Here is a 115,343-nt window from a genome sequence, read left to right on the forward strand (position 1 = left end):
ATAAAAGTTTATCAGGCTCAGATACTATTGTTATCTAAATATCTGGCTTTATGGTTTGTTTCTTGTTTTTATAAATTAACCTACTGTTTAATTTTCAAAGTTCATTTTTCATGTTTGCCCTTTTCTTGGGGACAAGTAATACTATATCACCTTAAAAATAATTCGTCAATACTTTTTTTGTTTTTTATTTTAAAAAAGGTTATAACTCTTTGTTTTTTTTAATACTTTTAACTAAAACTAACAGATATAACCCTTGATATTACAAGTAACACATGCATATACAGTTTTTCCTATTTTGCAATTTTATTTTCGTAAGAATATGAGTTGGCTCTGACTCTATCTGCCCAAACATTTATACTCTTAACTTTATTAACCTTAGTTGTACTTTCAAATATATCCATTGCATCCTTACAAAAATATACCATAACATCAAGAACTAAAAATCCAATACAAACTAAACATAAAAAATCAATTACTTGAAACATCACACATTCCCCCAATAATTTTTTATATATAGTATTCTCAAAAATTATTCCTTTTTCCTTCCCAAAAATTACTTTAAATATTTTCATAATAAATTACTTTCAATCATATTTTCTAAATATAAAGTTCCAATCAACAAAAACTAATATCAATTTGTAACGTTTGTTGGTAATTTATAAATTAAATACATGAAAACTTCTTTAGAACATATAAAAAGCATTCTACATTGACATTTTAAATAAAATAAAGCTATTTATTGATAATTTAATAGCTCTATTTTATTTAAAACTTAGTAGAATGCTTGTATTTTTTATTTTTCTTCTTCTTCTTTATTTTGATTATTATCAATAGGTTTCATAGTAGGGAATAATAATACATCTCTTATAGATGGAGAATTAGTTAATAGCATAATAACTCTATCTATACCTATTCCTAGTCCACCTGTAGGAGGTAAACCTACTTCTAATGCTTTTAAGAAATCATCATCCATCTCAAAAGCTTCATCATCACCTAATTCTCTTTTTCTCAATTGGTCCATAAATCTTCCTTTTTGGTCAATTGGGTCATTAAGCTCAGAAAATGCATTAGCTAACTCCCATTTATTAGCAAAAGCTTCAAATCTATCAGTTCTTCTTGGGTCTTCAGTATTTCTCTTAGATAATGGAGATACTTCAACTGGATGATGTGTTATAAATGTTGGTTGGATTAATTTATCTTCTCCAAACTCTTCAAAGAAAGCATTTATTACTTCCCCTCTTCTCATTCCAGGCTTTATTTCTATTCCTTTTTCTCTAGCAACTTCTAATGCTTCTTCATCTGTATTTATTGCAGAAAAATCTACGCCAGAATATTCCTTCACACAATCTTCCATAGTCATTCTCTTCCAAGGAGGTGTAAAGTTTATTTCTGTTCCTTGATAGTTGATTATCATGCTTCCTGTAGCAACTTCAGCCATATGTGCAACAACATTTTCTGTTATCTCCATCATATCAGTGTAGTCTGCATATGCTTGATATAATTCTATAGCAGTATATTCAGGATTATGTTTTAAATCCATACCTTCATTTCTAAACATTCTTCCCATTTCATAAACTTTATCAAATCCACCAACAATAAGTCTCTTTAAGTATAATTCGTTTGCTATTCTTAAATACATTGGTATATGTAAAGTGTTATGGTTAGTTATAAAAGGTCTAGCATTCGCTCCACCAGCTATAGTATTTAATATTGGAGTCTCAACTTCTAAAAATCCTCTGTCATCTAAATACGCTCTCAATGCCTTTAATGCTTTCGTTCTAATTAAAAAAGCATTTTTTACTTCTGGGTTCACTATTAAATCAACATATCTTTGTCTATATCTTAATTCTTGATCTTTTAATCCATGATATTTTTCTGGTAAAACTTGTAAAGATTTGCATAATAATACTACAGATTTAGCCTTTACAGATATTTCGCCCCTTTTAGTTCTAAATATTTCCCCTTCAATACCAACTATGTCTCCAATATCATATGTTGAAAATACACTATATTCTTCTTCCCCTATAGCATCTAATCTTACATAAGATTGAATTCTTCCTTCTTGGTCTTGAATATCTATAAAACCAGCTTTACCTTGTATTCTCTTGCTCATGATACGTCCTGCTATTTTTGTAGTTTGACCTTCAAGAGTTTCAAAGTTATCTTTTATTTCCATAGAATAATGAGTTCTATCATATCTACTTTCTTTGAAAGGGTCTCTACCTGATTCTTGTAATTTTTTTAGTTTATCTCTTCTTACTTGAAGTACTTCACTAAGGTCTTCTTGAATTTGTGCTTCTTCATTGCTTTGTTGATTATTTTTCATTTTTTTCCTCCAGATTATCTTCTTATTTCTAATATTTCAAACTTAGCAACTCCATCAGGAACTTGCACCTCTACAACCTCTTTAACAGCTCTTCCTAAAAGCGCTTTTCCTACAGGAGATTCGTTTGATATTTTGCCATCATATGGGTCTGCTTCTGTTGAACCAACTATAGTATATTCAACATCTTCATCAAATTCTAAATCTTTAACTTTAACTATTGAACCTATTGTAACAACATTAAGGTCTATTTTGCTTTCATCTATGATAACAGCTTTTCTAACCATATTTTCTAATTTTAAGATTCTTTCTTCAACCTGTGCCTGTTCCTTTTTAGCTTCATCATACTCAGCATTTTCAGATAAATCACCAAAAGATATAGCAACCTTTATTCTCTCTGCAACTTCTTTTCTCTTTACAACCTTTAAATTCTCTAATTCTTCTTCTAATTTATCGTATCCCTCTTGTGTCAATAAAAACTCTTTATTCTCTTCCATTATAAATACAACTCCTTCACAAATTTCTTAGGAATTTTCCTAATTATATTTTAAAATTTTTATAATCTTTTTTTAATTTATGCGCTATATTATAAGTCACTATTATTTTTATGTCAAGGAGTCTTCCATATAGTACTCCAATTTCGACACAACTTCTTGATAGTCTTCTATTTTATTAATTTCATCTCTTAATCTTGCAGAGTTTCTAAGACCTTTTAAATACCAAGCGATGTGTTTTCTCATTTCCCTTACAGCTACATACTCTCCATGTTCTTCTACTGCAAGCTTTAAATGTTTAATGGCAGTACTTATCTTTTCGTTAAGAGTTGGCTCTGGTAAAATCTCGCCTGTATTCATATAATGGTTTATTCTTTTAAATATCCATGGGTTACCCTGAGCACCCCTACCTATCATTATAGCATCACAACCCGTTTTGTCTAACATATTTATTGAATCTTCTATTGTAAATACATCACCATTTCCTATAACAGGTATATTTAAATTTTTCTTAATATCTGCAATTATATTCCAGTCTGCTTTACCTGTATAATATTGCTCTCTCGTTCTTCCATGTATTGCTAAAGCACTTATTCCACAAGCTTCTGCTATCTTTGCTATCTCAACAGCATTTATACTATTATCATCCCATCCTTTTCTTATTTTTAAAGTAACTGGTTTCTTTGAATTCTTCACTACTGCCTTTAATACCTGCTCTGCAAGTTTAGGATTTTTCATAAGTGCTGAACCATCCCCATTTTTAACTACTTTTGGAGCTGGACATCCCATATTTATATCAAGGATTTCATTTGGATATTCGTTCATTATTTCTGCTGCTCTTCCCATAAAATCTGGCTCAGAACCAAATATCTGAACAGCTACAGGATGTTCTTCTTTTTCTATCTTAAGCATTTTTTTAGTATTTTCATCATCATAGCAAAGTGCCTTACCATTTATCATTTCTGTATATAAAAGTCCACATTCTTGTTCTTTACAAATTAATCTAAATGGAAGGTCTGTTACCCCTGCCATAGGTGACAGAAAAACTTTATTTTTTAATTCTAAATTTCCTATTTTCATCGTTTTTCTCCTATTTTTTCCTTTGTTTTTGTGATTTTATTTCTAAATCTGCATTTCCTCATTATAATATACCACATAACACTAAAAAACTATCATAAAAAGGGAACTGGATATATAATCCAATTCCCTGTATTAATTATTCTTGGTTTTTTTCATATATTATTCTTAATCCTTCTAGCGTTAAAAAACCATCTACATAATCTATACTTTTTGTTTCTGAAGCAATTAGTTTAGCTAGCCCACCTGTAGCTATAACTTTAACATCATCACAATTTAATTCTTTTTTCATCATATTTATTATTTTATCAACTAAACCTACATATCCATAAATTATGCCAGATTGCATAGCCGATACAGTACTTTTACAAATAGTCATACCTGGTTTTGCTAATTCTACTCTAGGCAATTTAGATGCACTTTGGAATAATGCCTCACTAGATATCTTTATTCCTGGTGCTATTGTACCCCCTAGATATTCACCTTTTTCAGAAATAGCACAAAATGTAGTTGCTGTTCCAAAATCTACAAGTATACTTGGTGCCCCATATTTTTCTATGCCTGCTACAGCATTAACTATCCTGTCTGCTCCAACTTGTTTTGGATTATCATATTTTATATTTAGACCTGTTTTTATGCCTGGACCTACTATCAATGGATGCTTTTTACAGTATTTTATACAAAAATTTTCAAGAGAATGCATAACGTTTGGAACTACAGATGATATTATTACATCATCAATAGCATTTATATCCACATCATCATACTTAAATAAGCTACTTATTAGAATTCCATATTCATCAGATGTTTTTTCCTTATCTGTTTTAATTCTCCAATAATTAACTAACTTGTCACCCTTATATATACCTAAAACCATATTAGTATTTCCAACATCAAATACTAGAAGCATATGTCATTAACCTTCTTTCTATTTTTTGCTTTTCTTAAGTACAGCAGCAACGGCAGCTACTACTAAAGCTCCTACTATTGCTTCTGGTACTCCATTTGCTGCGGCAAGAGCCATTATAACCTTTCCTGCTGAACCATTTTGACCCATTGCTTGAAGATACTTGTCAGCATATAAAACATATATCATTCCTAAAACACCAGCTGTATTTAACAAAGAACCTACAGCTCCTGTAATTAATCCAGATATGTATACCTTACTTGTAGCATTGATTATTAGTTGATATACATAATAAGCCAATATACCTATCATAACTCTTGGCAATATTGAAACTAATGGATTTATAAAAACAAAAGATGTTACTGTTGGGTTTACTATAGCGTTTAAAAGACTTGATACTCCAAATATAAAGCCTATTGCTGCCCCAACTATTGGTCCTTCCATAATAGCTCCAATAATAACTGGTATATGCATTATAGTTGCTTTTGTAGGTCCAACTGGAATAAATCCCAATGGAGTCATAGATAGCATAATAGAAATAGCTGATAGTACCCCTATTATAGTCATCTTTCTTACATTTACTTTTCTTACTGATGCACTTGTGTTCATCATAAAAAATACACCTCCGTTCCAGCTCACTAACGATGCCGGACTACTTAATTTTTTGATTTTTCTTACTCTTGTTTCTTATCATTATGAGTCAGGCTACTACTTTCAGGATGCCTGCTCTAACAAGAATAATTTTATCAAGATGAGTTGTCATTGTCAACAATTTGACAAGAAAAATATGCTAATTTCATCATATTTCTCATTTTTTTACTATGTCTTTATATGCTATTATATTTTCTACACTATCAGCTTTTTTTACTGCATTTATTATACTTTTTTCCACAGCCTCTACAGCCAATGAACCTAATAACGTTATATCTGCTTCTATTTCACCTTTTGACATTGTGAATATTGTATCTCCATCATGAGGTGTATGGATAGGAAAAATAGCTTTTGCATACCCATCATGACCCATTTGAGATATTTTTTTACATTCAGCTTTAGTGAGTTTAGCATTCGTAGCTATAACTCCAATTGTAGTATTATCTATACTAAATCCACCTTTACTTGCACCTTGTTTCATCAATTTATATGTATCAATTGTTTCTGTTTTTTTATCATTTAAGGCGCCTGCTATAACCTTACCATCCTCATAAACATCTCCAAGAGCATTTACAGCAATTAATGCAGATACAATCAAGCCATTATCTAGTTTTATAGAATAACTTCCTATTCCACCTTTCATAGCATATTCTTGCCCTCTTATCTTTCCAACAGTAGCTCCACATCCTGCTCCATAATTACCTTGATTTAAAACAGTTGTATTTGCCGCCTCACAAGCTTTATAACCCATTTGTATATCTGGTCTACACTTAAAATCTCCTACTCCTAAATCAAATAAAACTGCTCCAACAACTATAGGAACTTTTCCAACTCCAACATCAAAACCAATTCCTCTTTCTTCTAAGTATCTACTTACTCCACAAGTAGATTCAAGACCATATGCAGAACCTCCTGCTAAAACTATAGCATGAACTTTTTGAACCATATTTACAGGGTCTAATAAATCGGTTTCTCTGGTTCCTGGAGCCGACCCTCTTACATCAACACCACAAACTGCACCTTCTTCACAAATCACTACTGTACATCCAGTCAGCCCTATTCTATCCTCAACTTGCCCAACCTTTAAACCTTCTATATCTAAAATATTATCATACATATCCATTTTCTCCTCTTATAGAAACTTCACCTGAAACAATTTCTTTTACACTTCCATCACTACCCTGAACTACTAAGTTACCATCTTCATTTATATCTAAGCATTTAACTAATTCTTTATCATTTCCTTTTAGTACATATATATTCTTATCTATAATAGCAGAATAATCTCTACATATTTTTAAAGTTTCTTCTTTTGAGTTATTTGCAATATAATCTAAATATAACTTTTCAAATTCAGCCAATACATTTCTGACAATATCTACTCTAGACAATTTGTATCCTTCTTTATACAATGAGGTAGCTTTCTCAGCTATTTCTGAATCAAAGTCCATTATTTTAACATTTATTCCAATACCAAGAACAACATAATTTGTTCTTTCAATCTCAGCAGACAATTCTGTTAGTATACCACATATTTTTTTCCCATTTAAAATAACATCATTTGGCCATTTTATCAAAGTCTTTGCCCCTAGATTATTTAAAGCTTGTGTTACACTTGCTCCTGCTATTAAAGTTATAAATGGTGCTTTAAACGGTTCCATATCTGGTTTTAGAATAATACTCATCCAAATCCCTTCATGGGGTTTGGAATCCCAATTTCTTCCTAATCGTCCTTTTCCCATATTTTGATGTTCACTTAAAATCACAGTTCCATCTATACTATTCACAGCCACTCTTTTTGCGTATTCATTAGTTGAATCTATAGTATCAAGATGCTCAATATTCTTACCAATAAACTCTGTATTTAATTTATAGTAGATATTCTGTGGACTTAATAAATCAGTTGGATTTTCTGTTAATCTATAACCTTTCTTATTTACAGATTCTATATTATATCCCTCTTCTTTTAGAGCTTTCATATGTTTCCATATAGCTGCACGTGACACACCTAATTGCTTTGACAACTCTTCACCCGAAATAAACTCAGATTTATTATTTAATATAATTTCTATTATCTTCTCTCGCATACTTCACCTCTAATATGATATGATTTCATGACTTCTTTTCTTCTAATAAGTAATTATACATTATTAATATATTTTTAATACTACTAATTTTAAAATTCCTTTTTAATATATTATCATAAGTAAACTTATATACCCATACCATTAATTCCCATAGCTTAATATTTTGCCTAATCTTTGCTAAAATCACAAAAAAAACTGAAAGTATTAATTAGATTGATATATGCAAATATACTTTGTTTATCAATTTAACATTATACTTTCAGTCTTAATATTTAATCCTTAATAGATAATACTCTTAAAATAATCAATATTTTAAAATTATTTATCTTCATCAGATTTATTTTCTTGATTTTTATTTATATCAACAACATTGTTTCTTTCTTCTCTATCTTTTTCTAGATTTATAGTTAATTGCTCTTCATTTTCTTTAGGAGAATTTTCCTCTGTAATTGCATTTTCAATATCATTTAATGGTAATTCTTTATTAAATGCTTTTATAAATTGATCTGCATCTAAAGTTTCATAGATAAGTAAGGCTTGTGCTACATACTCCAGTCTATCCATGTTTTCTTGTAATATACTTCTTGTCTTATCATATGCACCATCAACTATACGTTTTGTTTCTTGGTCTATCTCAAAAGCAACCTCTTCAGAATAGTTTCTCTTACTTGAAAAACTATTACCTAAAAATACTTCATCATCACTGTCAAATGACATTGGACCAAGTTTAGAACTCATTCCATATTTTGTTACCATACTTCTTGCAGTAGCTGTAACTCTTTCTAAGTCATTTGATGCTCCTGTAGACACATCTTTTAGCACTAACTCTTCTGCTACTCTACCTCCAAGTAAAACTACTATGTTCTCTTTCATCTCATTTTTAGTAGCATAGAACTTATCTTCAACAGGAAGCTGCATTGTAAATCCTCCTGCTCTTCCTCTTGGTACTATTGTAACTTGATGAACAGGACTTACTTCCTCAAGTATATGAGCACAAACTGCATGCCCGCCTTCATGATATGCTGTAAGTCTTCTTTCTTTTTCACTTATTACTCTCGATTTCTTAGCTACACCTGCTATAACCTTTGTTATAGCTTCTTCTATAGTTTCCATCTTAATTTTCTTTTCTCTTTTTCTAGCTGTTAGTATTGCAGCTTCATTCATTAAGTTTTCTATATCAGCAGGAGTAAATCCTGGTGTTCTTCTAGCTAATACATCCATTTTAACATCATCATTTAGCGGTTTATTTCTTGAGTGAACTTTAAATATAGCTTCTCTACCTTTTACATCTGGTGTACCAACAACTACTTGTCTGTCAAATCTTCCTGGTCTAAGTAAAGCTGGGTCAAGTATATCTGGTCTATTTGTTGCTGCCATGATTATTATACCTTGGTTTACTCCAAATCCATCCATCTCAACTAGAAGTTGATTAAGAGTTTGTTCTCTTTCATCATGACCTCCACCAAGACCTGCTCCTCTCTTTCTACCAACTGCATCGATTTCATCTATAAATATTATAGCTGGAGCGCTTTTTTTAGCTTGCTCAAATAAATCTCTTACTCTTGAAGCCCCAACCCCAACAAACATCTCAACGAAATCAGAACCACTTATACTGAAAAATGGCACTCCTGCTTCTCCAGCAACTGCTCTTGATAGATATGTTTTACCAGTTCCAGGAGGTCCTACCATAAGCATTCCTTTTGGTATCCTTGCCCCTAATTCAATATATTTCTTAGGATTCTTCAAGAAGTCTACTACTTCTTGTAAATCTTCTTTTTCTTCATCCAATCCAGCTACATCTTTAAACGTAACTCTAGTTTTTTCATCATCCTTATGAACCTTAGCCTTTGACTTACCAAAGCTCATAACCTTTCCGCCTCCACCTTGAGACTGATTCATAAATACAAACCAAAGAATTACCATAAAGAATATTAACAGTAATGTAGGTAGCATCTCAACAAACCAAGGTGTAGATGGTTTAGCTTCACCACCAAATGTTAATTTTCCAGCCTTAGCTTGATCTAACACTTCATCTGCAAGTTTATCTCCCATTATTTCTGTTGGAACATATGATTTAAACTTTGTATTTGTATCTTTTATAGTACCTTCTACAGAAGTTTGATTTACAAAGTACAATCTTGATATATTCTCATCTGTTAATTCCCTATATACTTGGGAAAATTTTAAATCTTTTATTTTTTCTGTAGGCTTACCTGAGAATTGAACTATACCTACTATAATTATAAAAACAAGTAGATAAAAACCTGCCCCTTTTAGCAACTTATTCAATATAGAAGCCCTCCTTTCATACATTGCTTTGCCCTATAATTTGTTAAAATTAATTTTTAATACTTCTTTTGTGCTTTCATCAATTTTATAATTCTCACTGATTTTATAATCTCCAACACATATTATTCCTTCACTATCTGTGATTATAGGAATTTTACATCTTTCTTCTCTTGGGATTTTTAAATCTATGAATAAATCCTTCACTTTTTTACTTCCCATAGCAAGTTTTATCTTATCACCTTGCCTTCTGCTCCTTATTACTATACCCCCTTTTACCTTATTAAAATCAAACCCTTTAGATGAATTGTCTAATTTCATACTCTTATACCTATCTATACTCATTACTTGGGTCTCAATAATTTGTTTTAATTCTTTTATTTTTATAAACCCATTACTAGGTATATTGTAATAAAATTCAATTTCCTCACTAACAATTTCCTCATTGGTTAATATTATACTGTCTTTTTTTCTATAAACAAATATATTTCTCGGAAGAGTTATCATTTTATTTACTTTTGAATCACTTTCTAAAGACATTATGTCCTCTATATGTTTTTGATCAACAAAATTAGTATCTCCTAGTATATGTTTTATAGAATTTCTAAGAACCCTAACTTTGATAGCATCATGTAAGCAAATAAAATCTTCTAAATTTATCTCTACAAAGCTCTTTTCTTTTATATTTGAAACTTCTCTAAATTTAGCTTCTGCCTCTTTCTCAATATAATCGTTGTCACTTTTTAAGCTATTGCTCATCCTCACTATAGATTCTATTACATTTGAATTAAAATTATCCTTCATATATGGTAAAAGGTCTAACCTTATTTTATTTCTAGTGTATATGTTTTCTAAATTTGTTTTATCTATTCTAGGATTTAAATTATAAGCCTTACAATATTCCTCTATATCTATTCTCTCTACATCCAAGATTGGTCTAATTATACAGTTATCTCTAATATAATCAATTCCTTTTAACCCTTTAAGACCTGTTCCTCTCATAATACGCATCATGACAGTCTCAGCTTGGTCATTGAGATTATGGCCTATAGCTATTTTGTTAGCTTTAATCTTATCCTTAATTTCATAAAACATTTCATATCTTAGCTTCCTTGCTCCTTCTTCTAATGATAACCCCTCATTTTCACAATATTTTGGTACATTAATAGACTTTACAAAGAATACAATTCCCATATCCTCACAAAGCTTAGATACATATAATGCATCTTTTTGAGCTTCTATTCCTCTTATTTGATGATTTAAATGTGCTGCATATATTTCTATATTAAAATCTTTTTTTAATCTATTTAGTACATGCAATAAACAAACTGAATCAGGTCCTCCAGAAAGACCCAAAACTATTTTATCGCCTTTTTGTATTAAATTATGTTTATTTATAGTACTTAGTACCTTATCAAATATCATATTTATCCCTCTTACACTTAGTTTTATTCACTTTTAAGTATACTTTCTATAAAAAAACGCTAAACCCTTGTATCAATTTTAAGAAATTAAAGTTTAATATAAATATAATAATACCAAATAAATTAAATAAAAGGTAGTTTTTTCACTACCTTTATAAAATTTCTGGAAAATAGCTATAGTTATTATTTAATATCTATGTATATATCTATTTTGTTTCTACCTAAAAATAAATCTTGTATCTTTATATTATAGTCTATTTTCAATTTTATGTGTTCCCCTTCTTGTATATTTATATCCAATTCTCTTGTGTCAATATCAATTAATAAGGTACCTTGTGGGGTTACATATTTTGTAGCACTGCTTTCTCCACATTTAAACATCATAGTTGAATTAATAGAACCAAACTTTTTAATACTAACTTCATTTTTAAGTATTTTTATAGTATTAGTTATTTCTATATTGTCTTCTTTTTCCTTGTAAATAACATATATTCCATCATTTTTATAAAAAATTTTACCAAAAGTAGTCATCTCTATGGTGTCCATATTACCTTTTTCATCATATTGTCTAGTATTTATGCTTATTTTTACACTCAACGATTTTTCCTCCATAGACTTCTTCATATAAACTAATATTTTTGTATCTCCACTTTTTGAATTTTATCAATTTTTTTCTTTAAAAATTCTTTCGCTATATCTGAAAATTTTTCATGTATGTCTGATACATAATATTGATAAATTCCATGAGCTTCTTTGCTATTTATAATGTTTCTTTCTTCTAAAATCTTTTTTAAATCTTTAGCTGTCTCTTTAGCTGGATTAACCAATTTTATGTGTTCTCCAACCTCTTCACCTATTGTTCTCTTTAAAATAGGATAATGAGTACATCCTAATACCAAAGAGTCTATATTCTTATCTTTTAATTCTTGTAGATATATCTTTGCTGTTAACTTAGCTACTTCTGTGTTAGCCCATCCTTCTTCAACAATTGGTACAAATAAAGGACATGCTTTATTAACAATTTCTATATTTTTATCTATTTTAGATATTTCTAAATTATATGCCTTTGAACTTATAGTTCCTTCTGTTCCAATTATACCTACAGTCTTGTTTTTAGTGGAACTTACAGCTGTCCTAGCACCGGCTTCTATAACTCCTATTATTGGTATATCATATTTTTCTTGAGCCTCTTTTAAACTTCTCGCAGTAGCAGTATTACAAGCTATAACTATAGCTTTTACATCCTTAGTTTTTAGAAAATTTATAGCTTGAAAAGTATATTTAATTATAGTCTCCTTAGATCTCGAACCATATGGTATTCTAGCAGTATCTCCAAAATATATTATATCCTCATTTGGTAATATCTTCATTATTTCTTTCAAAACCGTCAATCCGCCTAATCCCGAATCAAAAACTCCTATTGGTCTATTGCTCATTTTTATACAACACCTACTTTACATTTTTGTGTTTAACAACATCTTATTTATCGCTAAAATTTATTTTTATATTCACAGTTAATATATTATTACCTAAATGATTATTATAGTTTATTTTAAACAAAAAATAAAGGAGCTATCTCAAATTAGAAAATAATTTCTAGAAAAAGACAACTCCTCTCAGTACTCAAAAATTTAAATTTATTTTGCAAACACATGATTCCCTATTCTCAGATATGGATTTAGTCTATTTATCCATTTGCAAGTGGCTATTTCTGGGTTCCAGAAATATACTGCTTTATTTGTTGGGTCAGTTCCATAAAGAGCTTCTTTAGCTGCTTTACATGCTGAATCTGTTGGTGTCTTGTTTATTGAACCATCAAGCACAACTGAGAAAGCATTCTTCTGATATATAACTTCCTCTATTGAATCTGGAAATCTAGGGTCCAATACTCTGTTTATTACTACAGCTGCTACAGCAACCTGTCCCTCATAGCTTTCTCCTCTAGCTTCACCTGCAACCAATTTAGACAGTAACATTAAATCATTATCAGATAAATTTATTACTTCCTTTTTTGCTACATTTTTTTCTTGTTTGTTTACTTTCTTAGCTGTCTCTGTTGGCTCATCTGCATATACCTCTTTAATAGGCATAAATATATAGGTTAAAGCTAGTAATATAGCTATCAGTTTACTCCACCTGTCCATGATTAAAACCACTCCTTATAATTTTATTTTTTTAAAATTTTTCTTCTAAATCCTTTACTACTTCAATTACTTTAAACTTGATTTTTACTCTGCTTGTTTTCTTTGGTGTGTCTTGTTTTATTAGCTTATATTCCTTGTCAGTTAAAACTTCTTTTAACTTATCATCTGTAGATTTGTCTATAACTCCATTAGACTCATCAACAAAACATAATGGAGGAAACATAACACACCACCAGTTTTTTCCTTCACCTTTTCCAATTATAATTTTTAATGCTTTATATTCACCTGCTGGAAGAACTATATTAGAATATTGTTTTGTAGGAAAGTTACTATATTGTATACCTACCTTTACACTGTAATTATATCCATTTTCAAGAATAATATTTTTACTTATTTCTTCCAGAGTACTATATTCTTTTTTTATAATAGCTTCACTTTCCTCTATACTTTTTGAGTTTTGTAGTTTTGGTTGTAAATATTTTACTACTTCATCCCTAACTTTTAATTTAAGTTCTTGATCTTCATCTGTATTACTATTTGCTATGACATGAAATCTTATTAATTTATCTTTATAGTCTTTTGATATATTATCAATTTTTTTTACTTCACCATTTATTACTATCGTCATTATTGATATGACTGATATAAGACTTAATATTAATATTCCCAACCTAACTTTAATTTTTCTCATTGAAAAATCCCCCTCAAGATAAATTTATATCATCAATTATGTCCATTTAAATTTAATTTATTCATAATATTTTCAATATCAATAAAAAAACTACTTTGAAATGTTTATAAACATTTCAAAGTAGTTTTTTAAATTTTATAAGTCTTTATTCATCATAGCCTTATCTATCATAAATTGTTCTGCTTTTTCTATATGCTCTGTAGCATATTTCTTAGACAACTCACTATCACCTTTTATTATGGCATCAAGTAAAAATCTATGTTCTTCAACAATATTAAGCGATGAGTCGTAATCAGACATATAAGTAACTCTAAACCTATACACTTGTTCCCATAAGGAGTTTATCAATTGGATTAACTTTTTATTGTTTGTTGCTTTAAATATACATTCATGAAATTCTACATCTTGTTTCAATAGTGCATCTAAATCTGATTCCAAAATGCTTTTTTTTAACGCTTCTGATATATCCTTAAGTTTTTTTATATCATCATCACCAATTCTTTCAGCAGCAAGAGACGCTGCTAGACCTTCTAAGCTTGCTCTTACCTCTAATACATCTAGAAGATCCTTTAATGACATATTTGCTACATATGCACCTTTTCTAGGCAACATAACAACTAAACCTTCTAATTCAAGCTTTCTTATTGCCTCTCTTACTGGAGTTCTACTTACTCCTAATTGTTCTGCTAGTTGTACTTCCATCAGCCTTTGACCAGGCTTTAATTTCCCTTCTAAGATTGCCTCTCTTAAATTTTCGAAGACTACATCTCTTAATGGCTTGTAATTATCCAAGTTCAGTTTAGTTAAATTCTCCACAAATTTCAACCCCTTTTTGACTGCTGTTAACAACATATACCTGTTTATATTTTTTTAATAATTCTTTTTTTCCAATTAGAGCATCTTCTTTACTTTCAAATAATCCAAAAACTGTAGGACCACTTCCACTCATCATAGAACCTAAAGCATTATTTTTCATCATAACTTGCTTTATATTATTTATCTCTTCATATTTACTTATAGTAACATTTTCAAGAACATTTACCATATTTTCTGATACAGCTTTTATGTCTTCTGAATTTAAACACTCCATCAAATATTTATTATTAGGTCTTTTTTTAATATTATTCAAATCTAACCCTTGATAAACTTCTTTTGTAGAAACAAATAATTCTGGTTTACATATTAAAATACTTATATCACATGGTAAACCTTTAATATCTGTTAGTTTTTCTCCAACACCTTGAGCTAAAGCAGGCCTTCCTGATATACAAAATGGAACATCTGCTCCCAAGTTAAATCCGATGTCTTTTAATTCATCTTCAGATAACTCAAGTTTCCATAATTCATTTAATCCTACTAATACTGCGGCGGCATTGGAACTTCCTCCAGCCATACCTGCTGCTACAGGAATATTTTTTTCTATGAATACTTCTACGCCTTTTTTTATATTAAATCTATTCTTAAGTATTTTGGCAGCTTTATAAACAATATTATCTTCATCTAAAGGGATATCTAAACTAGTGCTTTTTATCTCTATTTCATCTTTATCTAATCCCTTTATTTTTACTATATCGTATAAATCTATCGTTTGCATTATCATTTCAACAAAATGATAACCGTCTTGCCTTTTTCCTAAGACATCAATGGATAAATTTATTTTTGCCCTGCTCTTTAGTTTTATAAAATCCATTCTATCCTCCTTGTTTAAAGAATAATGCATCACTAACAATAATATTATACTACAAAAAATAAAATAATAGGGTATTATAATACCCTATTATACTTAATTACTTTAAATTTTTTAATATTAATCTACTAATACGACTTTTTTTTCTAAAATAAGACACTTGCCAGGCTTAATTGCTTCGTCAAGTTTTATATCATTGAGTTCTGCAATTTCATTTTCTGTTGTATTGTATTTTTTTGCAATATTCCAGAAAGTATCTCCTTCTTTACATATATATACAATTATACTTGGGGCTTTAGATAAATCATACACACCTTGATCTTCACCCTTAACAATAAAGCTTTCTGCCTTTTTATCTAATGCTTCAGTAAATCTTTTGATTTTTATAACCAAATCTATTTGGTCTCTATTCAAATCAACCTCAATTTTATCAATACATGCCGTATTAAATACTGATGCTGTATCAGTTAAGTTATCCATCTCTATATCATGTTCAAATGGAATTTCTTCACTAATTTTATAAACTAATTTTAGCCCTTCAACTGGAATAAATAAAATTTCAACTTTTATAATCCCTTGTATAATACTTTTATTTCCTTCAATGTAGCTATTTTCTATAGACATAGTTGGACAAACGCTTACAATATCTTTTATTTGTATATCATCATTATCATTTCTTATTCCTTCTCTAACCATAAATGTTTCTTCACTATTTCTTAAAGTCTTATTTAATTGAATAGGTTTATGGTCAAATTTTATTATCTTTTGAGGAGAGTATGCATCTTGTAATACCTCTCTTGTTACTTCATCTGTAACTTTTACCTTGCAACAAGCCATACAATCTATTTCTAATAGACCTGTATTACTTTCACTATTTTGTTTAAAAATATGATTAAAGTCTGACATGGACAATAATACTTCCTCTGTCATACCATCACTCACTCCAGGAACTTCTACAAACTGAGTGAACTCTATACCCACTCTATCTAACTCTACAAGTTCACCCTCATATGTACAAGCCAATGGATTTATTTCTAATACTCCACCAATAATAACCTTATTATCAGTTACTCTACTTTCTTTTACTTTAACACAAGGATTTAAGCTTATTATAGATTGAATTTCTTCTGTATTTATAGTTATAGTGTCTCTTATAGAACTTTCTGCTTTTTCTATTCCCACTATATCTTGAAAACAAATTTCCTTTCTATGCTTTTGTATGCCTTCTACTTGCGCTACATCCTTTACAATATCTAATCTCTGTTTTTCAAATAAACTTCCTCTTATATTCATAAGAGCTCCTACTTTAATCTTTCTCTCATTCATTATAGTGCAGTCCATATGCTCTACCTCTGAAAATAACATGTATTCCATATCTTGCATAACATTATCTTTTTCTATTACTTCGTTTATATCTACTTTTCCATCTACATTAGAAACAGTATTTTTATCGTCTGCGATGTAAATTACGTTGTAATTAAAACTTCCTCTACAAAGTATCTTTCCATCTGCTATCTCAATTTTTTTAAGTGATATGTAACCCTCAGTCTTTACAATCTCATATACATCTAGCTTCTTGTCTGGCACTACTGCTTCCGCCTCAATAAATGTTTGAAATTTCCCAAAGTCTATTCTATTGTCAATTTTAATTACATCTTTAATTAATTCCATAGTTTACCTCCTTAAGTATTATAAAAATATCACACTATATTTATATTTAAGGAACAAAAAAAAAATTACACCTATTTTTAATAGGTATAATTTTAACTTATTTGTAATTTATCTTGATCTCTAAAAACTTGCAACTTTACATTAGATGTTAATAAATCTGAGTAACTATAAGATACCCTAGGATATCCATTACTTTCATCATCTAATTTTATAACAAACACGCTTGGATAAACTTTTTCTAGTATACCCTCTTTTGTAATAATCTGCTTTCTTCCTTTATTAGCTTTCAACAATATTTTCTTTCCTATATGTCTTTCTAAGCTTACTCTTATCTTATCTAGAGTTTGAACAGTAGCCACAATATCACCTTCTTTAACGTTTATATGTTTACATAATATCACATATAAACATTTTTGTCAAACGTTTAAACTAATTATTTTATATATTTTTTGCAAAAATGTCAATACTATTTTTGAATATATACAGTATAATTATGTTAATTTTTGTTAGTGCAATATTGTTTTTGGCATTGCCCATCTAAATTTCCCTCTTGTTTCAGAGCCACCAATACCCTTAACACCTGTGATAGTCTGCTCTATAACCTCATCAATAGGTACTACTACATCAATTCTTGAGCATGCAATTTTTTCTACTACAAAAACAGGGTCTAAAGCATGTATCATTATTCTACCAGGGGAACTTGCATAATTCGCTCCTGCATTTATTATTTTTTCATAATTCGACTGACATGCTCCTGCAAATATTACAAGATTATCCAAATTTGGTTGCCATTTACGTGCTTCTCTAACTGTTTTCATAAAATTTAAAGAGTTTCTATAGTTATTCATATCTTCTATATCCCCTCTTTTTACTGTCATTGCATCATGTCCTGTAATTACTAGTATATCCGGATTATATTTTTCTAGTAATGCTCTTACTTCTTTATGCTGGTTTTGCTCTGAAACTGCTACTCCTACTGCAGGTATTCCAAGTTGAGCATATACATCCAAACAAATTTTTAAATACTCTTTATCTCCATCTATTTGTAATACTTTTCCAGGCATTCCATATGTGTTAGAATTTAATTGAAGTTTTGGAACTGCCCTTGTCATCTTTTTCTGTCTCTCTTTAGCCTTTCTTACTGACTTATATAATAAATTTTCTACATTTTTATCTATTAATATATCTTTTATATCAGGTGCTTTTACTAATTCAAGGTCATCAATATAAGCATCTGCTATTACTCTAAATGCAATTCCTTTTAGTATAGCTATTTTTTCATTATTTTCATCTACACCAAAAGAGACTATTTTAAATACAATATCTTTGTTATGTGACTTTCTAGCTACAATGTCTCCTACCTTCATAGTTAAACCTCCAATAAATTTTTATCTTAGTTTATACTATGTTCGATATAAAACTTTGTTTCCTAATGTCAAAAAAACATTTCTTATAACACTTCTTTTATTACTCTTAAAGCGTTTTTATAGTATATTTTTTCTATTTCATCTTCACTAAATCCTTCTTTTTTTAGAGGCTCGTATAATTTACCCATTTGAGATATATCCTCAATCTCAACTTTTGAATCTATTCCATCGAAATCTGAGCCTAGAGCTACAACATCAATTCCTCCAACATTTACAATATGTTTTATATGTCTAACCATATCTTCAAGCTTACTTTCGCTTTTATCGCCTAAAAATAAGTGGAAGAAGTTAATTCCTGTAACCCCACCTTTATTAGCCAACACTTTAATCATATCATCAGTTAGGTTTCTAGTATGATTCATCATTGCTCTTGAATTTGAATGTGTAGCTATTATTGGTTTAGAGGATATTTTTGCAATTTCATAAAATCCACCATCTGAAATATGAGAAACATCAACTAGCATACCTAGCTCATTCATCTTATGTACAACTTCTCTACCAAAATCTGTAAGACCTTTTTCTCTATACTCTATATTATTATGAGGAAAGCTTAACTCATTCACATGATTCCAACTTATTGTCATCATTCTAACGCCTAAATCATAAAACTTCTTTAAGTTTTCTATTCTACCTTCAAGCACTGCTCCTTCCTCTATAGATAAAAGCGCTGTAAGCTTATTCTCTGATTGATTTTTCATAATTTCTTCATAGTTAGTAGCTAGAGCTATTACATCACTATTTTTTTTCATTTCTTTATGAAATTTATCTGCCATACTCATACAGTAATCAAAAGGATGTTTTACTTCTTCAGTATCAACGAAAAGAGCAAATGTTTGAGCCAATGAATCCCCTTTTTTCAGCCTGTCTATATCAACAGAATATTTGTTAGTTTTAAGTTCACTTGTTTCTACATTCTCCATTAATTTTGCTATAGTATCACAATGCAAATCAATAAATTTCATATTTATACCCCCTGTATATTTTATATTTATATCTAAAAATAGAAATAGTTGTCCTTATAGACAACTATTGACAACTATTTTTTAATATTCTTTTTAATGTTACTTAATTTTATTCCTCTTTTAGGTTAGGTATTACTTTCTTAACTTCTTCAATTTGATGCCATGTTTTATCTATACTATTTTCACTAATATATTTTTTTAAATCAGTTAAAGATGTAAAATCTTTAACTGATAAGTTGTCATCATCATCTGCAAATCTTAAAATAAACATAAGATTACCTTACTTTCCACAACATTTCTTATATTTTTTACCACTTCCACATGGGCATGAATCATTTCTTCCTATTTTTGCTTCTTTAACTACTGTTTTAGATTTTTTGTATGCTTTTATTATTTCTTTTCTTTGGTCTGCTGGTAATATTTCTTCCCAACCTTGTAAATTATATAGCCAATGAGCCTCAACAGTTACCATATTGTTATATAATTTTTCCCAATCTATTTTTATAGAAACTTCTTTATCAGCTTCTACATCTTCTAAAACTATATCTTCTTTTAAACTTTCACTTATTCCATCTATGAATCCCATGAAAAATTCATTAGTAGTTCCAAATTTCTCAGCTAATTCACTTACTTTACCTTCAACAACATCCATTTTACTATTTAATATTTCATTGTATATTCCAGCTTCAACTTTTAAATATTCTTCCCAGAATTTTACCTCTGTTTCTTGACTTTCGTGGTTATCACTTAAATTTCTCCATTCAGTATATAAACTCATACTTTTTTCCTCCTAAGTATATCTATATTTTTTTAGTTTTTTTATAGTATAAAATCTTTTAGTTAGATTGGAAGTTTCTTCTTTTTGATTATACCATATTCTATTTAAAGTTAACTCTTACATTATATCATAATTAAACAATTCTTTTAATACTTTTATAGCATACTCTTGGTTTATAAAGTAAGGACTTGTAGCAATTGTTACAACTTTAGCCTTTTTAATTAGATTTTTTATCTTTTCTAGTTTAAAATCAAATGGTATATAGTCCATATCCTCTGAAAATATATCTAAATCTATGTCAAGAACAAACTCTGGCTCTATATCTAAATCAAAGCCATATGAGCTATCTATTATTATTAATTCTGAAAATATATTATGTTTTAATGCTGGTTTTATAAAACTTCCTACATTTAAAACCTCATTTGTATACCTAAATACGTCCTCCAGATTATTTATATCTACATTGTAGTTTTTAGGCTCTCTAGTATCCTTATGTTGATCTACATGTACTAGTTTACATCCTCTTGTGAATTCATTTGCCATCATAGATTTTATCCAAAAATAAAATGCATGGTTATGATTATCAAAAACATATATTCTTTTATTTCCCAGGACATATTCGACCATATTTTCCAATCCTTTTGCTTTTATCTCTTTATTTTCATCAATTTCATTAAATACGACTTTGTTTCCTAATTTCACATCATCCAATGTTCCACTTATTAGTTTTGGAACATATATACTCTTATTTTTTCTCTCTTCATATGAAAATACATTATTTCCTACTGGCTTTTCTATATAAAACCCTGTATATTTATAGTTTATCATAAGAATTAATTTCCTCCATAATTATAACCTATACACCTTAAACTCACTTATCATAAATTAGGTTATCTAGTATAAAAGATACTTGTATATAACTAGCTATTATATCTTCTCTCAATATGTATTATACAATAAGTGTAAAATATATTTATATAAAATATCCTACATTCCTATAACAAAACCATCTGCTTCAATTGGCAAGTAACTTACTCTTGTATTTAATTCCACTTTTCCAAAGAATACTACCCAGTATGGTCTAAAGATACTTTTAATTTTAACTATCTCTATCTCTGGTATACCCCCCATAAACCTGTGACTTAATCTTATAGCCATTTTATTTGCCTTTGATTTTACTCTCCTTTCATCCTTATCACTATATTGTATGATGTCATTATCTACATTTTTTACAATTTCAGACACTGGTAGTTCTTGTACTATACTGCCAGCACCCGTAGAACCATTTACTAAAATATTTAATTCATTTGTATTACTAGTTTGTTTTTTTTTCATGAAAATAGATTTATTTTGATGAATTTTAAGTGTAACGACTTTAAACTCTATATAATGAAGTCTAACTTCATGAACTTCTTTATTTTTTAATATCAGTCTACTTAGTAATGAATTATTTCCACTTTTTGCTATATCTATAGCTTCATCTTTTGTAATTTTTATAGGCAATGCTCTTATATCCATAAAATCATTCCCTTTCATCTTTTTTTCCTGTCATTTTAAATACTCTATATAGATAATCAAAAAATATTATAACTACTGCTATCATGACTCCATATGGGATTATCTTTCCAACTATAATATCATTTCTAGTTACTATACCATAAAATATAAATCCTGTTATTAAAAAGTATAATAGTACTAAAAAACCATCTATACCAAGCCATTTTATTTCCAAATCTTTTTTTACTTTAGATACCAATTTAGACATAATAACTACTCCCTTTTTATAGATTATTTTGTGTATTTAAATTTTTACCTATTCTATTTCCTATTGTCCATGCAATAAATGAAAGAGGGATGGCTATAACAAGAGGTTCTAATTCAAAACTTTGAACTGGAAACATTTTAAAATAACCAAAAGTTACTCCGCCTACAATCATTCCCAAAATACCACCCATAGATGTTCTTCTTCCATTACCAAGAAGACCTCCTACTATAGGTACAAATGCTGAACCCATCCAAATACTTCCTACAAATATACATGCATCATATACATTTTCAAATCTAAACGCCACACTAAGTCCCATAACTGCCGCTAAACATACACCTATTCTAGTAAATTTAACTAATTGCTTTTGAGATAATTCTTTTTTAGTAATTCTTCCATATATATCATTTGCTAAGGTAGCTCCTGCTGCTAGATAATAACTATCTAGTGTTGATATTATTGAACCTAAAATTCCGATTATAAATATAACTCTTATACCTTCTGGCAATGTATTTAAAACTAAAGTTATATACCCAGCTGCTGGAGCCATTTCTGGATAAGTGGCTCTAACTATAAGACCTGTCATAGTTAATACCATGTCAAAACATATCCATAGAGAAAAACAAGTCAATAAAGCTCTTCTCCCAACTTTTGGAGAATCTGCTGCTGAAAATCTTTGGTAAAACGTTGGGTCTGAATAAGCTCCAAATGAATATACTATTAACATCAATGCTTTCATTGCTGACATACCTTTTGTAGGATGCATTAACTGAGGTGCATCTTTAAGTGCTTCTGTAAGACCTTGAAAACCACCTATTTGGTCAAATTGACCTGGCATAACCATAGTTAGACCAAATACCATGCAGAAAAACAATACCATATCTGTAATGGCAACTCCCATAAGACCACCAAGAACTGTCAATATAACTACTACCACTACCATTATAAACCCTATTAGCTGTTTATCAATTCCCCAAGCTACATTACCTATAGTTCCCATAGCTGTTATTTCTCCAAGTTGTGCACAATATATAAACATTAAAACTGCTCCAATTATAGCAACTTGCTTTCCATAAAAACTTTCTAATAAATCAGGAACTGTTATATTAGTTCTTATATGAATTCTTGGTCCAACCCACAATGCTAAAGGCATTCTTCCAATATGTGCAGCTATTGACCATACTGCCCATGCAGATATCCCATATATAGCTGCATACTCTACACTGCCAACTGTACCAACTCCACCATACCAAGAGGCAACCAAAGTACCTACTATCAAAGACCATGGTAAACTTCGATTTCCTAGGTAATAACTTTCCATATCTTTTACATTTCTAGAAAAATAATAGCCTATCCCTAACAATAGAAATGCAAATATAATTATAATTCCATTTTCCCATAATGCTAACATATCTACTCTCCATATTCTTATTATTGTCTTAATTTTCTATTTTAACATTTAAATAGTTACTGTTATTTTTTAATTAAACTTACTTTATACCACATGTTATAAATTTATTTTACAATCATGAAATCTCTAAACTAAAACTATTATTATTTTAAACATGAACAACTCTACCCATTTTAAAAAAATAGGTAGAGTTATATAAATAATTATAAGTATTTAAGCGATTTTATTATTCAAGTTTTTATTTTCTTTTTTATTTATTTTATTTAAAGCATAAGTGGCAAATATACCTATAACTGCACACACTACAGATAGAATAAATATATACGTATATCCTGTTTGTCCATATTTATCTAACCAGTTACCTGCAACTGTATAGTAAAATGCATCTGGAGAAAATCCTATAAATGAAGCGAATCCAACTACTGCTCCTGTAGTTTCTAAAGATATATTAGACTCTGAAACAGATGCAAAGTATATACCTCTAAATCCAAATAAGATTACACTTAGTATTATCATATTTATTACAGCTATCCATATAAGTGCTGCACTCTTAGGGATTACTAAGTAAGCTGCTGTACTTATTGTCATTAATATAAATCCTACAAACATTACTCTTATAGATGAACCAACTTTATCTGTTATAACACCTGCAATAGGAGATGCTCCCATTTTTATAACATAAGTTCTAATTATTGATAAAGCTGAAACTAAAGTCATTGGCATTACATAAACTTCTGATAAGTATGGGCTTAAATAAGTTAAACTTGAAAATACTAAGTAAGTTGAAAATATTATAAGACCAATCAGCCAAGCTTTTGGCATTGTAACTACTTTTAGTAATGATTTAATGCTTAATCCTTCATCTGATGCTCCAGTATCTTTCTTTTCTTCTACTAAGAAGAATAAAAGTATACCACATATTATAGATGCTGCAGAATATAACCATACTACATACTTAAATCCAATAGTTATTTCAGCAAATTTTCCAAAGAAGTAAAGACCTATAAAAGAAATTAATGTACCTGATACCCCTGATAAACCTTCATAAAATCCAAATATTCTTCCTTGCTCTGATTCACTACCTTGCATTCTAACAACCTTAACAGAAGCTGAGAAGAATGTTAATATTGTTGTAAATCCCCATAATACAAATATTAAAAGAATCATGTTGTATGATGGAAATGTTGAGAAGTAAAACCCTAATGCTCCTGAAGCAATTAAAGAAAAAGTTATCAGTTTTCTAACTGAAAATCTATCAGCAAACCATCCACCTATAAAATAAGATACCATTCCTACTAATCCATATAAACTCAATAAGTTCCCTATTTGCGTATGACTCAATGCTAATGCTTGTTGCATTGGATCATAAAATGATGACTTCATATATGGTAAACTATACATAGCTGTTGTTCCAAATGCCAATATGAATATTACCAAAAATCTCTTAACATTACTTTTGTTTTCCATGATTTTGTCTCCTTAAGATTTTATAATTTTCTAGTTTTATTTATATAACTTTATTTTAATTTTTCTATAGCTTGTTTAAAGTCATTTATTATATCATTTGCAGACTCTAATCCTACTGCTATTCTTATTAGATTTTCTCCATTCATTTGAACTAATGTATGTTCTTCTCCTAAACTTGTTGCTATTGTTGCAAGTTCTAAAGAGTTCATTAATTTTCTACTAGCTTGGTCTCTTGTTAATCCATTTATTCCGTCTTTAAGTTTAAATGAAACTACTCCTCCACCTAAACCATTCATTTGAGTTTTACAAAGTTCATACTGAGGATGAGTTTTTAGTGCTGGATATTTTACCAGTTCTACATTTTCTTCTTGCTCTAAAAACTCTGCTACTGCCAATCCATTTTCACAGTGTTTTTTCATTCTCATGTCTAACGTTTTCATACCTCTTAAAATCATCCATGCACTCATTGGTGGTAAAGATGCTCCTGTAAAACAACATAAACTTGGCCATCTAACTAAATCTATTAATTCCTTTGAACCTGCTACTGCTCCCCCTAAAGTATCTCCATGTCCATTTATAAACTTAGTAAGACTATGTATTACTAAGTCTGCGCCTAAGTCTATTGGCCTTTGTATAATTGGAGTACCAAAAGTGCTGTCAACAATAGCTAAACTCTTATTTTCGTGAGCAATTTCTGCTATTGTTTTTATATCTACTAAATCTAATGATGGATTTAATGGACTTTCTATATAAACTATCTTAGTATTTGATTTCATTGCATCTTTTACATTTTGTGGGTTTACTGCATCTACAAATGTAACTTCAACTCCAAATTTGGCTAACAACTCAGACATAAATAATTTAGTATGTGAGAATATTCCATCAGAACTAACTATATGGTCTCCACTTTTTACTAATGCTAATATAGTAGATGTTATTGCTCCCATACCTGATGTACTAGAAATAGCACTTTCTGCATTTTCAAGCATAGCTAATTTAGCCTCTAGCTCTGTAAGTGTCGGATTACACTCTCTTGTATATACATACCCCCATGTCATACATAACTCTTCAAAATGCTCTACTGTCTTTGCAGCAAATGTTGCTGTTTGACATATTGGAGTAGCTAATGCACCTGTTGTTGGATCTGCACTATGTCCCCAATGTATTATTTTTGTCTCCAAATCTTGATTAATATTATTACTCATTTTAATTCCTCCTATTTTGACCTATTTATACAACGTTTTCCCTGCCAAATTTCACCAATTCAGCTTTAATTAATACAAACTTTTTAAGTATACTTTTATATTTGTTATAATTTCTAAAAATCTGACACTTATTTTGCTTTTTTATAGTTTTAATTATAAACTCTATAGTAACTATAGAGTCAATATGTTTTTGATATTTTTTTTACAATGTTTAAAAAATTTAACATAAAAAGAGATATGTCTTAAAATAAGCTTGTTTTAAGACATATCTCTTTTTATATTAAATTTGATTCAATACATAAAGCATCAATTTTTTGTTCTCTGTATAAATTCTTTTATTGTCATTTTCTCATCAAAAGTCTATAGTAATTATACATTACTATAATTTAACATCTGTAAATAAAATTAATTAGAGGCATAAATATATTCAAATAATCCAATTTATTTATACCTCTAATTTTTTATAAGTAAAATCTCATTAAATTGATTTCTTCGCACGAATAAGTGTGCTTTTAGAGATACCAGTCATCTTCACAACCTCTCTATAAGGCTTAGAATTTAATAATCCCAATGCGTATTGTATCTGCTGATTACTATATTTCTTTGGTCTACCATCCTTAAAATCTTTTTTCTTTCTAGCAAATTCTTTTCCCAACTGAGTTCGTTCTATTATCATATTTCTTTCAAGTTCTGCAACTGCAAGTAATGTAGTTAAAAAGAATTTCCCCATTGAAGTATTTTCTAGGAGACCTATATTTAAAATATGGACACTAACTTCTTTAGCAAATAAACCCTCTATCAGTTGTATCCCATCTGATGTACTTCTAGCTAGCCTATCAAGTTTAGTCGCAACAAGTAAATCTCCCTTCTTTAAAGAAGATATAATTTTTTCAAATTTAGGTCTATTTGTGGTAGTCCCTGTATAAGTTTCTTTTATTATTTTAGCATTGTTATACTTGCTTAATATCTCTTGCTGTTGTTGATACAAACTATTGTTATCTGTCTGGTTCTTTGTACTGACACGGCAATATCCATATATAATAATAATCACTTCCTAACGTAAATATTTAATGCAGGAATTTGTAGATATCTGTATCTACTTGTCTTTATACATTTTACTAAAACGAATTTTTGGTGTCAATACTGTTAACTTTTGACACCATTATAATTCCTTTATAATTTGTTTGACTATGTCAAAAATTAACAATATAATGAAGTTAATGAAATTATACAAATTGGAGGAAATAATATGAATAGTCTGTTAAATGATGCAATAGATGAGTTAAAAAACATCCATTGCGGAGAAGTTTTTTTATTAAAAGAATTGTTCAAAGGCTATGAATGGAACAGGTTGGAGATGAACATCAGGTTAAAATTAGGAAAACTTTTTTTGTATGAAGTAGTAAGTAATCCCAATTTAAAGGTAGAAGTAATCAATAAAAATTCTGCTTATCAGCAAATGTATAAAAAAAAATAACAACTTAAATATATATAATAATATAATCTTCTTGTTGAGTCAAAAGTTAAAACTTTTAATACAAATTAATTGTACTATATAAATGTTTATCAGTAGGTCTGAGTCTATATAACTAACATATACAAATAGTACTGTTTAAATTATGTTTTTAAGATAGATAAATCTTAACCCTACTCCAGCATAAATCTTGATATACTAAAATAGGGCTCAGAATTATCTATATTTTTATACCATAAAATGCTTAGTTCTTCCTCTTGATTGAACATATATGTCTGGAGAGATACAATAGAAACGTTGATTTATAAAATTTCCAAAATCAGAAAATCTTATCTTGAATTTAGGGATTCCAAAGCTTTCAGGTGCTATCTCATCTACACCAAAATAGATAACAATCCCATCATCTGTAATATAAAATGCCTGATCTTCAGGTATAACTAACTCTACATTAGAGTAATACATTTCTCTGTTTTCATTAATTTCAGCTTTTATATAATCAGTTATTATGTTTATATAGTCAACTCCATCTCTAAAAATATCACCTAGTAAAAGTTCTTTTCCATTTGTTAAGTCTATATTGTAATTATTTAATGTATTGTACTTAGGTCCAGAACTACTAGCAAATCCCATAAGATTTAATATCATACTTAGTACATAGTTTTTACTGAAAGTAACTGCATAATTAGTAGAAACCCAGTAACTTTGTTTTGGAAGTGAATTTTGAGAAGCTGCATTATTATATTCTTGTTCTTCTTCTTGCAACCCAAGCTTAAAATTATTTACAGTCATCTTTACAGCAGAATTTATGTTGTTTAAAATAGGCGGATTTACATAGGTGGATTGATTTCTAATATTGTACAGAATAGGATATTTTACATCATATGAAAAGTATTTGCTTCTGCCAAAGTCTTCGTTAAACTGCACATATAATATGTTATATGTACAAGTATTTGTAGCTTGATAATTTTCCATTAAAACTCTCCTCCTCTTATTAAAAAAATCAGATACTATATAATATGTTTAAAAGAGTAATAATGTTAACAATAAATGTAAAGAATAGAAAGTATCTAAAACAGCAAAAAATGACTGATTTTGTGGTATAATACATAGGATTGAGAGTTATTTTATAGGAGGAAAGATATGTTATTATTAGCAGATAAATGGAAAGATTATGAACTTATAGATATGGGAAATGGAGAAAAATTAGAGCGTTGGGGTAAGTATGTACTTAGAAGACCAGACCCACAGGTTGTATGGCCAATGGAGTCTGAATGGGCTCTATGGAAAAACCCTCACGGACATTATCATAGAAGTAATAAAGGTGGAGGTCAGTGGGAACACAAAAAAAGATATCCAGAACAATGGACTATAAATTACAAAAACTTAAAATTTCACATTAAACCAACTGGATTTAAACATACTGGATTATTCCCAGAACAAGCAGCCAATTGGGACTGGATGATGGATAAAATCAAAAAAGCTGACAGACCTATAAAAGTATTAAATCTTTTTGCATATACAGGAGGAGCTACAGTAGCATGTGCATCCGCTGGTGCAGAAGTATGTCATGTTGATGCTGCAAAAGGTATGGTCAACTGGGCAAAAGAAAATATAGAGTTATCAGGACTTAAAAATCAAACAGTAAGATTTATAGTAGATGATGTTGTAAAGTTTGTTGAAAGGGAAATAAGAAGAGGTAAGAAATATGATGCAATAATAATGGACCCTCCTTCTTATGGGAGAGGACCTAAAGGAGAAGTATGGCAAATAGAAGAAAAATTATATAGCTTTGTGGATTTATGTATGGGTGTTTTATCTGATAATCCTTTATTCTTTCTAATTAATTCTTATACAACAGGATTTTCTCCAATAGTTCTAGAAAATGTACTGTCTACAACAATAGGTAAAAAGGCAAACAATGGCGAAATCTATGGTGGAGAATTAGGAATACCAGCTTCTAGGGATGGTAAAATACTTCCTTGTGGTATATTTGGAAGATGGGAGAAAAAATAATGATAAAAGTCATATATGAAGATAACCATTTATTAGTTGTAGATAAACCTGTAAATGTATTATCTCAAGGAGATGATACCAATGATAAGGACATGGTAAATCTTTTAAAAGACTATATCAAAACAAAGTACAATAAACCTGGAAATGTATATATTGGTTTGGTACATAGACTGGATAGACCAGTGGGTGGAGTCATGGTTTTTGCCAAAACATCAAAAGCTGCCTCAAGATTGTCTGAACAAGTAAGAAATAAGACATTCAAAAAAACCTATATGGCAGTTGTTCATGGTAAAATGAAATCCGATTCAGACATATTAAAAGATTTTTTATATAAAAATAAAAAAACAAATATGGTGAGTGTTGTGAAAAAAAACCATAAGGATGCTAAAGAAGCTGAACTTAGTTACAAAGTTTTGGGTTTTAAAGAAAATCTAAGCTTAGTTCAAGTAAACTTAAAAACTGGTCGTTCTCATCAGATAAGAGTTCAATTTTCAACTAGAAAACACCCATTATATGGTGACCAAAGATATGGCCAAGAAGTAAATAAAATTGGACAACAGATTTCTCTTTGGTCTAATAAAATAGAAATTTGCCATCCAACAACAAAAGAAAAAATGGAATTTATATGTACTCCACCTGATAAATATCCATGGAATATATTCTAAATCTCAAATGAGGTGATTATATGAGTAAAAAGTTTTCAATAGGCGAAATGTCAAAACTTCACAAAATAAGCATACAAACGCTAAGATACTATGACCAAATAGATTTATTTAAACCTGTTCATGTTGACCAAGAAAGCAATTACAGATATTACTCAATTGACCAATTTTCACAATTGGATATTATAAAATACTTAAAGTATCTAGGTATGCCATTAAAAGAAATCAAAGAAAAATTAGATGAAAACAATGAAGAAATTCTAAAATTATTAACCAATAAGATTAATATCGTAGATGAAAAAATTAAAGAATTAGAACTTATAAAAAAAGTATTAAGTACAAAAAAAGAAACAATGGAAAAAGGTATGAGAGTAGATGAAGTAGGTAAAATAGTAAGAAAACATATTCCAAGAAGAAGTATTTTATCCATAGAATATGAAGAAGGTTTAAGTAATGAAGAAACTATGGAGCTTTCCAGAAGACAAATAGCAAATATACTAGAAGATAATATCTCTGTGTTTTATGGTGGAGTAAGTGGTCTTGTATCTATAGATAAATTCTTAAAGGAAGATAAAGTCATCTATGAAAATAGCTTTGTAAATGTTGAAAGAGATTTATTTGATGCTAAGTCTCAAAAATATATATCTGAAATTTCAGCTGGTGATTTTATTTGTATGACATATAAAGGCTCTTACAGAGAAAATTATACTGCTTTTAAAAAGTTAGTTGATTATGTTGATTATAAAAGGATACCTATTGAAAATTATATATATGAGATACCTATAATAGACCCTCTGTCTACAAACAATGAAGATGAACTTCTAACCGAAATTCAGATACAGGTTAAAAAGAGAGAAATTGATTTAAGATGTCTAGTATAATCAGGTATTATAAAAAGGGCGTTTCCAAATGATTTTTAAATCATAAATGGAATGCCCTTTTTAAATAATAATTAAAATTTTATAGTTTAGACTTGGAAAATAATATGAAATGTTTTATTATATATCTATATACCTTATAATACGAGGTATATGATAAAATAAAGTAGGTGAATTTATGGACTTAAACAAAGAAGTGCTTAAAGGTCATATTGATACTTTAATATTATCAATACTAAGCAAAGGAGATTCATATGGATATGAAATAGCAAAAGTAGTTAGAGATGAAACTACATTTGAATTAAAAGAAAGTACACTCTATGTGTCTCTTAAAAGATTAGAATCTAAGGGCTTGATAAAATCTTATTGGGGAAATGACCAAGGCGTAGGAAGCAGGAGAAAGTATTACAATATAACAGATGATGGAAAGGACAACTTAGAAGTAAAAATTCAAGAGTGGTACTTTATACAAGATATTATGAACAAGTTTCTAAAGAAGGGGGATTAGATTTATGAAAATAATAGAAGAGTATTTAGAAACACTATATAAGAGTGAAAATAACAAAGAAATTCAAGATTTAAAAGAAGAGCTAAGAGAACATCTAACAACATCTGCAAATGAATTTATTGAAAATGGATATAAAATAGATGAAGCACAAAATAAGGCAATTGAAAGATTTGATGGTGATGGTGAGATGTCAGTAGAATTACGCTCAATGTTTAAACAAAAAATAGAACCTAAAAAAGTTTTATTGCGAAGATTATCAAATTCAAGGCTCTTATTTTTAAATTTATTTGGATGGCTTGTTGCAGCTGCTGCATTTACAGCCAATAGAGGTTTTGGTCACATAGTTCCACCTTGGTTGATTATAGCTTTGATAATTGTAGTAGTTATATTGATAATTTTAAGCATTATAATTAATAGATTAAAGAAAGAAATAGAAAATGACTATGTTATGTAGTCACATTAATAAATATAGTTTTGTTTTATTTATACGAGTAAGTACTACGATATTAATAGGTACTATGAAAGGAGTTTTTGTATATGGAGAAAAAAATATTATTAGAAAAAATTCTTGATACGCCAGGCGTTTCATATATTAATGAGAAAGTAAATTTATTTAAAGGTACCAAATGGATTTCATTTGGAACTTATATAATGACTGTTGAAAGCTTCTGCTATAAAGAAGATTCAAAACACTATAATCCAGTAATGGGTACATTTGATTATGAGTCAGAAATTTTTATAGTTAATGCCATATATAAAGATGAGGTCTACTCTATTAAAAATAAAAAACTCTATAGAAATGTATCTAAAGGAGATAAAATAGTTGTTACAATTAAATACTATTATGATAAATATGAAAATCTTATACATGAAGAAATTCATGACTACCACTCTTATCCTCTATCTAATGATTAAAGAAAAGACTGATAGTATCAAGATTGATATTTATTTTAGTTCACATAAGAAAATAATTATCGAGTATTAATTAAAGGCGAAAGCTCCTAGGAACTAACGCCTTTAATTAATCTAAATATTATTTTGTTTTTTATTCTGCTATATTATAAACTTTTAATTTATCTTTATTTATATGCTTTTTCTTAACCTCTACTAAGGCTTTTAATGTATCTAAAGATGTCATTATTTCAGTAGAAAATTCAATAGCTGTTCTTCTCATTTTAAATCCGTCTCTTGTTGAGTCATTACCTTTAGTAGGTGTATTTATTACTATATCAACTTGTTTATTTCTTATAGCATCTAGTATATTTGGTCTAGGCTCTTCAACTCTATTTACTATATCAGCTTCTATTCCATTCTCTCTTAGACTCTTAGCTGTACCTTCTGTAGCAACAAAAGTGTATCCTAACTCTTTCATATCTTTTGCTATTTCTATAAACTCTTCTTTATCGTTATTATTAACAGTAGCAAGTACTACTCCTCTTTCGTCAGACATATGTCTGCCTGCGGCTAAGAATCCTTTATATAGAGCTTCTTCTAGATTTTCTCCTACACCTAAAACTTCTCCTGTAGATTTCATTTCAGGTCCAAGACTTACTTCAACTTTAGCTAATTTAGACATTGAGAATACTGGCACTTTTACTGATACTAGTTTAGGCTCTTTATAAACTCCTGTACCATATCCTAAATCCTTTAATTTAGCTCCTAACATACATTTAGTAGCTAAGTCAACTATTGGTACCCCACTCACTTTACTTATATATGGTACTGTTCTACTGGCTCTAGGATTAACCTCTATTATATATAATTCATTCTGGAATTCTATAAATTGTATATTAACCATACCAATTACATTAAGGTCTAAAGCTATTTTTTTAGTATATTCTAGAATTTTGTCTTTTATCTTATCAGATATATTTTGGCTTGGATACATTGTCGTACTATCTCCAGAGTGAACTCCAGCTCTTTCTAAATGTTCCATTATTCCAGGTATTAATATATCTTCTTTATCACATATGGCATCTACTTCTATTTCTCTACCAGTTAGATATTTATCTATAAGTACTGGATTCTTATGGTCTCTGGCAAAGGCATCATCTAAATACTGAGTTAATTTTTCCTCGTTATAAGTTATTTCCATACCTTGACCACCAAGTACATAAGATGGTCTAACTAATACTGGATAACCTAATTCATTAGCAACTTCAATACCCTCATTAGTTGTCCATACACCTTTTCCTTTTGGTCTATTTATATCTAATCTCTCTAATAAGTCGTCAAATTTTTCTCTATCTTCTGCTGCATCTATATCATCAAAATCAGTTCCCAATATAGGTATTTTTTTCTCATGTAAGAACTTAGCTAGTTTTATAGCTGTTTGTCCTCCAAATTGTAGTATTACACCTTCTGGTTTTTCTTTTTCAATTATGTTTAAAACTTCTTCTTCTGTTAATGGTTCAAAATATAGTTTATCTGATGTATCAAAATCTGTACTTACTGTTTCAGGGTTATTGTTTACAATTATAGTTTCTATACCCATTTTTCTTAAAGATTTTACACAGTGAACTGAACAATAGTCAAATTCTATACCTTGACCTATTCTTATTGGTCCAGAACCTAATACTACAACTTTTCTCTTATCACTTACAACTACTTCATCATATTGCTCATAAGTTGAGTAGTAATATGGAGATAGAGCTTCAAATTCTCCTCCACATGTATCAACCATTTTATAAACAGGTTGTATATTGTATAGACTTCTTAATTCGTATAATTTTTCTGGGCTTATCTTCATTAAGTCAGATATACCTTTATCAGAGAATCCTTTTTTCTTTAATTCATGTAAGTATTCCTTATCTAAATCTTCTATTTTAAGACCTTTTAATTTTTCTTCTTGCTCAACTATCCATTTAAATTTATTTATAAACCACTTATCAACACCAGTGATTTCTTCTATCATTTCTACTTTATAGCCTCTTCTTATCATTTCAGCTAAATCAAACAATCTTTCATCATCAGGTACTACAACTCTTTTCTTTAGCTCTTCTAACGTTCTACCTTCTGATGGAGCATGAACTAATGAATATTTTCCTGTTTCTAGTGATCTTATTCCCTTAAGAATAGCAGCTTCAAAGTTGCTTCCTATACTCATTATTTCACCAGTTGCCATCATCTTAGTTCCTAATTTTCTATTTGCCTTTTTAAATTTATCAAATGGCCATTTTGGTATTTTTACTACTACATAATCTAAAGTTGGCTCAAAACAAGCATAAGTTTTTTTAGTTACTGCATTTTCTATTTCATCCAAAGTATATCCTAAGGCTATCTTAGCTGCCACTTTTGCTATTGGATATCCTGTAGCTTTTGATGCTAGTGCTGATGATCTACTAACTCTTGGATTTATTTCTATTATTGCATATTCTAAGCTATGTGGATTTAAAGCTATTTGAACATTACATCCACCTTGAACTTCTATTGCATTTATTATATCTATTGATGCTTTTCTAAGTAGTTGGTATTCTTCATCACTTAAAGTTTGACTTGGAGCAACAACTATACTATCTCCTGTATGAACTCCAACTGGGTCTACATTTTCCATGTTACATACAGTTATACAGTTTCCATTCCCATCTCTCATTACTTCATATTCTATTTCTTTCCAACCTTTTATACTCTTTTCAAGAAGAACTTGACCTACTGGACTTAATTGCAATCCATGTGAAAGTATCTCTCTTAATTCTTCCTCAGTATCAGCTATACCTCCACCAGTTCCACCTAGTGTATATGCTGGTCTTACAACCACTGGATATCCTATTTTGCTTGCAAATTCAAGACCTGCTTCTAGGTTTGTAACTATATCACTAACTATTACAGGTTGATTTATTTCTTTCATTACTTCTCTAAATAAATCTCTATCCTCACCCTTTTTTATAGACTCTATAGATGTACCTATAACTTTTACATTATATTTATCTAGTATACCAGCATCATGTAATTCTACAGCCAAGTTTAGTCCTGTTTGACCACCCATACCTGCAAGTAAGCTATCTGGTCTTTCTTTTTCTATTATTTTTTCTATAAATTCTATTGTTAATGGTTCTATATATATTTTATCTGCAATTTCTTTATCAGTCATTATCGTCGCTGGATTACTATTTACTAATACAACTTCTATTCCCTCTTCTTTTAATGCTTGGCAGGCCTGTGTTCCTGAGTAGTCAAACTCTGCTGCTTGACCTATTATTATTGGCCCTGACCCTAATACTAAAGTTTTCTTTATACTATCTAATTTAGGCATAACTCTTTCTCCTTATCTAAACAATTTTCACAGTTTCTATCTTCATAATCTATACAATCAATTTTAATTATTTTATTCCATATTAAATTTGAGATTATTTATTATATCTATATTAATTAAACCAATATTTTTTTGATTTAAGTTAGTCTTATTTTTAGTTATATATTATATATATTGATATTATTTATTTTACGAACTCTAAAAACTTATCGAAAATATAGTCATTATCTTTTGGCCCTGGACAAGCTTCAGGGTGGTATTGAACACTGTATACATCTAGCTTCTCATGTCTCATTCCCTCAACAGTATTATCATTTAAATTTATATGTGTCACTTTCATTTGTTTAGGAACTTCTGAAACATAATATCCATGATTTTGAGAAGTTATAAATACTTTTCCCTCTTCTAAATCTTTAACTGGATGATTTCCACCTCTATGTCCAAACTTAAGTTTAGCAGTTTTTCCTCCAAGAGCTAGGGCTAAAAGCTGATGCCCTAAGCATATTCCAACTATAGGCTTTTTACCAATTAGAGCTTTTATATTTTCTATAACATCTTCTAAATCCTCTGGGTCTCCAGGCCCATTTGATAAAAATATTAAATCAGGGTTTATACTTAATACATCTTCTGGAGATGTTGTAGCTGGGAATATTGTTATATCACATCCACGAGCTATAAATGATCTTAAGATATTTCTTTTAACTCCAAAATCCATAACAGCTACTTTTGGTCCATTTCCTTCTATATGCTCTACTTCTTTTCTTGTAACCGTTCTAACTGCTTCTGTATTTGAAAACTTATCTAATTTATGTTTAACATCTTCTAACTTGCTATCTTCTAATGTAATTATACCTTTCATTGTCCCATTATTTCTAAGTATCTTAGTTAAAGCTCTTGTATCTATTCCTTCTAGTCCTATCACTTTATTTTGCTTTAAATATTGGTCTATATCAATCTCACATCTAAAATTACTTGGAGAATCACTTTTTTCTCTTACTATAAATCCTTTCACTTGCACTTTTTCAGATTCTGCTGATGATAAATTTATACCATAATTTCCTATAAGAGGATAAGTCATAGTAACTATTTGACCATAGTAAGAAGGGTCTGTTAAAACTTCACCATATCCTATCATCGAAGTGTTAAATACTACTTCTCCTACACTTTCTTCTAAATATCCAAATGCTTTTCCTATAAAAACTGTCCCATCTTCTAATATTAACCTTGCTTTCATATTACAGTACCTCCTATAATTCTCTTTAGGCAAACTAAAGAACATTAACTAAATATAATCTTTTAAATATCTATATCTATTTTTCACTTTTACATTCTAGTTTTATACTTATTTACATTTATTTTTTATCTTTTTCTATTATACTACAAATTTCTTAAAAAAAAGAAGTTATCTCAAAAGTAAAAACTCATAGAAAAAATAACTTCTTCTTTTTAATTTAATGATTAAATTCTTAAACTATACAATCAACTTAATTTCTATTCAGCTATATTGTAAACTTTTAACTTATCTTTGTTTAGGTGTTTTTTCTTAACCTCTACTAGAGCTTTTAGTGTATCTAAAGATGTCATTATTTCAGTAGAAAATTCAATAGCTGTTCTTCTCATTTTAAATCCATCTCTTGTTGAGTCATTACCTTTAGTAGGTGTATTTATTACTATATCAACTTGTTTATTTCTTATAGCATCTAGTATGTTTGGTCTAGATTCTTCCACTCTGTTTACTATATCAGCTTCTATTCCATTTTCTCTTAGACTCTTAGCTGTCCCTTCTGTAGCAACAAAAGTGTATCCTAACTCTTTCATATCTTTTGCTATTGCTATAAACTCATCTTTATCGTTATTATTAACAGTAGCAAGTACTACTCCTCTTTCGTCAGACATATGTCTACCTGCAGCCAAGAATCCTTTATATAGAGCTTCTTCTAGATTTTCTCCTACACCTAAAACTTCTCCTGTAGATTTCATTTCAGGTCCAAGACTTACTTCAACTTTAGCTAATTTAGACATTGAGAATACTGGCACTTTTACTGATACTAGTTTAGGCTCTTTATAAACTCCTGTACCATATCCTAAATCCTTTAATTTAGCTCCTAACATACATTTAGTAGCTAAATCAACTATTGGTACCCCACTCACTTTACTTATATATGGTACTGTTCTACTGGCTCTAGGATTAACCTCTATTATATATAATTCATTCTGGAATTCTATAAATTGTATATTAACCATACCAAGTACATTAAGGTCTAAAGCTATTTTTTTAGTATATTCTACTATCTTTTCTTTTATCTTATCAGATATATTTTGGCTTGGATACATTGTCGTACTATCTCCAGAGTGAACTCCAGCTCTTTCTAAGTGTTCCATTATTCCAGGTATTAATATATCTTCTTTATCACATATGGCATCTACTTCTATTTCTCTACCAGTTAAATACTTGTCTATAAGTACTGGATTCTTATGGTCTCTATCAAATGCATCCTGTAGGTATTGAGATAATTTTTCTTCATTGTAAGTTATTTCCATACCTTGACCACCAAGTACATAAGATGGTCTAACTAATACTGGATAACCTAATTCATTAGCAACTTCAATACCTTCATTAAGTGACCATACACCTTTTCCTTTTGGTCTGTTTATGTCTAGTTTTTCTAATAAATCATCAAATTTTTCTCTATCTTCCGCTGCATCTATATCATCAAAATCAGTTCCCAATATAGGTATATTTTTCTCATGTAAGAACTTAGCTAGTTTTATAGCTGTTTGTCCTCCAAATTGTAATATTACACCTTCTGGTTTTTCTTTTTCAATTATACTTAAAACTTCTTCTTCTGTTAATGGTTCAAAATATAGTTTATCTGATGTATCAAAATCTGTACTTACTGTCTCAGGGTTATTGTTTATGATTATAGTTTCTATATCCATCTTTCTCAAAGATTTTACACAGTGAACTGAACAATAGTCAAATTCTATACCTTGACCTATTCTTATTGGTCCAGAGCCTAACACTATTACTTTTTTCTTATCACTTACAACTACTTCATCATATTGCTCATAAGTTGAGTAATAATATGGAGATATCGCATCTATTTCTCCTGCACATGTATCAACCATTTTGTATGCTGGTTTTATGTTATATAGACTTCTTAATTCGTATAATTTTTCTGGGCTTATCTTCATTAAGTCAGATATACCTTTATCAGAGAATCCTTTTTTCTTTAACTCAAGAAGATAATCTTTAGTTAAGTCTTCAATCTTCATAACTTTTAATTTTTCTTCTTGCTCAACTATCCATTTAAATTTATTTATAAACCATTTGTCTATTCCTGTGATTTGTTCTATCATTTCTACTTTATAGCCTCTTCTTATCATTTCAGCTAAATCAAACAATCTTTCATCATCAGGTACTACAACTCTTTTCTTCAACGCTTCAATACTTCTCTCTTCTGATGGAGCATGAACTAATGAATATTTTCCTGTTTCTAGTGATCTTATTCCCTTAAGAATAGCAGCTTCAAAGTTACTTCCTATACTCATTATTTCACCAGTTGCCATCATCTTAGTTCCTAATTTTCTATTTGCCTTTTTAAATTTATCAAATGGCCATTTTGGTATCTTAGCAACTACATAGTCTATAGTTGGCTCAAAACAAGCATAAGTTTTTTTAGTTACTGCATTTTCTATTTCATCCAAAGTATATCCTAAAGCTATTTTTGATGAAACTTTTGCTATTGGATATCCTGTAGCTTTTGATGCTAATGCTGATGATCTACTAACTCTTGGATTTATCTCTATAACTGCATATTCAAAACTATGTGGGTTTAATGCAAACTGAACATTGCATCCACCTTGAACTTCTACTGCATTTAATATATCTAAAGATGCTTTTTTAAGCATCGCACATTCTTTATTGCTTAGAGTTTGTGTTGGAGCAACAACTATACTATCTCCTGTATGAACTCCAACTGGGTCTATATTTTCCATGTTACATACAACTATACAGTTTCCTTTTGAATCTCTTATTACTTCATATTCTATTTCTTTCCAACCTTTTATACTTTTTTCAATTAATACTTGTCCAACTGGACTTAATTGCAATCCATGTGAAAGTATCTCTCTTAATTCTTCCTCAGTATCAGCGATACCTCCACCAGTTCCACCTAATGTGTATGCTGGTCTTACAACTACTGGATACCCTATTGTAAGTGCATAATCAAGACCTGCTTGTAAATCTGTAACTATATCACTAACTATTACAGGTTGATTTATTTCTTTCATTACATCTCTAAATATATCTCTGTCTTCACCTTTTTTAATAGATTCTACTGAAGTACCTATTATTTTTACTCCATATTTATCTAGTATGCCTTTTTCATAAAGCTCAACTGCTAAGTTTAATCCTGTTTGTCCACCCATACCTGCAAGTAAGCTATCTGGTCTTTCTTTTTCTATTATTTTTTCTATAAATTCTATTGTTAATGGTTCTATATATATTTTATCTGCCACTTCTTTATCAGTCATTATTGTAGCTGGATTACTATTTATTAATACAACTTCAATTCCTTCTTCTTTTAAAGATTGACATGCTTGAGTTCCTGAATAGTCAAATTCTGCCGCTTGACCTATTATTATTGGTCCTGACCCTAATACTAAAGTTTTCTTTATACTATCTAATTTAGGCATAAATTTTTCTCCTTATCTAAATGGTTTTTACTATCTGTAAATAATACTAAATCTATATTAATGCTAAGAATTTATTAAATATACAATCTAAATCTTCTTTTGTTGTGTATTCTGGAATGTACTGAACACTATATATTGGTAATTCCTTATGTCTCATTCCTTCTATAGTATTGTCATTTAAATTTACATGAGTTATCTCTGTATCTTCTGGCATTTCTGAAACATTGTATCCGTGATTTTGAGAAGTTATAAATACTTTTCCTGTTTCTAAACATTTAACTGGATGATTTCCTCCTCTATGTCCAAATGCAAGTTTTGAAGTTTTTCCACCTAATGCTAATGCCAAAGTTTGATGTCCTAAACCGATTCCTGCTAGTGGTTTTTTGCCTACTAATTTCTTTATATTTTCAACTATATCATTTATATCTTCTGGATTACCTGGCCCATTAGATAATAATATCAAGTCAGGGTTTATATTTAAAATTTCTTCTGAAGTAGTCATTGCTGGTACTACCATTATGTCACAGTTACAAGCTTTCAGTGAGTCTAATATACTATTTTTAACACCAAAGTCTACAACTAAGACTTTAACACCAGTCCCTTTAATATTTTCAATTTCTTTTCTTGTAACACTTTTAACAGAATCTTTATTGCAACACTCTGTTAATTTAGACTGAATTTCTTGTAATGATACATTTTCTAAAGTTATAATACCTTTTTTTGTTCCATTATTTCTAATAATCTTAGTCAATGCTCTTGTATCTATTCCTTCAAGTCCAATTACTTTGTTTTGCTTTAGATATGTGTCTATATCCATTTCACATCTAAAATTATTTGGGTTGTCACTTTTTTCTCTTACTATAAGTCCTTTTACTTGTACTTTATTTGATTCAACATCTTCTAAATTTATTCCATAGTTCCCTATAAGTGGATATGTCATTGTCACTATTTGTCCATAATAAGTTGCATCTGTCAGTAGTTCACCATATCCTGCCATTGAAGTATTAAACACAACTTCACCAACAGCTTCCTTTAAATATCCAAATGCTTTTCCTTCAAATACTGTTCCATCTTCTAAAATTAATTTCCCCTTCATATAAGCTACCTCCCAAATGTTTTATCTAAGCATTTTCTATTTCTTTTACAATATTAATAGCTGATTCTCTTGGACTTTCTGCTTTTGTTATAGGTCTTCCAACAACTAAATAATGAGCTCCTCTTTTTATTGCATCTGATGGAGTAACAACTCTTTTTTGGTCTCCAACTTCTGCTGACTTAGGTCTTATCCCTGGGCAAACTGTTATAAAATCAGTTCCACATGCCTCTACTATCTTATCTACTTCTTGAGCTGAGCAAACAACTCCATCTATTCCTGATTCTTTTGCTAATTTAGCTCTCTTTATAGCCAATTCTTCTGTTGTCATATTACATCCTATATCTTGTAAGTCTTGGTTGCTTAATGAAGTTAAAACTGTTACTCCAACCACCAAAGGTTTTTCTATATTTAATCTCTCTGCTTCTTCTTTAGCAACTAGTGCACATTGTCTCATCCCTTCCATATCTGATACATGAATTGTCATTAACCAAACATTATCTCTTACTGCAGCTCTTACTGCACTTTTCATAGTATTTGGAATATCATGGAATTTAAGGTCTAGAAATATTTTTTTACCTTTTTCTTTTAAATAGTCTATTGTCTTTCCTTTTGTAGCCACATATTGTTCTAGTCCTACTTTAAATATATCTACACTATCTTCCAATTTGTCTATTAGTTCTTTAGCTTTATCAAATTCGTCAGTATCAATTGCAACTATTAGCTTCTCTTTACCATTTATCATTTTTATATCTCCTTTTTAATAAAGCCTAAATCCTCATAAAAAAATCCTTACACCAAAAGAGGCACAAGGATTTTATCTATACATAACTTTGATATTAATTAGCTATGAGATATCTTTCCCAGTCTCTCTGGACTAGTTTAAAAGACTTTATTATATTTAAATTTTTTATTTTATACTCATCAAAAACCTCTAGGTGATTTACTAGAGGTTATATATTAACACTATCTATAACCCTTTAGTCTCTCTGGACTAGTTTAAGGAATTTAGTCATAATATTTTTTCTTTATTTATATAACTTTATGTATCTTAAGGATATTTTAAAGTTTCATCTTTTTTATAATTAAACCACTAATTGCTTTTTATGTCAATAAGTCTTTGAATTATTCTTCCTCTTTATCAAATAATTTTTTTTCAAAATAAGACTCTGCATTATATATAGCAGCAGCTGGATTATGCCCAGTTACTCTATCTTTGACAATTAGAGTTGTTATAGGAGCTTCCATATATTTCATGGCTAATGTATCATGACCAACACATAATCCAAGAATTATATTAAGGTCAACTTTAGCCTCATTTAAAAATAAAGCTTGCCCTATTGGATTACACATTATTTCATCTTTACATTTTGATATTGTTTGTGATGGCTTCAATCCAACTGTAGTCTTAGGAATCGCTCCATTTTTACATATAACAGAAAACACTTCAAATCCATGATGTTCAAATACCTTTTGTACTGTTTGCATTTCTCTTTTTAAACCAATACAAAATGCTATACCAATTTTTTTATAGTCACATTTTTTAGCAAACTCTATAATCTCTTTTAACCTAGTATATTGACAGTATCCCTCTGTTTCAATTAATCCAGCATTATAAGCTATTTTTCTATTTTCTTCCTCTTCATAAAGTTTTTTTGCTTTTTCTTGTAACTCAACTTCCCTAGTTGGGCATATCTTCATTAGCTTATCCATATCTCCATCTGAACAGCCTCTAAGATTACATTTCCCACACTTATACATGTCTACTATCCCCTCTCAAAATTTTATTCATTTTGTGATTCTTCTTTTTCCAAACTTAAATTTTCATCTTGAGTTTCTTCTTCTTCTGGTTTTACATGTTCAACTACAGTTATAAAATATGATTTTCCTATTTTATTCTTTATAGGAAGTTTTTCATATGAAACATCTATTTTATTTTTTATACATGCTATATCAAAATGTCTTAAACCTACACCTAAGCTAACCTTATTCATATATTCACAATGTTTCTTAGGTTTCTTTTCAAATAGATGAAGACCTCGTTCATCTTTGTGAAAATACCAAGGTTGAGAGTTTTTCACAGATGGAGCTCTTCTTGTAAATTCTAATATTTCTTTCCATTTTCTATTTCTATTTATTTTATTTATAATATCTTTTACTGGTTTTCTATCAGGTCTAGCATATCTTGTCCTAAATAAATCTTCATTTTTTGCCGGATATCCAAAAGCTATTATTATATATGGATTTTCTATTTTGTTTTCATCTTCTTCTTCTGTTTTTATTCCAGCTAAATAATCTAAATCGTCTTCTTCATCTTCTCTTGGGTCTTTGTTTCCAATATCTACAAATTCCAAGATATCTTCTCTTTTTAATGTGGACTCCAGCCAACAAGTAGCTACTCCTAATGTTGTAAGACGTAATACTATACCTTCAGTAGCAAAACCTATATTTTGTAAATAGTCTTTTCCCTTATCTGATGTGACTACTATATAATGAGGTGCTTTTACTTTACACTCTTTCCCCATTAAAAAGTGTATTATATGACCTCTATCAACAACATGTGCTTTAATATTTAAATCTTCATTTAAGTATTCTAAATTTTTACAACTTCTTTTTATTTCTTCCATTAATGGCTTTTTTAGTTTTGTACTGGAAAAATTTCTTACAGATTTTCTATAAAAAATGGCTTCATAAAGCTCCATTTATGCCCTCCTAACTGAAATCTTCTGTTCATAATATATAAACTACTATATTTAAACATATATAAGCTTTGCCAGAAAATTTTTTATTTCATTATAAATATCTATCTCATTATTATATTATAAGTTTTTTTCGGTATTCTTGTATAGCCTTTCACTAAAAAAGTATTTTTATTTCTACTTTAATACTATTATCAACAAAAAATAACGTCTTAGTTACAATTATATATCTAAACAATCTATTTTAATTAGAATACATATTTTTTATTTCTCAGTCTATTAAGTATAAATATTTTAAATATGACCCAAAATCTAAGTAATGATATAATATTTATAAGTTATTTAATGTTAAAAATACAGGAGGATAGATATGGATTTCAATAAAAATTTAGAAAAATATGCTGAGTTAGCAATTAAGGTCGGAGTTAACATACAGCCAGGTCAAACTTTACTTATAAAATCACCAATCGAATGTGCTGATTTTGCAAGAAATGCACTGAGGGAAGCATATAAATGTGGAGCTAAAAATGTATATATAGAATGGTCTGATGAAGAAAGTACTCTCATTAAATATTTATATGCTCCAAACGAAGCATTTCATGAGTTTCCAAAATGGACAGCAGATCAATATGTAGATATAGCTAAAGAAGGTGGAGCATTTTTATCAGTATATGCTCAAAACCCTGATTTATTAAAAGATGTTGACCCTGAGAAAGTTGCTAACTTTCAAAAAGCTTCTGGAAAGGCTTTAAAAGAGTGGCGTTCTTATACGCTAACAGATAAATGTAAATGGAGTATAGTTTCTGTACCAACAAAAGATTGGGCAAAAAAAGTATTTCCAAGTTTATCAGAAGATGAAGCAATAGATAAATTATGGGATGCCATATTTAAGTGTTCAAGAGTTGCTGGACAAGACCCTATAAAATCATGGAAAGAACATAATGAAAATCTAAAGTCTAAAATGGATTTTTTAAATGAAAGTAATTTTAAAACTTTAAAGTATAAATCTTCAAAAACTGATTTAACTTTAGATTTACCAAAAGGTCATATTTGGTTAAGTGGAGCATCTAAAGACCCTAACGGAGTAAGTTTTAATCCTAACATTCCAACTGAAGAGATTTTTGGAATGCCACACAAGTTTAAGGTCAATGGAACTGTATACAGTACTAAACCCCTTGTTTATGGAGGAAATATAATTGATAATTTCTCTTTGACTTTCAAAGATGGTAAAATAGTAGATTTCTCTGCTGAAAAGGGACTAGAAACATTAAAGAAACTTATTGAAACAGATGAGGGTTCTCATTATCTAGGAGAGGTTGCTCTTGTTCCATATAACTCTCCAATATCTGATACAAATATTATTTTTTATAATACTTTATATGATGAAAATGCTTCTTGCCACTTTGCAATTGGTTCTGCATATAAGACTTGCTTAGATGGTGGAAATGATTTGAAAGATGAAGAATTAGATGAGTATGGAGTAAATGATAGTCTAACACATGTTGACTTTATGGTTGGTTCTTCGGATATGGATATTGTCGGAGAAACTCATGATGGAAAACATATACAGATTTTTAAAGATGGCAATTGGGCTTTTTAAGTGTTGTTATACTAAAAAGGGCTGACGGAAGTTATACCAGACTTCCCAGCCCTTTTTAATGTTGATGATAAATATTTTTTTATATTAATTAATCTCATTATTATAGATTAATTCCTATTATTTTGGACATAAGTTTCTAAAACTTATATTTATATTATATATAAAATATCCTATTTAGTAAAACCTTTATTTCGATTTACATGCTAAAAATTTAGCTTTGCTATCTCAACAGCAGATTTTGCATCCTTTGAATAATAGTCAGCTCCCATTTCCTCAGCATATTCTTCTGTCAAAACAGCACCACCTACAAATACTTTTGCATTTATTTCATTATCTCTTAATGCTTGAATTGTATCTTTCATACTTTGAACAGTTGTAGTCATAAGTGCACTTAACCCTACTAACTTTATATCTCTTTTTTTAGCAACCTCTACTACTTCCTCAATTGGAACATCTTTTCCTAAGTCTATAACTTCATATCCATAATTCTCTAGCATTATTTTTACTATATTTTTTCCAATATCATGAATATCTCCTTTTACTGTAGCAACTATTATTTTTCCTTTAGATACATTATCACTACTTCTACTTATTAAGGTTTCTTTTATTGTATTTAGTGCAGTTTTCACTGTTTCTGCTGATTGAATAAGTTGTGGTAAAAAGATGTCTCCACTATCATATTTCTTTCCTACTCTATCAAGAGCTGGAATTAAAATTTTATCTAATATATAATTTTCATCCTTCTCTTTTAAAAGATTCAACGTTTCATTTTTGGCTTCTTCTTTTAATCCCCTTTCAACTAAAACATCTAGTGATAAGTCTTTATTAGCTTTAATAGTGGAATCAGACTGTTTTGAATTATTCATATTACTATATTGATTTATATAATCTACGCAGCCTTTATCTGTATTATTTAAGATTCTAAAAGAATTAATAGCCTCCATCATACTATATTCGTTTGGATTTATAATTGCTAAGTCAAGCCCTGCTCCTAAAGCTAGCGTTAAAAAAGAAGCATTAAGTGCTTTTCTATTTGGAAGTCCAAATGAAATATTTGAAACACCTAGTATAGTTTTTACCCCTAATGTCTTAACCATTGTTATGGCTCTTATAGTTTCTATTGCTTCCTCTTGTTGTGCTGAAACAGTTAGTGATAAACAATCTATAAATATATCTTTTGGTTTTATTCCATAAGAAACTGCTCTATCAACTATTTTTTTTGCTATTTCAAATCTTTCCTCAGCTCTTTTAGGTATACCTTTTTCATCTAATGCAAGACCAACCACACATGCACCATACTTTTTAACTATTGGTAATATGCTTTCTAAGGACTCTTCTTTGCCGTTTACAGAGTTTACAATTGTTCTACCATTATAATATCTAAGACCTTGTTCTAAAGCCTCTACATTGGAAGAATCGACTTGTAATGGTGTATCTACTACTGCTTGAATCTCTTTTATCAACTTTGGCATTAATTTCTTTTCATTTATTTCTGGCAAACCAACATTCACGCCTAATATTTGTGCACCAGCACTTACTTGTTCCAACCCCAAATTTATTGCATAATCTAAATTTTCATTTTTTAAAGCTTCTTGTAAAGATTTTCTACCAGTTGGATTTAATCTTTCTCCGACAACTGTAGGTGATTCTACTTCCACAAATTTTGAGGGCGAACAAACTACACATTTATCAATCTTTTCGGTACTTCCCTTTTTAACAGAACTTATATTTTCAGATATTTCTTTTATAAAGCTTGGATTTGTGCCACAACACCCGCCTATTATAGTTGCTCCAGCTTCAACAAATTTTTTGACTCCCTCAAAAAATTCCTTTGCATCAACATCATAGATAGCTTCTCCATCAACTATATTTGGTAAACCTGCATTTGCTTGAACCATTACAGGTATTGAAGCTCTTGACACAATTTTTTTGACTATTGGCAAAAGCTGTTTAGGACCTAATGAACAGTTTACTCCTATTGCATCAACTCCCAGACCTTCTATTGTGGCAACCATACTTTCTGGCATACATCCAGTAAAACTTCTCCCACTCTCATCAAATGTCATAGTACAGAAAACAGGTAAGTCAGAATTCTCTTTAGCCGCTAAAACGGCTGCTTTAGCTTCATATAAATCCATCATAGTCTCTATTACTATTACATCAGCTCCAGATTTAACTCCCTGTAATACTTGTCTTTTAAATATCTCATATGCTCTGTCAAAGCTTAAAGTTCCCATAGGCTCTAACATTTCTCCTATAGGACCAATATCTAGTGCTACATATCTAGGTTTAGTGTTATCTACATTTTCTATAGCTTTTCTAGCCACTAAAATAGCATTGTCGATAACTTTTTCTACTGTATATTCACTATCTAATTTTAATTCATTACACCCAAAAGTATTTGTAAGAATTACATTTGAGCCTGCTTCTAAATATGATGTATGTATCTCTATAAGTTTTTCTGGATTTTGAAGACCAAATACTTCTGGATTTTCACCTATTTTTAACCCCTTTTGTTGAAGCATTGTTCCCATTGCACCATCAAATATTAATATATTATCCTTTAGATATTGTCTTATTTCCACAAGAATTCGCTCCTTTTCTATATGTACAATTTCTGTAGTTTTTACAATTTTCACACGATTTTTCTTTCTTTGATTTATCTATTTTCAAATTAGAAATGCCTATAATAGCTACTACTGATTTTCTTGGTATCATAATCCCATTTGATGTAATTGTGAGTCCTATTTGTTTTTGAGCATTTAAAACATTTAATATATCTATATTTTTCTCTATTGGTAAGTCCCCATATCCTGGGCTATATCGCATAGTTATAAATTTGTTTTGTTTTAAAAAAACCTTTTCTATATCATTTTGAACAATATCGCATACTTCTTCTATTGCTGTTGTTCCACATGAATCAATTATTAGTCCTCTTGTTAAGTCTGAGTAAGAGTATCTTTTTATTTCCTTTTCTACCTCTATTCCCAAAGTAGCTGCCATAATTACACATTCATCACAGTCTTTTAGAAGTTCATATATATCCTTACTTTTTAAGGTTAAATTTGTTTCCTCTAGTTCTACAATCTTATCTTTATTTATTTTGATAGGATAAATCCTAGATATATATCTAGGATTTATCTTGTTTTTGGCTATTTCTATACATTCATCAATAGTTTCTTTAAGTTCTTTATCTATTTCTTGTCCTTTATATTGTAAATACCTTAGAACCTCACTTTGATTTATGCTTATACGTTCTCTTTCAATTACATTATTCTCCATATATATTAAGAGAAAATCCTTTATCTAAAACATCTTTTGCATATTCTTTTGCTCCAAATAAAGATAAGTCTCTATAATTTCCACATTCTAAAGCTGTAGCAGCTGGCATTTTATCAGATTCAATTACTTTCTTTAATGCCTTTTCTAAACCATCTTTAACTGTCTTAGCATCTATATCTCCCCATAATATTAAATAAAATCCTGTTCTGCACCCCATTGGAGATAAATCTATCACACCATCTAATGTTTCTCTTAAATAAGTTGCTAATAAATGTTCTAAACCATGCATAGCAGCAGTTCCAAAGCTTTCTACATTTGGTTGTAAAAATCTCAAGTCAAATTTAGTTATTTTATCCCCTTTAACTCCATCAAGTACACTACACTTTCTCACAAAAGGAGCTTTAACTTTTGTATGATCTAATTTAAAACTTTCTACTTTTTCCATTTTTGAATCCTCCATCATCACTTAAAAATTTTTTACTTTAAATCTATAAAAAAACTCCCCCTATCCACTATTGATAAGAAGAGTATATTATTTCCAATCATCTCATCGTTGTTAGCAGGACCACCTAATAAAAGGTTGGTATAGGATCGCTGAGCTAACTCTCTCCCCTAATTCTTGATAAGTATCTTATTAAACTGACTTAAATTATATATTACTTTTTTATTTTTGTAAACACTTTATACTATAAATATTTGTGTATCTAAATCATACTTTTATCTTATTACACAGTTTCTTGTATTATTGGTAGTTGTACCTCAAATACAGTTTGATGTATATTACTTGAAACAGTAATTTCCCCACCATGTAAATTCACAATATTTTTTGTAATTGCAAGACCTAATCCAGAACCTCCATCATTGCTATTTCTTGATTTTTCAACTCTATAGAATCTATCAAATATATTTGGTAAATCTAATACTGGAATGGGTTCTCCATAATTTATAACTTTTGCAATAGCCATATTTCCTTTTTTTGCTGTTACTATATCCACATAAATTCCTTCTTTTCCATATTTCATAGCATTGGTTATAAGATTTTCAAAAGCTCTCACCAATTTATTTGGGTCAGCATTTATAATTAATTTTTCTTCATTGAAAGTAACTCTACTAACCATAAATTCTTTTTTAAAATAAAATCCAAGTTGAGATACTATTTGGCTTAATAGCTCTACCAAGTTTATGTCTATTTTTTTTAATCTTATTGTATTATTTTGCATTTTTGTAAGTTCAAATAAATCATTTATAAGTATATTTAAACTTTTTGATTTCTCATATGCAATATTAACATAATACATCAACTGAACTTCATCTTTATACTTACCATCTTCTATCAATCCTAGATAACCCATTATTGAGGTTAAAGGAGTTCTTAGGTCATGTGAAACATTTGTTATTAAATCTGTCTTAGTTTGTTGAGCCTGTCTTTCTTCAACAGTTATATTTCTAAGTTGATAAACTATACTATTGATTTTATTTGCAAGTTCATCAATCTCATCAATTTTTTTATCACTTAATCCATTTGACTCATACTCAATATCTATACTTTTTTCTAAATCGCCTTCCTCCATTGAGTTTACAGCATCCATGATAATTTCTAGTTTTTTATTTTTGTTATCAGTATCTTTTAGAAAATTTACAAGTTTTTTATTTCTCTTGTATGACATTAATGAATAAATTGATAATGATGCTGTCAGAAATAAAACTGAATATAATGTGCTGTCTCCTATAACAGATCTAATATTTCTTAAACTAAGCATAAAGTAATTAATTGTAGATAAAGTAGTTCTTATATATAATATCTTTATTATATATGCACTTGTTAACATAATAATTAGGGTTATAATACAGCTTATTATAAAGTCTACTATAGGACGAAACATATAATTTAATACACTCTTATTTTTCAATTTTATATCCTACCCCCCATACAGTATGAATTATTTTTTCTCCATCTGTATACTTTTCAATTTTATCTCTTATCCTACTCATATGAACCATTACAGTATTGTTAGATTGGTAGTATTGTTCTTTCCATACTTTTTCAAATATCTCTTCTGTACTATATACTCTACCTTTATTATTTGCTAGTAAATACAAGATATCAAATTCTCTCGATGTCAAAAATATATCCTTTCCAGCTACTGTTACACTATGCTTTTCCTTATCTATTAATACCACTCCAACTTCTATGACATCTTTATTTTCTTTGTTAGTACCACTAAAATAATACGCTCTTCTAAGTAATGCTTTTACTCTCACAGTAAGTTCAAGTGGATTAAATGGCTTTGTTAGATAGTCATCCGCACCTGTCATTATTCCTTGTATCTTATCCATATCCTCTGATTTGGCACTCAACATAAGTATTGGTATATTTAAACTTACTCTAACTCTTCTACAAACTTCTATCCCATCCATCTTTGGCATCATTATATCCAATACCATCAGATGAATATTTTCTTTTTCTAAAATATCTAAAGCTTCTTGTCCATCTTTAGCCTTAATTACATTATATCCATCATTTAAAAGGTATATCTCTACAAGGTCTCTTATTTCCTTTTCATCATCCACAACAAGAATTGTATCTTTCACTTTTTCACATCCTAACTTACTTTAATATAGTTTTTACTCATCTAAAATTATACTATACTTAAAGTAGTCTAGTATCAAATTTATTTATATTACATTTAGTAATATCATACAATTTATGTTATGTTGTTTTATTATTTGTTTTGCAAATATTCTTCCAAAGTTAACCCTTTTGAATAAATTTCCTCAGCAACATCCTTACCCACATATCTAATATGCCATGGCTCATATGCTGTACCTGTTATATCTTCTTTACCTTTAGGATATCTTATTATAAATCCAAATTTATGAGCATTTTCTGCCAACCATATAGCTTCTTTTGTACTTCCAACAAACCATCTCTCTGGATTTGTCAAGTCAATACACAGTCCAGATTGATGTTCACTATGTCCAGGTTTTGCTACATATGCATCAGCTTTTTCCTGACCTTGAGAATTTACTCTTCTTGTATAAGTATCTTGTTGAGTCTCATAAGACCTATATGCTGAAGACCCTAAAAACTGTATTCCTTCTTCATTAGCTTGTCTAACTAAGTCTTCTACTGCTTTTGCAGGTTCTCCTGCCATTTGTTTTTCCTCTTCAGTAGCTTCTGGAACAAATTCTATATTTACCTTAGTAATGTCTTTCGGCATATAATCTTTACTAAGTTCATTTGTCTTGTTTACCAATAATATATTATCTGCTATACTATTTGAGTGATTTTTTTTCTGAGAATCTGTTTCAACATCTTGAGATGAATCAAATTGAGCAGTTCCAGTTGGTTCTTCATCTTTCAGAATTTTATCTTTAACTATAAACATACTTATAAATACTACTACTATAATGCCTAACATCAATTTTAATTTTTTCATGGTTGAATCGTCTCCTTCGTTATGTTTATTAACGTTAATTTTAGAGTATAAGTTTTAAGTATTTTATAAGTAAACCTTAAGTTATTCTTAAGTTTATATTTTCAAATAAAGGATGGTGCTAAAAATGTCTATGCAAAAACTTCTTAGTAAAGCTCGTAAGGCTATACAAGACTTTGATATGATACAAGAAAATGATAAAATTGCAGTTGGCCTTTCTGGTGGAAAAGATAGTTTGACATTACTTCATATACTTAAAAATTATCAAAGATTTTCTCCACAAAAGTTTGAATTAATAGCTGTAACTCTAAATACTGGTGGAATTGATAACTCACCATTAAACAAATTATGTGAGGAAATAAATGTACCTTTTTATGAATTTCAAACTAATATAAAAGAAATTGTATTTGATATAAGAAAAGAAAAAAATCCTTGTGCACTATGTGCTAATTTAAGAAGAGGTGCTTTAAATGACAACGCAAAGAAACTTGGGTGCAACAAAGTAGCTCTTGGACACCATAAGGATGATGCTATTGAGACATTTTTAATGTCTATGTTTTATGAAGGAAGAGTTAATTGTTTTTCGCCAAAAACATACTTAGATAGACAAGATTTAACTGTTATAAGACCAATGATTTACATAGAAGAATATATGACTAAGAAGATTTCAAAGGAGTGTAACTATCCTATCATAGCAAACCCATGTCCTGCAAATGGCCATACTAGGAGAGAATACATAAAAAACCTTATTGCGAATTTAAATAAAGAAATGCCAGATTTTAAAAGAAATGTATTTGGAGCTTTAAATAATTCAGAAAAACTTTTTATATGGGATAAGGAAAATATAAAAAATATTTATTTAAAGTAATTTAAATATAACATTAAATCATTTTCATACATTGTATAAAAATTAATATCTTTATATAAAGAAACACAAGATTGTATTAATTATAAATACTCTCTATTTATAATTGACACAATCTTGCTATATTATAATCTTTTATATTTTTATTATTTTTTATATCTATATTTTAATAGTTATTAATATTATTATCAATTCTAATAAATGTATTAACTATAACTTAAACTTTTTATATTCTTAACTCAATTTATTCTTAAAATTTCTATCCCTCTATATTTCATAAAAACAATATTTTATACTAGATTAGAATATTAAATTCGACTATCTCTGGTACATTAAAAAATCTAAATGGCAACTTTGTACTTCCAAGACCAGAACTCACATATAGATGATTTCCCTTTATATCATAAAATCCTTTAGTGTATTTCCTTCCATATGGAGGAGTAACTAAAGCACCCTTGAAAGGCAACCTTATTTGACCACCATGACTATGTCCAGATAAAACTAAATTCATTGTATCTTTACTGAGCATATCTACCAAATCTGGTTCATGTGCTAATAATAAATTAAAACTATTATAATCAGTTTTGCTTTCCAAATCTCGTATATCTGGATTACCATTTAATATCTCATCAGCTCCAAGTATATTAATATACTTATTGTCTTCAAGTCTTATTTTCTTATTTTCATTAACTAAAAGATTAAAGTTAGAGTTTTTCATAATTTGTCTATAATACCTAGGAAGTTTATACATATAATCATGATTACCAAATACTGAAAACTTTCCTAACCTTGCATTCATACTAGATAAAATCTTTGTAATTTCATCTATATCTGGATTTTTATTAGAATAATCAATTAAATCTCCAGTAAATACTAATATATCTGGATTTAAGGCATTCACCCTATTAGCTACTTTTTTAAGTTTATTAGTCGAATAAAAACTGCCTATTTGAGTATCTGAAATCTGAACTACTTTTATAATCTCATTCTCATTTTTTACTATATCTTCTTTAATCATGTTTCCATCTTCATTTATATTATATTTTTTCACAATTAATAGACTCGGTTCTATTGCAACTGAGTATATAAAAATTAAAACAAATATCAATATAAAAAATTTTAAAAAACGCTTTATCTTTAATTTCAAAGTATCTACCTACTTATTTATTATCTTAAACTATTTGCATTACAGACTCAACTTTATCCATTTTTCTATCATGTAATTTTGGTTTATTGGCTAAGAACCATTTATATGTTGTTGTAAGGCCTTCTTTTAATAAAACATTTGGTATATAAAGACCATGTTCAATAAGCTTATTTATATCTAGATTAAAGTCTATATTTCTAAATGGGAAGTAAGTTCTCTCTCTAAACTCAACTTTTTCCATGTCTACATATTTTATAATAGGTTCCTTCCCAATAACTTCTCCACATGTATATATAAGTTCATCCCAAGATATTAACTGTGGATTTGTTACATTATACGCTTCTCTCACATGAGAATTTTTCATTACACTTTCTAACACTTTTACTAAATCCCCAATATATATAAATTGATTGCTTACTTGTTTTCCTTTAGGTACTGGTATTTTTTCGTTTTTTTCTATTTTTTCAAAGAAATAGTATTCTCTATACAAATTATTATTTTCACCATATATATAAGTTGGCCTAATAATTATATATGGTATAGAACTATTTATAACAAAATCTTCTGTTTCTTTTTTGTTAAGTCCATATTTACCCCAGTTTTCATTTTCACCTTTTTCATTATCTTCTTTTACATTTCTTCCACTATCTTTGTATACGGCTCCTGCTGACAATACTATGTATTTTTTTAAGCTATCTAAGTTCACAAAATCAATAAGATTACCAACATCCTCTTTTGTATATGCTGTCATATCATATATGTAATCGTACTGTCTTCCATTGATAATGTTTTCCATATCTTTGCGTACTTTTCTATCGCAAATTAAGTGCTCTCTAAATCCTTTATAATCTATTTCCTTTTTACCATTCGTAAGTATATCTATTTGATACCCACATTTAATTAAACGCTTAGCAAGTGCAGAACCTATGAAGTCGCTTCCACCCATGATTAAAATAGATTTCATTTCAAGTGCATCCTCCTCTTTTTTAAATGGCTTCCTTAATTATAATATCATATTTTTAAATATGCTACACCATTTTGTATTGTTTTTGTCTATAAAAGATATTTATAGCAAAATATCTTTTATAGATTTAACACTTTCGACAATATAGGTAGGATTGCTCTTACTAATTTCATCAAAAGAACCATATCCATACAATACCCCTATAGAATCTACACCTATTTTATTAGCTCCAATTATATCGTATTTTCTATCACCAATCATAATGACCTTATCTTTATCTGTTACACCACACAAATCTAACACATATTCTATAACTTCATTTTTATTTACTCTTGTACCATCAAGGTTACTACCTGCGATATATTTAAAATAACTATCTATACCAAAATATTTAAGTATGGTTTCTGCAAAAACTGTTGGTTTAGAAGTAGCTAATAATAATGTTTTCCCATTCTCATAAAGTATTTTTAAAGTCTCCTTTATGTCTTTATAGATTTTATTTTCAAATATTCCTCTGTCAGAAAAGTATTCTCTATATTTTTCAACAGCTTCTGTTGCCTTTTCATCTTCAAATTTATAATAGTCTTTGAAAGTAGAATGTAGGGGTGGCCCTATAAATTGTTCTAAGTTATCCAATTCTTCTTCTATACCAAAACTATTTAAAGAATATTGAATAGACTTTGTTATTCCTTCTTTAGGGTCTGTAAGTGTTCCATCTAGGTCAAACAGCACTATTTCATAATTTTTCTTCATATATAAGTCCTCCACTTTTTATAAAAATAATACATTATCTTTTGAGTTTATATATTTTAAAAAGCTATAGTAATAGAATCTTAATCTAATACTATAGCTTAAATAATAATCAAATCTTATATGTTGTCTTGAAACTAAATCTAAACAGTCTTATTTAACTGTTATAGCTGAAACTGGACATCCTTCTTCTGCTTCTTTACATAAATCTTGTAATTCTGCTGGTATTTCTCCTTCAATTGCAACTGAATGTCCTTCATCACTCATACTAAAAACGTCTGGACATGTTCCTATACACGCTCCACAAGCTACACATACATCTTTATCAACAAATGCTTTCATACTAAAATACCTCCCCTAAAATTATAATTATTGTTCCATTACATATTTATCCAATATATACTAATTTAAACATATTTTTCCTTTTTTTTCAATATAACTTAATTTATTACAGTGCCATCATACGAATGTCTATAAACTTCACTACTTTTCATCCATGATTTTATAGTATATTGTAAGTTCAATTTTTTATTTAGCATTAGTTCATTATTATTATAATCTGTTATAATTTCTTCACTATCATCTATTGTAAATATTGTAAAATCACCTTCTCCACCAATTTTTATCCTACCTTGACTTCCTTGCAAATTAAAAACTTTTGTTGGATATTCAGTTACTTTTTCTATACATTTTTCTAGAGGTATACCAAGTTCCATGATTTTATTTACAACATTTAAAAGAGAATAATGTATATCTTTCATATTTTTTATATGCATATCTGTACTTATTAAATCTGGCTCTAATCCTTGATTTACTGCTTTTTTAAAGACTTCAAAATCAAACTGCTCTAATCCATGGCATACATCAAATAATACACCTCTATCTTTTGCATTTAATACAGATTCTCTCAAACTGCCAGATTCATTAAATATTCCATTTGTGCTATTTCCATATACAGGCGTAACTACATCTCCCTTTCCCAAAATATTCATTACTTCATCTATATATGATGGATACTCCCCTATATATACCACTAATGGTAAATTTAATTTTTCTGCAATTTGCTTTGACTTCTTAATTATATCTATACCATCTGTACTAGATTGAAATTTACTTGCTTTTACTTTTATACCTTTTATCTTTTCCATGTTTTTTTCTACAATAGACTCAATGTTATCAAAATTTATAACATCTAAAGATGTTGATTCATTCAATATATTTAATCCCTCATTAGTTACATTTAAAAATGAATACACTTCAGTCTTACATTCATCCATATATTTTTTCTTAAAATCGTAGTAATTTACAGGACCTGCTGTACCTGCATCAAATATAACTGTTGAACCTTTTTCAATTCCAATTGAATCAGAATCCATACCTGTAGGTAATTTTCTCTTATAACAATGGGTATGAACATCTATAAATCCAGGAGAAATATACATGTTGTTAGCATTTATTATCTCAAACTCTTTGTTTATGAGTATTTTTTCTTTTCTTATCATTTCTTTAAGATTTAATCCAATATCACATATCTTTCCATGTAAAACCAAGATATCTCTTTTCTCAAATTTGATACCATCTTTTGGAGATATTATTGTGCCATTTCTTATAAGTAAGTTTTTCATTTATTCCACATCCTAATTACAGTATAATTTCTCTAATAGTTTTATCTTACATAAAGAAAATAAGTCTAAAAATAAAAAAATTTTAGACTTATTCATTATATTATACTATATTAATTATATTAAATTAAATAAAAACTTGGACTTACTTTAAAAAACAATTTAGTATTTGTTGTTCTGCTTCTTCTTCTGTAAGTCCTAATGTCATCATCTTTAAAATTTGGTCTCCTGCAATCTTTCCAATTGCTGCTTCATGTACTAAAAGAGCATCTGGATGGTTTGCAGCAATTTCAGGTATAGCACTAATTTGAGAATTTCCCATAATTATTGAGTCACATTGAACATGTGCAGAGCAAAGAGAATCCCCAATAACACAAGGATTAAATTTTTGTTTAGAGTTGTCTTGACCAACTGTACGAGAAATTACTTGAGCAGAAGAATTTTCACCTTCCAATATAACCTTCATATTAGATTCTGCAACTTGATTTCCATGAGTTAACAACTTTTCAAATACAACTATCTTTGCTCCTTTACCTAAAGTGGCATCCATTTCTCTTTTAGTTGAATCAACGCCTTTAATCTGAATTGTTTCCATTTCACAATATGAATCTTCACCCATATTAACAATCGTAACTGGATTTAAAATTCTTTTTCCTTCTCCATCACCTTCGCCATAATGTTTTTCCACATATTTTAGACGAGCTCCTTTATGTAAGAAGAATCTATGTATTCCATTGTGTTCACTGTCATCATTACCACAATTATGTATACCACAACCAGCAATTATAACAACATCTGCATTTTCTCCAATTTCAAAATCATTATAAACCATGTCTTGTACACCAGCTTCTGTTACTATTACTGGTATATGAACATTTTCTCCTTTAGTGTTTGGTTTTACTATAATATCAATTCCAGGTTTATCAGTCTTTGGAGCTATAGTTACATTTTCAGTTGAATGTCTTTCTATACCTTGTCCATTTTTACGTATATTGTATGCTCCTAATGGAGTTCCACGAAGTTCAGCAACTTTTTCTAAAAGATTTAAGTCTATTTTGTTCATTTAATTTGCCTTCCTTTCTAATTAATTCATATCTTTCATTAATTCACAGTTTGAATTAACTTGGCACATGATTTCAGGTAATATAGCATCTTTTGTTCCATGGCTTTTTACTGAACCATCTTGTAAAACAATTATTTCATCAGCTAACTCTAGTATTCTTTCTTGGTGAGAAATTATGATTATAGTTTGGTCAGATTCCCCATGAATTTTCTTAAAACTTTCATTAAGCTTTCCAAAACTCCAAAGGTCTATACCTGCTTCAGGTTCATCAAATATAGAAACCTTTAAATCTCTAGCAAAAAGAGTTGCTATCTCGATTCTTTTCATTTCCCCTCCAGAAAGAGAGTTATCAACTTCACGATTTAAATAGTCTTTTGAGCACAATCCAACATCTGTAAGATATTGACAACACACATCAGTAGACAATGGTTTTCCATGAGCAAGAGTAAGCAGGTTTTCAACTGTCATACCTTTTATTCTTGGCGGTTGTTGAAATGCATATCCTATTCCTTTTTTTGCTCTTTCTGTGATGCTAAGATTAGTTATATCTTCTCCATCTAAAAGTATTTGACCGCTAGTGGCTTTTTCAATTCCCATAATAAGCTTAGCAATTGTGGATTTTCCTCCACCATTTGGTCCTGTGATAACAATAAGTTTGCCTTTTTCAAATGAAAGGCTAACATCATTTATTATTCCTAGCTCCTCATTGTTAGACTCAACATTAAAGGAAAGATTTTTTATTTCAAGCATAATACCCCTCTTTTCTGTAAAATATTACATTTATATCCATTCTTTTATTATATCAGTACTTTTTATATCTCAGCAACTCTAAGGGATAAAATATATATTAAATATAAAACAAAGTTATGAAAAAATAAAAAAGATGAGTTTTCATAACTCATCTTTAAAAATCAGTATTATTTAATTATATATGTATCTAAAAATTAACCTTCTATATACTCTAATATTATTTTTTGATTATCTTTTAACATGATTTCTTCTTTTTTAGATTCAATCCCATTCTTTTTTATTTTTACTTCAGCTACAAAAGCGTCATTACCTTCAACCATTTCTAATAATTCATACGCTTTTTTACGTCCTATTTTAGTTGCTATATCTTTTAGTACTGCCATTTTCTTAAACATTTTATCACCTCTACTCAAATTTTACAATTGATTTTTAATTATATAATTATCGTTTAATACTAAATTATAATAATTATTGTATCTAATTATATCAGATATTGAGTAAATTTAACACTTTGCAAAATTATTTATCTTCTCTGACTAAGTAAGAATTTCCATCTTGGTCTTTAAAAGAAAACATTCTTCCATAAGGCATCTCCATTAATTCCCCTACTTCAACTTTATTCTTTGCTATCTGTTCATAAGTTCCATTAATATCTCTTGTACTTAAAATTATTGATGGATGCAATAAATTTACATCTTGATTTTGCTTCATCATCAGATTTTTATCATACAATACAAATGTTGTAAATTCATTTTTACTTGGTGCTACTTCCACCCATTTCATATCTGGACCCATTTCTTTTTCATAAGTTACCACAAAATTTAATTTTTCTGTCCAAAACAATTTCGCATCCTCTTGATTATTTACATAGAGAGTTATTTTTCCTATTTTATTTATCATAAAAATACCCACCTTTATTATTAAATAAATATCTAATATTTTTTATATTTAATAATATACCCATATATATTATTAAATATAGATATATATTTCTAATATTTGTCGCCAAATTATGTAATTCTCTACAGTATATAATTTATAGTGTCCATATAATTATATACTTAATTTACATATTTTAATTTTTCTATATATCATACTTATAATTATGATATTCTCTAAATAAAAAATCACTTTTAAATAGAATTTACTATCTAAAAGTGATTTTATATATTCTATGCAACTTTGTGTTTTAGCCACTTCGTTCCTCTTAATCTCAAACAATATAATGTTCCTCTAACAAGCCAATCTGTATACATACCTATCCAAATTCCTAGCACTCCAAATTCTAATACAACCCCTAATACGTAACCTGTAAAAATTCTAAAAATCCACATTCCTATTACGGCTGTCATCATTGTATATCTAGTATCTCCAGCACCTTTCAGCCCTGCTGATAATACAAAGGATATAGGCCATATTACCATAGCTAAACAATCACTTCGAATCAATTGTGTTGATACATCAATTACATTCGAGTTTTGAGTATACATGCTTGAAATCCATGGTGCAATTGGTATAAATATAGCACCTACTGCAAATAAGCAAACCGTTGCAAATTTAGTTAGATACAATAAAGTACTCTTAGCCCCTTTGATGTCTCCCCGTCCTATATATTGACCCACCAAAGTCGTAGCAGACAAGGCCAATGCATTTCCAATTACATTTATAATAGATGCAATTGACATTCCTATTGCATTTGATGCAATCGCTGATGTTCCCATAGTAACTATAAATATTTGAACAATCAATTTACCTGCATTAAAAAGTAATTGTTCAACCCCTGCTGGTATACCTATATTGAATATAGATTTTTGAGTTTCAACATCAATCTTAAATGGAAATATTTTACCTATAAATATAAATTCATTCCCTTTAAACAAAGCCCTTACAATAACTATACATCCGATTATTCTGGCTATGGCAATAGACATAGCTGCTCCTGTTATGCCATAAGAAGGTGTCTGTAAATTTATTCCTAAAGTATTTAAATCAACACCATATATAAGTATATATCCTAATGTTACATTTACTATATTCATAAACATAGTCACATACATAGGTTTCTTTACATCTCCACAACCCCTTAGAATACCATTTGCTATCTGCTGTGTTGCAATAAATGGATAGGTGAATAATGTAAACTCTATGTATAGTTTTGCATTTGATTTTACCAATTCTTCTGCTGAACCATAAAACAAATTGATTACACCTGTTCTAAAAATCCACATTAATACTGTTATTGTAAATGATAATATTACACCAGATATTAATGCTTGCTTGATAGTTTCATTTACTTTTTCATTATCTCTTTTCCCTATTTGTTGAGCTACAACAACAGTAGCACCAACAGATAGCGCAGCAAATACAGATATAAATATATTGTTGATTGAATCAACCATTCCAACTGCAGATACAGCCTCTTCCCCAATATGACCTGCCATCATTGTATTAAATACCCCTAAAAGCATAACAAATGTCTGCTCTATCATTATAGGAATTGCTAATCTTATAACATTCTTCCTTATAAACATTCCTTTTCCTCTTTTCCCTCTTTATATAAATTTAATTTTTAATTAGTTTATCAAACTATGAATTGATATCATAAGGTTTAGAATTGTATTTTCAACGTTATAATATACTGTATTCAAATAATATAAATCTTGTTTAATATCATTTGAACACAGTATATCTTTATAATTATCTTATGTTTATTATTCTTTATGGATACTAGATTTAAAATATTTATGAGTTAAATTAACCAGTTAATATAGCTGGACATCAAACGCAATCACTGTATTTCGATAATATTGTACCACTATTGTACAATAATAACAATTTCATAATATTATCACATATAAGTCCTGTAATAACAATTTGACACTATTACCAACCTGTACCTATTAGTGTAGAATATCTTATTAGGCTTGTTAATTCACTTTGTATCCTAATTCTAATCATTTATAAAATCTTATAAGATATCTGTAACAAAATCACATCAATTTAAATATTGTATCTTATAGACTATTTTTAGGATGTGATACTTTGGTTAATTTGAATGCGAATAATTTAAATGTAAATATGGTTTACCCTATTTCTGCCACAGCACCTATACGTTTCAGAAGATATACTGTTTCATACTTAGAAAACATGGAAAATATTTATTTAACTATAGCAACATACTTTGATACACTTGGTTTAGGTACAGTAAGTATTGACAAAGTTTATGGTCAATGGGCTTGGTTCGTTGATGATATATATGACTTAAATCTATTTGTTTTTGTAGGAAACTATCCTTATCAAATTGCTAAAAGTAGATATGATACATTTGTTGATATTTTACCAGTGGCTATTACTTCTATTGTCAATGGAGACAGAGTGTTTTTAACTTCGAATCCTTGTTTATTAAACTCAAAAATTACAGTTAGATTTATATCTAGCCATCCTACTCTTAATAGAACAGTTGATTATGGTAATATTAGAGATTTTATTTTTTAACAGTACAACATGATGTGCTATTTAAAACAATGTAACCTTTTAGATAATGATATTAATTTAACATAAAAACCTTAGCTAGTACATCATGTTTAACTGTTACAAATTTATAATAATTTTTCTTATCAAATGGTGTTTAAGTTTTTGGGTAGTTCATATATTTTACTTACCTATTTTTTCTGTTCTATATCCTATTTCTTTATTAGCTAATCTATAGCCTTCTTGTATCATATCTTCTCTTGTTAATGCATTTCCTAATAAATTATCAATACTCAGTTGTTTTCTATCACTAAAATACTTATCTAATAATGACTCTTCTATATCTTCTTGAGATGCTAAATGTCCTTCATGCATTATATATTTTACATTGAAACCTTCTTTATTTAATATTTTTCCTAGTAAAATACTTCTATGACACCTTATAGGCTCTTGCATTGCACCTAATAAAACTATTTTATAACCCATTTGACATCCCTTTTTTAATCTTTCGATTCCTTTTAAAAATACTTCTTCCTTTATTACCTCTTCAAAATCTGCATAACCTTCTTTTGTATATACATCTTTATTAGTTCTTTTTGCCCCAAATTCCTTGCCCATGTATATATATACAAATCCAGCCTTTCTCAGGGATTCATTGAATGCCTCCCTATTATACTGAATATTATATTTAGAATATGGTGTTTCTCTAATGTCAACTACACAGTTTATATTATATTTTTTTATCATATTAATAAGCTTATCAAATGGATAATTTGAATGACCTATTGCAAATATTTCCATACAATCACCTACTATTCTTAAAATTACTATTTTATACAATTGATAATCTATCTTACATACAAGCCCTCTACATTGCAAATATACTTAACTATATCTATACTTCCATTTAACCCTATATATACATTGCTAAATAATCCATTTATTTCTAATCCTATTCCCAAATCCAACATATATATAGAGAGATAAACTCTTTCTCTTAGTGCCAACTTCATAAGAGCATCAATTATATAGTAATTATACCCTATTTCTTTAAAATCAAATAAGGTATCGCTTAATTGTTCTAGATATGTACTCTCCTTTTTACTTAGTACTCTTTTTATATGTTTTTTATTTTCACTTACAAAATATTCACTTACAATTATTATTTCTTTACTGTAACTCATTATAATTAATAGTGCTCTTAAAAACTTATTTTCCTGTATAAAATACTTATCCTTTACTTTATCTAAATCCCAAAATACATCAAGGATACTATGTGGAGATTCTTTATCCATCGTTTTAGGAAAACTATCTATTTTAAAATACCTTTCATTTAGTATTATCTTGTCAGTCCTATCTAAATCTATATATGGTAAATCTTCATTTTCATAATCAATATAAAATCCATTAAATACTTGTTTTACTTTATCCGTTAATACTTTATATTTTTCCACTTTATCACCTCAACGAAAATATACAACTTTATAAATAAAATATCAATATATTTTATTTATAAAGTTGTATATTTTCATATCTTATCATTAATTAATTAAAATTAAACAATTAATTGTATGTCTTATGTTAGACCAGTTTTTCTAAGCTTAGTTGTATAAAACTCTATTTAAATTGCATATTTAAATACATAAAAATCTAGTAAAATATATTAAATATAAAAATAAGGTCTATCTTTTTATTTAGACAGACCTTGATTAATTACTTATATATTATTTTAATTTATTATAAAATATGTTTCACGGGTATCTGAATTTCTGTTAACCAATCTTCTTCATTTTCTTTATTCCATATACCATCTATATAAGATTCCCTAAAATGCCCTATTACTTCATATTTATTATCTTGTATCCATTTAAATGCATCTGCATAAGTTTTTCCTAATGTTGAATATGGTCCATTATGCAATATACAAACTGCATTTTCAACTTCGTCTATTTCTTTAAATTTTAATAAATCTGTGTCTTCTTTTAGGTCATTTATCGCCTGACACATCTCAACATCCATATCTGTTTCTCTATATTCACCATCATGATATATATTAAAACAATAGTCTGGAACCATACATGTACACCCTGATTTCATCATTTCTCCAGCCATTACATTTGGAAACAAATTGAAAAGCTCATCATAATTCTTTAATACTTTTCTCATAGAAGCAATTTTAACTTTTGGTAGAGACTTAATAATTACATTATTCATATCGACTTCTCCTTTTAAGTTTTTAAGGTAATTACGTAGTTTAATAAGCTTGTATTCTTCATTCCTCATTACATCTAATATCTCTTTTTCTTTGTTTATTAAAATCCTTTCCACTTCTTCAGGCTTTTCTATTATTTCTTTTATTTCAACTAGTGATATGCCCATTTGTTTTAAGGTGATTATTTGATGCAATTTTGGCAATTGTTCTGTTGTATAGTATCTGTATTTTGTAAATTCGTCTACGTATTCTGGCTCTAACAGCCCTATATCTTCATAATACCTTAATGTCTTTGTAGTTATTTTATTTATTTTAGAAAACATTCCTATAGAAAACATCTCATCACCTGCGCATTAGATTTGATTAATTTAAGTTTAAACCTTACCCTTAGGTCAAAGTCAATATTAAATAAATTATAATTATATTAATTCTTCAATTTTGTCTCCACTTAATACTAAAATATCCCCTCTTTTTATAACAGTTGACCCTTTAGGTACTAAAACCTGCTCTTTTCGTTTTATCATAACTATTAATATCTCTTCTGGTATATTAGAATCCATTATACTCTTGTTAACCCACTTATTATCATCATCTATATTTACTTCTATAAGTTTAGAACTAATTTCACCATCATAGTCATTAAATGTTTTTAATACAGGTGTATTATCATCAACTAAGTCTAACTTCCTTGCTACAGTTGGTATCAACGTACCTTGTAGTCCTACTGAAAGTAACGCTATGAAAAATATTATATGAAATATATCATTCTCTATGACTACTCCTTGAGTAACTGCATAAATTGCAAAAACTACTGATGCAGCACCTCTAAGACCTACCCATGATATAAACAATTTTTCTCTGTTTGAAAATTTAAATTTTGCTAGAGTTATAAATGTGGCTAATGGTCTTGCAATAATTATCATAAATACAGATATGGCCATTGCTATACCAAATACACTTGGTAGTTTTGAAGGGAAGGATAACAATCCTAACATAAAGAATAACATTATTTGCATAATCCATGAAATTCCATCAAAGAAATGAACTAGACTCCTTTTATGAGGTATCTTACTATTGCCTATAATAATACCTGAAATATATACACTTAAATATCCATTTCCCCCAACATATTCACTAAGTGCATAAGAAAGTAACGCAATAGCTGTAATAAATATAGTATAAAATCCTTCTATCTCAAAATTTGAATTTCTCAAAATATAAACAGATAATTTTGCCAATATAAATCCTATTGCCAACCCAAAAGTTATTTGTTTTATTACCATTGGAATAATAAGTTCTACACCAGAATTATTCATCAATGTCAAAATAATTAATGTTAACATATATGCTATTGGGTCATTACTTCCACTTTCAACTTCTAATAATGAAGCAAGAGAACCTTTTAGGTTTAGTTTTTGAGAACGTAATACAGCAAATACAGATGCAGCATCTGTTGAAGCTGCAATTGCTCCAATTAACAAACCTTCAAATAAAGTAGTTCCTATTACCATGTAACAAAATATACCTGTAACACCTGCTGTAATTATTACACCTAATGAAGACATCAGTATAGAAGGTACTGCAACTGGTTTAGCCATATTCCAGTTTGTTCCAAATCCTCCAAAAAACATTATAAATATCAATCCAATAGAACATAATTGTTTTGTTAACTCATAGTTATCAAAATAGATTCCTACCATTCCATCAGACCCAAATAACATACCCAATAAGATAAAAATCAATAATATTGGTACTCCAAATTTATATAATACCTTACTTGAGGTTATACAAATCAATAGTACTAACCCACTTACAATCATCAATTCTGTCATAGCATCATCTCCATTTCATATAAATTTTACAGATTAAATTATATCTATAATTATACTGATTCTTTAAGTATCAATATGATATAAGTTATATTGTGCAAAGTATAATTAAAATTTAACAATCTATTAAAAGTTGATTATTATGCTCAATTTCATATATTTACTTTAATTATATTCATTTAATCTTTATAGTTTGAATTTTATTTAATTAATATTTCATTTTTCAGTCGATTGTTTAGTGTATTTCATATTTTTATAGTAAATTTACAGGTAACTATGAAATACATAATATTTAGATAAGTAATAGGAAACTAGCATGTAGTATTAGATACACTAGATATGAAATCTTCAAAATTTTATTATTGAAATATTTCTTTATATATATTATTGTATATTTTTTACAAATCATTGTCAATTTATTTTTCTCAAAAATAGAATAATTGCATAATCTTTTTTAGATTATGCAACTTATAGATTTAATCCCAAAATTCCCTTACTTCCTCTATGATTTCACTATATGGTAATAAAGTAGCCTCCACTATTGACTTGTTTGTTTTTTCTAAATAATACTTAATCATATAGTAACCACAGGCATATCCTGCACAATAAGGTAGTCCTACTGGAAAATATCCTTGCATTTTAGCTATATCATCACCATAAAGATATGATATTATATTTTGAAATCCAGTTTCTTTTAAGCCACTTTTGATTATTGGCTTTATATAGCTATTCAGTGTCTCAATGTCAGTCTTACTAACCCAAGGCCCTACCATATCATCCCCAAACATCCATGTTGCAAAGTTTTCTGCAAGACCTTCATTTATCATCATTTCTTCTAAAGTTATGTTATTACTCCAATTTATAAATTGAAATCGAATATTGTGATTACATTCATGTGCTAGTGCTGCTGGTAACCTATTAATAGTATACTCATTTGGGACTATTGATAAAAATATATATCCTGGAATTCCACCATCACCAAAATATCCATCACTTAATATTGTATAAGGGTTTTCTGGATTTGCTAATAATATTGAAAATTTATACTCCTCAGTGTTCAATTTATACCCCTCTTTTATAAAAGGCTTTATGGAACTTTCAATAGTTTCTTTACACTTGTTCCAAAGTTTGTCATTGGATAGAATATCTATGTTATTTATTTGACTTTCATTAATATCTTTTGGAGATAAAACCCCCATCATATCACTTGCCATAATTACATCATATCCACCTTCTTGTTTTGCAGTGATTGGAACATTTATACACATCCATTTAAACTCAAAAGGCTTCATCAACTCATATCTGTATATATCCTCTTTCTTATTTGCAGGTGCATTCATTATTTTTTTATATATTTTATCTGAGCGTACCTCTACAATATTCATTTTTATCATCTCCTTTAAAATAAAGTATATAGAATTACGTAGCGTCAATGTCAATATATAAACTTATACAAATAAACAAGAGAATCATTTAATTTCATATAATATGACTCTCTTATATATTTGTAATGTGATGGATTTGTATAAGATTTTTAAACATTTATTTTATTTCTTAAAATTAATTATGTTAAAACAAGGATAATATTATCATCTAACTTAAATTCTATTTTAATGTTGTTAAAATAATATTGCTAGCTCTTGATATTAATTATTTTTTTGTATTAAATACTATATTCTTTTGGTGGCTCGCCTGAAAAATCTGAGATTACAGCCTTAGCGTCCTCAAGATAAAATATTTCAAAAGTAGGATTATCTTCATTCTTATAGATTGATTTAACAAGTTCACTAGATTCAATTATTTTTTTCTTTATATCCTTATTGTCTGAGAATATGACTTTTCCACATAGTCTTATCCAAGCAAATTCAGGAGTTGATGTAGTTATTTCTACATATGGGCTTTTTTTAACTTGTTTAAATACATCTTTTTCATTACTTGTACAAAAATATAATTTTCCACATTCTTCAATCATAAATTGGAATGGGCGAACTTTTGGCTTTCCATCCGCTCCTATTGTTGCAAAATATTGAACTGGATTTTCCTTTAAAAATTTTACTACTTCATTCATTTCATCTACCCCCTAAAATAATTTGTTGTATTTTTTATTTTTTTAATAATATAATAAACTCATTAGTATCTATTGTATAGTAAGCACTTTAAAGTACTATAGTTACCTAATAGAAACTATTGGCACAGTTTATTTTTTTAATACTTATATATTTAAAAGAAATTTTTATACGTATTCCCTAAAATGATATAATACTTTAAAGAAGATTATTAAAGAAAGGATGTTGTGATTTATGAAAAAAGATTTACCTGAATGTCCTGTAGAGATTACTTTACAACTCATCAGTAATCGATGGAAGGTATTAATTATACGAGAGCTATTAGATGGTACTAAAAGATTTGGTGAAATCAAAAAATCTATTGGAGATATAACTCAAAAAGTTTTAACATCAAACTTAAGGTCTATGGAAGAAAGTGACTTAGTAACTAGAAAAGTTTATCCAGAAGTTCCTCCAAAGGTAGAATATACTCTAACAGAAACTGGTTATAGTCTTGAGCCAGTTCTAAATTCAATGCATGAATGGGGAAATGATTACAGACACAAAGTTATTAACAAATAAAAATAACCGTATCTCTTCACTATGATACGGTTATTTAAAAATATTATAAAATAAATATATTATTATTTTGCAATTTGCACATTTTTTAGTCTAATACACTTCAATTATATCTTTATCAGAATCATGCCTAAATAAATAATTAGCTACTCTATTTATGAATCCATTTTTCTGCCAATAAATTGCATCATCTACTAAAAATGGATTATCTGTAATTATACTATCTACATTTAAAATAATCATTTTTTTCATTAATTTACTGCTATTAATAGTCCATACAAAAACTTGTTTTCCTTTTTGATGTATGTTATCTACTACCTTTTTATTTATAAAGGTGGACTCTATTCCATATATGTCAACATAGTCCCAGTCATAAAAATTCCCATATGCAACTGCTGTTAAATAACAAGTTACCATATTGGGATTTAATTTTTTAACCCTTTTTAATACATTTTTATTCATGGATGCTACAACGCATTGATTATCTATTCTATTTGATTTAATTAGCTCTAATACTCTTTTTTCTACATCAGTTTTTTCATGACCATTAAGCTTTATTTCTATTAGCAATTTTATTTTGCCTTTAGAATACTTCATTGCCTCATCAAGAGTTGGTATTTTCTCCCCAGCAAAATCTGACCTAAAATGACTTCCTACATCATATGTCTTAATTTCATCATAATTCACTTCCCAAACATTTTTATTTACACCAGCGACTCTTTCAAAATTAGAGTCATGAAATAAAATCAACTCTCCATCTTTAGTTTCTTGAACATCAATTTCAGCATATTCAGCTTGAGTTATGAAGGTTTCTTTAAATGCTGCTATAGTGTTTTCTGGAGCAACCAACGCTGAAACCCTGTGAGCCGTTGCTGTTGTGTTGTAAAAAAATGAAGTATTAAATAAAATATCATTATTTAAAGAGTACATCATTGACTCAATATGTAAGATAAATAAAATTACTACTATTTTCAAAGTAACTTTTAATACTGACTTTATTGAGTTTTTTTGTTTTTCTAGATTCTTTTTATAGACACGAATGTCATTATATTCATAATAAAATGCAGAAATAAATCCAGTACTAATTATAAATATAGCTATTGATGAAATAAATGCTGCATAATCATTAAACATAATGCATCTACTAATAAATATATCTTTTAAAAAGTTTGCATTTGTGTAATTTTTAGTCCATATTCCTATCAATATAATAATAACATGATAAATTATATACCCCATAACAGTAATTATTAGAGATAATCCTAAGGAATAAAGTATTAATTTTATTGCTTTTCCTTTTGTAAGGCTAGCACTTTTTTTCCTTGCTTCTTTAAAACTATTTGTATTTAGAGTTACCTCATGTATACTAAAAATCCATCTAATGACTGATATATATAATATTAAAATTAAAACCATATAAATTATATTCAGAACAATATTAGAACTTATATAATCCAATATATATTCAGGAAGTTTTATTTTCCCTATAAAGCCTGAGGTTAGGGCTATATTCGTTAATGGAACTATTAGTAATACAAACACAAATAATAATATATTTTTAGGATTCAATATGTTTATAGATTTTCTTAAGGATAATTTAATAAGTTTAAACAAAGTAATTTTTTCAGAAATTCGTGATTTATCAAAACAAATAATCACTGAAGTAAATTCAAAAAACATATAAAACGCCAATATTATAATTGACAGTATGGCTAATATTATTGATAGAGGATTCGTTAATATTTCTCCTATGTTATCAGTACTTAAATACACTATATTTGCACTTTTCATAGAACTACTTAATACAAGTTTGATTGATGGTAATATAATCAACAAAGCTAATCCTTTATGAAATAGCTCAAATAGAATTAATGTACTCCAGTTATATTTCACCAATTTTATAAAATTATTTAAAACTTTCTTTTTCATGATATCCCCTTAATCTTTTTATTATATTTTAACCTGTAAATCACTTAAATATATATTATCTTTTAATAATTTATAATTTAATATCTCTCAAATTATTATATTTACAACTATTCACAAATAAAAAAGCACTTTCTTCTTCTTAAGAAAGTGCTTTTTACTATTAACTTGTATTTGCTTATATATTTAATATAGTGCTGAATCTATAGAAAATAAAATAAATTATTTTCAAATTTAATTGCTAGAATTAAAATTATAAGGTCTATCATTTTATAATATTATTTTATTGGACATATCAAACAATAACTAAATATAACTTTCTTCCTTCTTTACAGTCATATTTTAGTGTATTATCATTTGTAAGTTCTGTAGCAAATATAGTATCATATTTACCCAAATAGATTAGGACAATTACAATTTTATTTAAGTTGTAGAATTCTCTATATGCATATTTATATTTTCATATGCATATTTTTTCATTTAACTATATCTATATTAACTTAGCCTCATATGTAATATTGGAAATGGATTCCCTTGCCCATCTATTTCAGACCTATCAAACTCTTTAAATCCTAAGTGAATATAAAATCCCACTGCTTTTTTATTTTGTTCATTTACATCAACATATTTTATATTGTATTTATCTATAGCATATAATATTAGTTTTTTTCCAATACCATTACCCCTATATTCATCTTTTATAAATAACATTTCAATTTTATCTTTATCTATTCCCATAAAAGCTTTAATCATGTTATCAACTTTTAAACAAACCATAGTTTCTACTTGTGTCAAACCAATTTTAACTACTGGCTTCAAAGATTCAATATCTTTTTTTGTCAAAAAATCATGTGTTGCTCTTACTGATGATTCCCAAATTTGTAACATCTCTTGAAGCTCTTTTGCACTCCTTTGTTTAACTTCAAAAACTATTTCAGAGCTCATAATAGTCTCCTCTCCATAGTATATTTTAATTACATAGTACAACCTTATGTTAAGTATAATCACAATAAAATTTTATTTTGTAAATAGTTTATTATAATTTATAATCATGTATTTTGGGCAAATAAATTCATTGTTGAATACTAGTTAAAATGCCTCTGATACTTATAAATGAATATTCTTTTTTATCAAAGATAGAAGTTATAAAGGACTATGAAAGCTAATATCATAGTCCTCATTAAGTTTAAACATTGTATATAATACACTTTTATACTTTACTTACATTCAATAAATTTGCTACAATAATTTACCTTAGTTTATACTAAAGGTGCTTCTATTTGAGTAGTAAAAAGGAATTTATGGCAATGACCATCACTAACAGTAGTATTTCCACATACTAAGTGAACATGCTTATTAGTTCCTGGTATATTAATTGCTGGACCTGTTGTAACACATATCTTGTGGAAATGGTCAAGAAAATCTACATTATCATTTATTTTATGAACATGATTTGTTCCGCCATTTATTGGTATAACTTCACCTGTAACTCCTGCAGCACGATGATTATGTCTATCTTCACATTCTTCTGCTAATTTAACACTTTCTGAGTATTCATGGACATGTGTCATTTCTTCATAGTCATTATAGCACTTATTACACTTATTATATTTATAATCCTCATACATATAATTTTTTTCACATTTACAATTTTGACAACTCATTTTTATATCTCTCCTATTATATTATATATTAAGAAATTCCTCTAAAGAATCTCTAATATATACTATGAACTGGAGTCAAAAAGGTTCATATTTTGTAAAGTTATGTAATAATTTAATTATTTATCCCAGTATTTAGGATGTACTAGTGTATCTGGTAACTTCGTATTAGAATCTCCCTTTGCAGTATTAATCTGTAATTGTGTAAGGAATACACTATTTTTAAGATTTGCCCCTCTAATATCGCAGTCTCTTAAATCTGCCCCTATCAAATTAGCACCACTTAAATCTGTTTCCCTTAAATTAGCCGCTATAAGAAATTTACCTTTTAAATCTGCTCCTATTAAATTTGTTTTTCTAAGGTCTACTCCTATTAAATCTATACTTTTACTTAATTTTTTCTTATTTTTAAAATTAGAAGTCTTTACAAAGGATTTAGCTTTTTCTAGTACAAAGTCACTAGCTTGTGACAATAATGAATTAACTTTTGTTCGATGTGATATTATATCTAAATCTATTAGTTGTTCTGGACTCATATTAGTTAGCTCATCAGTTTCTTCAATTATTAGATTGAGTTTTTCTTTGATTGAATTAGGTATATCTAATGTAGATGCTTCTTTAAGATACCATAACATTTCATGTAACTGCCTCATAATTAAAAATACTTCAAACATCTGGTTTGCTAATTCTGGCTCTTGTATCCAGTTTTTTCCCTTGTATGTTACCTGTGCTACCTTTTGACCCGAACCAAAGCAATCATACGTAGTACAGCCTCTAAATCCTTGATTTCTAAGATTTTTATGTACAGAACATTTAAAATCTGATTGTAAGTTAGTGCATGGCTTACCTGATTCCTTATCAGCAGGAAAACCTTCTGAAGCAGAAAAATAAAGTGCCACACAACAAAGTCCAAAGCACTTTTCACAATCAATTTTTAAATCTTTAAATAATTGATTATTATATGTATCTCTATGTATAGCTTTCATATTTACTCTCCTTTTATTTTTACATTTTATAATATAAATTAATATTTATTAACAAGTCATTTTTAAACTATTTATACAAAATTACTTCTTCTTAATTATAAGTTAAAGTGTCCTTTATTCCAATAGTATACAGTAATCTATCAATATTAATATTTGTGACAATGCCTTTTTCATGCCAATAGTTTTTGCATCCACAATAGTCTAATATTACACATTGCAGAATAAACTAAAAATTTTTCGCTTTTTATTCTCCAATGTGAATTGATGTTTGTATTACATCATTAATTTTCTTTTCAAATATATAATCTAAAGTTGTCACAAAAAAAGAAAGAAATCATATGATTTCTTTCTTAACCAATAATATATTCTAGTAATGTACCTTTTTCTATGTGTTTATCCATTTCTAATCTTTCATTTGGGCCAAATGTTATCCATAACTTTGCTTCCCCATTTTCGTCACACCCAACTACTGCTTCTCCATCTTCACTATCTTCACAGCATCTGTATACTATAGGTACTACTTTTTTCATTTCTTCCATTACTTTATTTACATAATAATCTTGTTCTTCACCTTTTAAAAAATAACACATACGTTACCCTCCTAATGAATTTTCTATTACTACATTAAAGTCTTAAATTTATATTTGTATAATAGCTATATAGATTATTTCATAAATACCACAAATTTTTTATACTATGCTTTTTTGACAACAGAAGACTTTAGTTTCATAGCTCCAAAACCATCTATTTTACATTCTATATCATGCCCATCAGATGGATCATGAATTAAACGTATACTTTTTACTTTTGTTCCTATTTTTATAGATGATGAACTTCCTTTTACTTTAAGGTCTCTGATTACTGTCACAGCATCTCCATCATTTAACACATTTCCATTTACATCTTTAATAATGTTTGTATCTTCTTCTGTATCTAGTTCTAAAGTCCACTCATGAGAGCATTCTGGGCAAACTAGAAGAGTTCCATCTTCATAAGTATATTCTGAATTACATTTCGGGCAATTTGGCAAATTTTCCATATTCATATGTCCTCCATTTATTATTTTTAATTTTATCTTTAAATATATAAAATTTCTTTTGAGCCTATATGATACCACATTATACTTATATTGACAAATATAGCCTTGTACTTATAGTTTTAAATATTTATAAAAGAAAAAACAGTCAATCTGTTATAATCAACTGCTTCTAAAACTAATACTATTTTTTATAAATTGATATTTCAATATCATTACAAAATTTACCTAATTCCTTAAATAAGAACTCTAATATTTCCTATAGTCAACGAAAATATTTTGTCTAAAGTAAAATTTAATTTATGTCCAACATAGTACTTCTTTTACTACTAAATCATACTGACACATAAATATGCTTCCTTTTGATTCCATGTTATAGGAGTCTTATTAATATCTATAGAGTCATAATTACAATACTGCCCAATATGTAATTTAGGATATGTACTCTTAAATCTTTTATTTCCATACAATAACAAATTATCTTCCTTATCAACAACATAAATACATTGATCAATACTATCTATAATAGCCTGGTATTGCTGCATCTGTTGATTTAATTTCTTCTTTTTCTTACGTTGCAAAAATATTGATAGAACTTGAGAAATCAAAGCTAATGTACTGACTTCTTCTTGTGTCCATAGACGTAGACCAGTACATTCATCAAATCCAACAAATCCTCTGAATACCTCATCTTCTCTATATGCACATTGAAGTGTGGAATGTATGTCTTGACTAGAAAACAATTCCTCTAATTCAGGACTTAATGTATGTACATCACGACAATAGAAAACAGAATCATCTTCAAAGAGTTTTTCATAATCTCCATAGTCCTCATAATCAGCATTTTGCAAGTATTCTATTTGAGGAATGATTCCCTCATTACACCATTCATAAGTATTAGAAGTGTATCGACCATCTTCTGAATTTTCAAAGATATAAGCACGACTCACATTAAACTGCTTACCAATAATTTCAAGTATCATATTAATCGTCTGGTCTATATTATCGGTCTGATAAAGGACACGGAATATATAACGTGTAAGATTATCAGAAGATTCGACGTATTTTTTTTCTGAATCAATAGCTGTCCCAAGAGAAGAGTAATTCAATTCTTCCAAGCCTTTAAAGGCATCATGATTATAGATGACATAATTGTTTTTACCCAAACTTTTTGCCTGATATAAAGCCTTATCAGCTCTTGTATACATTTCCTTGAATGTATTACCATCTTTCGGATATATAGAGATTCCAATACTACAGGTTACTTTTACAGAGCTTTTTTCTTTCTGAAATAGATGACGGAACATATACAGCAATTCTTCTGCTTTCTTTTCTGCATCTTTAGTTGAAGAAATGTTCTTCATAAAAATTGCAAACTCATCTCCACCTATTCTGCCAACAACATCACTATCGCGCATTATTTTTTTCATGCCTGATGCCATCTCTGTGAGCACTATGTCTCCAATCATGTGACCTTCTGTATCATTAATATGTTTGAAATTATCTGTATCAATCATAAATAGCGCACCCATAGCATCTAAATTTTGTTCAACATATTCCTTAATCTGCTTTTCTGTTTCAGCACGATTATAAATTCCTGTCAATGCATCTTTCTCTGCTATGTATTGCAATTTCTCAATCTGTTTTCTTTCTTTTGTAATATCAAGTCCTACACTATAAAAAGATGGTATTCCATCCCAACTGTCTTCTCCACTAATATAACATAGAGTGATAGTCCATATACGTTCTTCTTTTGAGCGCGTATATGCTCTTGCTTCAAATACAACATTATCTCCAGACTCTTTTAAATCTTGCGCCATCATCTTCGCACGCTTATAATCCTCAGGATATAAATATAAACATTGGCTATTAAGTTCCTCTTTAAACTGCTCCTTTGTATATTCAATCATATTCAGAAATATATCATTATACCAGAGTATTGTAAGATAATCCCTTGCATCCATTCGAATCATTCCTGCTGGAATAGTTTTCAGGATTGATTCTCTTTCCTGATCTTTTTTTGCAAGTTTATACTCAGAACTGTACATATCATAAGACAACTCTATGCGTGCTCTGTGTCCTTCCCAATTTATCATACGATTTTTAATCATAAATGTTCGCTTCAACTTGGAATTGTAAAACTCCCATTCATATGTCTCATCTTTTTTTAAACATGAATTGGTACAGAATGGACATGGGGAAGTTCTACCTTGAATTACCTCATAGCATTTTTTCCCAATCACCTCATTTGCTGATGCCTGTAGAGTATTACATGACTGTTTATTTACGTACAACAACTCATATGTATCCATATCACTTATATATACATTTCCAGCATACTCTGACATCATCCACTTAAAACTCTCTGTACTTTCTTTTTCCATCTCATATAGTTCATTCTGTCTAATTTTTAACTCATCAATATTTGAATATATGATATAGACTATTGCTTTTCCATCCTCCTGTGGCTCAACTAATATACCAGTCATTATTACCCAAACATATTCTCCATGATTTACTGGAATGCAAGTTTGATATTCTACACTTTTCTTACCATTCTGATAAGCATCTAAAAAATGACTTTTCATAGCTTCAAAATGATAAAGATTATCTTCATAATAATGTCTAAGACTAGAAAAATGAGACAAAAATTCTTTCTCTGTATATCCCAACAACTGATAAAAAGCTGTATTTCCCCAGATAATTGTAAATGAATCATCTAAAATATGCTTACTAACTCCAATATCCATAGCTTTTAGCATGTCCTCTGAAATAACTTCATTATTTGTTACTTTCTCTTCTTTACACATTCGATGTGTCCCAGTATCTTCTTGCTTCATTTTTAATTATCCTCCTCTCTTTATACCCACTTCTAATCTATTGTGCTAATTAGCATAATGATAAAAGTGAATAATCAGTGTGTCAAATTATTTTATTTACAATATTGTTTTATTTAACTTTTAAATTTTCACACATCGTCCAGCTTGAATGCTAAAGGTATGGCTATTGTTGATTTCCCTAATGCTACAACTTCAAAAATTATACAAATTGATTTCTTCTAATTTAGGCAATAGGTTTGATTTATTGCAAACAAAACTTGATTAATTTTATATATAGGGTGGAACTTATTGTTTCTTAACCATAATTTTCTGATATTTATCTAAAATTTGCCTTCTTTTAATGAAATTATATCATAACTTGAACTTTAAATCAGTCCTTTTCTAAATAGAAAAATAAGATAAAACCATTGAAATTATGGAAAAAATAATAGAAAATCATATCAATTTAAATATACTATCTACAGTGTTTTGTATTAACTCTACAAGTCTGATTGACCATTGCTATTTTTAATACGTATTTTTAAATATTCTTCTAAATTATCTTATAAAACTATATGTTTTTCGAGTTAATTATATATTAATATTCATTTTTTTAAACTTAGAGATACTATCTATTCTTAAATTCTTTTTAATATCAATTAAATATATTCTTTGTTTTTTATTCTATGTTATATACTATACACATAAAAACTGTATCTATTACTTATAGTATAGTTATTTGCTATACTATAAGTAATTTCTTCACTAAAAAATAACCACATAAGTAATTATCTTATATGGTCTATGTTAATTATTCATTATTATAAAGTTTTATTTTTAAGTGTACTACAGTAAATGTACTAAAATTGTTTAATAAATTTATTTTCTTTCTTATCAATAATTAAAAAGTAAGTGGTTATACCTAGATAATTATTATCTAATATAGCATCAGAAAAACTACCTCAATCTTCAACTAAAAGTAAATCTGTAGGTTTAACTTTTTTAAAATTTAATTTATTCTATTTTTTTATATAGTCCAGTATATAACTAATTCCCATACCTATAAAACTACCAACTATCCCCCACATAAAATTACTTGTGACAAATCCAATTGAGATGCCAATTATAAAACCACCTATAATTAAATTATCTGATGGGTCATTTTCTTCCTCATTTTTATCATAATCTGCGATATTATCAGTAGGTAATTTACCTGGTATAATCGTATCTTCAGCTTCAGTTTTATTTGTATTAACTATCAAATCATCTAAAGTTACATTAAATAGATTTCTTAATAGTATTAAATTTTCTATATCTGGATATGTTTTATTGGATTCCCATTTTGATATAGCTTGCCTAGATACATTTAGCATTTCAGCAAGTTGTTCTTGTGATAGATTTCTTTCTTTTCTTAGTCTTTTTAAACTTTCCCCCAAGTTCAACATAATCACCTCATCTCAATTTAAATTATATTTATTTATTGATTTATTCACAAGACTTATATAGTTGCACCATGTTAACTATTAGTTGCATTGCTGAATTTATCTACATTTCAAATAAAAAAATAATAAAGGAGTTGCCTTAAAATTGATTTTTTTCTAATCAAATTTTAAATTCAACTCCTTTTTTGGAATTTTAAATGAAATTTATTTCTTGAAAATAAGCTACTCTTCGTAAAAAAAAAGCTGTTACACATCAATTTATAATTGTTTAGCAACAGCTCTAACTTTAAGCTTTTCTTATATTTTTAATTGTTTCACGAATCTTTCTGGCATTTTCAGCAATATCTTCAACACTACCCTTGGTTAATAACCCACCAAATCCACACACATCAACACCATTTTCCAACCATATATGCAAGTTATCAAGAGTAATTCCACCACTTGCCAATATTGGCATATCAGGTATTGGTGTTTTAAATACCTTTACTAGTTTAGGTCCATAGAAATCTGATATTGGAAAAGCTTTGATAAAGGTAGCTCCTAAACTCAATGCATCTACTGCTTCTGTTAGTGATGTACACCCTGGTGCGTAAGGAATTTGATATCTATTACAAGTTTTTGCTACACCTTCATTGTAATTCGGTGCAATAATGAACTGAGCTCCATGTAAAATGGCATGACGAGCTGTTTCACTATCCAAAACTGTTCCAGCACCCACACAAAGTCTTTTACCATACTTTTTGCTAAGCCCTTGAATGATTTCTCCAGCATTATTCAAGGTATAACTCATTTCTATAACTGGTACTCCACCTTTAATACAGCCTTCAGCAATCTCACATGCACGCTCAAGTGTTTCCACTCTTACAATTGCTAGAGCTCCACATTCTACCATTCTTTTAGTTATATTCATCTTTTTCATACCATTCACCTCTACATTCATCAAAGCATTTTGATTCTTCATTAATTCCAATCCCATTTTACAATACTATATTAGTTATATGTCAATGTGATGTCACTATCTGTGTTATCTATTCTCACAGTTTTTATTGAATAAAGTTTTATAATTTTCAACTACTTGCTTAATTTCTTCAAGCAATTCTCCCATTGGCTCAATTACAGGAAGTCGTGCAGTCCCAACATTAATTCCATTCAAGACAACAGTTTTCTTTATAACAGATGGAATAGTCCCAAATTTTAGGATACGACGAAGTTCTTCAATACTATTTTGAGCTTTTTGAGCTGCTCTTAAATCACCCTTAATAAAGTTATCATAAATAGCAATATCAATCTCTGTTAAAAAATTTGCTGTGGCTGCTACAGCACCTTGCCCACCAGATTTCAAAGTATCAAGAATAAGGGAATCTGAACCTGAAAATACACTAAAGTCTTCATTCCTAGTTATTTCAATATAAGCTTTTATATTATCAAGCTTACCACTACTATCCTTTATTCCAACAATATTCTTTACCTTAGATAATTCATGTACTGACTCAGGTTCAATATTAATTCCAGTCTTACTTGGCATGTTATACATCATAATTGATAAGTTAACTGCATTAGCAATAGTTTTATAATGTAAAATTAATTCCTGTTGTGTTGGTGTTACAAAATATGGCGTAATAATTGATAATGCACTTGCACCTATTTCTTCCATTCTCTTGGATAAACTTATAACTTCACGAGTTGAATTACCTCCTGTTCCAACAAAAACAGGTACACGATTGTTAGTGTGATTGATAACAATCTTTGCAAATTCAACCTTTTCATCATCTGTAAGTACATGACATTCACCATTAGTTCCTAAAATAAATAATCCATAGATTCCTCTATCAATTAGATAATCAATCAATTCACATGTTGCGTGTGGATTGATATTTTGATTTTCATCAAATGGAGTTATCATTGCACATATAATACCTTTATATTTCATAAAATTATATTCCCTCTCTAATAGACTTTCCAAGACTTCCTCCTGGATGCCACTTTAAATACTGCTTTGCATCAAGACCTTTAGCGTACTGAAGTGCAACACTTAATGATTGTAATACTATAGTTTCAGCAAGAATTGATGCACGAGGAGCCTTATTAAGGCAATCTCCTTCCTGTTTAACGCCTGCAAATAGGAATATATCAGAAGAATTTTTTAAGTATGAATCAACATTACCACTCACCCCAATTATTTTTGCTCCATTTGCTTTTAATGTTTCAACAGTTGCTTTTAATTCTTGAGTTTCACCACTATTCGATATTGCAATAACAACATCACCCTCAAGTACTTGACCACTTGACCCATGTACTGCTTCTGTACCATGCAATACATATGCTGGTGTTCCAGTAGATGAAAGTAATGAAGAAATATACCCTGATACATGACCTGGTTTACCAATACCAGTTACATGCACACGTCCATAACTTCTTTCTGCTTCGAAAATTAAATCACATGCTTTGTTTATAGATACTTCATCTATTGAAGCAATGAACGTTGCAACTTCATTAGATAGATTCTCTAGAAATACAGGTAATGTATTTTCTACCATAGATTTATCCTCCTTAAAATTATAATAGGAATACCTATTATCCTTGTATAATATTAATATGTTTTAGATAGGTTTTATAAATTGTAAAATATTATGTAATATTGAACCAACCACGTTATAATCAATATTAGGGAAAGTTGCTCCTTCTATACCAAGTGTTCCATAAACTGGATATAGTATAACTGGTAAGAATGCAAGAAATAATCCTACAACGAATGAGCCAACAATAGCTCCTCTCCATCCTCCTGATGCATTACCAAATACCGCAGCTGTACCACCTGAGAAGAAACATATATGAGCAGCTGGAATAATTACTACAGGGAATATATTAGGAAATGATGCCATAATAACAATTGCTAATAGACCAGCAGCATATGCTGAGATAAATCCAATAATAACTGCATTTGGTGCGTATGGAAATACTGTTGGTACATCTAATGCAGGACGTGAACCTGGAATATATTTTTCTGAAATAATTACGAATGCTGCAGTTATTTCAGCCAAGAACATACGAACACCAGACATTAATATTGACATACCAGCTACGAATGTAAATGCTTCTATAAGAGGGAATACTAACCAATGTGTTGAGCCAGCAAGTTCCTGAGTAAATGCGTGTCCAGCTTTTAAAGTTGCTACATAGAATAAGATTAACATAACTATAGACAGACCCATTAAGAAATCTCTAAATATTGATAACCACTTAGGAAATTTAATCGTTTCTGTTGTTTCTTCTTTATGCTTTGAAAATAAACGACCAATATAACCTGATAAGCCATAACCAATCATGTTGAAGTGACCAATAGCTTGTTCATCCCCACCTGTCAGTTCACGCATAAATGGTTGACAGAATTGAGGTAATGCAGCAGACATAAATCCTAAGATAGTACCACCCACTAAAATAGTAATTGTGTTATCGAATCCATGTGCTTTCATAATCAAAACTAATACACAAGAAAAGAATAAACTATGACCTGTTGTAAAGAAAATATTTTTGAATCTTGTAATACGTGCAAAAACTAAGTTTAATATGAATCCAAGAATCAATGTACATGAAACCGCAAAACCATATGTACCTTGTGCAAGTGCAGTAGCTGCTTCTGGTGAAGCTATAACACCTGTAATTCCAAAACCTTGTTGAAATAATTTATTGAAGTTCTGTAATGCTCCAGTCATAGCTGAAGCACCAATACCAAATATCAAGAAACCTATAAGTGTTTTTGAAGCTCCAGTAAATACTTCGACAGCTGGTTTCTTTTGAAGAATCAATCCTATAAATGCAACTACACCAAGTAAAACAGCTGGCGTACTCAATAAACTAATAATAAACTCCATAAATAGCCCTCCTTATTCTATTAAATTTTATTTTTCTTTTGATGCAAGAAATTTTTCTAATGCTGTTTTAATTTCATTACGGTCAACAATGTTGTGAATTCCAATTATATCAAATTTCAAATTTTTATTTTTTAACTCTTCAGCAACATCAATTAATGTTTCTACAGCATCTCCATTGAATCCATTTAAGGAGTCTAATGAACCATGCTCTACTTCAATTGGAAAATTATTTTCCTTAATAATTTGTTGAGTCTTTATTTTTAACATCAAACTTGAGCCAACTCCTGCTCTACATGCGATTAAAATTTTATACATAATTAAATCCCCCTTTTATAATTCATGTGTTTTTATAAAATCAATAATTTCATTAGCTTCCTTAGCATTATCCAAAACTCTAAAGAATTCTTCTTCTTCCAATAGTTCAACTAACTCTGACATAGCACGTAAATGACTATTATTATCTATTGCACTTAAGCAAAATACATATTTTACAGGGTCATTATTATCATTTCCAAATTCAACAGGATTTTCTAAAGTAGCAATCCCTATTGCAATTTCTTTTGCCCCTGCTTCTGGTCTAGCATGTGGAAGTGCCACATGTTTTGTAATTACTATGTATGGTCCAGACGCTTTTGCTGAATTAACCATAGCATCTACATAGGCTTCAGTTACTTTATTATTTTCAACTAAGACAGAAGCTGACTGTCTAATAGCTTCCTCCCAATCTTTAGCTTTTATCCTTAGTTTTATTAGCGTTTCATTAGTAATGTCACTTAGCATAGGTCCTTCTCCTTCCTTAGACGTAAAATTTTCTATCTGTGTAAAATAGGCTAATAACTCACTTGAAAGCATACTTTCAGAAGTTACTTTCGCATATTTTTTTATTATATCCATAACCTCATCGATTTTAGGTTGCCTTAAAAAAATATCACCCAATTGAATGTACACTTCACGTGTAACCTTATATTTTTCTTTTGGGGTCATAACAGGACTAACTTTAATCACTGGCACATCTGTTTTTAAACCCTCCGCCTTATAATTAGTTGTAAACACAATGTCTACAGATTCACTAATATTTTCCAGTTCAGAGGATTCTAGTATTGGTAGAAAATGCAAATCAGGGAACAAGCTTGTAAGTTCTGCATGTAAAATAGCTGAACTGCCAACACCATTTGAACAAACTATCAATGCTCTCCTTTTTCTAGGTCCATCAAACTCTTTTTTATCTGAGAAAAGGGTTGCAAAATGCATAGTTAAATATGCCAATTCCTCTTCTTGAATGTCTTCTCCAAATAGCCCACAAAACTCTTTCATTGCATTACTCACAATTCTATAAACTAATCTATATTCTTCTTTTACCTTTTCACAAATTGGATTATAAATAGGTAATTTAAATAAAAGTCTGTAATAGGCTGGTCTAAAATGAGAATATAGTCTCTTAAATATTTTTTCTTGACTTATATAATAAACTCCACTTAAATATCCAAACTTTGTCATCATTTTATTTACAATTTTTGAAATAACAGCTCTATCTTCTGTATCTTCTTCATCATTTCCTACTGATATACCTAAAATCCAAGCACTAATATACATTATATTATGAGATTTTATCTTCTCTTTACTCTCATATACTTCTAATAGCTCCCTAGCAAATTTGTATTCCTTCATCGAACTCATGACTGCAATATTAGGAATATCTATATTTTCTTGAATAACTACTCTATTTGAATACATTCTTGCTTTTAGAAAGATAAAGATATATATAAACTCTATTAATCTATCTTCAACAAAAGTAATTTCATATTTTTTTACAAGCTTTAATATAATTTTTTTAGCTTCTTCAAAACTATCTAACTTATACTCTTCAATAAAAATATCAAATACTCTTGAACTTTTCTCATTAGATAGAGTTTCTATAATGTTTTTAATAAGTACTCTTCTAATTTCCATCTCATTCCCGACTAGGTAATATCCGTTTATACGATTGTTCTTAACTTTAATGTTCTTTTTTTCAAGTTCTGGTATCAAATCTTTAAAATCAAGATTTACAGTAGACCTACTTACTTTTATAGAATCTATAAAATGATTAATTGAAATATCCTCCAGATTAATAAAAAGCATTAAATACATATATAAAAGTCTTTCTGTTTTGCTAAAATAGTAAGTATTCTTAGAATAGTTTTTTTCGAGGATTTCTCTAATTGCATCTTTTGTATCTTTTTTAACAATAATATCTTTATCAGCTCTTAAATATATAAGTGGTACTTTTTTTACTTTAAGTATGTCATTGATTTTATTTATTCTATAAGTAATTTGCCTCTTTGATGCATTAGATTCTTCTTGTAGTTCGTCAGCTGTAATCAATGTGCTATTTAATAAAACCTGAAGAATTGATACAATTTCTTTATCCACTTCTATTAATCCCTACTTTCTTGTTAAGATTAGTCTTTATATTATCACTAGATTTTCATCACCTCCACAATATTTATTTTATTTGATAATTTTAGCCTTTTCAATTTCATTTAAGTCTAACTTTTGTTTTAGATTAAGACAAAAATTAAACTTATCTAAAATACAAACTATAATACATGTATAGATTCTATAGATAAAAAAAGAGTTTCTTAAATAAAGAAACACAAGAAAAATTGATTTAAATAATAAAAGTTATATTGATTATGAATAAATTACTACAACTAAAAAGCACATTAATTCAAAATAAAATTGATGTGCCTTATATATAACTCTAATATATTAAGTCTGATTTTTAATTTGGAATTTAACATCACTTGTTGGAATTTAAATTTGAAATCAACTTATGTAAATATAAATGTCACAGTCTATGTTCCTTATGATTTTAATATTTTAGACTAAATAAGTTAAGTTTTTTCTTATGTAATAATCTATATTTATTTCATCCTTCTAAGTGTTTCGTCTACTGAAATACATTCTGCATATCTTTCATTCCAGATAAATTCATTGTAGTATTTATATGATTGTTCTGCTGACATAAATGAATTATCAACAGTTGTATTTGCATAAGCTGGGACTATTATGTTAAATCCATGTTCAAATCCACATTTTATAGTAGCATCAATACAGTAATCTGTTTGAAGTCCAGCAATAATTATATTTTTTTCACTAGTACTTTTTAAGTATTCTAATAAGCCTGTTCCCTTAAAAGCACTATTTACTTCTTTATCAAAGATTTTTTCTTCATCACATGGTTTAAATTTTTCATATATTTCAAATCCGTTTTTACCTTTAGTCAACTCATTTTCAACTCCATCATCATGACGTACATAGATTACTTCTATATTATTTTTTCTTGCTGTATCAATTAAGCTTTCTATATTTACTACAAATTCATGAAATTTATATAATTTTTCATTTGTTATTAGTTTTTGTGTATCAACAATTAATAAAACCATACCTATTCCTCCTTGAATATTCCTCTAATAATTTCTTTATATTTTACTATAAAAATAAATATTAGCCTATAAATTTTTATTGTGAAAAATCTATTAAAACTAAGCTCCAGCTTAAGAGAATATCTACAAGTAATTTTTACTTAAATTCAATTAATAAATAAGAGATAATCATATCACTCACTTAGCATATGATTATCCCTTACATTCTTAAAGAGTTTGTTCTTTCTCTTATAGCAAAAGTTCTAAGTTGTTTATACTCTTACTTTTTCTTATTTCTTGAATCTTTTTAATTTCTATCTCCATTTCTCTATAAAAATTTATTGTTGTAATATCATATATATCAAACTGATTATATTTTCTATATCTATTTTCATCATTTTTCTTGGGATTTACTAAGCCTTTGTTCTCATAAAATTTTAGTGTGTCTCTAGATATTCCTAAAAATTTAGATACTGTCCAATTGTATACATTGTATCCTCCTACTGTTATATGAGTTCTTCATGTTCATTAAATTTCTTCCTATTAACAATTCCAACACCTTCTAAAGCTTGAAGTATCACAATCATCATACCATTTGTAATCTTTGGAATTACTCTTTTTACTTCATAACTCAAGTATAAACTTATTAATATGATACGTTGTAAATATTATATTATCTACATGTATCTAACAATGATTCTTTACCTTTAAGATACACTCTCACATATTTAACTTTTACTTCAAAAGTTTTTCTAGACACAAAAATGTTCCCTTCATGATAACAGTTTTATTATTTTAACTATTTGTCATCATAAAAGGAACTTCTTGATTTTATCTCATTGGAATATATCCACGATACTGTGAATATGCGTCCATAGTTGCTATATCGCCTAAGAATACTGAGGCAATATTAAATTGTGGTTTTAAATATGGGAACTCTTCTTCTTGTGCCCATTCTGGCTTTTTGATAAATGATTTTGTCCCCTCAACCACAGCTTTATACCATTCTTCTTCTCCTTCAAACCATAGTTCTACTACACGATCAAAGGCAGTTGCTCCATAGTTAATCATGATTTTACTACTTACAAAACGATTAACATAACAGCAGTTTGTAAAGTATGGAACTACCTCATCATAGAACCATCCTTCTCCTTCTTCTTTAGAAATTACATCTGGGTACTTAATCATAAATTGCCAACGATAGTTTGGTCCATCTTGTACAGTACGTCCTTTTCCTCTAAAATCTTCTTCCCAGTTTATTGGAACAAAAGCAAATATAAATGGTGGACATCCATTATCCCCACCTACTGCACGTCCTGCATCTCCACTTTCTGCATTCTCATGAACTTTTTTATTCTCCACATCTGGTATACACCCTTGCCAACGGAGAACATCCATAGGCATGTATTCTGTCATAATTCTATTTGCCATTTCAGGCATATGTTCATCTACAATCCAATAATGCTCTGTTAATTGCATCTTACGTACACCAAAACGTTCGCCTTCATCTGGTGTAGGATATGCTTGATAAAAAGCATATTTAGTACAATATGGCCCAAAATTACTAATACTATCTGGAATATGGTAGCGATATAACCAGTCCATTAATTTAGGTCTATACTCTTCCTTAGCAAGTCCTACATATATTAAACTTCTCATTATTTTAAATTCAAATCCCATAAACATTCTCCTATAATCAAATTATATTCATATGCTTTCAATTTCCCGTTTTTTTATCTTTCTCCAAAATACATACAGTAAATAAATCTACGCCTGCTCCTACATACCATACTCCTACTGCCATAGCCACAGCAACTTGAATACAAAGACTTTGTAAGTTAATAATACTTTCACCTGTCATAATAGTTAGCCCTATGGCCCAACCACAAAGCCATGATGGTAAGAAAATTACTTTTTCAAATAAGGATGCAATTATAACTGCAAAAAAACCTAATATACCAAGTGTTAAAAATAATTCTAGATTTGGGTTGAGATTTATGTATTCCATAATTATAATAGCCAACACTGCCCATAAATCTCCACACCAAAAACCAAACATTATTTTTAATCCATCTTTTCGTTTATTACCATTTGTTACATATAATCCTGCACAAATTAATGCTACTGCTCCAGTTTTTATTCCTATATAAGGTGCTAGCACTGCCCATAAAGGAGGTAGTAAAGCAATCCCTATGGATAGTGTTAATATTTCTTTTTTCTTTCTATCCATTTCCTATATTATAATTAGTAGTTTCTATAGCTTGATTCATTCCCACTAACCTTATTGTTATTGGATTTGCAATCATAGATACTACAAAACAAATTAAGTGTAGTGGTATAAACATAGCAATGAACACTGGAGCTAATCTAACATTGTAATATGCAGGTACTAAAGCAATAATTGCTTCTATAGTCGATATGATAAGTGCTATTTGGATATTATTTACTATATTAATAATTCCAATTTGTTTAAAGTGTGGCTTTTCATTCATATAATAAATCTCCTACAACACTAATTAAAATATGAATCTTCATATTTTAATTATTCTCCTAATGAAAGTTCAGCATGCTTTTCTTTGGTTAATGGTTCTATAAAATTGTAAGCGGCTTTTCTTTCTTTAAATTCTGGTGTTTTACGAACTTCTGCATAATGACCTTCCATTTTCTTAATATCATCACCATGTATAAACTTACCTGCTAAAGTATCATGAGCATGACCTAATTGCTCTTCTGGGAAACTAAATACAGTTTTTCCACTTGCAGTATCTAATTCTCCAACTATACCACATAGAGCACATATTGATTTTTTAGTACCTGATTCAAGGTAGAATAATCTATTATTACAATGTGGACAGACTCCTTCTTCTCCTTTGTATAAAGCTTTTTCAAAATCTTCTGCTGCTTCAACTATGTTTAAACCTATTTGATGAACTTGAGCAAGTTTTGAGCCATCCATTACTAATTCCTTTGCCCATGGGAACCAAGCATTATCTATAACTTTCCACATTGGTATTAATGCTAACATAGCATGCTCACATTGAACTCTTGTACCCCAGTCTGACCCTCCTATTCCCATGAATGATATTACTTTATCATTAAGCATTCTTGGGTCTGGAGTTTTTCCTCCTGTAGCTTCTGCAACTTTTATTCCTATAATATTATTTCCTCTATCTGCTCTTGGTCCAAAACGGTCCATTATAGTATGGAATAGACCTGATGCTCCTTCCTCAAATATAGGGTCTGAAACTACTATCCCATCTGCATCTTTCATTTTGTCAAGTAACCATTCAAAATCATCCTTTAATACACACATACTACCTTTTCCAGATAATAAAGTCTTAACACATGCACAACATCCAGTACAATGTTTAATGTTAAGAGATGACATTTGAATAAATTCTACTTCAGCTCCTGCTTCTTGAGCACCTTTAAGTGCCACTTTACACATGGTGTCATTATTTCCATTTTTTGTTCCAAAAGAAATACCTAGTATTTTCATTTTTAACTCTCCCTCTTTAGTGTTTATTAATCTTCTTTCATTTTTAATATATAGAATCCATCATCTAGGGCATCTATAATGATGTAACCTCTATCGTCAACAATAAGATCTTCTGTTACTGCCAAGCGTGGTCCAGGGAATCCTGGGAAATAAGATTCTTCTGGCGTTTTATTTGGATTTGGTGGTATAAAATATGCTAACTCTTTGATGTAATATGGATCTGATACATCATAAACCCTTAATCCTGCATGGAAATAACAGCAATATACTCTATCTCCTCTTTGCTCTAGCCATGGTTTATTATCCATTGGCTCATGAAGGTTATGTGGACCAAATGGCCCTGGTTTTCCTAGCCCTGCAACATTAAAGTTAGGATATGGGAAATCCTTTGGTACTTCAGGATATGGGAATTGAGCAATTAATGTTGGTCTTGTTGGATTACTAACATCAACCATATGTATATTATTCATAGCTTGAACATCTGTAATACTCTCTGGCTTAAAAAACTGGAAACGTTCTCCCTCATTTTGCACAACAACTAAATCTCTTCCTGGTAATGGTAGTGCTGTATGAGTTCTTGCTCCTGCGAGTTTACTAGAAAATGCAGGCATAAATGGTAATTCACCTAAGCATCTTGGTCTTGTTAAATCTTCAACATCTAATACAACTAAACCAGCTCCTCCATAGCCACAATATGCTTTTCCATCTCTTACAAATGGAGGTCCATGGAGCCATCCTTTATCCATAAATTCTGGGCAATGAGGTGCTCCTGCATCAAAAGTTCTATCTGGGTATCCATCTGCATATTGGTCTGGTCTCCACCACTTACCTATTTCCACTGGATTAGTTGGATCTATTATATCTATAACTCTATAAATCAGACCTTCAAATCCAACACAATCACTTGATAAATGTACATATCTTCCACCATTGTACATAAATCTATGAACACCCATTACATGCTTTAATCCACAATCCCAGTAACCTAAAAACTTAGGATTTAAAGGGTCTTCTTTTAAACTATATATTCTGATTCCTGCTTCACACTTAATACTTGCTAATTTAGCTTGATCTACAAGTGCTCCTGGTCCACTTCCACAACTCATAGCTACTATCATTAAATCATCTGCTATTTGAATTTTTGGAGTAGTTGTTGTAGGATACTCTTTTGGATTTAACATTTGAAAATGTTTTATAAATTGTGGATTATAAGGATCTGTCACATCACTAATCATTACTCCATTTTTTTTACTTCCCCCAAAACAACATCCATATAAATAGTATTTTTCATCTCTTTTGTACAGAGCCATCTGAAACATTCCACAAGTTCCATCTAAGTTATTAAAGGAACAAACTTCAAGATTTTTAACATATCCGTTATTTCCTTTTCCTTTTGCATAAAATTTATCTTCCATTTTTTCTCCCTTCTCATTTAAAATATTATTAATTGCTATACTTTCATTTTATGAGACAAACTTACTTAAATCCAATATCGTTTTCATGGGAATATATAAGTTATTCTTATTATTGAACTACTCCATATTAACTACCTTTCCAGCCTACTTATGTTGAGGAGGGAGTAGTTAATCTATCTTTGATAATTTTATAAAACCTAATATAGAAATATGTCTAAAACATATATTTTTATACAAATATTTTCCAATATTATTTAAAAGTAAATTTTCTTATACTATAATAAGTTTTAATTATATATGAATAAGTTCTACAAACAATAAAGTTTAAATAGGGGTGATTATTTGAATACTAAGCAATTGGAATATTTTATATCTGTAGCAGAAAATCTAAGTTTTACCAAAACAGCAGAAAAGTTTTATATTTCCCAAACTGCTGTTACACAACAAATAAAAGCTTTAGAAGAAAAAATAAATGTGACTCTATTTACAAGAAGTAAACGACATGTTGAGCTAACACCAGCTGGAAAAGTTTTTTTATCTGAGGCTCGTACTATAATAAAAAATATCAATGATGCTATTGAAAAGACACAACAATTTGCACATGGTTCTTTTGGAACTTTGAGTATTGGAATCTTAATAGGATATGAAAAAAACAAATTCCAACAATATTTAAAAGAATTTTCTAATACATACCCTAATATATCTATGGAAATTTGTACTAACGAGATAACTGAACTTTTAAACTTAGTAAAAAATAATTTTATGGATCTTGCCTTTGTTATTAATCCAGAGAATCAACCATTAAAAGATTTTGAATATAAAACTGTAGAAAGATATTCTTTGGTAGCTCTTTTACCCCATGGTCATCCACTTTGCAATGAGGATTCTATTGATTTAATTGAGCTACAACATGAGAAGTTTATTTTTGTAAAGGAAACAGGAGATGAGTATGGGCAAAAATCCATGATACAGAATAGATATCGTGAAGCGGGATTTGTACCTAATGTTGTACAACGTTCAAATGATTTTAATACTATTGAGTCACTAGTAGCCTCTAACATGGGTATATCCATTTTACCTTCATTTTGTGTTGTAGATACTATGATAAAACAGGATATTGCAATTGTACCTATAAATGAAGTACAAAATAGAATCGAGGTTGTAGTTGTATGGAATAAAAACAATACAAATCCAGCATTAGAAAAATTTATTTCTATAATATAAAATTAATTAATATTAACTTGGTCTTTAAAATAAAGTGTGTATTCTTCTAAAAAGTAATGATAATTAAAATATTAAATATCACTATATAAATGAAGGTGCACACTTTTTATGTTTAACAAAAACAAAATATTAAAAAAACTTATTGAAGAATATGATGTTAAAACAACTACAGATGTTCAAGACATGTTAAAGGATTTATTTGCAAGTACAATTCATCAAATGTTAGAAGCGGAGCTTGATGAGCATCTAGGTTATGATAGGTATGATAATAAGAATAAAAATACTAAAACTCTAGAAATGGATATAGAAATAAAAATGTTAAATCAGATTTTGGAGAAATAACTTTAAATATTCCAAGAGACCGAAATGGAGATTTTGAACCAAAGGTAATTAGAAATTGGACTCAAATTTTAGCTCATTTAAGTATTTACTTTGAAGAAAGAATTTTAACTTTAAGTTAATAAAGAAATATTTCAAAAAATTCAAGAAATTTTCTTAAAGGGATAATAATTTTTGCAAAAATGGAAAAAATATCAAAATAAGCCTATGATTTTTAAAGCCATAGCCTTATCAATAAATATTTAATTATCACTTAAAAGATAAACTTTTATTTAAAGAATACACATAAATATTTCCAAACTCAAAAACCTTATTGTTTTAATAACACCACCAAGTCCAGCTGCTATTTTTATTCCTATTTTCCCAGTTCCAGGTATACCTACCTTTAATGTATTCTTAATTATATTTGCACATAAGTTCTATTTTCCTTTTACAATTCTAATAGTTTTATTAAAGCCAAGGTATATATCTCCATATTCTTTCGTATATGCTCTATTGGTACTCTTTCATCTGCTCCATGACCACCAGTTTTATACTCTAAGAACTTAGGTCCAAACGCCACCATATCTTTAAACCAACTTGCATATGTGCCACCACCCATAGCAATTGTATATCCATTTTCATCTGTTACTTTTTCATAGGCTTCTAATAACTTTTTAAGTACTAAACTACTCTCATCCACATAATGTAAGTCTTTATGATCAATAATCTTTATTTTCCAACCATTACAAAAAAACTTTTTGAATCTATCTATTATATTGTTTAAAACTATATTTTTACCATACCTTATATCTAGCTCACATATGATTTTTTCTTCATTCACTTTTAATATTCCTAAATTTAAAGTAGTGCTTTTGAACACCTCATCATATTGATTAATTCCCAATGCATCTCCATAATAGTCACTACAAAGGTATTTTGAAACTAATTCTATATCTTCTCTATACTGAAAATCCATATTATCTTTAACTATCTTTATTATCATTTTAGATATAGCATTTTCTCCCTTTTCAGGATTACTTGCATGCACAGCTACTCCTTTAGTAGTTAATTCTGAAATAATTCCATTAATAATCTTTGCAGTACAATAAGACGGAACAACATTTTCTTTAGTTCCTCCACTTACTATTATGTAAGGTTTACTTTTATCAATTTTAATCTCTTTTTCTATCCTTATATGAACTCTTCCTTTTTCTCCATTAACCACTGGATACATAGCATCTGGAGTAAAGCCCATACTTGGAATTTCTTCACCTTTATCTAAATAATATTTGATACACTTCATACCTGTTTCCTCATTTGTACCAAAAATTAATCTTATTCTTTTATTAATTGTAGGGTACATATCCTTTATGTTTTTCAATACATGTATAAGCATAGATACAGCCCCCTTATTATCTATGGCACCTCTTCCATAAATAACATTGTCAATTACTGCTCCCGAAAATGGATCTACACTCCAACCATCTCCTGGGGGAACTACATCTAAATGCATTGGAATTCCTATTAATTCTTCTCCCTCTCCAATTTCTGCATATCCAATATAATTATCAATATTTTTAACGCTAAAACCCAAACTAGTGCAGTAATCTAAAGTTTTATCTAAAGATTTTTTAGGTCCGATACCAAAAGGACATTGTGAAATAGGTTCACCTTGTTGTGTATCAATTTTTATTAATTCTTTTAGGAATTCTACTGTTCTATTTAAACTATTATCTACACTTCTGCTTATATCCATAAATCAACCTACTTTCTGTTTTTTTAAAGCCTGTTCTTAAAGAACAGGCTTTTAGCATTAAAAACTATTTTCTTGTGAATACTAATTCGCAAACTTCATCATCATGAGCACATTTTTGAGCAAACTCTAATCTAACACCTTGTGCACAATCAACTCTTCCATAATCACCGTAGCAAGCTAATCTACAAATTTCTTTTCTTTCTTCTTTAGTTAATCCATACTCTTTCCAAGCAGCATCTAATGGACAGTGATGGAATTTTAAAACTCCATTCTCATCTGTATTTTCTACTAATTCCATTTCAAACACTTTTTGTCCTTTACTGTTATATAACATTTCTGCCATTTTTCCTGGAGTATCTGCTACACTATATTTTTGACCTCTCATTTTGCCAAATCCATATATTGCTTCTTTACATATATCATCTGGATTAACTCCTAATTTTTCAGCTTCTTTCATAAGAAGATAGAACCATACTGCTCTTTCTCCTGTTGCTCCTCTAATTCCTTCTAAATATTCCTTTTCTGTATACATTTTTTCTGACATGTCTTTCTCCTCCTAAAATTAAATTCTATATTTTAATCATTGTAAATTAGAATATTCCAATTAATGATCCTACTAATGCTACTACAACTAAAATTACTAATAACTTAGTTATTGTCCACTTCTTGTATTTCATTCCCCAATATACGAAGAATACAACACCAAGTGGTAATAAACCTGGAGCAATCATATTTAATGTGTCTTGAACAACAATTGCTTTACCACCAATATCAAATGATAATGGAGTTGAAAGCTTAACTGTAGTTGCAGATAATGCTCCCATCATAAACATTCCTAGAATTGAAGCACCATCAATTATCTTATTGACAATACCACCTGATAGAATTTTCTTAATTGAATCTCTACCTAAAGAATATCCTAAATGGAATAAGTAATAACCTTCGCAAAATAGTAATATACTAAACATTATTGGGAAAAATGCACCTATAACACTTCCTTCTGCTCCAAATGAAGCACCTAAAGCCAAGAATATTGTTTGAAATGTACCAAAATCTAAAGTATCTCCAATTCCAGCCAAAGGTCCCATAAGCCCATTCTTAACACCTGAAATAACTTCTCCTGGGATTTTTCCTTCAGTAGCTTTCTCTTCTTCCATAGCTAAAACTGTACCGTGAATTAACCCTCCCCATATAGCTTGAGTATTAAAAAATTGTAAATGCCTCTTTAACGCATCTATTAAATCTTCTTTTCTCTTATATAACTTTTCTAAAGCCGGAGTGAAACTTGCACAAACTGCTAATGCTTGCATTCTTTCAAAAGAGTTAGATAATTCTGCTGTCCACCACCATCTTAGATATGTTTTTGTTACATCTTTCTTCGTAAGTACTCTTGTCTTATTAACTTCAGTCGTACCTTGTTCATTTTTAACTTCTTTGTTTTTTATTTCTTGCATTATACTTCACCCACCCTTTTATCTTCTTTCATAAATGTAATTAAAAGAGCTATACAAACACCAAATATTGCAGCTGCAGTAATTGATATTTCAAAATATTGAACCATAAAAAATCCTATAATAAACATTGGTAAGAATTTATTTTTACCTATAGTAAATATTGTTGTTGCAAAACCTAATGCAGGTAATATACCACCCATTACTGTTAATCCATTCATTAACCATTGTGGTATAACATCTAATAATGATTGAACTAAATCTGCTCCAAAAAAGTTACATACAAAAACTATTGGAAATCTTAAAACAAACCCAAATATTAAAGAGTAAAGTGTTGCACATCTCCAGATACCTTTTGTATTACCTTCTTCGGCATACTTATCTGCCTTATGAACTAATACAGCATTACCAGTTCTTCTTAAGTTATTAACTAATACTCCTATAACACCTAAAGGTACCGCAATAGATACTGCAACTTCTGCATTAACACCAGTTTGAAGTGCTACTGGTATTGCAATAAGAGCAGCTAAACATTTATCTGATGGAATATTTCCTCCTGCTGCTACCATTCCTAGATAAACCATTTCTATACTTGCACCAACAATCATACCAGTTGTTACATCACCCCAAAGTAATCCAAGGCTAAAACCTATAAATAAAGGAGACTTTAGTGTTGAGAAAAGGGTATACCCTGCAAGACCTGCTGCAAACCAATACCATAATCCTGTTACAATTGCCAACATCAAAACAGATTCCATTTATAATTCCTCCTAATTTATAAATTTTTATTTAAATTTCTTTAACGCATTTTCATACGTCATAGATGATTCCTCTGGTATAACCTGTAGAACTATTTCAACCCCATTTTCATTAAGTTCATTTAGTTGTTCTACATCTTCATTTCCTAATGAAACAGCTGTAAATACCATCTTCTTTCCTGCTTCATTTGGAATACCTCCTAATTGAATCTTTTCATACTTAAGACCTGCCTTATACGCCTTATTTGCCATATCAACGTTCTTAAATAGAATAAATATATTTTTATCTCCTAAAGTATTGTTTTGGAATGCTTGCCCTGCATCTTCTACTGTTAAAATAGCCACTTCTACTCCTGATGGTGCTGCCATCCTATATACGTCAGCCATAAATTCATCTTGACCTAAGAAGTCATCAACTATTACTATTTTTTGAGCTTGAGCGATTTTCACCCATTTTGTTATAACTTGTCCATGAATTAATCTATGATCTACTCTTACTAATGTTATTTTTGCCATTATATCCACCTCATAATTTATATTTTTTTAAATTCTTTAATTAAATCCACACAAAGGCTATTATTTTTTCTGACGATTCTTTCTGGTAATGTATGTACTTTATCTTCTTTGCTTAATTCTTCATCTACGATTAAAATTGTCTGTAAGCTAAGTCCATTTATTGCATCTATCCCTCTTCTTATAGCAACAGCTATTGCAACATTTGATGTAGATCCCCCATACAGATCTGATATTATAATTTTCACATCCTCTTTATCTACTATTTCTTCAACCTCTTTCATGAATACAGAAACATCTTTTTCAGGGCTTAGTGATAAAACTTCGTATTGATTTGACAATCCAAAGTTTTTATTTGCTTCTTCTACTAATACTTTTCCCCAAATTCCATGGCAGAGTATGATTGCCTTATATTTATTCATTGCTAAACAAACTCTCCTTTATAGCGATTAATAATGTGATTTAACTCTACTTCGTCCTCGTCAGGTACCATTTGAATTGATACATTAATATTTTTTTTAATAAATTCATCTATTAAAAGAAATTCTTTTTTATTAATATATACACTTTGAGATATTTTCTTTTTTCCTATCCCTGTAGGTATTCTTCCAATAATAAGTTTTTTAATATCAATTCCTTCTTCTTTCATTCTATTTGCAGTATCTAAGTTTTTAATTAATACAAAAACATTATCATCAGCTTGGTTATTATAAAAATACCTCCTTGATTCACTTACAGTTAATATTGATAAATCAATATTCTTTGGTGCTGCCATTTTTATCAAACCTTTAGCAATAACATCATTGGTTGTTTCATCATCTACTACTACTATTTTTTTAACACCTAGATGCTTAACCCATTTATATATCACTTGACCATGTATTAATCTATCATCACATCTGCAATATTTTACTAAAGACATTTTTAATCGAACTCCTTTTTCTATTACATTGAGCCAAGAACTTTATTAATATGGTTTATACCAGTTTTCCCCGCTTCAATACATGTCTCTGCTAACTCTTCTAAACTTTTTCCATCTCTATTAATTAAAGCTTCAAGTAGCATTGGAAGATTTACTCCAGTAAGTGCATGAAACTTTCCACCTTTTTTAAGGTTTAAACTTGCAACATTACTTGGTGAACCTCCTAATAGGTCAGCTAATACTAAAACTCCGTCACCTTCATCTAATTCATTTAACTTTTCTACAAAATTTCTATTTAAGTCTTCAATATTATCATTCCTATTTAGTTTAATTGCTGCTGTTCTTTCTGCTGGTCCTGCAATAAGTTCACAGCTTTTTATAACTTCTTCACTAAAATTCCCATGAGTCATAACTATTATCCCAATCACCAATCTCACCTCACTTTTCTTGTCACTTTTTATATAAGCAATTGTTGTGCCAACTTATGTGTATCAATAACAAATGGCTATTTTACAGGATTTAATCAAATCTTTTTACTTAATTTATAAAAAAAACTCACTTTTTCAATATGTATCAAAATCTTTTTCAAACCTGTATCAAATCTGTATCAAAAATAGGTAAAAAAAAGATAGCCTTTTGGCTATATTTAAATTTTGTATCAACTTTTGAATTTATCTGTATCATACTGTGATTCAAATATATCTAATATATTTGCATATTCCATATCTGAAATAATTATGTCGAAAGTCTCTTCTACAAGCTTAAAACTTTCTTTTATAACTAAATATAATTCTTTACTTCTACTAATTCTTTCTTCATATAATTTATAAACTAAAGACTCTTTTATTATTACTCTTTCAATCATACATGAACAATGAAATATAAACTTTACTAAAAGCTCATCTTGAATTACTAAAGAATAATGTTCGCTAATTCTATTAATTACTTCTTTTAATATAAAATAAGCCTTTTCCCCATTTAAAAAAGTCAAAGTTTTACTAATATTATCAATTAGTAATCTATCAAAATATCTACCACCATTATCTTTTTCAGCATACATAATTTCCATATCTCCATAATGTTTCTTTATAGATTCTATAATATTAAAATATAATTTCTCTAATGTCATTTCCGGAGTTAAGGCCTTTCTAGTTGCTTCTATTACAATAGGTGTACTTACCATATCTATTGCTTTTACTTCTTTTCCAGTAGCATCATGAATAACTTTAGCAAATGTTAAAATAGATCCCATATCAGTTAGAATTAAAATTCCCTTTCCTTTGTCAATTTCATTGGCTATTTCTACAGCTTGGACTAAAATATCCTGAACTCTATCTTCTAATCCCATATTGATTGCCACCGCATGGTTACAATCCAGTAAAGTATTAGCTACATTCACCATGCTAGATGCCGTAGATTCACCATGCATTATAACTAATATTGCTATACTCTCCTCATTTAATCCCACATAAGATAAATAAAGAAACGTTGCTAAAAAAATTGCTTCATCTTCTGGAAACTCAACTCCATACATTAACGACATGTTAGATAATATTTCTTTTGCTATGTTATATTCATATGCTCTTTCCTTCATAATCTCATCTTTATTAGGATGCTTTACTATGTTCCCAATCTTTATTCTTTCAATTAAATTCTGAATATGTAAGGCTATAGCTTTTATTAATTTATCTAATCCTTCTCTTTTGCTCCATTTATCATGCTTTTGTAAAATATACTTCACAGTAGTTGCAATTGAATCATTAACAATATTGTTATAAGCTGTTTGATTACTACTATTATATATAAAAGTATTCATTAAATTATAGGAATACTTCTGTATATCTTCATCTATAACGCTTCTAATTTGTGACTCTTTAATCCCTTCCTGTTGAAGTTTATTCCAAGTTTCTTTTATCATTCCATAGAAATCTAAATCATATTTTTTATTTTCTATTAATAAATTTTCACTTTCAAAATTCTTTTCTTCTGGTAAAAAAATAATATCATCTTTCCCAATAAAACTGAAGTTTTGTACAAACTCCTCTTTTCTATTATTTCCATATAATGATTCTCTAATATTGTTTGGTAGAAGAGAGAGTCTTACATATACACATTCTCTTTTATAGGTCATATAATCTAAAAAAGCTCTTGCACAAATTAATTGTATGTCGCTTTTTAATTGTCCTATATTTCCCTTACACTTATATAAAATAAATGCCTTAATAACTTCTTTTGAAACCTTTAACTTAACACCAATCCTAATACTTTCTTCTTTAAAAAAATAACATATAAGCTTCATTCTCTCTTGAAAGCCTCTTTCCTCTAAAGACGGAATCTTTATAGTTACAGGTATTCTTCTTAAAAACGTTTCCAACATTGCTATCTCTGGATCTTCTGTAGTAGCTGCAATTATCATAACCCTACACTCATGTACCTTATTAGCCTCTCCTAATCTTCTATATATACCTTTATCCATAAGCAGAAATAACATTTCTTGTCCCTCTGCAGATAGTCGATGAACTTCATCCAAAAACAATATTCCATTATTAGCTTCATGTACAATACCATATTTATCTTTATCAGCTCCAGTAAATGCTCCTTTTACATATCCAAAAAGCTGTGCTAATAATAATTGCTGATTATCAGAATAATCAGCACAGTTAAATATGATAAATGGTGCATTATCACTATCTTCTTTTATAGTTAAACTATACTTATACATATATTCTGCAAATATAGATTTACCAACTCCTGTAGGTCCTATTATTAATGTACTCAACCCCTTAGGTGGATATATTACTGCTGCTTTAGCTTGCTCTATCTGGGACTTTAAACTTCCGTCACATCCTACTAAATTAAAAATATTGTTCTCTTTTTTTATACCCTCTACAATATACTCATCTTTGATAGAATCATTTTCACTATATTCGTTTATAGAGTTAATATTATCAAATATCCCTGTATTTAGTTTCTTTCCTAAAATACTCTCAATACGTTCTTTATATAAGTACTGAACAGGTTTTCCCTTTATCTTTATAATGATATTTTCCTTTATTAATTGATTTAATTCCTTACTAGCATTACTTCTATTTATACCTACTTCAGTAGCAATATGTTCTGCATCAAATCCAAATCTAATGCCATTATTAAGGTTCAAGTGTTCTTCTGTTAATCTTTTCAAGCAAATTAAAACTTTTTCTTTCCTTGATAGCTTCTTTTGTGTCATAGTTAACCTCCCCTATAAGCAGTAATACTGTTAAATATTTATTATTAAGCTTAATTCTACAATATTTCAATATTTTTGTCTAATTGTGTAGCTATTGATTTTCTTTCCTGTTCATTTTATAATATAAATTACGTTACCCTCATCTTTTATAGAGGAGGAATTTATATGAATTTTTTATCAGATTTACACACCCACTCTATAGTCAGTGGTCATGGCTATAGCACTTTGTTAGAAAATATTAATTATTGTAAAGAAAATGGAATTAAGATACTAGGTACATCTGAACATGGTCCTAAGATGCCTGGTTCTCCCCACAAATGGTACTTTCACAACATTCAAAATATCCCAAGAATCATAAATAACATTATAATCTTAAGAGGATGTGAAGCAAATATACTAGACACTGAAGGAAACATAGATTTAGAACCCTTTGTCATTTCTCGATTAGATTATCTTATTTTGTCATTTCATGAAGCCGTTTTTTCACCAAATACATTAGAGAATAATACTAAAGCCTTAATAAATGCAATAAATAAGCATGATAATATTGAAATATTAGGCCACCTTGGAAACCCAAACTACCCAATCGACTATGAATTAATCATTAAATTAGCCATGGAAAAGAATATCTTAATAGAGATAAATAATTGTTCTATCAAAGGAGTGTCAAGAAATGGTAGCTCGGATAATTGTAAGTATATTGCTACACTTTGCAAAAAACATGGTACTAAAATCATACTAACTTCAGATGCTCACATTTGTTTTGATATAGGTAACTATGAGTATTCTGAGAATATCTTAAAAGAAATTAATTTTCCAAATGAATTAATAATGAATTATCCTAAAAAACTTATTAATCATTTTCACCAAAAAGGTAAATTACTAGATGTTGATTATACAAATATTTAAGTAATAATACATGCTTGCTTTAACTCTTATAAAAATTAGAGTATTATCCTATTTAAAATGCCAATCTCATATTAACTACAAATAGACTATAATTTACGTATTTGTATACTTTTTATATACTTACTTTTCAAATTTACACAATTTATTCCAAGTAAATACAAACAGGATGGGTTACCTTGTTATTTAGGCAGCCCATCCTTCATTAAGTATATTATCACATCATCATTTATTTGTATCTCTATGCTATCTATTTCTCTTTTCTTATTCATTATTACCTTTGAAACACTGCTCCATTATAAATCCAACAGAGCATATATTTTGCTACAATTTTATAAAATAATATTAAATTAGAGTTAATTGTTCATTATTACTTGTTTCGTCAATATCTTGTTCTCTAAATAAATCATGTCCAGGTAAAATAGCTAAGTCATCTTCACACAATTCCTTAGCTTTTTTACTATTAATTTATTCTAGCTGTTATAAATCCAGCATAATCATCTTTTAAGTCGTACTCATAGCTTTCTTAATCTATGAAGTTACTACTTAACACATCTTTTAAGTTATCACCTAAATTATTTTTAATTATTTTGAAATAATCACTAGGTACTTTATTTAATATAGTTCTACTGTTATTCAGATTAATTATACATATATTTCCATTACAGTTAATTTAATTTTTATTAAACCCTTTATTTTTCAAATAATCTTTTGGGAAAATGTGATGATATTCATTTTTATTGACTATAGACAGTACTGACTGTGTATTTATTAGAGCTCCGTCCAGTAAGCTTCTAAGGTTGTTCCTAGAAAGAATAAGAGCATATGTTTTACTTAATGCATTTCTTAATGCAAATGAAATATGTTAACTGTAATGAATAAGGCAAATATCCATGACTAGTTAAAGGTAGTTCTGTTGTTATAAAGTCTACAGCATGTAAATATGCTTTCTTGCATTTCTCCGCAATATTTTTTAATTCCTCTGATGATAAATTTCTTAATTTATTCATTTCTTCTTTAGTTACACCTAAACCGACACAAGATGCTAAGTTTCTTAAAATTTCAACTTCAGCCACTTTTTCAAAGTTTTTCGCTTCTAAATCAGACCTCACCTAATTTATTATTTTATACTTCATTGTTTAATCCCTCTTTATCTACTTATTTATCTATATTTTAATCAATTTCGATACTTTACTAAATCTAATCTGATAATTTATATCAAAATACTATATATTATTTGTACTTTAACTTATTATATGCCTGTAAAATAAAAGTAGCCTTAACCAACTTATTTCAGTGGTTAAGACTAACGTGCTCCCTTACTTATGATATGGTTCTCCATTATTTATCCTATAAGCCCTATAAATCTGCTCTAACAATATCAACCTCATCATCTGATGAGGAAAAGTCATCCTAGAAAAAGATAATCTATAATCAGCCCTATCCAAAACATCATCAGAAAGCCCTAAAGAACCTCCAATTATAAAACAAAGACTACTGTTACCTCTAACTGCTAAATCACTCATAGTCTTAGCCAGTTCTTCAGAAGACAAATTCTTTCCATCAATAGCAAGAGCTATAACATAGCTGTTATGCTTTATCTTACCTAAAATCTTCTTTCCCTCTTTATCTTTTATAATTTCCATTTCCTTAGCACTTAAATTTTCGGGAGCTTTTTCATCATCTAACTCTATAATTTCCAACTTGCAATACTTAGAAAGCCTCTTTCTAAATTCATCAATACCTAACTTTAAATATTTTTCTTTAATTTTACCTACTACAACTATACTTATATTCATATACTTCTCCTAAACTTAATCTTATTACAAATTTATATACCAATATGACTTACAAACTATTAGTAAGACTATTTAGCAAGTTCTCGATTTGCATAATCTATAAACTCCTCAAAAGGTATAGCTTTACTATAATAATATCCTTGATATATTTCACATCCTAAGTCATACAACTTATCTCTCTGATTTAAATTTTCAACATACTCCACGATTATATCAAAATCTAGGTTTTTTGAAAGATTTACAATAGACATTATGATTTCACTACTTCTTTTGTTTGTAAGTATCTCTTTAACAAGTGAACCATCTAACTTAACTATATCAAAATTATTATTTTGGAGGTATACAAGGGAACTGTGTCCCATTCCAAAATCATCCATAATAAGCTTTATACCCAAATCATGTATTGCATTTATTCGATCTATAATTATCTGAGAACCTGACAATGCAACCTGCTCTGTGATTTCTATACCAAGCATATTAGGGTTGATATTATTATTCTCAATTATATTTTTTATTTGCTCTGGTAAATTAGGAGCATTAAGTTGGTCTGGAGATATATTTACAGAAAATTTAATAGGATTTATTAATAAGCTTTCACTTTTCTTTAAATCAACACATGCTTTATTAATAATATACTCTCCAAGTTCATCTAAAAAACCTTCTTCTTTAGCTAAAAGTATAACAAGTGGCGGATAAATAAATCCACCTATTGAATGCCTCCACCTAAGTAACCCCTCTGCTCCTACAATATTCCCATCATAATTAACTTGTGGTTGATAAAAAATCTCTATATCTTCTTTTTTCATAGCAAACTTTAAATCTGATGCTAGCATTTTTGATATTGAACCTATTTTTCCACTATGATTTAAAATATTTGGTTGTTCTCCTGTTAATTCGCATTTTTTTACTAAATTTGTTAAATTTTCTATATTATTTTTAAACATGTAAATATATCTATTTTGTGACATCTTTATAAATGGAATATAAATCATAACTCCTACACACAAATTAAACAATTGCAACAAACTTCCTCTTATTGAATCTGTAGCCATATATCCACTTAAAAATATAGGTGATGTCCATTCTACTGCAGAAACTGTACAAGGTACAATACCTGTAGACATAGCTACATAACTTGTAATTGTTAGAATCATAGGTGTAATTATAAATGGTATAAACATGATGTAGTTAAAAACAATTGGAATCCCAAAAACTAGCATCTCATTTATATTAAAAAGAGCTGGTATTGAAGCAATTTTAGCCAGCTTTCTTACATTTATACGTTTCTCACTAAGAAAAATGGCAATTACTAAACACAACAAAGCTCCACATCCACCAAATAAAACCATTGTATCAAAAAAAGTCTTAGTAAAAATTTCTGTTGGTAATTGATTATTATTAACTAAATTTATGTTAATTGCCATCCCATTTTCAAATAAATTTTTTGCAACTGTGTCAAGTACATTACTTCCATGAATACCAAAGAACCACATAAAATGCATTAGAAATATAAATAGCAAAGCACTCATAAGGTTTCTTCCCATACTATTAAATATATTTGAAAATAAATTATAAAATATATCTTGAAAATTTGAACTTCCAATTAGATTTATTACTATTACACGCAAAATAGAAAATAAAAATACTACAGTTATAAATGGAATTATAGCTGAAACCACCATATTAAAATCAGCATCAGCCCCCTCTGTATGAAACTTTACACTTGTTATAAAAGACTCTGTGAGCTTTACAAATAACATAGAAGACGTTATGGAAACAATAATAGCTGTAAACAACCACTTTGTTTTAAATATCTCCACATAAGAATCTATTTCACTACCATGTGAAAATACTAAAAAAGAGCACATTGCAACTATAGGAACAAGTACTGTATACTTGCTCCCATAGATTTTTCCATAGCTATAACTTATTGTCAACAATATTATTAATGAGATAATTCCTAAGGTAGAATCATTTATAAATGTAAGCATATTTAAAATCTCACCATTAAATAAACTTGCTATATATTCTTGATAAATTTTTATTGGAAGATTCAAAATAACAAGTGCAATTGAACCAGTCATAATAGCAGGTATTGCTAAAATCATCCCTTGCTTTATAGAATATAAGATTTTATTATCCTCAACATTTTCGAAATTTCTTTTTAGCAAAGTTATTCACCTCTACTTCATCTTATAAACATTAGAAACATCATTGCGTGATAATACATCTAGTTTTACATCTTGCCCAACTACTATATCGTTTGATGCTAATACTCCCTTTGAAGTTTCATATGCCAATTCTGGAAAATTATTTTCTTTACTTAAATGTGCTAATAATATAGATTCTGTACCTTTATCAATAAGTTCAACACAGAAATTTGCTGCATCTTCATTAGATAAATGTCCTGTATCTGACATTACTCTTTTCTTTAAAGCATATGTATATGAACCCATCATAAGCATATTAGGGTCATAATTTGATTCTAATACCACTAATTTAGATTTATATAGATGTTTTTTTATATTTTCAGTAATACACCCTATATCAGTAGCTATAGACATTTTTTCATCGTTTTCTGTATAGAAATTATATCCAACTGGGTCAGCTGCATCATGTTCTATTGAAAAAGGTCTTACTATAACATCTCCTAATGAATAAGTTTTATCATTTTCAAAGACCTTCATATTTTTGTCCTTAATATCACCAAGCTTGTCTTTCATAGAACACCATGTCTTTATATTAGCAAACACTGGTATGTCAAACTTTCTTGACAATATACCTGCCCCTTTTATATGGTCAATATGCTCATGAGTTATAAATATCCCTTTTAATTTATCTGAATCTACTCCAATGTCTTTAAGACCTGTAGTTATTCTCTTTCCACTTAATCCTGCATCTACCAGTATATTAGTATTTTTATATCCTATATAGTGGCAATTTCCACTACTACCACTTCCCACTGAACAATACTTTAGCATTATTTCACCTCTTTTTCTGCCTTATAAATTATATTATACCAAAAAAACAGAGTATTAAATAAAATTTAATACTCTGTACGAAATTTACTTGTATTCACTTATAATCTTATTTATATCTACCCCTTTACTGTTCCATAACTCTACAAAAGCTCTTCCATTGGCATTTTTATGTTTGTATTTATTGTAATATTCATTTAGTGTTTCAAAGAATACCTTATCTCCAACTTCTTTTCTTACTTCATTAAAAGCTGTTGCTCCTTTTGTATAAACATTTAAACTGTATTCAGTAGAATTTTTATACTCATTTGATGGTTTAAATATGTTTTCACTCAAATAACTCTTTGTTTGTATTTGCATAGTTTTTATAAGTTTATTTGCCATTTCTTTTCCATATTTTTGTTCAAAATAAACTATTGTAGAATATTCAGTAAGTGCTTCGTCTAACCAAGGTTCACTTATTTCATCATTTCCAACAGCAGAATACCACCATTGATGTGCTGTTTCATGTGCTATAACATACTCAAGTAAAAACTCATTTTTTTCATTATATAAGCTTTGGTCTATCATAACAAGCATTGGATATTCCATTCCACCTATAAAGAAATCACTTGCTACAACAGAATATTCTTTATATGGGTATTTGCCAAACAACTCACTAAATATATTTATTGAATCTTTTGCAATCTCTGTTGCTCTGCTAGAAAGTTTCTTATTTAAATTGTATGTACTAATAGCTACACCTTTTGAATCAACTTTATTTACATCAAATTTACTACTTAATATAAATGCAAAATCCCTAACGTTTTCAGCTTCTATCTCATACAACATTTTCTTGTTATCATGTTTGTCATTAACAAGTTTACCTGTATGAGCAATCTTATACTTATTTGGAATCAATAGTTTCACATGAAAATCACTAGTTTCACTATAAAATGGGTCCCCAATAGTTTCATAACTCTTTAGATTCCATCCTCTTTCATCATTAACACAAGCTATAGGAAACCAATTAGTAATATTTATAGTGTTTTCTCCATATCCAAATCTTCCCACTGAGTTTGGTATTTTTACGTTATATTTTATATCCAGAGATATCTTTTCATTTGGCTTTAACTCTTTCCCCAATTCTATTTCTAGTATATCATTTTTATCTCCTTTGATTTTATATTCCATTTTACTGCTATTATTTAGTATGTTTTTTATATCTATATATCCTTCATTGAATCCATTAGGATAGGCTCTTGTCATCTCACCTTTTTCAAAAGGAGCAAATTCTTTTTTAGAAAAAGCATTCGGATATATATGGAAATATATTTTATCCATGTTTGATTTTGTCTTATTTATGTACTCAACACTCTGATTGCACATTAACCTCTTAGTTTCATCATCAAATATAACATCCATATTATATTGATTTATCTTTGAATTAGATTTTTCTTTGTACGTTTCTAAACTGTCATCCTTTTCTATGAAGCAACCTATTATTAGTACCATAAATAAAATTGCTACTGATAATGTTCTTCTTACTTTTTGGTTGAATTTTATAACCAAAATATCTCCTCCTTTTTAAAATGAATACTTTTAGAAAATATTTACATGCTAATCTTATGACCTTTTATTTGTTTACAACCAAATGTAATACAAAAAATGATATAATTTAATCTGAGGTGATAAAATGTTTTTCAAAGAAAGCAATGAAATAGATTTAGGTGAAATCACTATTCCCAATATCTTTATAGATATATTTATGCCAATGGCGGACGGGTTATACGTAAAAGTTTATCTTTTAGGCTATAGACAGGCATGTGATATTACTTCTAATCCTAAGTTTGACAATAGCTCAATAGCCAAGAACCTAAATATACCTTTGTCTGATGTACTATCTGCTTGGAAATTCTGGGAAGAAAAAAAGATTATAAAAATACATGATAATGGAGAATATGATAATTTTAATTATTCAATAGAATTTTTAGATTTAAAAAATTTCTATATCGAAAATATATTAGGTAATAATTCATCTGTAAAATCTAATACAGATAAAGTTGTATCTACTTCTGAAAATCCAAGTATTAGAAAGATGTTCAATTCTATAAATAAAATAGTTGGTCGATATCTTGACCCAAGTGAAAAAATAAGTATTATGGATATAATGAATAAATACAACATGGGCCCTGATATGATACTTTGTGCTTATGAATATGTTAAAGATAAAACTGGTACATCTAAACCAGTTAAATACATCGAAGGCATTATTAGAAACTGGTATGATTCAAATTTATATACCCCAAAAGATGTTGAAGACAGCTTCTTGATTAGAAGTGAACGATATATTTTATATAAAACTATTTTCAATGAATTGGGATTTTCAAGACAAGCAACGAAATCAGAAAAAGAACTCATGGATGCTTGGTTTGATAAATTTGACATGGATATGGACTTAATAGTAAATGCATGTTCTAAATCTAAGAATATACCAAACCCAAGTATATCTTATATAAATGGAATAATTAAAAATTGGCACGAAAAAAATATAAAAAATTTAAATGATTTAAAGCAAAAAGAGGAAGAACGTATAGTTAAGGAGAATATTAATAAGAAGCAGATTAATACTACTCAAAACAACAATACTTACAAGAAAACTAAGTTTCATAATTTCAACGAAACATTTACTCAATATACATCTGATGAACTCGATGAAATTATTAAAAAAAGTCAAAAAGAAAAGTTTAAGTAGGTGATTAAATGAATGAAGATAAAATAAGAAAAATACTGGCTAAATATGCCAATAAAAGAGATAAAAATGAGCTACTATTGGAACATAGAAAAAATGAGGTCTATAATAGAATTCCTGAGATAAAATCTATAGATGATGATATTTCTAAAATAGGTCTTAACTTAGCTAAAACAGTTCTTTTAAATCCTAAATCTAAAGATGAAATTGTGAATGAGTCTAAGAAAACTATAGAATCTTTAAAATTGAGAAAAGAAGAACTTTTAGTTAAAAACAACATATCTCTTGATTACTTAGAAATAAAGTTTCAATGTGACTCTTGTAAAGACAAAGGATTTTTACCTAATGGTGAAAAATGTTCTTGTCTAAAACAAGAAATTGTAAATGAGGCTTATAAAATGTCTAATTTAGATAGAATTTTAAGTCAGGAAAATTTTTCGAATTTTAACTTGAATATATTTTCTCCTAAGAAGAGTCCTGATGGAGAAATATCTCCAAGAGAAAATATGTTAAATAATCTAAGTATCTGCGAAAATTTTGTTCATGACTTTAAGGTAGATAATAGTGAAAACTTATTGTTTTATGGTTCTACTGGACTAGGTAAAACATATATGTGTAACTGTATTGCAAAAGAATTGTTAGACAAAGGTAATGTTGTAATTTATCAAACATCTTTTAGAATTTTAGATATTCTTGAAGACTATAAATTTAGAAGAGACCCAAACAATCAAATAAGTGAAGAAAATTATAAAAACTTGTTTGATTGTGATTTATTAATAATAGATGACCTTGGTACTGAACTTAATAATTCTTTTACTAGTGGAGAAATTTTCAATATTGTAAACACAAGACTTGTTGCTGGTAAAAAGATTATTATATCAACCAACTTAACACCATCTCAAATAGGAAATACTTATACTCAAAGAATTCTATCTAGGATTTTAGATAAGTTTAGAATTTTAGAATTTACTGGAGATGATTTGAGATGGGAGAGATTTAAATAAAGTAGCCCTTAAAAAACATTTTTTTATTTTTAAATAGAGAGGTAAGAACATACTTGCTTCTCTGTTTAAAACTTATACTATATAATCACATTATCCATTCAGTTTTTCTAATTATATTCCTAATATACCTTTTAATATACTAATCATTTATCTAGTTTGTAATTTTATATATATTAATATCATTCTTAATATATTGCATTATTTAAATTTATTATAGTACATTTATAGACTCTGTTTCTAAATATATGATATTGTATAATATTTAAAAATTTAATTATAATTAATTTTTGACGCAATTAAAAAAAAGATACCTAAAAGTATCCTGTAACATAGAAAATTATATTAATTTACATGTATGTATTTTGTGGAGCTGGTGATAGGAATCGAACCTACAACCTGCTGATTACAAGTCAGCTGCTCTACCGTTGAGCCACACCAGCATATATAGTATTTTTCATCTAAAAACTGGTGGGACTAACAGGGCTCGAACCTGTGACCCCCTGCTTGTAAGGCAGGTGCTCTCCCAGCTGAGCTATAGTCCCATATTGGTGACTCGTAGGGGAATTGAACCCCTGTTACCGCCGTGAAAGGGCGGTGTCTTAACCTCTTGACCAACGAGCCATGATTTGGTGATCTATCCGCGACTCGAACGCGGGACACCCTGATTAAAAGTCAGGTGCTCTACCGACTGAGCTAATAGACCACATTTTTTCGACTTTTTTCGTCGTTTCTTTCACTCACAAGTTATATTATAACTGCTGTATAACTTTTAGTCAACAGTTTTTTTTATTTTTTTTAGTACATAATTAAAATAATCCTGAATCATTGATTTTCAACAAAATCATCTAAATAAGACATCTAATTCAAGGGGACAAATTCGACCTTAATTTTATTAAAATATACATAAATAATTTTAACTCAATATAAAAGAGCATCTCTAATAATTGTAAGTATTATCTTGAGATACTCTTTTTTTAATCATTTATAATTTAAATCACTTACTTAAGATACTAAGCAAATATGTTTTTTCTTATTATAGTTTGAGCTCTATTAGGCCCAACAGAAACCATATCTACACTTACTCCAATCAACTCTTCTATTTTAGCAATATATTTCTTTGCATTTTCTGGAAGGTCATCAAAATTGTCTACTTGAGTTATATCTTCATTCCATCCATCTAATTCTTCATATATAGGTTCACATTTTGCTAAATCATCTAAAGAAGCTGGGAAATCTGTTATTATTTTATCGTCCATTTTATAAGATGTACAAACTTTAATTTTGTCAAATCCAGTTAACACATCTAATAACATAAATGAAATACTAGTTAATCCATTAACTCTAGCTGCATATTTTACTATAACAGCATCAAACCACCCGCATCTTCTTGGTCTACCAGTAGTTACTCCAAATTCATGCCCTTGTTCTCTTATCTTATCACCAGTTTCATTTATTTGTTCTGTAACAAATGGACCTTCTCCAACTCTTGTAGTATAAGCTTTTACTATACCAACAACATCCTTTATCATATTTGGTCCTATACCTGCACCAATAGCAAATCCCCCAGATATTGGATGAGAAGATGTAACAAATGGATAAGTTCCTAAGTCTAAGTCTAATAAAGTACCTTGTGCTCCTTCAAATAACACTTTTTTACCTGCTTTTACCGCGTCATATACAATAACTGATGTATCTGCTACATATTTTTTTATTTGTTCTGCATACCCAATATATTCATTATATATAGCTTCAAAATCAAATAATTCTTCTTTTCCATATATGTTTCTAACTAATTTGTTTTTAGCTTCTATCTGAGCCTTTAATTTTATGGCAAATTTATCTTTATCCATTAAATCACATATTCTGATTCCAGATCTCTCTGTCTTATCCATATAGCAAGGTCCAATACCTTTTTTTGTCGTACCTATCTTTAAATCGCCTCTAGCTTCCTCTGATAATGCATCTAGCTCTTTATGGTATGGGAATATAACATGAGCTCTATCGCTAATTTTTATGTTTTCTGTATTTATATTATCTGCTTTAAACATTTCTAATTCTTCTAAGAATCCTTTAGGGTCAAATACTATTCCATTTCCGATTATGTTCACTGTCTTTGGATTTAAAACTCCAGATGGAATTAAGTGTAATGCATATTTTTTACCTTCAACAACTAATGTATGACCTGCATTATTTCCACCTTGTCCTCTTACTACTACATCTGCTTGAGTAGCAAGATAATCGATAACTTTACCTTTACCTTCATCTCCCCATTGAGAACCAACAATTGCAACTGTTTTCATGTAATTCACCTCTATATTTTATATACTCTCGAACGCTTTACTTATTTATTCTATCAAATATTCGTATTTTTTTCAACTTTTTTAACGTTCTCCAATATTTAACAGATACTCTTCTATTTTTGAAAAGTCATCTATTTTTTTAATTTCTGTGCTATTTTTTATAACTTTTTCTATAAACTTGTCCATGTCTAAAAGTTTTTCTAATTTACATACATTAATTATATTTCCAAAGTTTGTATTAGTCATGTTTATATGATATTGATTGTCCACAATACTAGCATAAACAACAATTGATTCTTTTAAATTATTATCAACTATCCTAAATAAGTTTATTTCATCAAGTACTTTAATTATATTGGGATATATACATTTTAAGCTTATTTTTTCCATATTATTCCTCCTGATAATTAATACTTATACACAGATAAAGCAAGCTAAAAGCTTGCTTTATCTACTTATTCACACTTATCAACAGGTTATCTGTGGATAGTGTGGATAATTTTTTAGCTAAATTTCAAGGTTTAGACATATTTAGTGACATGTATCCACATTTTTCCTGTAGAAAGAAAGGATGTTCTGTGGATATTAGTTAAATTATAGGTCTCTCAACTTATCCCCAAATCTTTGAACCTCACCAAGCCAAACTAGTTCCACAGAACCAGTTTCACCATGTCTATTTTTTGCTATTATTATTTCTCCTATATTTTTACTCTCAGAATCAGCATGATAGTATTCATCTCTATACAAAAACATAACTATATCTGCATCCTGCTCAATTGCTCCAGATTCTCTTAAATCAGATAACATAGGTCTATGGTCTGCTCTTTGCTCTGGGGCACGTGATAACTGAGATAATGCTACTACAGGACAATTTAATTCTTTTGCTAATACTTTTAATGACCTTGATATTTTAGATATTTCTTGTTGTCTACTTTCATTATTACCTTCACCTTCCATAAGTTGAAGATAATCTATAAGCACTAAATCTAGACCTTTTTCTATCTTTAACTTTCTGCACTTTGACCTTAATTCTGATATTTT

Annotated in this window: 116 protein-coding genes and 4 tRNA genes (1 of these 120 running past the window's edge); 18 read left to right on the forward strand and 102 right to left on the reverse strand. The window is 28.8% G+C overall.

Annotated elements, in window-relative coordinates:
• Positions 1–290: 290 nt before the first annotated feature.
• The 29 genes from IC218_RS17085 to IC218_RS17225 form a co-directional block, all read right to left on the reverse strand.
• The gene (locus IC218_RS17085) at positions 291–485 is read right to left on the reverse strand and encodes a hypothetical protein (RefSeq protein WP_227483267.1); all 195 of its coding nucleotides are present in this window, start codon (positions 483–485) and stop codon (positions 291–293) included.
• A gap of 308 nt (positions 486–793) precedes the next feature.
• Positions 794–2,326, reverse strand: coding sequence for a lysine--tRNA ligase (gene lysS, locus IC218_RS17090; RefSeq protein ID WP_227825042.1), 1,533 nt, complete (start codon positions 2,324–2,326; stop codon positions 794–796).
• 14 nt (positions 2,327–2,340) lie between these two features.
• On the reverse strand, positions 2,341–2,820 hold the full coding sequence (gene greA, locus IC218_RS17095) for a transcription elongation factor GreA (protein ID WP_021386470.1): 480 nt from the start codon (positions 2,818–2,820) through the stop codon (positions 2,341–2,343).
• A 108-nt stretch (positions 2,821–2,928) separates the two neighbouring features.
• A complete protein-coding gene (gene dusB / locus IC218_RS17100; protein ID WP_227437519.1) occupies positions 2,929–3,897 on the reverse strand; it encodes a tRNA dihydrouridine synthase DusB in 969 nt (322 codons plus the stop codon).
• 136 nt (positions 3,898–4,033) lie between these two features.
• Positions 4,034–4,804, reverse strand: coding sequence for a type III pantothenate kinase (locus tag IC218_RS17105; protein ID WP_227437521.1), 771 nt, complete (start codon positions 4,802–4,804; stop codon positions 4,034–4,036).
• An 18-nt stretch (positions 4,805–4,822) separates the two neighbouring features.
• A complete protein-coding gene (locus IC218_RS17110; protein WP_227483268.1) occupies positions 4,823–5,413 on the reverse strand; it encodes an ECF transporter S component in 591 nt (196 codons plus the stop codon).
• A gap of 196 nt (positions 5,414–5,609) precedes the next feature.
• Complete coding sequence (locus tag IC218_RS17115; RefSeq protein ID WP_227483269.1) at positions 5,610–6,569, reverse strand: P1 family peptidase; 960 nt, start codon at positions 6,567–6,569, stop codon at positions 5,610–5,612.
• Complete coding sequence (locus IC218_RS17120; RefSeq protein ID WP_227825043.1) at positions 6,562–7,539, reverse strand: biotin--[acetyl-CoA-carboxylase] ligase; 978 nt, start codon at positions 7,537–7,539, stop codon at positions 6,562–6,564. Before IC218_RS17120 ends, IC218_RS17115 begins: the two co-directional genes overlap by 8 nt.
• A 318-nt stretch (positions 7,540–7,857) precedes the next feature.
• Entirely contained in the window at positions 7,858–9,828 is a 1,971-nt protein-coding gene (ftsH, locus tag IC218_RS17125; protein WP_227437529.1) for an ATP-dependent zinc metalloprotease FtsH, read from the reverse strand.
• Between the two features lie 33 nt (positions 9,829–9,861).
• On the reverse strand, positions 9,862–11,250 hold the full coding sequence (gene tilS, locus IC218_RS17130; protein WP_227437532.1) for a tRNA lysidine(34) synthetase TilS: 1,389 nt from the start codon (positions 11,248–11,250) through the stop codon (positions 9,862–9,864).
• A 182-nt stretch (positions 11,251–11,432) separates the two neighbouring features.
• Positions 11,433–11,861 (reverse strand): DUF1934 domain-containing protein, encoded by a 429-nt coding sequence (locus IC218_RS17135; protein WP_413927336.1) that lies wholly within the window; start codon positions 11,859–11,861, stop codon positions 11,433–11,435.
• Between the two features lie 17 nt (positions 11,862–11,878).
• Positions 11,879–12,685 (reverse strand): glutamate racemase, encoded by an 807-nt coding sequence (gene murI / locus IC218_RS17140; protein ID WP_227437535.1) that lies wholly within the window; start codon positions 12,683–12,685, stop codon positions 11,879–11,881.
• A 201-nt stretch (positions 12,686–12,886) separates the two neighbouring features.
• A complete protein-coding gene (locus IC218_RS17145; protein ID WP_227483272.1) occupies positions 12,887–13,393 on the reverse strand; it encodes a cell wall hydrolase in 507 nt (168 codons plus the stop codon).
• Between the two features lie 31 nt (positions 13,394–13,424).
• Entirely contained in the window at positions 13,425–14,084 is a 660-nt protein-coding gene (gene spoIIR, locus IC218_RS17150) for a stage II sporulation protein R (RefSeq protein ID WP_227437539.1), read from the reverse strand.
• Between the two features lie 135 nt (positions 14,085–14,219).
• Complete coding sequence (locus tag IC218_RS17155; RefSeq protein WP_227437541.1) at positions 14,220–14,900, reverse strand: GntR family transcriptional regulator; 681 nt, start codon at positions 14,898–14,900, stop codon at positions 14,220–14,222.
• On the reverse strand, positions 14,884–15,774 hold the full coding sequence (gene ispE, locus IC218_RS17160; protein WP_227437544.1) for a 4-(cytidine 5'-diphospho)-2-C-methyl-D-erythritol kinase: 891 nt from the start codon (positions 15,772–15,774) through the stop codon (positions 14,884–14,886). The genes IC218_RS17155 and ispE overlap by 17 nt, the downstream gene beginning before the upstream one ends.
• A gap of 117 nt (positions 15,775–15,891) precedes the next feature.
• Positions 15,892–17,442: a DUF3794 and LysM peptidoglycan-binding domain-containing protein gene (locus tag IC218_RS17165; protein WP_227437546.1), complete on the reverse strand. Its 1,551-nt coding sequence runs from the start codon at positions 17,440–17,442 to the stop codon at positions 15,892–15,894.
• A 92-nt stretch (positions 17,443–17,534) separates the two neighbouring features.
• Positions 17,535–17,801, reverse strand: coding sequence for a Veg family protein (locus IC218_RS17170; RefSeq protein WP_009892135.1), 267 nt, complete (start codon positions 17,799–17,801; stop codon positions 17,535–17,537).
• 147 nt (positions 17,802–17,948) lie between these two features.
• A complete protein-coding gene (gene yabG, locus IC218_RS17175) occupies positions 17,949–18,809 on the reverse strand; it encodes a sporulation peptidase YabG (RefSeq protein WP_227437548.1) in 861 nt (286 codons plus the stop codon).
• An 83-nt stretch (positions 18,810–18,892) separates the two neighbouring features.
• A complete protein-coding gene (locus tag IC218_RS17180; RefSeq protein WP_227483273.1) occupies positions 18,893–19,831 on the reverse strand; it encodes a dipeptidase in 939 nt (312 codons plus the stop codon).
• Positions 19,832–19,940: 109 nt separating this feature from the next.
• On the reverse strand, positions 19,941–20,102 hold the full coding sequence (locus tag IC218_RS17185; protein ID WP_227437552.1) for a hypothetical protein: 162 nt from the start codon (positions 20,100–20,102) through the stop codon (positions 19,941–19,943).
• A 9-nt stretch (positions 20,103–20,111) separates the two neighbouring features.
• Complete coding sequence (locus IC218_RS17190; RefSeq protein WP_227437554.1) at positions 20,112–20,609, reverse strand: SEC-C metal-binding domain-containing protein; 498 nt, start codon at positions 20,607–20,609, stop codon at positions 20,112–20,114.
• A 117-nt stretch (positions 20,610–20,726) separates the two neighbouring features.
• Complete coding sequence (locus IC218_RS17195) at positions 20,727–21,437, reverse strand: UPF0489 family protein (RefSeq protein WP_227825045.1); 711 nt, start codon at positions 21,435–21,437, stop codon at positions 20,727–20,729.
• Between the two features lie 159 nt (positions 21,438–21,596).
• Positions 21,597–22,145 carry a hypothetical protein gene (locus tag IC218_RS17200; protein ID WP_227825046.1) on the reverse strand — a complete coding sequence of 183 codons (549 nt, stop codon included), beginning with the start codon at positions 22,143–22,145 and terminating at the stop codon, positions 21,597–21,599.
• Positions 22,132–22,374 (reverse strand): hypothetical protein, encoded by a 243-nt coding sequence (locus IC218_RS17205; protein ID WP_227483275.1) that lies wholly within the window; start codon positions 22,372–22,374, stop codon positions 22,132–22,134. The genes IC218_RS17200 and IC218_RS17205 overlap by 14 nt, the downstream gene beginning before the upstream one ends.
• A 16-nt stretch (positions 22,375–22,390) precedes the next feature.
• A complete protein-coding gene (locus tag IC218_RS17210; RefSeq protein ID WP_227437563.1) occupies positions 22,391–23,785 on the reverse strand; it encodes a sodium:solute symporter family protein in 1,395 nt (464 codons plus the stop codon).
• A gap of 213 nt (positions 23,786–23,998) precedes the next feature.
• On the reverse strand, positions 23,999–25,252 hold the full coding sequence (locus IC218_RS17215) for an MFS transporter (RefSeq protein ID WP_227437565.1): 1,254 nt from the start codon (positions 25,250–25,252) through the stop codon (positions 23,999–24,001).
• Positions 25,253–25,302: 50 nt separating this feature from the next.
• Positions 25,303–26,457: a trans-sulfuration enzyme family protein gene (locus IC218_RS17220; RefSeq protein WP_227437567.1), complete on the reverse strand. Its 1,155-nt coding sequence runs from the start codon at positions 26,455–26,457 to the stop codon at positions 25,303–25,305.
• Between the two features lie 478 nt (positions 26,458–26,935).
• Positions 26,936–27,505 (reverse strand): recombinase family protein, encoded by a 570-nt coding sequence (locus IC218_RS17225; RefSeq protein WP_227483333.1) that lies wholly within the window; start codon positions 27,503–27,505, stop codon positions 26,936–26,938.
• A gap of 201 nt (positions 27,506–27,706) precedes the next feature.
• Here IC218_RS17225 and IC218_RS17230 point away from each other — a divergent pair, with 201 nt between their 5' ends.
• Complete coding sequence (locus IC218_RS17230; RefSeq protein ID WP_227437569.1) at positions 27,707–27,934, forward strand: single-stranded DNA-binding protein; 228 nt, start codon at positions 27,707–27,709, stop codon at positions 27,932–27,934.
• A gap of 225 nt (positions 27,935–28,159) precedes the next feature.
• On the opposite strand, the gene IC218_RS17235 is transcribed toward IC218_RS17230, so the two are convergent.
• Positions 28,160–28,903 (reverse strand): RsiV family protein, encoded by a 744-nt coding sequence (locus tag IC218_RS17235; protein ID WP_227825047.1) that lies wholly within the window; start codon positions 28,901–28,903, stop codon positions 28,160–28,162.
• A gap of 168 nt (positions 28,904–29,071) precedes the next feature.
• Between IC218_RS17235 and IC218_RS17240 the strand changes: the two genes are divergently transcribed.
• The 6 genes from IC218_RS17240 (at position 29,072) to IC218_RS17265 (ending at position 32,907) form a co-directional block, all read left to right on the forward strand.
• Entirely contained in the window at positions 29,072–29,944 is an 873-nt protein-coding gene (locus IC218_RS17240; RefSeq protein WP_227437573.1) for a class I SAM-dependent methyltransferase, read from the forward strand.
• The gene (locus IC218_RS17245) at positions 29,944–30,609 is read left to right on the forward strand and encodes an RluA family pseudouridine synthase (protein ID WP_227825048.1); all 666 of its coding nucleotides are present in this window, start codon (positions 29,944–29,946) and stop codon (positions 30,607–30,609) included. Before IC218_RS17240 ends, IC218_RS17245 begins: the two co-directional genes overlap by 1 nt.
• A gap of 20 nt (positions 30,610–30,629) precedes the next feature.
• Positions 30,630–31,487 (forward strand): MerR family transcriptional regulator, encoded by an 858-nt coding sequence (locus tag IC218_RS17250; protein WP_227437576.1) that lies wholly within the window; start codon positions 30,630–30,632, stop codon positions 31,485–31,487.
• Between the two features lie 175 nt (positions 31,488–31,662).
• Complete coding sequence (locus IC218_RS17255; RefSeq protein WP_227437578.1) at positions 31,663–31,992, forward strand: PadR family transcriptional regulator; 330 nt, start codon at positions 31,663–31,665, stop codon at positions 31,990–31,992.
• Positions 31,993–31,996: 4 nt separating this feature from the next.
• On the forward strand, positions 31,997–32,446 hold the full coding sequence (locus tag IC218_RS17260; RefSeq protein ID WP_227825049.1) for a permease prefix domain 1-containing protein: 450 nt from the start codon (positions 31,997–31,999) through the stop codon (positions 32,444–32,446).
• An 83-nt stretch (positions 32,447–32,529) separates the two neighbouring features.
• Positions 32,530–32,907, forward strand: a complete 378-nt coding sequence (locus IC218_RS17265; protein WP_227437582.1) for a DNA polymerase III subunit delta — start codon at positions 32,530–32,532, stop codon at positions 32,905–32,907.
• 130 nt (positions 32,908–33,037) lie between these two features.
• On the opposite strand, the gene carB (IC218_RS17270) is transcribed toward IC218_RS17265, so the two are convergent.
• From carB (IC218_RS17270) to IC218_RS17300, 7 genes are all read right to left on the reverse strand, one after another.
• Entirely contained in the window at positions 33,038–36,244 is a 3,207-nt protein-coding gene (gene carB / locus IC218_RS17270; RefSeq protein WP_227825050.1) for a carbamoyl-phosphate synthase large subunit, read from the reverse strand.
• Positions 36,245–36,428: 184 nt separating this feature from the next.
• Positions 36,429–37,478 (reverse strand): glutamine-hydrolyzing carbamoyl-phosphate synthase small subunit, encoded by a 1,050-nt coding sequence (gene carA, locus IC218_RS17275; RefSeq protein WP_227825051.1) that lies wholly within the window; start codon positions 37,476–37,478, stop codon positions 36,429–36,431.
• Between the two features lie 257 nt (positions 37,479–37,735).
• Positions 37,736–40,942 (reverse strand): carbamoyl-phosphate synthase large subunit, encoded by a 3,207-nt coding sequence (carB, locus tag IC218_RS17280; RefSeq protein ID WP_227825052.1) that lies wholly within the window; start codon positions 40,940–40,942, stop codon positions 37,736–37,738.
• Positions 40,943–40,994: 52 nt separating this feature from the next.
• Positions 40,995–42,038 carry a glutamine-hydrolyzing carbamoyl-phosphate synthase small subunit gene (gene carA / locus IC218_RS17285; RefSeq protein WP_227825053.1) on the reverse strand — a complete coding sequence of 348 codons (1,044 nt, stop codon included), beginning with the start codon at positions 42,036–42,038 and terminating at the stop codon, positions 40,995–40,997.
• A 25-nt stretch (positions 42,039–42,063) separates the two neighbouring features.
• Positions 42,064–42,780 carry an orotidine-5'-phosphate decarboxylase gene (pyrF, locus tag IC218_RS17290; RefSeq protein ID WP_227436407.1) on the reverse strand — a complete coding sequence of 239 codons (717 nt, stop codon included), beginning with the start codon at positions 42,778–42,780 and terminating at the stop codon, positions 42,064–42,066.
• 380 nt (positions 42,781–43,160) lie between these two features.
• Positions 43,161–43,796, reverse strand: a complete 636-nt coding sequence (locus IC218_RS17295) for a DUF1847 domain-containing protein (RefSeq protein WP_227825054.1) — start codon at positions 43,794–43,796, stop codon at positions 43,161–43,163.
• Between the two features lie 23 nt (positions 43,797–43,819).
• Positions 43,820–44,737 carry a nitroreductase family protein gene (locus IC218_RS17300; protein ID WP_227436411.1) on the reverse strand — a complete coding sequence of 306 codons (918 nt, stop codon included), beginning with the start codon at positions 44,735–44,737 and terminating at the stop codon, positions 43,820–43,822.
• Positions 44,738–45,104: 367 nt separating this feature from the next.
• On the opposite strand from IC218_RS17300, the gene IC218_RS17305 reads away from it, so the two are divergent.
• Entirely contained in the window at positions 45,105–46,334 is a 1,230-nt protein-coding gene (locus IC218_RS17305; RefSeq protein WP_227825055.1) for an aminopeptidase, read from the forward strand.
• Between the two features lie 203 nt (positions 46,335–46,537).
• Here IC218_RS17305 and IC218_RS17310 read toward each other — a convergent pair whose 3' ends face one another.
• The 6 genes from IC218_RS17310 to IC218_RS17335 all read right to left on the reverse strand — a co-directional run bounded on the left by IC218_RS17310 (position 46,538) and on the right by IC218_RS17335 (position 53,056).
• Positions 46,538–48,919, reverse strand: coding sequence for a homocysteine S-methyltransferase family protein (locus IC218_RS17310; protein WP_227436415.1), 2,382 nt, complete (start codon positions 48,917–48,919; stop codon positions 46,538–46,540).
• Entirely contained in the window at positions 48,891–49,616 is a 726-nt protein-coding gene (locus IC218_RS17315) for a vitamin B12 dependent-methionine synthase activation domain-containing protein (RefSeq protein ID WP_227825056.1), read from the reverse strand. The genes IC218_RS17310 and IC218_RS17315 overlap by 29 nt, the downstream gene beginning before the upstream one ends.
• On the reverse strand, positions 49,606–50,061 hold the full coding sequence (locus IC218_RS17320) for an S-ribosylhomocysteine lyase (protein ID WP_227436419.1): 456 nt from the start codon (positions 50,059–50,061) through the stop codon (positions 49,606–49,608). The genes IC218_RS17315 and IC218_RS17320 overlap by 11 nt, the downstream gene beginning before the upstream one ends.
• A gap of 280 nt (positions 50,062–50,341) precedes the next feature.
• Positions 50,342–51,526 (reverse strand): ATP-binding protein, encoded by a 1,185-nt coding sequence (locus IC218_RS17325; RefSeq protein ID WP_227825057.1) that lies wholly within the window; start codon positions 51,524–51,526, stop codon positions 50,342–50,344.
• On the reverse strand, positions 51,516–52,208 hold the full coding sequence (locus IC218_RS17330) for a response regulator transcription factor (RefSeq protein WP_227436423.1): 693 nt from the start codon (positions 52,206–52,208) through the stop codon (positions 51,516–51,518). Before IC218_RS17330 ends, IC218_RS17325 begins: the two co-directional genes overlap by 11 nt.
• 131 nt (positions 52,209–52,339) lie before the next feature.
• Positions 52,340–53,056 carry a M15 family metallopeptidase gene (locus IC218_RS17335; protein WP_227825058.1) on the reverse strand — a complete coding sequence of 239 codons (717 nt, stop codon included), beginning with the start codon at positions 53,054–53,056 and terminating at the stop codon, positions 52,340–52,342.
• 124 nt (positions 53,057–53,180) lie between these two features.
• Here IC218_RS17335 and IC218_RS17340 point away from each other — a divergent pair, with 124 nt between their 5' ends.
• Positions 53,181–53,921, forward strand: coding sequence for a tRNA 2-thiocytidine biosynthesis TtcA family protein (locus IC218_RS17340; protein ID WP_227483290.1), 741 nt, complete (start codon positions 53,181–53,183; stop codon positions 53,919–53,921).
• Positions 53,922–54,213: 292 nt separating this feature from the next.
• On the opposite strand, the gene IC218_RS17345 is transcribed toward IC218_RS17340, so the two are convergent.
• From IC218_RS17345 to IC218_RS17365, 5 genes are all read right to left on the reverse strand, one after another.
• On the reverse strand, positions 54,214–55,065 hold the full coding sequence (locus IC218_RS17345; RefSeq protein WP_227825059.1) for a metallophosphoesterase: 852 nt from the start codon (positions 55,063–55,065) through the stop codon (positions 54,214–54,216).
• A gap of 25 nt (positions 55,066–55,090) precedes the next feature.
• Complete coding sequence (locus IC218_RS17350; protein ID WP_227436429.1) at positions 55,091–56,029, reverse strand: SDR family oxidoreductase; 939 nt, start codon at positions 56,027–56,029, stop codon at positions 55,091–55,093.
• A 102-nt stretch (positions 56,030–56,131) separates the two neighbouring features.
• Positions 56,132–56,782: an HAD family hydrolase gene (locus IC218_RS17355; RefSeq protein ID WP_227436430.1), complete on the reverse strand. Its 651-nt coding sequence runs from the start codon at positions 56,780–56,782 to the stop codon at positions 56,132–56,134.
• A gap of 150 nt (positions 56,783–56,932) precedes the next feature.
• Complete coding sequence (locus IC218_RS17360; protein ID WP_227436432.1) at positions 56,933–57,121, reverse strand: ferredoxin; 189 nt, start codon at positions 57,119–57,121, stop codon at positions 56,933–56,935.
• 98 nt (positions 57,122–57,219) lie between these two features.
• Positions 57,220–58,404 (reverse strand): amidohydrolase family protein, encoded by a 1,185-nt coding sequence (locus IC218_RS17365; RefSeq protein WP_227825060.1) that lies wholly within the window; start codon positions 58,402–58,404, stop codon positions 57,220–57,222.
• Between the two features lie 43 nt (positions 58,405–58,447).
• On the opposite strand from IC218_RS17365, the gene IC218_RS22285 reads away from it, so the two are divergent.
• Complete coding sequence (locus IC218_RS22285; RefSeq protein WP_227436595.1) at positions 58,448–58,555, forward strand: hypothetical protein; 108 nt, start codon at positions 58,448–58,450, stop codon at positions 58,553–58,555.
• Here IC218_RS22285 and IC218_RS17375 read toward each other — a convergent pair.
• The 5 genes from IC218_RS17375 to IC218_RS17395 all read right to left on the reverse strand — a co-directional run bounded on the left by IC218_RS17375 (position 58,547) and on the right by IC218_RS17395 (position 62,745).
• A complete protein-coding gene (locus tag IC218_RS17375; RefSeq protein WP_227436436.1) occupies positions 58,547–59,464 on the reverse strand; it encodes a SufB/SufD family protein in 918 nt (305 codons plus the stop codon). The two genes, IC218_RS22285 and IC218_RS17375, sit on opposite strands and share 9 nt — an antisense overlap.
• 21 nt (positions 59,465–59,485) lie before the next feature.
• Positions 59,486–60,214 (reverse strand): ABC transporter ATP-binding protein, encoded by a 729-nt coding sequence (locus tag IC218_RS17380; RefSeq protein ID WP_227825061.1) that lies wholly within the window; start codon positions 60,212–60,214, stop codon positions 59,486–59,488.
• Between the two features lie 194 nt (positions 60,215–60,408).
• Positions 60,409–60,609, reverse strand: a complete 201-nt coding sequence (locus tag IC218_RS17385; protein ID WP_003420681.1) for a hypothetical protein — start codon at positions 60,607–60,609, stop codon at positions 60,409–60,411.
• A 124-nt stretch (positions 60,610–60,733) separates the two neighbouring features.
• Positions 60,734–61,114 carry a VOC family protein gene (locus IC218_RS17390; protein WP_227825062.1) on the reverse strand — a complete coding sequence of 127 codons (381 nt, stop codon included), beginning with the start codon at positions 61,112–61,114 and terminating at the stop codon, positions 60,734–60,736.
• A 272-nt stretch (positions 61,115–61,386) separates the two neighbouring features.
• The gene (locus IC218_RS17395) at positions 61,387–62,745 is read right to left on the reverse strand and encodes an MATE family efflux transporter (protein ID WP_227825063.1); all 1,359 of its coding nucleotides are present in this window, start codon (positions 62,743–62,745) and stop codon (positions 61,387–61,389) included.
• 511 nt (positions 62,746–63,256) lie between these two features.
• Here IC218_RS17395 and IC218_RS17400 point away from each other — a divergent pair.
• Positions 63,257–63,709: a staygreen family protein gene (locus tag IC218_RS17400; protein WP_227436443.1), complete on the forward strand. Its 453-nt coding sequence runs from the start codon at positions 63,257–63,259 to the stop codon at positions 63,707–63,709.
• Positions 63,710–63,868: 159 nt separating this feature from the next.
• Here IC218_RS17400 and IC218_RS17405 read toward each other — a convergent pair whose 3' ends face one another.
• The 6 genes from IC218_RS17405 to IC218_RS17430 all read right to left on the reverse strand — a co-directional run bounded on the left by IC218_RS17405 (position 63,869) and on the right by IC218_RS17430 (position 69,794).
• Complete coding sequence (locus tag IC218_RS17405; protein WP_227483295.1) at positions 63,869–64,486, reverse strand: DUF488 family protein; 618 nt, start codon at positions 64,484–64,486, stop codon at positions 63,869–63,871.
• Positions 64,487–64,533: 47 nt separating this feature from the next.
• Positions 64,534–65,139, reverse strand: a complete 606-nt coding sequence (locus IC218_RS17410; protein WP_227436447.1) for a hypothetical protein — start codon at positions 65,137–65,139, stop codon at positions 64,534–64,536.
• A 283-nt stretch (positions 65,140–65,422) separates the two neighbouring features.
• Entirely contained in the window at positions 65,423–66,235 is an 813-nt protein-coding gene (locus IC218_RS17415) for a MerR family transcriptional regulator (protein WP_227436449.1), read from the reverse strand.
• An 81-nt stretch (positions 66,236–66,316) separates the two neighbouring features.
• On the reverse strand, positions 66,317–67,729 hold the full coding sequence (locus IC218_RS17420) for a potassium/proton antiporter (RefSeq protein WP_227436450.1): 1,413 nt from the start codon (positions 67,727–67,729) through the stop codon (positions 66,317–66,319).
• A 473-nt stretch (positions 67,730–68,202) separates the two neighbouring features.
• Positions 68,203–69,111 (reverse strand): DUF2268 domain-containing protein, encoded by a 909-nt coding sequence (locus IC218_RS17425; protein ID WP_227825064.1) that lies wholly within the window; start codon positions 69,109–69,111, stop codon positions 68,203–68,205.
• Between the two features lie 278 nt (positions 69,112–69,389).
• Positions 69,390–69,794, reverse strand: a complete 405-nt coding sequence (locus tag IC218_RS17430; protein WP_227436455.1) for a pyridoxamine 5'-phosphate oxidase family protein — start codon at positions 69,792–69,794, stop codon at positions 69,390–69,392.
• Between the two features lie 232 nt (positions 69,795–70,026).
• Between IC218_RS17430 and IC218_RS17435 the strand changes: the two genes are divergently transcribed.
• The gene (locus IC218_RS17435; protein ID WP_227436457.1) at positions 70,027–70,353 is read left to right on the forward strand and encodes a winged helix-turn-helix transcriptional regulator; all 327 of its coding nucleotides are present in this window, start codon (positions 70,027–70,029) and stop codon (positions 70,351–70,353) included.
• A gap of 90 nt (positions 70,354–70,443) precedes the next feature.
• On the opposite strand, the gene IC218_RS17440 is transcribed toward IC218_RS17435, so the two are convergent.
• From IC218_RS17440 to IC218_RS17545, 22 genes are all read right to left on the reverse strand, one after another.
• Positions 70,444–72,279 (reverse strand): glycerophosphodiester phosphodiesterase, encoded by a 1,836-nt coding sequence (locus IC218_RS17440; protein ID WP_227825065.1) that lies wholly within the window; start codon positions 72,277–72,279, stop codon positions 70,444–70,446.
• Positions 72,280–72,771: 492 nt separating this feature from the next.
• A complete protein-coding gene (locus IC218_RS17445; RefSeq protein ID WP_227483301.1) occupies positions 72,772–73,221 on the reverse strand; it encodes a GNAT family N-acetyltransferase in 450 nt (149 codons plus the stop codon).
• A 314-nt stretch (positions 73,222–73,535) separates the two neighbouring features.
• Positions 73,536–73,940, reverse strand: coding sequence for a YmaF family protein (locus IC218_RS17450; protein ID WP_227436462.1), 405 nt, complete (start codon positions 73,938–73,940; stop codon positions 73,536–73,538).
• A gap of 116 nt (positions 73,941–74,056) precedes the next feature.
• A complete protein-coding gene (locus IC218_RS17455; protein WP_227483302.1) occupies positions 74,057–74,923 on the reverse strand; it encodes a pentapeptide repeat-containing protein in 867 nt (288 codons plus the stop codon).
• A gap of 350 nt (positions 74,924–75,273) precedes the next feature.
• On the reverse strand, positions 75,274–75,513 hold the full coding sequence (locus IC218_RS17460) for a hypothetical protein (RefSeq protein ID WP_227436466.1): 240 nt from the start codon (positions 75,511–75,513) through the stop codon (positions 75,274–75,276).
• Between the two features lie 104 nt (positions 75,514–75,617).
• Positions 75,618–75,962 (reverse strand): zinc ribbon domain-containing protein YjdM, encoded by a 345-nt coding sequence (locus tag IC218_RS17465; RefSeq protein WP_227436468.1) that lies wholly within the window; start codon positions 75,960–75,962, stop codon positions 75,618–75,620.
• Positions 75,963–76,288: 326 nt separating this feature from the next.
• Complete coding sequence (locus tag IC218_RS17470) at positions 76,289–78,799, reverse strand: diguanylate cyclase domain-containing protein (protein ID WP_227825066.1); 2,511 nt, start codon at positions 78,797–78,799, stop codon at positions 76,289–76,291.
• A 998-nt stretch (positions 78,800–79,797) separates the two neighbouring features.
• Positions 79,798–80,223: a helix-turn-helix domain-containing protein gene (locus tag IC218_RS17475; RefSeq protein WP_227825067.1), complete on the reverse strand. Its 426-nt coding sequence runs from the start codon at positions 80,221–80,223 to the stop codon at positions 79,798–79,800.
• A gap of 283 nt (positions 80,224–80,506) precedes the next feature.
• The gene (locus IC218_RS17480; RefSeq protein ID WP_227436597.1) at positions 80,507–81,139 is read right to left on the reverse strand and encodes a ketohydroxyglutarate aldolase; all 633 of its coding nucleotides are present in this window, start codon (positions 81,137–81,139) and stop codon (positions 80,507–80,509) included.
• Positions 81,140–81,244: 105 nt separating this feature from the next.
• Complete coding sequence (gene dapA, locus IC218_RS17485) at positions 81,245–82,150, reverse strand: 4-hydroxy-tetrahydrodipicolinate synthase (RefSeq protein WP_227825087.1); 906 nt, start codon at positions 82,148–82,150, stop codon at positions 81,245–81,247.
• A 4-nt stretch (positions 82,151–82,154) separates the two neighbouring features.
• The gene (locus tag IC218_RS17490) at positions 82,155–82,757 is read right to left on the reverse strand and encodes a KpsF/GutQ family sugar-phosphate isomerase (RefSeq protein ID WP_227436474.1); all 603 of its coding nucleotides are present in this window, start codon (positions 82,755–82,757) and stop codon (positions 82,155–82,157) included.
• A gap of 63 nt (positions 82,758–82,820) precedes the next feature.
• Positions 82,821–84,092 carry a PTS ascorbate transporter subunit IIC gene (locus IC218_RS17495; protein ID WP_227825068.1) on the reverse strand — a complete coding sequence of 424 codons (1,272 nt, stop codon included), beginning with the start codon at positions 84,090–84,092 and terminating at the stop codon, positions 82,821–82,823.
• A gap of 27 nt (positions 84,093–84,119) precedes the next feature.
• Complete coding sequence (locus IC218_RS17500) at positions 84,120–84,407, reverse strand: PTS sugar transporter subunit IIB (RefSeq protein ID WP_227436477.1); 288 nt, start codon at positions 84,405–84,407, stop codon at positions 84,120–84,122.
• Between the two features lie 15 nt (positions 84,408–84,422).
• On the reverse strand, positions 84,423–86,504 hold the full coding sequence (locus IC218_RS17505; protein WP_227825069.1) for a BglG family transcription antiterminator: 2,082 nt from the start codon (positions 86,502–86,504) through the stop codon (positions 84,423–84,425).
• 494 nt (positions 86,505–86,998) lie between these two features.
• Positions 86,999–87,520 (reverse strand): cysteine hydrolase family protein, encoded by a 522-nt coding sequence (locus tag IC218_RS17510; RefSeq protein ID WP_227436482.1) that lies wholly within the window; start codon positions 87,518–87,520, stop codon positions 86,999–87,001.
• A gap of 228 nt (positions 87,521–87,748) precedes the next feature.
• The gene (locus IC218_RS17515; RefSeq protein ID WP_227483335.1) at positions 87,749–88,009 is read right to left on the reverse strand and encodes a MerR family transcriptional regulator; all 261 of its coding nucleotides are present in this window, start codon (positions 88,007–88,009) and stop codon (positions 87,749–87,751) included.
• Positions 88,006–88,134 carry a winged helix-turn-helix transcriptional regulator gene (locus IC218_RS17520; protein WP_227825070.1) on the reverse strand — a complete coding sequence of 43 codons (129 nt, stop codon included), beginning with the start codon at positions 88,132–88,134 and terminating at the stop codon, positions 88,006–88,008. Before IC218_RS17520 ends, IC218_RS17515 begins: the two co-directional genes overlap by 4 nt.
• 196 nt (positions 88,135–88,330) lie before the next feature.
• Entirely contained in the window at positions 88,331–89,185 is an 855-nt protein-coding gene (locus IC218_RS17525) for an acetyl-CoA hydrolase (protein ID WP_227825071.1), read from the reverse strand.
• Between the two features lie 31 nt (positions 89,186–89,216).
• On the reverse strand, positions 89,217–89,729 hold the full coding sequence (locus tag IC218_RS17530; RefSeq protein ID WP_227436486.1) for a DUF1097 domain-containing protein: 513 nt from the start codon (positions 89,727–89,729) through the stop codon (positions 89,217–89,219).
• Positions 89,722–89,991 carry a hypothetical protein gene (locus tag IC218_RS17535; protein WP_227436488.1) on the reverse strand — a complete coding sequence of 90 codons (270 nt, stop codon included), beginning with the start codon at positions 89,989–89,991 and terminating at the stop codon, positions 89,722–89,724. The genes IC218_RS17530 and IC218_RS17535 overlap by 8 nt, the downstream gene beginning before the upstream one ends.
• A gap of 50 nt (positions 89,992–90,041) precedes the next feature.
• The gene (locus tag IC218_RS17540) at positions 90,042–90,998 is read right to left on the reverse strand and encodes a flavodoxin family protein (protein ID WP_227825072.1); all 957 of its coding nucleotides are present in this window, start codon (positions 90,996–90,998) and stop codon (positions 90,042–90,044) included.
• A gap of 26 nt (positions 90,999–91,024) precedes the next feature.
• On the reverse strand, positions 91,025–92,413 hold the full coding sequence (locus IC218_RS17545) for an LVIVD repeat-containing protein (protein ID WP_227825073.1): 1,389 nt from the start codon (positions 92,411–92,413) through the stop codon (positions 91,025–91,027).
• A gap of 342 nt (positions 92,414–92,755) precedes the next feature.
• Here IC218_RS17545 and IC218_RS17550 point away from each other — a divergent pair, with 342 nt between their 5' ends.
• The 3 genes from IC218_RS17550 (at position 92,756) to IC218_RS22015 (ending at position 94,098) form a co-directional block, all read left to right on the forward strand.
• Positions 92,756–93,637, forward strand: coding sequence for a LysR family transcriptional regulator (locus tag IC218_RS17550; RefSeq protein WP_227436494.1), 882 nt, complete (start codon positions 92,756–92,758; stop codon positions 93,635–93,637).
• A 108-nt stretch (positions 93,638–93,745) separates the two neighbouring features.
• On the forward strand, positions 93,746–93,979 hold the full coding sequence (locus IC218_RS17555) for a transposase (RefSeq protein ID WP_255606218.1): 234 nt from the start codon (positions 93,746–93,748) through the stop codon (positions 93,977–93,979).
• Positions 93,976–94,098 (forward strand): hypothetical protein, encoded by a 123-nt coding sequence (locus IC218_RS22015; RefSeq protein WP_285891635.1) that lies wholly within the window; start codon positions 93,976–93,978, stop codon positions 94,096–94,098. Before IC218_RS17555 ends, IC218_RS22015 begins: the two co-directional genes overlap by 4 nt.
• A 308-nt stretch (positions 94,099–94,406) precedes the next feature.
• Here IC218_RS22015 and IC218_RS17560 read toward each other — a convergent pair whose 3' ends face one another.
• From IC218_RS17560 to IC218_RS17600, 9 genes are all read right to left on the reverse strand, one after another.
• Positions 94,407–95,714: a M20 family metallopeptidase gene (locus IC218_RS17560; protein ID WP_227436496.1), complete on the reverse strand. Its 1,308-nt coding sequence runs from the start codon at positions 95,712–95,714 to the stop codon at positions 94,407–94,409.
• Positions 95,715–95,778: 64 nt separating this feature from the next.
• A complete protein-coding gene (locus IC218_RS17565; RefSeq protein WP_227436497.1) occupies positions 95,779–96,258 on the reverse strand; it encodes an L-2-amino-thiazoline-4-carboxylic acid hydrolase in 480 nt (159 codons plus the stop codon).
• 46 nt (positions 96,259–96,304) lie between these two features.
• Positions 96,305–97,168, reverse strand: coding sequence for a PTS system mannose/fructose/sorbose family transporter subunit IID (locus IC218_RS17570; RefSeq protein ID WP_227436499.1), 864 nt, complete (start codon positions 97,166–97,168; stop codon positions 96,305–96,307).
• Complete coding sequence (locus tag IC218_RS17575) at positions 97,168–97,923, reverse strand: PTS mannose/fructose/sorbose/N-acetylgalactosamine transporter subunit IIC (protein ID WP_003425166.1); 756 nt, start codon at positions 97,921–97,923, stop codon at positions 97,168–97,170. The genes IC218_RS17570 and IC218_RS17575 overlap by 1 nt, the downstream gene beginning before the upstream one ends.
• A gap of 27 nt (positions 97,924–97,950) precedes the next feature.
• Positions 97,951–98,439 (reverse strand): PTS system mannose/fructose/N-acetylgalactosamine-transporter subunit IIB, encoded by a 489-nt coding sequence (locus IC218_RS17580; protein ID WP_227825074.1) that lies wholly within the window; start codon positions 98,437–98,439, stop codon positions 97,951–97,953.
• A 17-nt stretch (positions 98,440–98,456) separates the two neighbouring features.
• Complete coding sequence (locus IC218_RS17585) at positions 98,457–98,858, reverse strand: PTS sugar transporter subunit IIA (protein ID WP_227825075.1); 402 nt, start codon at positions 98,856–98,858, stop codon at positions 98,457–98,459.
• A 2-nt stretch (positions 98,859–98,860) separates the two neighbouring features.
• Positions 98,861–99,358: a PTS sugar transporter subunit IIB gene (locus IC218_RS17590; RefSeq protein ID WP_227436505.1), complete on the reverse strand. Its 498-nt coding sequence runs from the start codon at positions 99,356–99,358 to the stop codon at positions 98,861–98,863.
• Between the two features lie 23 nt (positions 99,359–99,381).
• Entirely contained in the window at positions 99,382–99,786 is a 405-nt protein-coding gene (locus IC218_RS17595) for a PTS sugar transporter subunit IIA (RefSeq protein WP_227436507.1), read from the reverse strand.
• A gap of 230 nt (positions 99,787–100,016) precedes the next feature.
• A complete protein-coding gene (locus IC218_RS17600; protein WP_227825076.1) occupies positions 100,017–102,584 on the reverse strand; it encodes a sigma-54-dependent transcriptional regulator in 2,568 nt (855 codons plus the stop codon).
• Between the two features lie 165 nt (positions 102,585–102,749).
• Between IC218_RS17600 and IC218_RS17605 the strand changes: the two genes are divergently transcribed.
• A complete protein-coding gene (locus IC218_RS17605) occupies positions 102,750–103,493 on the forward strand; it encodes a PHP domain-containing protein (RefSeq protein ID WP_227825077.1) in 744 nt (247 codons plus the stop codon).
• 827 nt (positions 103,494–104,320) lie between these two features.
• Here the strand turns inward: IC218_RS17605 and IC218_RS17610 are convergent.
• The 5 genes from IC218_RS17610 to IC218_RS17630 form a co-directional block, all read right to left on the reverse strand.
• Complete coding sequence (locus IC218_RS17610) at positions 104,321–104,602, reverse strand: hypothetical protein (protein WP_227825078.1); 282 nt, start codon at positions 104,600–104,602, stop codon at positions 104,321–104,323.
• Between the two features lie 207 nt (positions 104,603–104,809).
• Complete coding sequence (gene rlmH / locus IC218_RS17615) at positions 104,810–105,289, reverse strand: 23S rRNA (pseudouridine(1915)-N(3))-methyltransferase RlmH (protein ID WP_227825079.1); 480 nt, start codon at positions 105,287–105,289, stop codon at positions 104,810–104,812.
• 68 nt (positions 105,290–105,357) lie between these two features.
• Positions 105,358–107,460 (reverse strand): EAL domain-containing protein, encoded by a 2,103-nt coding sequence (locus tag IC218_RS17620; RefSeq protein ID WP_227825080.1) that lies wholly within the window; start codon positions 107,458–107,460, stop codon positions 105,358–105,360.
• Between the two features lie 12 nt (positions 107,461–107,472).
• Positions 107,473–108,270, reverse strand: coding sequence for an MBL fold metallo-hydrolase (locus tag IC218_RS17625; protein WP_227436522.1), 798 nt, complete (start codon positions 108,268–108,270; stop codon positions 107,473–107,475).
• A gap of 84 nt (positions 108,271–108,354) precedes the next feature.
• Positions 108,355–109,818 carry a M1 family metallopeptidase gene (locus IC218_RS17630; protein ID WP_227436524.1) on the reverse strand — a complete coding sequence of 488 codons (1,464 nt, stop codon included), beginning with the start codon at positions 109,816–109,818 and terminating at the stop codon, positions 108,355–108,357.
• Positions 109,819–109,942: 124 nt separating this feature from the next.
• Between IC218_RS17630 and IC218_RS17635 the strand changes: the two genes are divergently transcribed.
• Both IC218_RS17635 and IC218_RS17640 read left to right on the forward strand, forming a co-directional pair.
• On the forward strand, positions 109,943–111,001 hold the full coding sequence (locus tag IC218_RS17635) for a DnaD domain protein (protein ID WP_227436525.1): 1,059 nt from the start codon (positions 109,943–109,945) through the stop codon (positions 110,999–111,001).
• An 8-nt stretch (positions 111,002–111,009) separates the two neighbouring features.
• Positions 111,010–112,002 carry an ATP-binding protein gene (locus IC218_RS17640; protein ID WP_227436528.1) on the forward strand — a complete coding sequence of 331 codons (993 nt, stop codon included), beginning with the start codon at positions 111,010–111,012 and terminating at the stop codon, positions 112,000–112,002.
• A 365-nt stretch (positions 112,003–112,367) separates the two neighbouring features.
• Here the strand turns inward: IC218_RS17640 and IC218_RS17645 are convergent.
• The 7 genes from IC218_RS17645 to dnaB all read right to left on the reverse strand — a co-directional run.
• A tRNA-Thr gene (locus IC218_RS17645) sits at positions 112,368–112,442 on the reverse strand.
• A gap of 26 nt (positions 112,443–112,468) precedes the next feature.
• A tRNA-Val gene (locus IC218_RS17650) sits at positions 112,469–112,544 on the reverse strand.
• Positions 112,545–112,548: 4 nt separating this feature from the next.
• A tRNA-Glu gene (locus tag IC218_RS17655) sits at positions 112,549–112,623 on the reverse strand.
• Positions 112,624–112,629: 6 nt separating this feature from the next.
• Positions 112,630–112,705 (reverse strand) — tRNA-Lys (locus IC218_RS17660).
• A 307-nt stretch (positions 112,706–113,012) separates the two neighbouring features.
• The gene (locus IC218_RS17665; protein WP_227436530.1) at positions 113,013–114,302 is read right to left on the reverse strand and encodes an adenylosuccinate synthase; all 1,290 of its coding nucleotides are present in this window, start codon (positions 114,300–114,302) and stop codon (positions 113,013–113,015) included.
• An 81-nt stretch (positions 114,303–114,383) separates the two neighbouring features.
• Positions 114,384–114,692, reverse strand: a complete 309-nt coding sequence (locus IC218_RS17670) for a hypothetical protein (RefSeq protein ID WP_227825081.1) — start codon at positions 114,690–114,692, stop codon at positions 114,384–114,386.
• 204 nt (positions 114,693–114,896) lie between these two features.
• A protein-coding gene (gene dnaB / locus IC218_RS17675; RefSeq protein ID WP_227483326.1) for a replicative DNA helicase crosses the window boundary here: on the reverse strand, positions 114,897–115,343 show its 3' end. It continues 882 nt past the right edge of the window; 447 of the gene's 1,329 nt are visible here — the last part of the coding sequence; its start codon lies beyond the right edge, outside the window; the stop codon is at positions 114,897–114,899.

Origin of the sequence: Clostridioides sp. ES-S-0005-03, assembly GCF_020658455.1 — a bacterium.
Lineage (GTDB): Bacteria > Bacillota > Clostridia > Peptostreptococcales > Peptostreptococcaceae > Clostridioides.

Excerpts from the sequence above, each read along its gene's own strand:
- IC218_RS17085 (WP_227483267.1), bottom strand. The coding sequence starts at position 485 with ATGTTTCAAGTAATTGATTTTTTATGTTTAGTTTGTATTGGATTTTTA.
- lysS (WP_227825042.1), bottom strand. The coding sequence starts at position 2,326 with ATGAAAAATAATCAACAAAGCAATGAAGAAGCACAAATTCAAGAAGAC.
- greA (WP_021386470.1), bottom strand. The coding sequence starts at position 2,820 with ATGGAAGAGAATAAAGAGTTTTTATTGACACAAGAGGGATACGATAAA.
- dusB (WP_227437519.1), bottom strand. The coding sequence starts at position 3,897 with ATGAAAATAGGAAATTTAGAATTAAAAAATAAAGTTTTTCTGTCACCT.
- IC218_RS17105 (WP_227437521.1), bottom strand. The coding sequence starts at position 4,804 with ATGCTTCTAGTATTTGATGTTGGAAATACTAATATGGTTTTAGGTATA.
- IC218_RS17110 (WP_227483268.1), bottom strand. The coding sequence starts at position 5,413 with ATGATGAACACAAGTGCATCAGTAAGAAAAGTAAATGTAAGAAAGATG.
- IC218_RS17115 (WP_227483269.1), bottom strand. The coding sequence starts at position 6,569 with ATGTATGATAATATTTTAGATATAGAAGGTTTAAAGGTTGGGCAAGTT.
- IC218_RS17120 (WP_227825043.1), bottom strand. The coding sequence starts at position 7,539 with ATGCGAGAGAAGATAATAGAAATTATATTAAATAATAAATCTGAGTTT.
- tilS (WP_227437532.1), bottom strand. The coding sequence starts at position 11,250 with ATGATATTTGATAAGGTACTAAGTACTATAAATAAACATAATTTAATA.
- IC218_RS17135 (WP_413927336.1), bottom strand. The coding sequence starts at position 11,861 with ATGGAGGAAAAATCGTTGAGTGTAAAAATAAGCATAAATACTAGACAA.
- murI (WP_227437535.1), bottom strand. The coding sequence starts at position 12,685 with ATGAGCAATAGACCAATAGGAGTTTTTGATTCGGGATTAGGCGGATTG.
- IC218_RS17145 (WP_227483272.1), bottom strand. The coding sequence starts at position 13,393 with ATGGACAGGTGGAGTAAACTGATAGCTATATTACTAGCTTTAACCTAT.
- spoIIR (WP_227437539.1), bottom strand. The coding sequence starts at position 14,084 with ATGAGAAAAATTAAAGTTAGGTTGGGAATATTAATATTAAGTCTTATA.
- ispE (WP_227437544.1), bottom strand. The coding sequence starts at position 15,774 with ATGGATTTTATAAAACTAAAGAGCAGGGCAAAAATAAATTTATCCATT.
- IC218_RS17165 (WP_227437546.1), bottom strand. The coding sequence starts at position 17,442 with ATGGAATTAATTAAAGATGTAATTAAAATTGACAATAGAATAGACTTT.
- yabG (WP_227437548.1), bottom strand. The coding sequence starts at position 18,809 with ATGAAGGTAGGAGACATTGTAGCTAGAAAGTCACATAACAAAGATATT.
- IC218_RS17180 (WP_227483273.1), bottom strand. The coding sequence starts at position 19,831 with ATGAAATTTATTGATTTGCATTGTGATACTATAGCAAAATTAATGGAG.
- IC218_RS17185 (WP_227437552.1), bottom strand. The coding sequence starts at position 20,102 with ATGTTTATTTTAAGATTTGCAGATGATGATGACAACTTATCAGTTAAA.
- IC218_RS17190 (WP_227437554.1), bottom strand. The coding sequence starts at position 20,609 with ATGAGTTTATATACTGAATGGAGAAATTTAAGTGATAACCACGAAAGT.
- IC218_RS17195 (WP_227825045.1), bottom strand. The coding sequence starts at position 21,437 with ATGATAAACTATAAATATACAGGGTTTTATATAGAAAAGCCAGTAGGA.
- IC218_RS17200 (WP_227825046.1), bottom strand. The coding sequence starts at position 22,145 with ATGAAAGGGAATGATTTTATGGATATAAGAGCATTGCCTATAAAAATT.
- IC218_RS17205 (WP_227483275.1), bottom strand. The coding sequence starts at position 22,374 with ATGTCTAAATTGGTATCTAAAGTAAAAAAAGATTTGGAAATAAAATGG.
- IC218_RS17210 (WP_227437563.1), bottom strand. The coding sequence starts at position 23,785 with ATGTTAGCATTATGGGAAAATGGAATTATAATTATATTTGCATTTCTA.
- IC218_RS17215 (WP_227437565.1), bottom strand. The coding sequence starts at position 25,252 with ATGGAAAACAAAAGTAATGTTAAGAGATTTTTGGTAATATTCATATTG.
- IC218_RS17220 (WP_227437567.1), bottom strand. The coding sequence starts at position 26,457 with ATGAGTAATAATATTAATCAAGATTTGGAGACAAAAATAATACATTGG.
- IC218_RS17230 (WP_227437569.1), top strand. The coding sequence starts at position 27,707 with ATGAATAGTCTGTTAAATGATGCAATAGATGAGTTAAAAAACATCCAT.
- IC218_RS17235 (WP_227825047.1), bottom strand. The coding sequence starts at position 28,903 with ATGGAAAATTATCAAGCTACAAATACTTGTACATATAACATATTATAT.
- IC218_RS17240 (WP_227437573.1), top strand. The coding sequence starts at position 29,072 with ATGTTATTATTAGCAGATAAATGGAAAGATTATGAACTTATAGATATG.
- IC218_RS17245 (WP_227825048.1), top strand. The coding sequence starts at position 29,944 with ATGATAAAAGTCATATATGAAGATAACCATTTATTAGTTGTAGATAAA.
- IC218_RS17250 (WP_227437576.1), top strand. The coding sequence starts at position 30,630 with ATGAGTAAAAAGTTTTCAATAGGCGAAATGTCAAAACTTCACAAAATA.
- IC218_RS17255 (WP_227437578.1), top strand. The coding sequence starts at position 31,663 with ATGGACTTAAACAAAGAAGTGCTTAAAGGTCATATTGATACTTTAATA.
- IC218_RS17260 (WP_227825049.1), top strand. The coding sequence starts at position 31,997 with ATGAAAATAATAGAAGAGTATTTAGAAACACTATATAAGAGTGAAAAT.
- IC218_RS17265 (WP_227437582.1), top strand. The coding sequence starts at position 32,530 with ATGGAGAAAAAAATATTATTAGAAAAAATTCTTGATACGCCAGGCGTT.
- carB (WP_227825050.1), bottom strand. The coding sequence starts at position 36,244 with ATGCCTAAATTAGATAGTATAAAGAAAACTTTAGTATTAGGGTCAGGG.
- carA (WP_227825051.1), bottom strand. The coding sequence starts at position 37,478 with ATGAAAGCAAGGTTAATATTAGAAGATGGGACAGTTTTTATAGGAAAA.
- carB (WP_227825052.1), bottom strand. The coding sequence starts at position 40,942 with ATGCCTAAATTAGATAGTATAAAGAAAACTTTAGTATTAGGGTCAGGA.
- carA (WP_227825053.1), bottom strand. The coding sequence starts at position 42,038 with ATGAAGGGGAAATTAATTTTAGAAGATGGAACAGTATTTGAAGGAAAA.
- pyrF (WP_227436407.1), bottom strand. The coding sequence starts at position 42,780 with ATGATAAATGGTAAAGAGAAGCTAATAGTTGCAATTGATACTGACGAA.
- IC218_RS17295 (WP_227825054.1), bottom strand. The coding sequence starts at position 43,796 with ATGTATAAGTGTGGGAAATGTAATCTTAGAGGCTGTTCAGATGGAGAT.
- IC218_RS17300 (WP_227436411.1), bottom strand. The coding sequence starts at position 44,737 with ATGGAGCTTTATGAAGCCATTTTTTATAGAAAATCTGTAAGAAATTTT.
- IC218_RS17305 (WP_227825055.1), top strand. The coding sequence starts at position 45,105 with ATGGATTTCAATAAAAATTTAGAAAAATATGCTGAGTTAGCAATTAAG.
- IC218_RS17315 (WP_227825056.1), bottom strand. The coding sequence starts at position 49,616 with ATGGAGAATAATGTAATTGAAAGAGAACGTATAAGCATAAATCAAAGT.
- IC218_RS17320 (WP_227436419.1), bottom strand. The coding sequence starts at position 50,061 with ATGGAAAAAGTAGAAAGTTTTAAATTAGATCATACAAAAGTTAAAGCT.
- IC218_RS17335 (WP_227825058.1), bottom strand. The coding sequence starts at position 53,056 with ATGAAAAAATTAAAATTGATGTTAGGCATTATAGTAGTAGTATTTATA.
- IC218_RS17340 (WP_227483290.1), top strand. The coding sequence starts at position 53,181 with ATGTCTATGCAAAAACTTCTTAGTAAAGCTCGTAAGGCTATACAAGAC.
- IC218_RS17350 (WP_227436429.1), bottom strand. The coding sequence starts at position 56,029 with ATGAAATCTATTTTAATCATGGGTGGAAGCGACTTCATAGGTTCTGCA.
- IC218_RS17355 (WP_227436430.1), bottom strand. The coding sequence starts at position 56,782 with ATGAAGAAAAATTATGAAATAGTGCTGTTTGACCTAGATGGAACACTT.
- IC218_RS17360 (WP_227436432.1), bottom strand. The coding sequence starts at position 57,121 with ATGAAAGCATTTGTTGATAAAGATGTATGTGTAGCTTGTGGAGCGTGT.
- IC218_RS17365 (WP_227825060.1), bottom strand. The coding sequence starts at position 58,404 with ATGAAAAACTTACTTATAAGAAATGGCACAATAATATCTCCAAAAGAT.
- IC218_RS17375 (WP_227436436.1), bottom strand. The coding sequence starts at position 59,464 with ATGAACAAAATAGACTTAAATCTTTTAGAAAAAGTTGCTGAACTTCGT.
- IC218_RS17380 (WP_227825061.1), bottom strand. The coding sequence starts at position 60,214 with ATGCTTGAAATAAAAAATCTTTCCTTTAATGTTGAGTCTAACAATGAG.
- IC218_RS17385 (WP_003420681.1), bottom strand. The coding sequence starts at position 60,609 with ATGTTTAAGAAAATGGCAGTACTAAAAGATATAGCAACTAAAATAGGA.
- IC218_RS17390 (WP_227825062.1), bottom strand. The coding sequence starts at position 61,114 with ATGATAAATAAAATAGGAAAAATAACTCTCTATGTAAATAATCAAGAG.
- IC218_RS17395 (WP_227825063.1), bottom strand. The coding sequence starts at position 62,745 with ATGTTTATAAGGAAGAATGTTATAAGATTAGCAATTCCTATAATGATA.
- IC218_RS17405 (WP_227483295.1), bottom strand. The coding sequence starts at position 64,486 with ATGGAAATATTTGCAATAGGTCATTCAAATTATCCATTTGATAAGCTT.
- IC218_RS17415 (WP_227436449.1), bottom strand. The coding sequence starts at position 66,235 with ATGTTTTCTATAGGAATGTTTTCTAAAATAAATAAAATAACTACAAAG.
- IC218_RS17420 (WP_227436450.1), bottom strand. The coding sequence starts at position 67,729 with ATGACAGAATTGATGATTGTAAGTGGGTTAGTACTATTGATTTGTATA.
- IC218_RS17425 (WP_227825064.1), bottom strand. The coding sequence starts at position 69,111 with ATGAATATTGTAGAGGTACGCTCAGATAAAATATATAAAAAAATAATG.
- IC218_RS17430 (WP_227436455.1), bottom strand. The coding sequence starts at position 69,794 with ATGAATGAAGTAGTAAAATTTTTAAAGGAAAATCCAGTTCAATATTTT.
- IC218_RS17435 (WP_227436457.1), top strand. The coding sequence starts at position 70,027 with ATGAAAAAAGATTTACCTGAATGTCCTGTAGAGATTACTTTACAACTC.
- IC218_RS17440 (WP_227825065.1), bottom strand. The coding sequence starts at position 72,279 with ATGAAAAAGAAAGTTTTAAATAATTTTATAAAATTGGTGAAATATAAC.
- IC218_RS17445 (WP_227483301.1), bottom strand. The coding sequence starts at position 73,221 with ATGAGCTCTGAAATAGTTTTTGAAGTTAAACAAAGGAGTGCAAAAGAG.
- IC218_RS17450 (WP_227436462.1), bottom strand. The coding sequence starts at position 73,940 with ATGAGTTGTCAAAATTGTAAATGTGAAAAAAATTATATGTATGAGGAT.
- IC218_RS17455 (WP_227483302.1), bottom strand. The coding sequence starts at position 74,923 with ATGAAAGCTATACATAGAGATACATATAATAATCAATTATTTAAAGAT.
- IC218_RS17460 (WP_227436466.1), bottom strand. The coding sequence starts at position 75,513 with ATGTGTTATTTTTTAAAAGGTGAAGAACAAGATTATTATGTAAATAAA.
- IC218_RS17465 (WP_227436468.1), bottom strand. The coding sequence starts at position 75,962 with ATGGAAAATTTGCCAAATTGCCCGAAATGTAATTCAGAATATACTTAT.
- IC218_RS17470 (WP_227825066.1), bottom strand. The coding sequence starts at position 78,799 with ATGAAGCAAGAAGATACTGGGACACATCGAATGTGTAAAGAAGAGAAA.
- IC218_RS17475 (WP_227825067.1), bottom strand. The coding sequence starts at position 80,223 with ATGTTGAACTTGGGGGAAAGTTTAAAAAGACTAAGAAAAGAAAGAAAT.
- IC218_RS17480 (WP_227436597.1), bottom strand. The coding sequence starts at position 81,139 with ATGAAAAAGATGAATATAACTAAAAGAATGGTAGAATGTGGAGCTCTA.
- dapA (WP_227825087.1), bottom strand. The coding sequence starts at position 82,150 with ATGAAATATAAAGGTATTATATGTGCAATGATAACTCCATTTGATGAA.
- IC218_RS17490 (WP_227436474.1), bottom strand. The coding sequence starts at position 82,757 with ATGGTAGAAAATACATTACCTGTATTTCTAGAGAATCTATCTAATGAA.
- IC218_RS17495 (WP_227825068.1), bottom strand. The coding sequence starts at position 84,092 with ATGGAGTTTATTATTAGTTTATTGAGTACGCCAGCTGTTTTACTTGGT.
- IC218_RS17500 (WP_227436477.1), bottom strand. The coding sequence starts at position 84,407 with ATGTATAAAATTTTAATCGCATGTAGAGCAGGAGTTGGCTCAAGTTTG.
- IC218_RS17510 (WP_227436482.1), bottom strand. The coding sequence starts at position 87,520 with ATGGTTTTATTAATTGTTGATACACAAAAACTAATAACAAATGAAAAA.
- IC218_RS17525 (WP_227825071.1), bottom strand. The coding sequence starts at position 89,185 with ATGTTTATGGGATTTGAATTTAAAATAATGAGAAGTTTAATATATGTA.
- IC218_RS17530 (WP_227436486.1), bottom strand. The coding sequence starts at position 89,729 with ATGGATAGAAAGAAAAAAGAAATATTAACACTATCCATAGGGATTGCT.
- IC218_RS17535 (WP_227436488.1), bottom strand. The coding sequence starts at position 89,991 with ATGAATGAAAAGCCACACTTTAAACAAATTGGAATTATTAATATAGTA.
- IC218_RS17540 (WP_227825072.1), bottom strand. The coding sequence starts at position 90,998 with ATGAAAATACTAGGTATTTCTTTTGGAACAAAAAATGGAAATAATGAC.
- IC218_RS17545 (WP_227825073.1), bottom strand. The coding sequence starts at position 92,413 with ATGGAAGATAAATTTTATGCAAAAGGAAAAGGAAATAACGGATATGTT.
- IC218_RS17555 (WP_255606218.1), top strand. The coding sequence starts at position 93,746 with ATGTTTAACAAAAACAAAATATTAAAAAAACTTATTGAAGAATATGAT.
- IC218_RS17560 (WP_227436496.1), bottom strand. The coding sequence starts at position 95,714 with ATGGATATAAGCAGAAGTGTAGATAATAGTTTAAATAGAACAGTAGAA.
- IC218_RS17565 (WP_227436497.1), bottom strand. The coding sequence starts at position 96,258 with ATGTCAGAAAAAATGTATACAGAAAAGGAATATTTAGAAGGAATTAGA.
- IC218_RS17570 (WP_227436499.1), bottom strand. The coding sequence starts at position 97,168 with ATGCAAGAAATAAAAAACAAAGAAGTTAAAAATGAACAAGGTACGACT.
- IC218_RS17575 (WP_003425166.1), bottom strand. The coding sequence starts at position 97,923 with ATGGAATCTGTTTTGATGTTGGCAATTGTAACAGGATTATGGTATTGG.
- IC218_RS17580 (WP_227825074.1), bottom strand. The coding sequence starts at position 98,439 with ATGGCAAAAATAACATTAGTAAGAGTAGATCATAGATTAATTCATGGA.
- IC218_RS17585 (WP_227825075.1), bottom strand. The coding sequence starts at position 98,858 with ATGAATAAATATAAGGCAATCATACTCTGCCATGGAATTTGGGGAAAA.
- IC218_RS17590 (WP_227436505.1), bottom strand. The coding sequence starts at position 99,358 with ATGTCTTTAGTAAAATATTGCAGATGTGATGATAGATTAATACATGGT.
- IC218_RS17600 (WP_227825076.1), bottom strand. The coding sequence starts at position 102,584 with ATGACACAAAAGAAGCTATCAAGGAAAGAAAAAGTTTTAATTTGCTTG.
- IC218_RS17605 (WP_227825077.1), top strand. The coding sequence starts at position 102,750 with ATGAATTTTTTATCAGATTTACACACCCACTCTATAGTCAGTGGTCAT.
- rlmH (WP_227825079.1), bottom strand. The coding sequence starts at position 105,289 with ATGAATATAAGTATAGTTGTAGTAGGTAAAATTAAAGAAAAATATTTA.
- IC218_RS17625 (WP_227436522.1), bottom strand. The coding sequence starts at position 108,270 with ATGCTAAAGTATTGTTCAGTGGGAAGTGGTAGTAGTGGAAATTGCCAC.
- IC218_RS17635 (WP_227436525.1), top strand. The coding sequence starts at position 109,943 with ATGTTTTTCAAAGAAAGCAATGAAATAGATTTAGGTGAAATCACTATT.
- IC218_RS17640 (WP_227436528.1), top strand. The coding sequence starts at position 111,010 with ATGAATGAAGATAAAATAAGAAAAATACTGGCTAAATATGCCAATAAA.
- IC218_RS17665 (WP_227436530.1), bottom strand. The coding sequence starts at position 114,302 with ATGAAAACAGTTGCAATTGTTGGTTCTCAATGGGGAGATGAAGGTAAA.
- IC218_RS17670 (WP_227825081.1), bottom strand. The coding sequence starts at position 114,692 with ATGGAAAAAATAAGCTTAAAATGTATATATCCCAATATAATTAAAGTA.